Below are 112,397 nucleotides of genomic sequence, written 5' to 3' on the forward strand. Positions count from 1 at the left end.
AGGGTCGCGGCGCCGTGCGCGAGCGCGCGGTCGAGGTCGAGGGCGTCGGCGAGGTCGAGCTCGGCCTCGAACCGCATGGTGCCGGCGAAGTGCACGTGCTGGTCGTGGAGGGTGGCGTGGCGGGGGTCGACGTAGAGGTAGCCGTCCTCCGGATCGGAGGCCGGGTCGGGGACGGCGAGGTCGAATCGCTTGATGGTCTCGGCGACGAGGCGGTCGAGCTGCGCCGGCCCGATGCGTCCGGCGACGGCGGCGACCTGGGCGTCCACGAACGCAGCTGCCTCGACCGTCAGCGACGGCGTCGCGTGGATCGTGGCCTCGGCGACCGCCCGGGCCCGCCACGCCGGCACCCGCCCGGCGTGGACCTGGGCCCACAGCCGGGGGAGGCGGTGGCGCAGCTCGAGGGCGTGGCCGATGAGTCTCTTCGCGGCAGTCGTCGAGATGCCGAGGACGCCGCCGAGCTCGGCGACGCAGAACTCCGCCACCAGCGGCGTCCCGGCGCCCGCGATGGGCTCCTCGTGCTCGCAGCCGGGCACGGCGAAAGTCGCCGCGTGGTGGATCGACTCCGGCGGGTGGAGGTCCGCCCACTGAGCCGCCGTGACGAGCAGCCCCGCGGCTGCCCGCTCCTCCGTCGCCTTCTGCTCCCGTGCGAGCGCGAGCAGGCCAGAGGCGGTGAGGTCGTCGACCCCACCTGCCTCCGCCTTCGCCAGCAGTTCGATCATGTGTTCGATTCTACGGCGAGCCACCGACAGCGGACAGGCCTGTGGACGGTGAGTGGTCAGGAACTTCGACCCGGTTCCCGAGGCGGATCTCGCGCCTCTGTCGCCGCGTGCCGCCAAGAGGCCGGGAAGGTCCCGAGGAGCCAGGGAAGTAGGCGCTGCGGGCGGTCTTCTCGACCACGAGGTCCTGCGGACACATGCCCACGCCTGCATCCAGGCGCGTGGCCGGAGGGCCGTCGCCCCCGGACCGGGCGTATCGCTCGGCCACCTCGTGCCGCGCGTGCTCCCGCTCCTCGATGAGCCAGGCGTGGTCGGCAGTGTCGGACGGGGTCGGACGCACCGGTGTCGCCATCCGGCGAGGCTACTGTCCCGACATGGCCCACCGCTTGCACATCCTCCGCGAGATGCGCGAGCAGGACATCCCCGCGGTGGTCGCCGTCCAGGAGCCGGCGGCGGTCGCGGGGTTGTCGGAGGTGTTCCCGCAGGAGCGCTACCCGTTTCCCCGCGAGGTGATCGCGGCCCGGTGGCGGGACGAGGTGGCGGACCCCGGCGTCGAGTGCTTCGTGGTCGAGGCCGACGGGCGGGTGGCGGGTTTCGCCGCGCTGCGGGCCGAGGAGGTGCTGCACTTCGGCACCGCCCTGGACACGTGGGGGAGCGGGCTGGCGACGCTCGCGCACGACGAGCTGGTCGAGCACCTCGAAGCACGTGGCGTCGAACGCCCCCACCTGCACGTCTACGCCGGCAATGCGCGCGGGCGACGCTTCTGGGAGAAGCACGGGTGGCAGCCGACGGGCGAGCCCATCCGCGGCCCCCTCCCGCCCCACGCCGAGCTCCTCACCTACACCCGGCGACCGCCGTCGGAGGCACGATGACCGGGCGTGGCCGTCAGCCCGCCAGCACCGGCAGTCCGGCCTCGTCGACACCCTGGCCGGTCCGGTCGAGGTAGAGGTCGAGGGCCGCCGCGCCGAAGGGCTCGCCGAGCCCGCAGCCGAGCTCGGCGTCGGGGAAGTCGCGGAGCACGTCGGGGTCCGCCAGCACCGCGTCGTACGCCGACTGCCCGTGCGCGATCACCCAGCTCCGGTAGTCGGTGCCCAGGTCGTCGCCGAGGCCGAGTCCCGGTGCGCACAGGTCGTCGGCCACGTCCGAGGCGACCGCGAGCTCGTGGTTGAGCCGGACCAACGACCGGTGGAAGCGCTCGATCCGGCCCGTGCCGTAGGAGTCGAGCAGGTGGCGGAGAGCCTCGGCCTGGGCGACGTCACCGTCCTGCGCGATGACGCACGAGGAGTGCACGATCGACCAGAAGTCGTCGTCGGCGTCGGTGGACGGTGCGCAGTAGGGCGGCGGATCGTCCGACTCCACCCACGCCTCGGTGGTGACCGGCTCGACGGGGTCGCTCGAGCAGCCGGCCGCCACGGTGCACAGCGTCAGCAGCCAGGCCACCACCGCGGCCCGCGTCCGGCCGGTCCTCATCATGGGGCGGAGTCTCGCACACCCACCGCCGCCCGGGGGAGCAGACGACTCACCGGCCGTCGATAGGCTTCAGCACGCCCGACGTACGACCCCCACACACTGACGCGAGGATCACCCATGGCCGGCGGACTGTTCGCCCTGCTCGACGACGTCGCCGCCCTGGCACGGATCGCCGCTGCGAGCGTGGACGACGTCGGCGCCGCCGCGGCCCGCGCGAGCATGAAGGCCGCCGGCGTGGTCGTCGACGACACCGCGGTCACCCCGCAGTACCTCCACGGATCGCCCGCCGCGCGCGAGCTGCCGATCATCAAGAAGATCGCGATCGGCTCGCTGCGCAACAAGCTGCTGTTCATCCTGCCGGCCGCAGTGCTGCTGGGGCAGTTCCTTCCCGAGCTGCTGCCGGTCATCCTCATCTTCGGCGGTGGCTTCCTCGCCTACGAGGGCGCGCACAAGGTGTGGGAGAAGATCAGGGGCCACGAGCCGGTGGCGGCCGCGGCGGAGGACGAGCTCACCGCGACGGGCGAGCTGAGCCCCGAGCACGAGGCGAAGACGATCAGCGGCGCGATCCGCACCGACTTCATCCTCAGCGCCGAGATCATGGTGATCGCGCTCAAGGAGGTCGTCGGCTCCGACCCCGACGCGTCCATCTGGATGCGGGCGATCGTGCTGGCCGTCGTCGCCGTGCTCATCACGGTGCTGGTCTACGGCGTGGTCGCGCTGATCGTGAAGATGGACGACGTCGGCCTGCACCTCGCCGAGAAGCCGTCGAAGGGCTCCCAGCGACTCGGCCTGGCGCTCGTCTCCGCCATGCCGCGCCTGCTCACGGCGATCTCGCTCATCGGCACGCTCGCGATGTTGTGGGTCGGCGGCCACATCTTCCTGGTCAGCCTCTACGAGATCGGCGGGCACGACGGGCTGCTCGAGGGCACGACCTTCGGCGACGTGCTGCACGCGCCGTACGACCTCGTGCACCACTGGGAGGTCGCCGTCCACGACGCCGTGGGTGGCGCGTTCGGGAGCCTCCTCGGCTGGCTGCTCAACACCGTCCTGTCCGGCGTCGTCGGCCTGGTGGTCGGCGCGATCGTGCTGGCTGCCCTGCACGCCGTCGGCATCGGGGGCGGCCACGGCGCCGAGCACGACGCCGAGCACGGCACCGCGGACGGCGCCGCGGACGGCACCGCGGACGGCGCCGAGCACGGCGCGAAGAGCGGCACGACGGCCCGCGACGAGCCCGGCAGGACCGCCGGTTCGACGGCCGTCGAGCCGCCCGCCGAGGATTCTCCGAATCCCTGACGCCGGTCCTACTCTCTTCTGGTCCGCGCGGGAGATCCCGAGGACGCACAGATGTGCGGCGCGAACGGCTCCACCACACCAGGAGACAACTGATGGACTTCAAGGTCGCCGACCTCACCCTCGCCGCCTACGGCCGCAAGGAGATCGAGCTCGCCGAGCACGAGATGCCCGGTCTGATGGCCATGCGCGAGCGCTACGGCAAGGACCAGCCGCTCAAGGGCGCGCGCATCGCCGGCTCGCTGCACATGACGATCCAGACGGCCGTGCTGATCGAGACCCTCGCGGCTCTCGGCGCCGACATCCGCTGGGCCACCTGCAACATCTTCTCCACCCAGGACCACGCCGCCGCCGCGGTCGTCGTCGGGCGTGACGGCACGCCCGAGGACCCGAAGGGCGTCCCCGTCTTCGCGTGGAAGGGCGAGACCCTCGCCGAGTACTGGGACGAGGCCGAGAAGGTCTTCGACTTCGCCGAGGGCGGGCCCAACATGCTCCTCGACGACGGCGGCGACATCACCATGCTGCTGCACCTCGGCGTCGAGTACGAGAAGGCGGGCGCCGTCCCGTCGCAGGACTCCACCGACAACGAGGAGTTCAAGGAGGTGCTGCGCGTCCTGGCCCGCTCGCTCGAGGCCGACCCGCAGCGCTGGACCAAGCGCGCCCCGCTCGTCAAGGGCGTCTCCGAGGAGACGACCACCGGCGTGCTGCGCCTCTACGAGCGCTTCAAGGACGGCACCCTGCTGTTCCCGGCGATCAACGTCAACGACTCGGTCACCAAGTCCAAGTTCGACAACAAGTACGGCTGCCGCCACTCGCTGATCGACGGCATCAACCGCGCCACCGACGTGATGATCGGCGGCAAGGTCGCCGTCGTCTGCGGCTACGGCGACGTCGGCAAGGGCTGCGCGGAGTCGCTGCGCGGCCAGGGCGCCCGCGTCATCGTGACCGAGATCGACCCCATCTGCGCGCTGCAGGCCGCGATGGACGGCTACGAGGTGCGCCGCCTCGAGTCGGTCGTCGAGACCGCCGACATCTTCATCACCACCACCGGCAACTTCGACATCATCACCGTAGAGCACTTCCACAAGATGAAGCACCAGGCGATCGTCGGCAACATCGGTCACTTCGACAACGAGATCAACATGGCCGGCCTGGCCAGGATCCCCGGCATCGTCAAGGACGAGATCAAGCCGCAGGTCCACCAGTGGATCTTCCCCGCCGAGGACGGCAAGCCCGGCAAGAAGGTCATCGTGCTGTCCGAGGGCCGCCTGCTCAACCTGGGCAACGCCACCGGCCACCCGTCGTTCGTGATGTCCAACTCCTTCACCAACCAGGTGCTGGCCCAGATCGAGCTCTTCTCCAAGGCCGACTCCTACGAGCTGGGCGTCCACGTGCTGCCCAAGCACCTCGACGAGGAGGTCGCCCGGCTCCACCTCGACGCCCTCGGCGTCGAGCTGACCGAGCTCACCAAGGAGCAGGCCGCCTACCTCGGCGTCCCGGTCGAGGGGCCCTTCAAGTCCGACCACTACCGCTATTGAGCCGTTCCCGCTTCGCCCCGTCGGGTCATGGCGCCAGCCCTACACTGGCGCCATGACCGACGTCGCCGAGCCCGCGCGGGGCAGCGTGCTCGTCGTGGACGACGACGCGTCCCTGGCGGAGATGCTCTCCATCGTGCTGCGCCAGGAGGGCTTCGACAGCCGCATCGTGGGCCGCGGCGACCTGGCCCTCGACGCGTTCCGTGACTACCGGCCCGACCTGGTGCTGCTCGACCTGATGCTGCCCGGCAAGGACGGCATCGACGTGTGCAAGGAGATCCGCGCCGAGTCCGGCGTGCCGATCGTGATGCTCACCGCCAAGGGCGACACGGTCGACGTGGTCGTCGGCCTGGAGTCCGGCGCCGACGACTACATCGTCAAGCCGTTCAAGCCCAAGGAGCTCATCGCCCGGGTGCGCGCGCGGGTGCGTCGCAACGACGTCACGCAGGACGAGGGCCTGACCATCGGCGACGTGTCGATCGACGTCGCCGGACACTCGGTGACGCGCAACGGCGAGCCGATCAACCTGACCCCCCTCGAGTTCGACCTGCTGGTGTGCCTGGCCCGCAAGCCCTGGCAGGTCTTCACCCGCGAGGTGCTGCTGGAGCAGGTCTGGGGCTACCGGCACAGCGCCGACACCCGGCTGGTCAACGTGCACGTGCAGCGGTTGCGCTCCAAGGTCGAGCACGACCCGGAGAACCCCGAGGTCGTGCTGACGGTGCGCGGTGTCGGCTACAAGGCCGGCAAGTCCTAGGCGCCCTGCGGTGAGCATCCTCGACCGGCTCCCACCGGTGCTGCGGCGCGGGCCCGTCTTCTGGCGGCGCTCGGTGCAGGCGCGCGTCGTGGTGAGCACGGTCCTGCTGTCCGCTGCCGTGGTGGGCATCGTCGGCTGGTTCCTGATGCAGCAGACGCGCGCCGGCCTGCTCGACCACCGGGTCGATGCCGTGGTGCAGGAGGCCGAGAGCGAGACCGAGGCCGCGCGCGCGGCGCTGGCCGCCGCCCCCGGGCTCGACGTCGACGAGTCGGCGCAGCAGCAGGCCCTCGTCGAGCCCATCCAGGCGCGCGGCGCGACCCGCGGCTTCGCCGTCGTGCTGTCACCGCCCATCGGCGAGGGCCTCCGCCTGGCCGACGGCGGCGCCAAGTTCACCGAGGGGCTCGACCTCGCGAGCGTGCCCGAGACGCTGGAGGCCCGCTTCGACGAGGTGTCCCCGACGGCGTGGACCTACACCGACATCCGCACCACCCGCCCGATCCAGGGGCTGCCCAAGGGCCCGGGCATCGTGGTGGGCAGCCAGGTGCGGCTGCCGGCGGACGACAACACCTACACGCTCTACTACCTCTACCCGCTCGCCGAGCAGCAGGAGACCCTCGCCCTGGTCGGCCGCGCCATGCTCATCGCGGGCGTGCCGCTGCTCCTCCTGGTGGCCGGCCTGACGTGGCTCGTCACCCGCCAGGTGGTGACCCCGATCCGGATGGCGCGTCGTGTCGCCGAGCGCCTTGCCGCCGGCCAGCTGCAGGAGCGGCTGCGGGTCACCGGCGAGGACGACCTGGCCCGGCTGGCGACGTCGTTCAACCAGATGGCGTCCAACCTGCAGAAGCAGATCCGCCAGCTCGAGGAGCTCAGCCGGCTCCAGCGGCGCTTCGTCTCCGACGTCTCCCACGAGCTGCGCACCCCGATCACCACCGTCCGGATGGCCAGCGACGTCATCCACGACGCCCGCCCGCACCTCGACCCGGTCACCGGTCGCGCGGCGGAGCTGCTGCAGAAGGAGCTCGACCGCTTCGAGACGCTGCTCGCCGACCTGCTCGAGATCAGCCGCTTCGACGCGGGGGCGGCGGTGCTCGAGGCCGAGGACGTCGACCTCGTCGACGTCGCCCGGCGGGTGGTCGACATGACGTCCGTGCTCGCCGATCAGCGCGACACCCGCGTCGTGCTGCACGACCCCGGCGTGCCGTGCGTCGCCGAGGCCGACGTGCGCCGCGTGGAGCGCATCGTGCGCAACCTGGTCACCAACGCCATCGACCACGCGGAGAGCCGCGACGTCGACATCTACGTCGGCGCCGACGGCCAGTCGGCCGCCATCGCGGTGCGCGACCACGGGGTCGGCCTCGGCCCCGGCGAGTCGGCGATGGTCTTCAACCGCTTCTGGCGCGCCGACCCGGCGCGGGCCCGCACCAGTGGCGGCACCGGGCTCGGGCTCTCGATCTCGCTCGAGGACACCCACCTCCACGGCGGCTGGCTCCAGGCGTGGGGTCGTCCCGGCGAGGGCGCCCAGTTCCGGCTCACCCTGCCTCGACACCTCGGCACCCAGCTGCGCCACTCGCCGCTGCCCCTCGTGCCCCTCGACGCCCGGGTGACGGCGTGAACGCCCGGCGCGCCGTGCGTACGACGGGCGCGGTGGCCGTGGCGGTCCTGCTCGCCGGGTGCGTGCGCATGCCCGTCGAGGGACCGGTCGTGGAGTCGGAGGTCACCACCGACAGCGACGACGCCCCCGGCATCTCCTACGACCCGCGCCCGCCGCAGGCCGGTGAGTCGCCCGGGGAGATCGTCGACGGGTTCTTCGAGGCGATGAAGGCGACCCCGGTGAGCCCCACCGTGGCGCGGCAGTTCCTCTCGAACGCCGCCGCCGAGGCGTGGGCGCCCGAGCAGCAGATCATGACGTACGCCGAGCTGGGTGACGCCACCGCCGGCACCTCGGTCCGGGTGCCGCTGACCGAGGTCAACCGCTACGACGTCCGCGGGTCGTGGAAGCGCACGCAGGGGGAGACCACCGTGCCGCTCCGGCTCGTCGAGGAGGGCGGCGAGTGGCGCATCGACGAGGTGCCCGACGCGCTGATCGTCCCCGACTCGTGGTTCGACGACTGGTACGAGCGCGCCTCGCTCTACTACTTCGACCCGGCGACCGAGGTGCTCGTGCCGGAGCCGGTCTTCGTCCCGCGCGGCGAGCAGTTCGCCTCCTCGCTCGTGCGCGGGCTGCTCACCGGCTCCGCGCAGGACCTGCGCGACGTCACGCGCAGCTACTTCCCGCCCGGCACCACCCACGGCCTCGTGCCGATCACCTCGGGCATCGCCGAGGTGTCGCTGTCGGGCGACCCGGACGCCGTCGACGAGCTGACCGCCCAGCGGATGCTGGCCCAGCTGGTGTGGACGCTGCGGCAGGAGCCGCGGATCAGCGCCGTGCAGCTCAGCATCGGCGGACGGGCCATCGCCGGGCCGAGCGGATCGCCGCAGGTCAGCCTCCAGTTCGGGGGCGCCTACGACCCCAACGGGGTGCCGGCCAGCACCGACCTGTTCGCCCTCGACACCGGGCGCGTGGTCAGCGGCCGGATGGACGAGCTGGTCCCGACCGCAGGACCGCTGGGGCAGGAGGAGTCCGGCTACGACCTGCGCTCCATCGGCGTCAGCCTCACCGGCTCGCGCGTCGCCGGGGTCACGGCCACCGGCACCGAGCTGGTCCTCGCCCCCACCGACGCGCCCTCCGGCGAGGTCGCGACCGTCGTGGTCGGCGCCGCCGACCTGGCGGCCCCGCACTGGGACTACCGCGACCGGATCTGGGTGCTCGACCGCGGCAACGGCCGGGCCAGGGTGATCCAGGTCGTCGACGGGGTCGCCGGCGAGGTCGTCGTGCCCGGGCTCAGCGGCCGGCGCGTCACCGACCTGGTCGTCTCCCGCGACGGCACCCGGCTGGTCGGTGTGGTCCGGGGGCGCAAGGTCGACAGGGTCGTGTCGGTCCGGCTCCGGCACGACGCCGCGGGCGCGGTCATCGGCTTCACCGAGCCGCAGACGCTCGCCCTGCCCGCCGAGGGCAGTGCCCGGATCCGCGACGTCGGCTGGCGCTCGCCCACCACGGTGTCGGTCCTGAGCGTCATCAACGACGACTACTCCGACGTGCGCACGCTCGCGGTGGACGGTGCCCCCGGCGAGATCGCCGCGGGCGGCGCGACGCTGCTGCGCGGGCCGACCCGGGTGCTCGTGTCGAGTCCTGCCGACGGTGAGGTCTACGCCCTGGCCGGCCGCGCCGTCACCAGCGTTACCCGCCCCGAGCGTGCGGTGCCCGACCTGCCGCAGGGCCTGCGCGCGCTGACCTACGTCGGCTGATCCACAGCCGCCGCGACGGGGGTTGTCGTCGTACGCCTCGGGCTGCTGGCATGGCGGCGTGCTCGACGAGGCGCTCGACCTGTTCCTCGGCAGCCGGTGCGTGGGGTGCGACCTGCCGGGCCGGATGCTGTGCCCGGCGTGCCGGGCCGGGCTGTCGCGCACCGCGGGGATCGCGTGGCCCTCGCCCGTCCCCGAGGGGCTGGTGCCGCCGTGGGTCGCGGAGTCCTACGACGGCGCCGTCCGCGCCCTGGTGGTCGGCCACAAGGACCGCGGCCAGTGGGGGCACCGACGGGTGCTCGGCGACCTGCTCGCCCGGTCCGTGGGCGCCGCCGCGGCGGGCCTCGACCCCCGCGTCCCGCTGCTGCTCGTCCCGGTCCCGTCGAGCCCCGGCGCGGGTCGCCGGCGCGGCTACGAGGCCACCGCCGCGCTCGCCCGGGCGGCCGCGTCGCGCCTGCGGGGCGAGCGTCCGGTCGAGGTCGCGCCGCTGCTCGTCTCGCGGGGTGCCGCGGACCAGGCCGGGCTCGACGCGGCGGGCCGTGCGGCCAACGTCGCGGGCTCGATGCACTGTCCCTCCCGCGCGCTGGCACGCGTGGCTCGTCGCCGTCGCGCGGCCTTCGTCGTGGTCTGCGACGACGTGGTGACCACGGGGTCGACCGCCCGCGAGGCCCAGCGGGCGCTCGAGGCGGTGGGCCTGCCACCGGTCGCCGTGGCCGCGGTGGCCGGCACCCGACGGCGTGACCGGGAGGGCCGGTCGGAAGGCCCATCGGGCGGAGGAGGGCGTGGCGGCCCGACTGGTGGCCCCACTGTTGGTTCGCGACAGGGGAGGGGCTAGCGTTTTGTCATGGAGTCCGCCCGGGTCCGTGGTTGCGTCACGGAGAGGGCTGTGCGCCGCACCGCGAGGTGGGACGCCAGGCCAGACCCGTGGCAAGCCGATGCCAGTCGCAGGCGAAACGGTCCACGTAAGTCCCCGGGCACTGCGGTGCTCCGCAGCGCGCTGCCCGAGGGACGATCACGGTGCGGCTTAGAAGTAAGTCCTGCCCCGTCTCCGGCACCAGATGTGCCGGATGCCGGGAGAAGGCCAGTAGTGACGGAGAAGTTGCGAACGTCTCAGCAGGCGGTTGTGGGGTCGAAGACCAGGTCGGCCGGGCGGGCTCCATCCCACCCCGCCGCGGCGGTGTGCCGCCGTGGCTACCTGGAAGGGTGCGGACCGTTCGCTAGTTGAGGAGGTTCACATGGAGGTTGTGGTCACGGGACGGCACTGCGAGGTGTCCGACCGGTTCCGCGAGCACGTGTCCGAGAAGCTCACCCGCCTGGAGAAGCACGACCACCGCATCATCCGCGTGCAGGTCGAGGTGGCCGTGGAGAAGAACCCCCGCCAGGCCGACCGGTCCACCAGGGTCGAGCTCACCGCCTTCTCGAAGGGCCCGGTGATCCGCGCCGAGGCAGCGGCCGAGGACAAGATGGGGGCGCTCGACCTGGCCCTCGACAAGATGCAGGCGCAGATGCGCCGTGCCGCCGACCGGCGCCGGGTCCACAAGGGACGCAACGAGCACCTGTCGGTCGGCGAGGCGCTGGCAGCGCTGCCCGAGGTGGACGACACCGACAGCGACGCCGACGCCGACACCGAGGTCGTCGAGCACAAGGTCGGGCCGATCACCGTCACCGGCGAGGGTCCGCTCGTGGTGCGCGAGAAGTCGCACACCGCGTCCCCGATGACGCTCGACCAGGCGCTCTACGAGATGGAGCTCGTCGGGCACGACTTCTACCTGTTCGTCGACAAGGAGAGCGAGCGTCCTGCGGTCGTCTACCGCCGCCGCGGCTACGACTACGGCGTCATCTCGCTCGAGCTCGACTGACGCTTCACCTGCCCCCGGTCACGCGCGCATGACATGATGCGCGCGTGACCGAGGCAACAGCAGTTGGCACCGAACCCGTCCGTGTCCTGGTGGTCGACGACCAGGAGCTGTTCCGTCGCGGCCTGATCATGCTGCTCGGCGGCGACAGCGACATCGAGGTGGTCGGCGAGGCCGCCGACGGCATCACCGCGACCGACCTGGCGATCACCACGGCGCCCGACGTGATCCTCCTCGACGTCCGCATGCCGCGCCGCACCGGCGTCGAGGCCTGCCGGGCGATCAAGGAGGCCGTGCCGGCCACCAAGATCATCATGCTGACCGTCTCCGACGAGGAGGCCGACCTCTACGAGTCGGTCAAGAACGGCGCAGCCGGCTACCTCCTCAAGGACTCCTCGATCGAGGAGGTCGCCCAGGCGGTCCGCGTGGTCAACGAGGGCCAGTCGCTGATCAGCCCGTCGATGGCCGTCAAGCTCATCGACGAGTTCAAGCAGATGTCCAAGCCCGAGCGCGAGCAGGGCCCGGCGCTGCGGCTCACCGAGCGTGAGCTCGAGGTCCTCCGGCTGGTGGCCAAGGGCCTCAACAACCGCGAGGTCGCCAAGGAGCTCTTCATCTCGGAGAACACCGTCAAGAACCACGTGCGCAACATCCTGGAGAAGCTGCAGCTGCACTCCCGCATGGAGGCGGTCATGTACGCGATGCGCGAGAAGCTGCTCGACCTGCCCTGACGAGCGGCTGAGGGTGTCGGTGCCGTCTGGTTGAGTGCGCGACGTGGACCAGCTCACGAAGCTCCAGGCCCGGCGCATCGCGCTGGCCGCGCAGGGCTTCACCGATCGCCCGCACGCCACGCCGTCCATGGCGACCCTCGAGCGCACGCTCGCGCGCACCGGCGTGCTCCAGGTCGACTCGGTCAACGTGCTCCAGCGCGCGCACTTCATGCCGCTCTACTCGCGGACGGGTCCCTACGACGTCGAGCTGCTGCGTCGCGCGCAGACCCACACGGCGCGCCGGCCGCGCCGGCTCGTGGAGTACTGGGCGCACGTCCAGGCGCTGATGCCGGTCGAGTTGTGGCCGCTGATGCGCCACCGGATGGAGAAGTACCGCGGCGAGCGCGGCAAGTGGGGGTTCACCGCCGACCCGAGGCTCGAGCCGCGGGTGCTCGACGCCGTGCGCGAGCGCGGGCCGGTGACGGCGCGCGACCTCGAGGACGACCTCAGCACCGGGCCGCGCACCAGGGAGCACTGGGGCTGGAACTGGTCCGAGGCCCGCAAAGTCCTCGACTACCTCTACCTCGTGGGTGACGTCGCGGTGGCCGGTCGCAACAGCCAGTTCGAGGTGGTCTACGACCTTCCCGAGCGGGTGCTCCCCGCCGCCGTCCTCGCCGCGCCCACGCCTACCCCTCAGGAGGCGGTCACCGAGCTCGTCCGCAGGGCGGCCCGCTCCCACGGCGTGGCGAGCGCCGCGTGCCTGGCCGACTACTACCGCCTGCGGCTGCAGCCCGCGCCGGGGAAGGCCAGCGCGAAGGCCGCCGTCGACGAGCTCGTGGAGTCGGGCGAGCTGGTCCCGGTCGCGGTGCAGGGCTGGAAGCGCGCGGCCTACCTCCACCGCGACGCCCGGCTGCCGCGCCGCGTCGGTGCCCGGGCCCTCCTCAGCCCCTTCGACCCCGTGGTGTGGGAGCGCAGCAGGGCCGAGGCCCTGTTCGACTTCTTCTACCGCATCGAGATCTACGTGCCGGCGGAGAAGCGGATCCACGGCTACTACGTGCTGCCGTTCCTCCTCGGTGACCGCCTGGTCGCCCGTGTCGACCTCAAGGCCGACCGGGCGTCGGGGCGCCTGCTCGTCCCGGGCGCCTTCGCCGAGGCGTCCGCCCCGCCGGAGACGGCCGACGAGCTCGCGGGCGAGCTGCGCCGGCTGGCCGGGTGGCTGGGCCTGGACGACGTGATCGTGGGGGAGCGGGGCGCGCTGTCGCGTGCATTGGGAGCGGCGTTGTCGAGGTAGGTACAGTTACCACTCGTGCCTGCCATCATCGACAAGCTCCTCCGCATCGGCGAGGGCAAGATCCTCCGTGAGCTCGAAGCCGTGTCCAAGGCCGTCAACGCCATCGAGGACGACTTCGTCTCGATGAGCGACGAGGAGCTCCGCGGGATGACCGATGAGTTCCGCGAGCGGCTCGCCAACGGGGAGACGCTCGACGACATCATGCCCGAGGCGTTCGCCACGGTCCGCGAGGCGAGCAAGCGCGTGCTCGGCATGCGTCCCTTCGACGTGCAGGTGATGGGCGCCGCGGCGCTCCACCTGGGCAACATCGCCGAGATGAAGACCGGTGAGGGCAAGACGCTCGTCGCCGTGCTGCCGTCCTACCTCAACGCCCTCGAGGGCAAGGGCGTCCACGTCGTCACGGTCAACGACTACCTCGCGAAGTTCCAGTCCGAGCAGATGGGCCGCGTCCACCACTTCCTCGGCCTCACGACCGGCGTGATCCTGCCGTCGATGCGCCCGGCCGAGCGCCGCGAGGCCTACGCCTGCGACATCACCTACGGCACCAACAACGAGCTCGGCTTCGACTACCTGCGCGACAACATGGCCGACTCGGTCGAGGAGTGCGTCCAGCGCGGGCACAACTTCGCCATCGTCGACGAGGTCGACTCGATCCTCATCGACGAGGCCCGCACCCCGCTGATCATCAGCGGCCCGACCCAGGACGAGGTCAAGTGGTACGGCGAGTTCGCCAAGGTGGCGCGGACGCTGGTGCGTGACACCGACTACGAGGTCGACGAGAAGAAGCGCACGATCTCGGTGCTCGAGCCCGGCATCACCAAGGTCGAGGACCACCTCGGCATCGACAACCTCTACGACTCGGTCAACACCCCGCTCATCTCCTTTCTCAACAACTCCATCAAGGCCAAGGAGCTGTTCCGCAAGGACAAGGAGTACGTCGTCATGGACGGCGAGGTGCTCATCGTCGACGAGCACACCGGCCGCATCCTGGCCGGTCGCCGCTACAACGACGGCCTGCACCAGGCCATCGAGGCCAAGGAGGGCGTGACCGTCCGCGAGGAGTACCAGACCCTCGCCACCATCACGCTGCAGAACTACTTCCGCCTCTACGACAAGCTCTCCGGCATGACCGGCACGGCGATGACCGAGGCCTCGGAGTTCGACAAGATCTACAAGCTCGGCGTCGTCCCGATCCCGACCAACCGCCCCATGCTGCGCGTCGACAACGTCGACCTCGTCTACCGCACCGAGGAGGCGAAGTACGACGCTGTCGCCGACGACGTCGCCCAGCGCCACGAGAAGGGCCAGCCGGTCCTCATCGGCACCGTGTCGGTGGAGAAGTCGGAGTACCTCTCCGACCTGCTCAAGAAGCGCGGCATCCCGCACACCGTCCTCAACGCCAAGCAGCACGCCGACGAGGCCAAGGTCGTCGCGCTGGCCGGCCACAAGGGCGCGGTCACCGTCGCGACCAACATGGCCGGTCGAGGCACCGACATCATGCTCGGTGGCTCGGTCGACTTCCTCGCCGACCAGGAGCTGCGCAAGCAGGGCCTCGACCCCGCCGAGGACCCCGAGGCCTACGACGCCGCGTGGCCCGAGATGGTCGAGCGGATCAAGGCCCGGGTCGCGGCCGAGCACGACGAGGTCAGGGAGCTCGGCGGTCTCTACGTCGTCGGCACCGAGCGTCACGAGTCGCGCCGCATCGACAACCAGCTGCGCGGTCGCTCGGGCCGTCAGGGCGACCCCGGGGAGTCCCGCTTCTACCTGTCGCTGCAGGACGAGATGATGCGGCTGTTCAAGTCGGAGTGGGTCGACCGGATCCTCACGGTCCTCAAGGTCCCCGACGACGTGCCGATCGACGCCAAGCGCGTCAGCAACGCCATCGCCGGCGCCCAGGCCAACATCGAGTCGCAGAACTTCGAGTCGCGCAAGAACGTCCTCAAGTACGACGACGTGATGAGCCGCCAGCGTGAGGTCATCTACGCCGAGCGCCGCCGCGTGCTCGAGGGCGCCGACCTCGGCGAGCAGATCCGCGGCTTCCTCGACGACGTGATCGCCGGCTACGTCCGCGGCGCGACCGAGGGCTACGCGGAGGAGTGGGACCTCGACGGCCTGTTCACCGCCCTGGGCCAGCTCTACCCGGTCGGCCTCACCAAGGAGGGCGTCATCAAGGCCGCGGGCGGCCCCGAGGGGCTCACCCGTGAGTCGCTGATCGAGGACCTCCAGCGCGACGTGCAGGAGGCCTACGACCGCCGCGAGGACGAGATGGGCGAGGAGGTCCAGCGCGAGCTCGAGCGCCGGGTCGTCCTCTCCGTGCTCGACCGCAAGTGGCGCGAGCACCTCTACGAGATGGACTACCTCCGCGAGGGCATCTACCTGCGCGCCTACTCCCAGCGCGACCCGCTCGTGGAGTACCAGCGCGAGGGCTTCGACATGTTCACCGCGATGATGGACGGCATCAAGGAGGAGTCGGTCGGCTTCCTGTTCAACCTCCAGGTCGAGGTCGAGGAGGAGGACGACGACGCGGCCGGCGAGCCCGCCCAGGGCGAGGTGATGGCGGCCGCTCCGCAGGCGCCGCAGGTCTCCGCCGCGACTCCCCAGATCGACTTCGCCCAGGCGCAGTCGCACGGACCGACCATCCGCGCCAAGGGCCTCGACAAGCCCAACCGCCCCAAGAACCTGTCCTACAGCGCACCGTCGGAGGACGGCGAGGCCGAGGTCCACGCCGCACCCGACGCCGAGGGCGACCCGTTCGCCGGCGTGGGCCGCAACTCGCTGTGCCCCTGCGGCTCCGGGCTGAAGTTCAAGCGCTGCCACGGCGCCCCGGGCGGCGCCAGCGGTCGCGCGACCATGGGCGGCTGACGAGCGGGATCAGCCGAGCTCGAGCGCGACGCACTGCCAGCGCTCGCGGACGACCTCGAACCGCGCGGCCACCGCGCGGGAGCGGCGGCCGTAGCGCACGTGCGCGCTCGCCTCGAGCGCGTCGCAGCGGATCAGGGCGGTGCGCACGCCGACCACGACGGGACGCGCGGGGTTGGGCGCGCGGACCCGACCCGGCGCGAGCCCGCCCGCCGCCGCCACGGTGCGGGCGCGTACGGACAGCGAGTCCACCACCTCCGGCACCGCGTGGCGCAGGAGCTGGGTGACCGGCCGGTCGCCGGCGGCGATCTCCACGGCGGCCTGCAGGCAGCGGCCGACGAATGCGTCGACCTGCTCCCGCGAGGCCCGCTCCAGGTCGACGAGGTCGCTCGCGCGGGTGCTGCGCAGCCGGGGGCGCGGGGGAGCGGTGCGCGGGGTCAGGTCGAGCGCGAGCGCCCCCTGGACGCTGGCCCTGCCCGGGGCGGGTCGCAGGACGACGACCTCGGCGTCGGCGGTGTCGGGAGTGCTCATTGTCGTTCTCCGTCCGTGTCGGTGTCTGTGCCCGTGGGGATGTCGGTGTCGGGGTGGCTGGCGGGCAGGCGGAGCGCCTGGCCGGGATGGATCAGGTCGGGGTCGTCGCCGACCACGGCGCGGTTGTGGTGCCAGATGGCGCGCCACCGGGTCTCCGTGTCGGTGCCGGGCGCGGGGTGCGCCCGCGCGATCGACCACAGGGAGTCGCCCGCCCGCACGACGTAGTCCTCCTCGCCCACCGGGCGGCCAGCGGGGGAGGAGTCCGCGGGCGCCGCGCGATGCGCGCCGGTGCGCGCGACCACGGCGGGCGTGACGGCCCGCTCGGGGAGCCGGAGCCCGGCGAGCACCTCGGCGCCGTCGCCTGCCGCGGCCTGGGCGGGAAGTGCCCCGCCGGCCACCACGGCCACGCCGCAGGCGGCGAGCACCAGGCGGCGCGCGGCCCCACCACCCGTCGGGACCGAGCCCCTCGCGAGCGCAGCCACCGTCACCGACGTCACCACCCAGAGCCAGGCCAGCGCCGCGGCCAGCGCCGTGGCGCACCCGGCGACCACGACCTCGGCGGTGCGGTCGGCGGAGGCCGAGCCCTGCCCCGCCTCGTGCCAGGCGGCGGGCAGCGACCATGCCGCCGAGGCGGCGGCAGCGCTCGACCCCAGCCACACGGCGCCCCACCGGCCTGCACGCATCCCCCGAGACATCGCAATCCTTTCGTTTGCGTGTGTTTGATTCATTCAACGTCTGGATGTGGCTGTCGTCAACGGCTGTTCCACAGCCCCGCGCCGCCCTAGGCTGCGGTCATGTCCTGGGAGCACGAGCTGTTCGCGCTGCTCGACGACCTCGAGGGGCAGGCGGCCGCGGCGTGGGAGGCCGACCGGGAGGCCGAGCTCGCCGACCGGGTCCGCACCGAGTACGGCACGGTCACCCTCGCCAGTCGGCTGATGGCCTCGCGCGGACAGGACGTCGCGCTCGACCTGCCCCACCTCGGGCGGCTGGAGGGCAGGCTGTCCCGGGTGGCGGAGGACTGGTGCCTGCTGGGCGCGGCGGGGCAGGACTGGATCGTGCCGCTGCGCGCCGTCACCGCGGTGCGCGGCGCGAGCGGGCGCTCGGTGCCCGAGGTGGCGTGGTCGCCGGTCGACCGGCTCGGTCTGCGCGCGGCCCTGCGCCGCGTGGCCGACGCGGGTGAGCGGTGCGTGGTGCACCTCGTCGACGGCACCCGCCACGAGGCGCACGTCGAGCGCGTCGGCGCCGACTTCGTGGAGTGCCGCGACCCGGCCGGTCGGGCGGTGCTGGTCCCCTACGCAGGGCTGGTGGCCGTGCAGAGCCGAGAGGACTGAGCCCGGGTCAGGGGTCAGGTGGCCTCGACGTCGTAGGGCGGCACCTGGCCCTCGGGGAGCGAGGCCTGCCGGGCGGACCGGGCCTCCTCGCGGTCGACCTCCGCCATCGCCTCGGTGATGTGCTTGCGCACGATCGAGCGCGGGTCGAGGTCGCGCAGCTCCAGGTCGGCGTACTCGGGGCCGAGCTCGCTGCGCAGCTCGTCACGGGCGTTGGTGGCGAGCCCGCGGGCCCGGTGGAGCAGCTGGGCGGCCTGCCGCGCGAGGTCGGGCAGCTTGTCGGGACCCAGCACGATGACCGCCACGAGGGCGATCACGGCCAGCTCGAGCAGCCCGACGTCGAACATGCCCCAGAACCTACTGCCTGGCCCCGGTCAGAACTTGCTGGACGGGGTCAGCCCGAGCTGCATGCCCGCGAGACCACGGCCGCGACCGGACAGGGTCTCGGCGACCCGGGTGAGCTCGCGCGCGGCCGGGGCGGTCGGGTCGGCCTCCACGATGGGCTTGCCGACGTCGCCGCCCTCGCGCAGCGAGATGTCGAGCGGGATCTGGGCCAGCACCGGCACGTCGTAGCCGAACCGCTCCGAGAGGGTCCGGGCGACCCGGGCGCCACCGCCGCTGCCGAAGACCTCGAGGCGGTGGTCGTCCTCGGCCGGGCAGTGCGGGCAGGGGAGGTAGCTCATGTTCTCGACGACGCCGACGACCCGCTGGTGCATCATCGAGGCCATCGTGCCGGCACGCTCGGCGACCTCGGCGGCCGCCTCCTGCGGGGTGGTGACGACGACGACCTCGGCGTTGGGCAGGTGCTGGCCGAGCGAGATGGCCACGTCGCCGGTGCCGGGCGGCAGGTCGAGGAGCAGGGCGTCGAGGTCGCCCCAGTAGACGTCGGCGAGCATCTGCACGAGCGCGCGGTCGAGCATCGGCCCACGCCAGGCCACGACCTGGTCGCGGCGCGGCTTGAGCATGCCGATCGAGATCACCGAGACCCCGGACGGCGTCGGCACCGGCATGATCAGGTCGTCGACCTGCGTCGGGCGGGCGTCGGCGATGCCGAGCATCGCCGGCACCGAGTGGCCGTAGATGTCGGCGTCGACGACGCCGACCTTGAGGCCCTGGGCCGCCATCGCCAGCGCGAGGTTGACCGTGACGGACGACTTGCCGACGCCGCCCTTGCCGCTGGCGATCGCGTAGACCTTGGTCAGCGAGCCGGGCTGGGCGAAGGGGATCTCGCGCTGGGCGCGGCCGTCGCTGAGGATCTCCTTGAGGCCGGCGCGCTGCTCGGCGCTCATCACGCCCAGGGTGAGGTCGACCGAGGCGACGCCCGGGACCTTGGTCACCGCCGCGGTGACGTCGCGGTTGATGGTGTCCTTGAGCGGGCAGCCGGCCACCGTCAGCAGCACGTGCACCGCGACCGAGCCGCCCTCGGCGACCGCGACGGAGTCGACCATCCCCAGGTCGGTGATGGGGCGCTTGATCTCCGGGTCGTTGACGGTCGCCAGGGCGTCCATCACCTGCTGCTGCGTGGGGGTGCTCATGATGCAGAAGTCTACGAGCCGCCCCGTGACCTCACGGTCCCGGCTCGTCGCCGGGTGCCCGGCGGGACAGGTCCTCGATGTCGCCCATCAGCCCGCGCAGCTCCGAGCGGAGGAAGTCGCGGGTGGCGACCTCCCCGACGGCCATGCGCAGCGACGCCACCTCGCGGGCCAGGAACTCCATGTCGGCCTGCGACTGCGCGTTGACCCGGCGGTCCTGCTCGGCGAGCACCTTGTCCCGGTTCTCCTGGCGGTTCTGGGCGAGCAGGATCAGCGGCGCGGCGTACGACGCCTGCAGGCTGAGCATCAGCGTCAGGAAGATGAACGGGAACTCGTCGAAGCGCAGGTCGGTGGGCGCGAGGGTGTTCCACGCGAGCCAGGCGGCGACGAACATCGTCATCCACAGCAGGAACTTCGCGGTGCCCATGTAGCGCGCGAACGACTCGGCGAAGACACCGAACGCGTCGGCGTCCACCGTGGGCCGGCGCACCAGCGGGCGTCGCGTCTCGCGGGGCGTGTCGAGCCGCGGGCGACGGTCTGCGCTCATCGGGCACCTCCGGCGATGGGCCCGGGCCGCGGGGCACGGTCGCGCCAGCCCTCGGGCAGCATGTGGTCGAGCAGGTCGTCGACCGTCACCGCCCCGATCAGCCGCCCCTCGTCGTCGACGACCGGCGCGGCGACCAGGTTGTAGGTGGCCAGGTGGGCGGCCACCTCGTCGAGGGAGGCGTCGGGGCGCAGCGGGTCCATCGACTCGTCCAGCGCCGCCGCGACCAGGGTCGACGGCGGCTCGCGCAGCAGCCGCTGGATGTGCGCGGCGCCGAGGAGGCGCCCGGTGGGCGTCTCGAGCGGCTGGCGGCACACGTAGACGAGCGCGGCGAGGGCCGGGGTGAGCTCGGGGTTGCGCACCTGGGCGAGGGCGTCGGCGATGGTCGCGTCGGGGGAGAGGATCACCGGCTCGGGGGTCATCATCGCGCCGGCGGTGTCGTCCTCATAGGACATCAGCCGCCGCACGTCCTCGGCCTCGTCGGGCTCCATCAGTCCCAGCAGGGTCGCCGCGATCTCGGGCCTGAGGTCGGCGATGAGGTCGGCGGCGTCGTCGGCCGACATCTCCTGGAGCACGTCGGCGGCGCGCTCGGAGTCGAGGTGCTCGAGGATCTCCACCTGGTCCTCGTCGGGCAGCTCCTCGAGCACGTCGGCGAGGCGCTCGTCGCCGAGCGCCGCCACCACGGCCGTCCGCCGCTCCGGCGGGAGGTCGTGGATCACGTTGGCCGCGTCGGCCGGTCGCATGTCGTTGAGCGCCGCGATCAGGTGGGTGGCGCCCTGGGTCGGCTCCTGCCGGGTCAGCCCGGTGACGTCGCGCCACTCCACGACATGGGTCTGCCCCCGGCGCCGGAACCCCCTGCTGGGCTCCTGCACCGCGACCCGGGAGAGCACCCAGTCGCGGTTGCGCGCCTGCTCCATCGCGACGTCGTAGACCACGCCCGTCACGCCCGACTCCTTGATGGTCACGGTGCGGTCGAGCATCTGGCCCACCACGAGGGTCTCGGTGGACCGCTGCTCGAAGCGCCGCATGTTGAGCAGCCCTGTGGTGTGCACCTGACCGCTGTCGATGGCGGTGATGCGGGTCATCGGCACGAAGATCCGGCGTCGGCCGAACACCTCGGCGACCATGCCGAGGACGCGCGGCTGGCTCGTCTCGGTGCGGAGCGCGACCACCAGGTCGCGCACCTTGGCCACCTGGTCGCCCTGCGGGTCGAAGATCGGCAGCCCGACGAGCCGGGCCACGAAGACGCGGGTCGGGGTGGTGCTCACGCCCGCCACCGTAGCGTGCCGCGTCCTCCGCGAACCGCTGTCCGCGCCGGGGGGTTGGTGTACGCTGAAGTCGCACGAGTCACTTCCGTCACATCGACCGGGGCCCGGGCCAAGCACGCGATGCGTGCGGTGAGGGGTCGCGGTCGGGTCACCTCGACGACGCCACTTCCCCGACATCTGTGAGGCCCGTTCCATGTCCGGTTTCCTGTCCGGCACGACCGCTTCCGCGCGCACCTCCTCCCCCCGAAGCCCCCGAAGCCTGCGTCGCCTCTGCGTCGGCGGGCTCGCCCTCGCGACCGCGCTGCTGGTGGCCCCGGCCGCCACCGACGGCCCCGCGACGGCCCGCGCGGCCGAGCCGGCCGCGACGCCGGTGGCCGCGCGCGCGCTCGACACCGCCCAGACCACGCCGGCCACCTCGTTCCGGGTGGGCAACTTCAACGTCCTCGGCGCCGACCACACCGCTCCCGGCGGCAAGCGCAAGGGCTGGGAGTCCGGCGTGGTGCGGATGGACCGGGTGGTCGGCCTCCTGCAGGAGAACCTGCTCGACGTGGTGGGCTTCCAGGAGTTCCAGCCGCCGCAGGCGCTGCGCTTCCAGGAGCTGATGGGCACCTCGTGGCAGACCTACCCGGGCATCGACAACCCGGCCGGGCCGTCGGTGAACTCGATCGGCTGGCGCACCGACGTGTGGACCCTCCTCGAGGCCCGCACCATCCCGATCCCCTACTTCGACGGCGTGCCGAGCCGGATGCCGGCCGTGCTGCTCCAGAACATCGACACCGGGCGCCGGGTGTGGTTCTTCAACACCCACAACCCCGCCGACACCCGTGGGCCCGCCCAGGCGTGGCGCAACACCGGCTTCGCGATGGAGGTGGCGCTCGCCAATGAGCTGCGCGCCGCCTACCCCGACGCCCCCTTCATCTCCCTCGGCGACAAGAACGAGCGCGGCAGCGACTACTACTGCGCCGTGGCCCCTGGTGCGGACATGTGGTCCGCCAGCGGTGGCTACGTCGACGGCAGCACGTGCCAGCCGCCCAGCGGCGGTGCGATCGACTGGATCTTGGGCACCAAGGACGTGTTCTTCAACAGCTACACCCGCGTGTGGAACGACTACGTCTCCCGCACCAGCGACCACCCGCTCTACTACGCCAATGCGGTCGTCCCCGCCTCGGCGCCCGTCGGCGTCGACCACGTCGTGGTCGTGGCCGTGCCCGGCCTGACCTCGAACGCGGTACGCGGCACGAGCGCCCCCGGGGAGGCCTCGCGGATGGCCACCAACGGCGCGTCGACCACCAATGCGCGCACGGCGACCGAGAACACCGGGCCCGACGCCAACCTGATGTCGCTGCTCAGCGGCCGACGCGTCTTCCCCAAGGCGGGCGGCCACGGCGTCGGTGCCACGAAGAAGCTGCCCTCGACGGTGCACGACTCGGCCGGGCAGTACGTCTCGAGCGTCTTCGACCTCGCGCACAACAACTCCGCGCGCACGATGTTCGCCTCGAGCCGTCAGGAGACCGGGCTCGTGCTGCGCAGCTGGAACCGCAAGACGGGCGGCAAGGACCCCTACGGCGTCGACGACGGCCCGGCGAAGATCGACCGGTTCAAGATCATGCGTGACGACTCGCGCAGCGTCGGCTGGTGGCGCGACACCATCGCGCGCAAGCCCGCCCAGCTGAGCGTGATCGAGCTGTCGGGCGTGCTCGACGCCGGTCTCGACGGCGGCTTCCGGGGCAAGGACTACGAGAAGGCGGTGCGCAAGGCCTTCCAGCGCGTCGCGAGCATCCGTCGCAGCATCGCCAAGTCGCCGACCATGGGTGGCACGACGCTGCTGGTCGTCACCGGCACCGGCGGCGCGCAGAAGGCGCGTGGCTCCTCCCGCACCTGGGCGCAGAGCTACCGCGTGCCCATGTGGGTGACCGGCCCGGGTGTCCCGGCCGGCAGCGACCTCTACGGGCTCAACCCGTCGGCCACCTCCCCCGGCAAGCAGCAGGTCGGCTACTCCGGCGCCCAGCCGATCCGGGTCGGCGACCTCACCAACCTCGTCACGCGCGCCCTCGGCGTGCCGCCGGTGCCGGGCTCGACGATGAACACCGAGCAGCGCTTCCAGGCCTTCGACCCGCTGCTGGTGCCGGGGTCCTGATCGGCGATATTTGCTCCCCGGTGGCGGCGCCCGGTTAGGGTTGGCTCTCCGAGCCGTCCACGCCCGGCGTGGAGTCTCCGCCGGGGGCAGTCGGCTCACCCCTCGCAGAAGGTGGCCGTGACCGACCCCGTGACCGACCCCGAGCCCGCGTCCGGCCGTCGCCGCGCGCGCCTCGAGCTCTGGGCGCCGGTGCTCGTGCTGGCGGTGGTCGCGGCCGTGGTGTGGGCGTCGTTCTGGTCCGACGCGGCGGTCGAGAGCGACCGTGAGTCGCGGGCCACGGCCGTCTCCGGCGCCACGGGGACCGACGACGAGGCCGACGACGAGGGCGACGACGAGGCCGCGGGCGATGGAGGCGCCGGGTCGCCCGGTGCCGAGCCCGAGCACCACGAGCCCGAGCAGCTCGAGGCGTCCGTACGCCGCTTCCGCGCCGCCCAGCGCCGGCTCGCCCAGCGGGTCTCGCGCCAGGTCGAGGTGGCCGAGAGGCGCAACCAGCCCATCGAGTTCCAGGTCGCGAGCTTCAACGTCCTCGGCGACTCCCACACCGGCCCGGGCGGCAACAAGCCGGGCTACCCCGACGGCGGTCCGCGCATGGACATGGCCATCTCCACGCTGCGCAGCAACGGCATCGACGTGGTGGGGTTCCAGGAGTTCGAGCAGAGCCAGCACACCATGTTCACCGCGCGGGCGGGGGAGTACTCCCTCTACCCGGGCATGACGCTGGGCAACAAGTCGGTGCGGTTCAACATCGCGTGGCGCTCCGACATGTTCCGGATGGTGGATGCCCACACGCTGTCCATCCCCTACGCCGGCGGCAGCCGCATCGCCATGCCGGTCGTGCTGCTGGAGTCGACCAGCACCGGCCGGCGCGCGTGGTTCGCCAACTTCCACAACCCGGCCGACACCGCGAGGCTGGGCAGCAACGGGCGCTGGCGGGCCGAGGCCGCGGCCATCGAGGTGTCCCACCTGACCCAGCTCCACCAGGCCGAGGGGCTGCCGGTCATCGCCACCGGCGACTACAACGAGCGCGAAGCGATCTTCTGCCGCTTCGCCGCCACCGGCGTCTTCACCGCGGCCGCGGGTGGCAGCGGGGTCGGCGGCTGCTCGCCACCGCCGCGGATGGGCGTCGACTGGATCTTCGGGTCCACGGGTGTCGCCTTCACCGACTACGCGGTGACCGACACGGGCAACGCCTCCGACCACGCGATGGTCCATTCGACGGCCACGCTCACCTCCGACGGGGTGCTCGACGTCCCCGACGACGAGGACGGCACGGGGGAGTAGGCGCCGACGCGCCGGAGGCCCGGGGGCGCGCGCCCAGGAGCGGGCGAGGCGCTCGGCCGAGCCGTCGATATACTCACGCCCCGTGAGGTCCCTGAGCCAGCTGAGGCGTCCCGTCGCGCTGGAGGTCCTCCGGATCGACGCCGCGGGCCTGCTCGTCGGCGGCGCACGCGAGCAGCTGGTCGACGTGGCCTTCGACGGTCGGCGGATCTGGTCGTTCTGGCTGCTGCGCGACGGCGTGCCGGGCGACGACGGGATCACCCTCGCCTGGCCCAAGCCGCTGCGCCCGTTCCTCGACGGCGTCACCGAGGTGACGCTCACCGACCCCGGCACCGACACCGTGCTGTTCTCCCGCACGGTGCAGTTCGGTGAGGGCACCGACCGCATCGAGGTCGTCAACCCGGCCGGCCGGCCGTTGGCCCTCGACAAGTCGCTCAAGCTCGTCGAGACCTTCGACACCCGCGACGCCGCCCAGGTCGAGCCGCTGCTCGACGCCATCGAGGAGGTGCTCGGCGCGCTGCGCGAGGTGGGCCTCGATGCCTTCCTCGCCTACGGCACCGCACTCGGCGCCATCCGCGACGGCGGCCTGATCGGCCACGACAGCGACGCCGACCTCGGCTACGTCAGCGGCCACGACCACCCCGTCGACGTGATCCGGGAGTCGTTCCGCATCCAGCGGGCGCTCACCGACATGGGCTACCGGGTGACCCGCTACAGCGCGATCGCCCTCAAGGTCCACGTCCTCGAGAGCGACGGCCTCGACCGTGGGCTCGACGTGTTCGGCGGGTTCATGCGCGACGGGATGCTCTACCTGATGGGCGAGATCGCCGTGCCGTTCGAGCGCGAGTGGATCTACCCGCTGGGCACGGCGTCGCTGGAGGGCCGGGAGTTCCCGGTGCCCGCCCACGCCGACAAGTTCCTCACCGCCACCTACGGCCCGCACTGGCGCGTGCCCGACCCGGCCTACAAGTTCACCACGCCCGAGAGCACCATCGAGCTGTTCAACGGCTGGTTCCGGGGGATGCGCACCGGTCGTGCCGGCTGGCACGCCTACCACAAGCGCACGGCGCACCACGCCGCGTCGGTGTCGCCCGTCGCGCGCGAGGTTGCCGAGCGCCACCCCGGCCTGGCGACCTACGTCGACATCGGGTGCGGTCGCGGCACCGACGTCGCCTGGTTCGCCGACCGCGGCGTCACCGCGATCGGGCTGGACTTCCAGCCCTACGCCTTCGACGAGGAGGCGCGGCGCCGCGCCGACGACGAGCGCGTGACCTTCCAGCTCTTCAACCTCCTCGAGCTGCGCCACGTGCTGGCCGTCCCCGCCTGGATCGCGCGGCTGCCCGGACCGCGGGCGGTCGGGTGCGTGCACGTGATCGAGCGGCTGGGTCGCCGCGGGCGCCTCAACATGCTGCGCGCGGCCCGGATGATGCTGGCCGGCACCGACGGCGCCCTGCACCTGCAGTTCCTCAGCGAGAAGGGGCGCGACGGCTACGCTCGCCGCACCGGTGCCCGCAAGCCCCTCGACCCCGCGGTCGTGGCCGCCGAGGTGGCCGAGTCCGGCGGGCGCATCGTGGAGGAGGTCCGCGAGCCGGTGTCGTCGGCCCCCGGGAGCTCGCAGGTGTGCCGCATGATCATCGACTGGAACGCGTGAGGTGGGAGCAGACATGTTCGGACGCAGGAACCGTTCCGTCACCGGGGACACCCGCGACCTCGAGAGGCGCGTCGCGGCGCTGGAGGAGGCCGTGCAGGACAACCGCGCGCTCAACGTGCGCGTCGCCGAGCTCACCGACGTGGTGACCGAGCTGCTGCTGCCGGTCGCGGCGCGCGACGAGGAGAGGCTGGCGGAGCTGCTCGAGAAGTATCGAGGGGACTTCTCTTGAGCCCTGGCCCGCGCGAGCGCCGCGGCGGACCGCGTCGGGTCTTCCTCCACATCGGACTGCCCAAGACGGGCACGACCTACCTCCAGCAGGTGGTCTGGGGCAACCGCGACCGCCTGCTCGCCGACGGCGTGCTGCTGCCCGGCTTCGGGCACCGCGAGCACCTGTGGGCGGCCCTCGACCTGCAGGAGCGGCCCAGGCTGGCCAAGCGGCACCCGGACGCTCCGGGCACCTGGCGCCGGCTGGTCGACGAGGCCGCCGCGCACCCCGGCGACGTGCTGATCACCCACGAGTTCCTCTGCGGCGCCAGCGCCGAGCAGGCCGCCCGCGCGGTCGCGGACTTCCCGGGGGCCGAGGTGCACCTCGTCGTCACCGCGCGCGACGCCGCGAGCGTCGTCTCCGCCGGGTGGCAGGAGTCGGTGAAGAACGGCGGCACCGTCGGCCTCGACGCGGTGATGGCCGGCCGGGCCGCGGGCGGTCCGGAGTTCAGCATGCGCACCTGGGACCTCGCCGGGGTGCTCGAGCGCTGGACCGCCGAGCTGCCGAGCGAGCGGGTGCACGTCCTGGTGATGCCCGGGGCGGGGCAGCCGCGCGACCTGCACTGGCGTCACTTCGCCGACGTGCTCGGCATCGACCCCGACGACTACCCGGCACCCGCCGAGGCGGTCAACCCCGCCCTGGGCATCGTGCAGATCGAGACCCTCCGGCTGGTCAACGAGCACCTGCCCCGCTACTCCGCGCACGAGCGCGGCGTGTGGATCCGCGGCTACCTCGCCGAGGACCTGCTGGCCCGCCAGCCCCGCGAGCGCGGGGGCATGCCGGCACACCACCGGGCGCGGTTCGCCGAGCTCGACCGCGCCGCCGCCGCCCTGATCGCCGAGCGGGGATTCCACGTGCTGGGCGAGCTCTCCGCCCTGACGGCCGAGCCGACGGGTCCACCGGGACGAGAGCCCGACACGGTCACCGCCGAGGAGCTTCTGGAATCTGCCTCACGCCTCGTCGCTGATATCGTGGCCGACGTCCGCGCGAGCACAGGTGATGTGCCGCCACGTCGGGGGAACCCCTGATCCGGGCGCCACGGGGCGCCATCCGGTGCCACGTAGGAGTCGTTGTGCGTTCCAAGTCCGTTGCCCTGCTCGCCGCCTGTGGGCTGGTGGCCGCCCTGGTGGCGCCCACGTCCGGAGCGGCGTCCGCCGGTCCCGCGCCCGCCGGCCAGGTCGGCCAGGTCGCTCCGTCGGCCGCGCCCGCCGCGCGCAAGCCCGGCAAGCCCAACAAGAAGTGGAAGGTCCCCACCGGGGCCAAGTTCAACAACCCGATGGTCGAGAAGGACCGCTACGTCATCGAGCGCCACATCCTGCGCGCGATCCGCAACACGCCGCGCGGGGAGAAGATCGTCATCTCCGCCTACTCCCTCGACCGGCAGGTGTTCGCCGACGAGCTCATCCGCGCCCACCGCCGCGGCGTGAAGGTGCAGGTGCTGCTCAACGACCACCTCGTGCCCAACGCGCAGGTGCGCATCCAGCGGGTGCTCGGTCACAAGACCAAGAAGTCGAGCTTCCTCAAGCGCTGCAAGTCGGGCTGCCGCGCCGACGACAACGAGTACAACAACCTGCACAGCAAGTTCTACCTGTTCAGCCGCACCGGCAAGAACCGCAACGTCGTGATGCTCGGCTCGCAGAACATGACGATGAACGCCGTGCGCTGGCAGTGGAACGACCTGTGGACCACGGTCGGCAAGAAGACCCTCTACGACCAGTTCATCCGACTGTTCAACGACATGCGCCCCGACTGGGACAAGCGCCGTGCCTCCTACGCGTTCTGCGAGGCCGGCACGACGTGCCCCTCCGGCGACCAGCACAAGTACTTCAACATCGTCTTCCCCCGCCACACCACGCCCAACAAGGACGTCATCCTCGACATCCTCAACAACATCGAGTGCGTCTACACCGACGCGGCCGGGACGCAGCGGCGCACCCAGCTCGCGCTGTCGATGCACACCATGCGCGGTGGCCGCGGCAACTACATCGCCGATCGGCTGCGCCAGCTCTACGCCGACGGGTGCAACCTGCGGGTCAACTACGGGCTGATGGGCTTCCACACCAAGCAGCACATCGGCGCCCCGACCGCCCGCGGCCGCGTGCCGCTGCGCTCGACCGGGTTCAACCTCAGGGACGACGTGCCGACCGGCGACCCCGAGATCGACAACATGCCCGAGGCCATCGAGCGCTACACCCACCACAAGTACTTCGTGCTGCGCGGGTCCTACAAGGGCAACATCGACAGCCACATGGTGTGGACCGGGTCGACCAACTGGTCGAGCCTGGGCACGCCCCAGGACGAGATCCTCTTCAGCATGCACGGGCGCGGGATGGTGCGCGACTACATGAAGAACTTCAACCTGATGTGGAAGAAGCCCTTCAGCCGCGACGCGTACACCACGACCTACTCGTCGTGGAAGACCGTCGACGGCCGTCGGGTCGGGGTCGGGCCGATGGTGACGGTCGAGCCCGACGGGCTGAGCGCCGGCGGCCCCACCTGGGAGAACGACTGACCGAGGTGCCTCAGCCCTCCTGCGCGCCCGCCTCGTCGGCCGGCAGGAGGGACTCCGCGAGCCCGCGGACGGTCTCGAGGTCGGGGCCCTGCAGCACCACGGTGCTGCCCTTGAGGTCGTGCGCGAGGACGGTGGCGCCGGCGTGGTCCCATGCCGACCAGGTGCCGGTGCCCCAGTCGGACAGGTCGACGTCGTCGGCCGCGGTGAGGTCGGGCTGGTCGCCGAGCACCTCGGCGCTGGTGCCCGGGAGCTGGTCGAGGACGACCTCGCCGGCCGGCGCCGTGAACTCCAGGCGCCACCACTGCGGGTCGGGCTGGTAGCCGCCGCCGACGGCGGTCCAGCCGTCGGGCAGGGTCGAGGGCACCATCGTGATCAGCCCGTCGGCGGTCGCGCGGAGCGCGGCCTTCTTGTAGCGCGGCGACACTGCCGGCTCGGTGCCGAAGTCGATCGGCTCGACCGGGGTCACGCTCTCGGTGGGGGAGGCGGACGACGTCTCCGACGAGGGGTCGACGCCGGCGTCAGGGGTCGAGGCGTCGTCGCCGCACGCGCCGGCGAGCAGGACGAGGGAGGCTCCCAGGGCTGGTCCGATCACACGGATGGGTCGCATGCGCGCCAGTCTCTCACGGGCGTCCGGGGCCGGGTCCCGTGTGACGACTGTCTCGGCGCCGGACCCTGCCCCCGGCCGTCGCCGGCGACCTAGACTCCGTGCGATCCAGCCGCGAGCGTCCAGGAGCCATCACATGCCCCGCCTCTGCCAGACCGACGGCCTCTCCGAGGACCAGAGCGAGATCCTCAAGGCGGTGCGGCAGTTCGTCGACGAGCAGATCATCCCGGTCGCGCAGGAGCTCGAGCACGCCGACGAGTACCCGACCGAGATCATCGAGGGGCTCAAGGAGCTCGGCGTCTTCGGCCTGACGATCCCCGAGGAGTTCGGCGGGCTGGGGGAGTCGCTGCTGACCTACGCGCTGGTGGTCGAGGAGATCGCGCGGGGCTGGATGAGTGTCTCCGGCGTGATCAACACCCACTTCATCGTCGCCTACATGCTGGTCCAGCACGGCACGGAGGAGCAGAAGCAGAAGTACCTGCCGCGGATGGCGACCGGCGAGGTGCGCGGGGCGTTCTCGATGTCCGAGCCGGGCCTCGGCTCCGACGTGTCCGCGGTGTCCACCAAGGCCACGAGGGCCGACGACGGCAGCTACTCGATCACGGGTCAGAAGATGTGGCTGACCAACGGGGCGACGTCGACGCTGGTGGCGGTGCTGACGAAGACCGACGAGGGTGCCGAGAGCGTCTACAAGAACATGACGACCTTCCTGGTGGAGAAGGAGGCCGGGTTCGGCGAGACCGCCCAGGGCGTCACGGTGCCGGGCAAGATCGAGAAGATGGGCTACAAGGGCGTCGAGACGACCGAGCTGATCTTCGAGGGCCACCGCATCGGCGCGGACCAGATCCTCGGCGGCGAGCCCGGCAAGGGGTTCTTCCAGATGATGGACGGCGTCGAGGTGGGCCGGGTCAACGTCGCCGCCCGTGCGTGCGGGCTGGCGTGGCGCGGCTTCGAGCTCGCCATCGCCTACGCCCAGCAGCGCAAGACCTTCGGCAAGCCGATCGCCGAGCACCAGGCGGTGCTGTTCCGTCTCGCGGAGATGGCCACCAAGGTCGAGGTCGCGCACACGATGATGGTCAAGGCCGCACGCCTCAAGGACACCGGCCAGCGCATGGACGTCGAGGCCGGCATGGCCAAGATGGTCGCCAGCGAGTACGCCAACGAGGTCGTGGAGGACTCCTTCCGCATCCACGGCGGCTACGGCTACTCCAAGGAGTACGAGATCGAGCGGCTGATGCGCGAGGTGAAGTTCATGCTCATCGGCGAGGGCACCTCCGACATCCAGAAGATGATCATCGGTCGCAGCCTGCTCAAGGACTACAAGCTGGACTGAGCCCCGCCGCGGGCGACGGAGGCGCGGCCGCGTCAGCCGGCGGTCTCCGCAGCGGCGTCGGCCGCGGCCAGCGCCTCGCTGGCGGCCTCGACGACGTCGGGGGACAGCACGTGCTCGATCGCCAGCGCCGAGGCGCCGAGCACGCCCGCCTCGCCGCCGGCTCGTGAGGTGACGATGCGCAGGTGCTCGGTCGCCAGCGGCAGGGACCGGTGGTAGACCGACTCGCGGATCCCGGCGAGCAGGTGCTCGCCCGCCCCCGCCACCTGGCCGCCGATGACGACGACCGAGGGGTTGATCAGGTTGACCATGGTGGCCACGACCTCGCCGATGTCGCGCCCGGCCTGACGTACGACGCCCATCGCGACCCGGCTGCCCGAGCGGACCAGCTCGACCACGTCGCCGCCGTCCTCCGCGGCCTCACCCTGCGCGCGGACCGCGGCCGCCAGCGCCGGGCCCGCCGCGACGGCCTCGAGGCACCCCGAGTTGCCGCAGCGGCACATCACGTCGTCGGCGCCCGGGACCCGGACGTGGCCCAGGTCGCCGGCCGTGCCCTGGGCGCCGCGCTGGAGCACGCCGCCGGAGACGATGCCGGCACCGATGCCCGTGGCGACCTTGATGAGCACCAGGTCGTCGACGTCGCGCAGGTGCTGGCGTCGTTCGCCGAGCGCCATGATGTTGACGTCGTTGTCGACGAGCACCGGCACGGCGTACTGCTCCTGGAGGTAGGCCGGCACGTCGAAGCGGTCCCAGCCCGGCATGATCGGCGGGTTGATCGGGCGCCCGGTGTCGTGCTCGACCGGCCCCGGGAGACCGATGCCGATGGCCGCGAGGTCGTCGATCGGCCGGTCGCTGGCCGCGAGGAGGTCGCGGACCGACTCCACGACCCAGGACAGCACGGCCTCGGGACCGTCGCCGACCGCGATGCGGGCGTCGACCTCGCCGAGGATCGAGCCGTTGAGGTCGGTCAGCGCCGCGGTCGCGTGGGTGGCGCCGAGGTCGACGCCGACGACGAGCTTGGCGGTGGGGTTGAGCGCGAACAGCGCCGGGGGGCGCCCGCCGGTCGACCGGGCGCCGCCGAAGGGCGCCACCAGGCCCAGCCGCATGAGGGTGTCGATCCGGGCCGTGATCGTCGAGCGGGCCAGCCCGGTCGCCTCGGCCAGCTGGGCACGGGTCCAGGGCCTTCCGTCTCGCAGCAGGTCGAAGAGCTCGCCGGTTCGCACGATGCGGAGTCAAGCACATGCGCGACTTTGCACGCGCAACCAGACACTTTTGTCACGTTCTCGACAGAAGCCCGTGACGCGTGCCACAGTGTGGCCCGTGCCTGCGAACGTGCCCGTGAACACCCCCGCGAACGCCCTTGCGAACACCCCCTCCGACACCGCCCTGGCGGCCGCCGGGATGACGAAGAGCTTCTTCGGCAACACCGTGCTCGACCGCGTCGACCTGACCCTGCTCGCCGGTGAGGTCCACGGCCTCGTCGGCGAGAACGGAGCCGGTAAGTCCACACTCATGAAGATGCTCGCCGGGGTCCACACCCCCGACAGCGGCACGATCGTCGTCGGCGGCGAGCAGGTCTCGTTCAGCCACCCCGTGCAGGCCCAGCGGGCCGGTGTGTCCACGGTGTTCCAGGAGTTCAACCTCCTGCTCGAGCGCACCATCGCCGAGAACATCTGGCTCGGCCGGGAGCCCCGGCGCCTGGGCCGCCTCGGCCCGGTCGACACCGCGCGCATGCGCCGCGACACCGAGGAGCTGCTCGAGGGCCTCGGCGTGTCCGGCCTCCGGGCCGGCACGCTGGTGCGGAGCCTGTCGGTGGCCGAGCAGCAGATCGTCGAGATCGCCAAGGCTGTCAGCTTCGACGCCAAGGTGATCCAGATGGACGAGCCCACGGCCGCCCTCGCCGACCACGAGGTCGAGCTCCTCTACTCGATCATCCGACGCCTCGCCGACCGTGGCGTCGCCATCCTCTACGTCTCCCACCGCCTCAAGGAGGTCTTCGACCTCTGCTCGACGATCACCATCCTCAAGGACGGCCGGCAGGTCGCGACCCGGCCGGCCGGCGAGCTCAGCGAGGCCGAGCTCGTGCGCCTGATGGTGGGTCGACCGCTCACCACCTACTTCCCCGACAAGCCGGCGGACGTCACCGCGGGCGACGTCCGACTCGCGCTGTCCGGCGTCGGCAACGGCTACGTCGACGACGTCTCCCTCGAGGTCCGCGCGGGCGAGATCGTCGGGATCGCCGGCCTCCAGGGCTCCGGTCGCACCGAGCTCCTCGAGACCGTCTTCGGCGTGCACCCCGTCGCGCGCGGGACCATCGCCCTCGACGGCGCCCCGCTCGAGGTGGCCAGCCCCCGCCAGGGCGTACGCGCCCGGCTCGCGTTCATCACCGAGGACCGCAAGGCCAAGGGCCTCGCGCTCAACCAGTCGATCCTCGACAACGCCCTCGGCGTCGTGCGGGCCGTCTTCCCGCGGCGCACCGGCGCTGCCCGCCGTGACATGCCCGGCGTGCTGTCCAACCTGGACGTCGCCGCCCACAGCCTGGGCCAGGAGGTCCAGTTCCTCTCCGGCGGCAACCAGCAGAAGGTGGTGCTGGCCCGGTGGCTCAGCATCGACCCGCTCGTGGTGCTGATGGACGAGCCGACCCGCGGCATCGACGTCGGGGCCAAGCACCGCGTCTACGAGCTGATGCGCGAGCTGACGCGTCAGGGCGTCGCCGTGCTGATGGTCTCCAGCGAGCTTCCCGAGGTGATCGGCATGTCCGACCGGATCCTCGTGATGCGCGACGGCACCCTCGCCGGCTCGCTCCCGTCGGGGGCGAGCGAGGAGGCCGTGCTGGCGATGGCCACCGGGGCCGCGAGCGAGGAGGCCGCATGAGCGCCACCACCGACCGGACGCCGGACCCGGCCCGGATACCCGCCTCCGCGCCGGGCCGGGAGCCCCGCGACCCGGCACGCCGCAGTCGTGCGGCGCGCCCGCGCGGCGCGCGCCGGCTCGACTCGACCGCTCTCATCTATCTGGTGCTGCTCGTCGTCGTCGTCGCGTCGGCGCTGCTGACCGCGGTCGAGGGCCGCAACTTCTTCAGCCAGGGCAACACCTGGGCCGTGCTGACGGCAATGAGCGTGCTGGGCCTGATCGCGATCGGCCAGACCCTGGTGATCCTCGTGGGCAGCCTCGACCTGTCGGTGCCCTACGTCGTCAGCCTGGCCACCGTCATCGCTGCCGGCGGGATGAAGGGCCTGGACGGCAACCTGTGGCCCGCGATCTTCAACACCCTCGTCCTGTGCGCGCTGGTCGGGCTGGTCATGGGCGTGGTGGTCAGCGTCTTCGACGTGCACGGGTTCATCGCCAGCCTGGGCGTGGGCCTCATCGTCAGCGGCTACCTCGCCTCCAACTACCAGGGCAGCCACGGCGACGCCTCGCCCGCGCTCGAGCTGCTCGGCCGCAGCGGCATCGCGGCCGTGGTCCCGACGGCGTTCATCCTGCTGCTGGTGGCCGCGCTGCTGGTCACGCTGATGCTGCGCTACACCCGCCTGGGCCATCACCTCTACGCCATCGGCGGCAACCGCGACGTGGCCCGCATGTCGGGTGTCCGCACGACGATGCCCGTGGTCGCCGCGCATGTCCTCTGCTCGCTCCTCGCCGGCGTGGCGGGCCTGCTGCTGCTCTCGCGCACGGGGGTCGGCCTGCCCACCATCGGCTCGCAGGGGCGCTACGACCTGCTGTCCATCGCGGCCGTCGTGCTCGGCGGCACCCTGCTGGCCGGCGGCAAGGGGAGCGTGGTCGGCACCATCGGCGGCGTCGCGATCTTCGCCGTGCTCGACAACGTCATGGGCGTCATGCAGGTCAACCCGTTCCTCAAGGACTTCGTGCGCGGCCTGGTCATCGTGCTCGCCGTCGCGGTCTACGCCCGCCGCAGCGTCGTACGCCGGCCACCCCGCTTCGGCCCCGACCGGCCCACGCTGCCCGCCCCCGGCTCCACGACCGGATCCACGACGAAGGAGGAGACCGCATGAGCACCGCGACCTCCGGCTCCCCGGCCGCCACGGCCGCCGGCCGCACCCTGCCGCTCACGGAGGGCTCCCTGCCGCAGCGGATCCTGCGCGGTGCGCTGACCCCGGGCGGGGCGGTGTTCATCCTGCTCGCCCTGCTCCTCATCGCCGTCGTGTGGGTCAACCCGTCCTTCGGGGAGCCGCCGCAGCTCATCCGCTTCATCGGCCGCACCGCACCGATCGCGATCGCCGCGATGGGGCAGTACTACGTGATCGTCTCCGGTGAGTTCGACCTCTCCATGGGCGCGGTCATCGCGACGCAGGTCGTCATCGCCGGCAACTACATCGGCGACGACGAGGGACGCGTGCTGCCGGCCATCGGCCTGATGCTGCTCATCGGGGTGGTCGTCGGCCTGGTCAACGGGCTGGGCACCACGATCCTGCAGGTGCCGAGCTTCATCGTCACGCTCGGCACGATGCTCGCCCTCGGCGGTCTGGTGCGCTACCTGACCGGGGGCGCCGCCACCGGCAACCCGGTCGACGCCTTCCGCGAGATCGGCCGCGGCGGCATCCAGGACGTGCCCGTCCTCGACGTCCTTCCCTACTCGGTCGTCATCCTCGTGGCCGTCGCGGCGGCCGGCGTCTGGCTGATGCGCTCGCCGTTCGGCCGCACGCTGGTCGCGACCGGCGACAACCCCGACGCCGCCGGCGTCGCGGGCGCACAGGTCTGGTGGGTCAAGACGCGGGCGTTCATCCTGTCCGCACTCTCGGCCACCGTCGCGGGCATCCTGCTCGTCGGCTACGCAGGCGTGCACCCCTCCGTCGGCGCCGGCTACGAGTTCCAGGCGATCACGGCCGTGGTGCTCGGCGGGGTCGTGCTCGGCGGCGGGCGGGGCTGGCTCCTCTCCGCCGCGGCCGGGGCGTTCGCCCTCGAGCTGCTGTTCTCGTTCCTCAACTTCCAGGAGGTCGAGTCGACCTGGAGGAACTCCGTCCAGGGCGTGATCATCATCCTCGCCGTCGCCCTGGCGGCCCGCGCCTGGTCGCTGGGTCGGCGTCCCTCGTCTCGCCCCGCAGCACCCGCACCACCACCCACCACTGCCCGACCGGGCACCGAACCAGGAGACAACTGATGCGCCACACGATCCACCGCGCGCCGATGGCAGTGGCCTCGGCCCTGCTGCTCGGGGTGTTCGCCACCTCGTGCAGCACCGAGGACCCGACGGACTCCACCGCCGGCACCGACGAGAGCTCGGAGACGTCCGAGTCCCCGGACGCCTCCGAGGAGAGCCCCGCCGAGGAGCAGGAATGGTTCGACCAGGAGGTCTACGACACCCAGTTCGACCAACGTTCGGCGACCTTCGAGGGCGACCCCGAGACGCCCTACCTGCAGTACATCGACGGCGAGATGACCGACACGGCCGACTACAAGGCCAAGGGCGCCCAGAAGGCCTGCTTCGCCAACGCCTCCATCTCCAACCCGTGGCGCCAGACCGGCTGGATCACCATGAACCAGCAGCTCAAGGCCCTGCAGGACGAGGGCGTGATCTCCGAGATGGAGACGCGCGACGCCGGTGACGACGACAACACCCAGATCGCCGACATCGACTACTTCATCTCCGAGGGCGACTGCGACGCCTTCATCATCTCGCCCAACTCCACCGCCGCGATGACCGACGCGGTCGAGCGCGCGTGCGAGACCGGCAAGCCCGTCGTCGTCTTCGACCGCGGCGTGCAGACCGACTGCGCCACCACCTTCATCCACCCGATCGGTGGCTTCGCGTGGGGCATCGACACCGCCGAGTTCCTCATCGACAACCTCGAGGAGGGCGACAAGGTCGTCGCGCTGCGCATCCTGCCCGGCGTCGACGTGCTCGAGCAGCGCTGGGCCGCGGCGGAGAAGCTCTTCGAGGAGAACGGCATCGAGGCGGTCGACTACTTCACCGGAGCCGACCCGACCGAGATCAAGAAGATCATCACCGACGAGCTTGGCAAGGGCGAGGTCCAGGGTGTCTGGATGGACGCCGGCGACGGCGCCGTCGCGGCGATCGAGGCCTTCGAGGACTTCGGTGCCGACTACCCGGTGATGACCGGTGAGGACGAGATGAGCTTCCTGCGCAAGTGGGAGGACACCGGGCTGACCGGCCTGGCGCCCGTCTACTCCAACTTCCAGTGGCGCACCCCGCTCCTCGCGCTGCAGAAGATCTTCGCCGGCGAGGAGGTCCCCCGGGAGTGGGTGCTCCCGCAGGCCCCGATCACCGAGGACGAGCGCGGCGACTACCTCGAGGCCAACGACGGCATGCCCGACGGCCACTACGCCAAGTTCGGCGGCGAGGACCTCGTCGGCTACCCCGACGTCTGGCAGGAGCGCCAGATCCCCTGATCAGGCGATGATCGACTGATGCACCCGTCGGTGGGCCGGGCCGCCCGGCCCACCGACGTCCGTCCCCTCCACCCCGCTGCCCAGCATCCGGAAGGACCTCCATGCGAGAGATCGGCGTCAACACGTGGGTCTGGACCTCACCCCTGACCGACGCGGACGTGGCCGGACTGCTGCGGCACGTCGCCACGATGGGCTTCGACGCCGTCGAGCTGCCCCTCGAGAACACCGGCGACCTCACCGTCCCGGTCGTGGCCGAGGTGCTCGCCGAGACCGGCCTGACGCCGTGCGTCGTGGGGGCGATGGCACCGGGGCGCGACCTCGTCGACGCCGCGTGCGTCGCCGACACCCAGGACTACCTGCGGGCCTGCATCGACTTCGCGGCCGGCATCGGCGCGCGGACGGTCTGCGGCCCGTTCTACGCCGCCACCGGCCGCGTGTGGCGCATGGACGCCGACGCGCGGCGGGCGGCGTACGACGACGTCCGCCGGCACCTCGCACCCGTGGTCGACCACGCGGCCGAGCGGGGCGTGCGCCTGGGCATCGAGCCGCTCAACCGCTACGAGACCTCCCTGGTCAACACCGTTGACCAGGCGCTGGACGCGCTCGGGCCGCTGCTCGGCGACGGCCTCGGACTCGCGCTCGACAGCTACCACCTCAACATCGAGGAGCGCTCGAGCGCGGGCGCGATCCGGACCGCCGGCCCCCACCTGGCGCACGTCCAGGTCTGCGGCAGCGACCGCGGCGCGCCGGGAGGCGACCAGACCGACTGGCGCGCGTTCGTGTGCGGCCTCGACGACGTGGGCTATGACGGCCCGCTCGTCATCGAGAGCTTCACGGCCGACAACGCCTCCATCGCCACGGCCGCCTCCATCTGGCGTCCGCTGGCACCCACCCAGGACGAGCTCGCCCGAGACGGCTTGTCGTTCCTCCGGTCGCTCGCCTGAGCGACCGCCACCTCACGGCAGGAGAAGCACGTGACCAGCACCCCCAGCGCATCGGGCGCCGCCGGGTCCCCGGGAGTCGCCGTCATCGGCTACGCGTTCATGGGCAAGGCCCACTCCCACGCCTGGCGCAACGTCGCCTCGCTCCGACCCGGCGCCCCCGGCGTGCGCCAGCAGGTCCTGGTCGGTCGCGACCCGGAGGCGGTGGCGATGGCGGCCAGGCAGTACGGCTGGGCCGAGTCGGCCACCGACTGGCGCGCGGTGATCGAGCGCGACGACGTCGACATCGTGGACGTCTGCGTCCCCGGCCACCTGCACGCCGCGGTCGCGATCGCCGCGCTGGAGGCCGGCAAGCACGTCATCGCCGAGAAGCCGCTCGCCAACACCCTGGGCGAGGCGGAGAAGATGGTCGCCACCGCCCGAGCCGCCCGCGAGCACGGGGTGCACTCGATGGTCGGCTTCAACTACCGGCGCGTCCCGGCGCTGGTGCTCGCGCGGCGGCACATCGCCGAGGGCCGGCTCGGCGACGTGCGCCAGGTGCGCGTGTCCTACCTGCAGGACTGGCTGGCAGACGACGCCGCGCCCATGACCTGGCGGCTGCGCCGCGAGCTCGCCGGGTCGGGCGCCCTCGGCGACCTCGGCTCGCACGCCGTGGACCAGGTGCGGTTCCTGCTCGGCCAGGAGGTCACGGCGGTCAATGCGCTGACCCACACGTTCGTGCGCGAGCGCCAGGGCGTCGACGGTCCCGAGGAGGTGAGCGTCGACGACGCCGCGTGGGGCACCCTGCGCACCGACGGCGGCGCCGTGGTCAGCCTCGAGGTCACCCGCATGGCCACCGCCCGCAAGAACGCGCTCGGGATCGAGGTCTACGGCAGCAACGGCGCCCTGCGCTTCGACCTCGAGTCGCTCAACCACCTCGACCTCTGCCTCGACGGCTCGGAGGGCTTCCGCCGCGTCCTGGTGACCGACCAGGACGACCCCTACATCGACGGCTGGTGGCCGCCCGGCCACGTGCTCGGCTGGGACGCGACGTTCACCAACCAGGCGGCGGACCTCCTCGCCGCCCTCGCGGCCGGTGAGGAGCCCACCCCGTCGTTCGAGGACGGCCTGGCCGTGCAGCGCGTGCTCGCCGCGATCGAGGAGAGCGCGGCGCGGGGCGGGAGCTGCGTCGACGTCGACGCGTGACGGATCCCACGTGAGCGCGGCCGCCGGGGGCGCCACGGCTGCGGCACGATGTCCGGCATGGGCACGCAGGTCAAGACCAACCCCGGCCGCTTCTTCGAGGACTTCACCGTCGGGCAGGTGATCGAGCACGCCACCCCGCGCACCGTCACCGAGGGCGACCGGGCGCTCTACGGCGCGATCTACCCGACCCGCTTCGCGGTCCCCTCGTCCGCGGAGTTCGCCGCGTCGGTCGGGCTGGCGCCCCACCCGGTCGAGGAGCTCGTGGCCTTCCACATCGCCTTCGGCAAGACGGTGCCCGACGTGTCGCTCAACGCCGTCGCCAACCTGGGCTACGCGGAGTGCCGCTTCCACCTGCCCGTCGTGCCGGGCGACACGCTGCGCACCCGCTCGGAGGTGATCGGCCTCAAGCAGAACTCCAACGGGCGGACCGGCGTGGTGTGGGTGCGCTCGACCGCGACCAACCAGCGCGGCGAGGTCGTCGTCGACTGGGCCCGCTGGGTGATGGTGCACAAGCGCTCGGCGGACTCCCCAGCCCCGGAGACCGTGGTGCCGGCGCTGGCCGGCGCGGTCGATGCCGGCGACCTCGTGGTGCCCGCCGGCCTGGACCTCTCGTCGTACGACGTGGTGGCTGCGGGCGAGCCGCACCGGCTCGGCGACTACGAGGTGGGCGAGCGCATCGACCACGTCGACGGCGTGACGCTCACCGACGCGGAGCACATGATGGCCACCCGGCTGTGGCAGAACACCGCCAAGGTGCACTTCAGCACCGAGGCACGCCCGGACGGCAGGCGCCTGGTCTACGGCGGCCACGTGATCTCGCTGGCGCGGGCGCTGTCGTTCAACGGGCTGGCCAACGCCCAGCTCGTGGCCGCGATCAACGCCGGCGCCCACGTGGCACCCGCGTTCGCCGGCGACACCGTGCACGCGTGGTCGGAGGTGCTCGACACGGCCGTCCTCGACGCCCCGGGCGTGGGGGCGCTGCGGCTGCGGCTGGTGGCCACCAAGGGCCGCGACGAGTCGATGACGCTGCGCGGCGACGCCGGCGCCTACACCGACGGCGTGCTGCTCGACCTGGACTACTGGGCGCTCGTCCCGCGCTGAGGCCCGCCGCCGGTGCGGAGCAGGTCGGCCGCGATCGCGTCGAGCGCGTCGTCGAGGGAGCCGGCCGGGTCGAGTCCGAGCCGGGCCAGGACGGTGCGACCGGCGTCGAGCAGCTCGGCGTCCGTCGCGTCGTCGGGCGTACGACCGGTGCGCGGGTCGGCGGGCAGCAGGTCGTCGAGGTCGCCGACGACGTCGTAGGACCGCGATCGGAGGTCGGCCACCGTCGCCTCGGACCGCTCGCGGACCCACCCGTGGTGGCGCGCGGGCAGGACGAACGACTCGCGGGGCGCCGCGCCGGCGAGCGCCCGCGGCACGAACGTCGCCTTGACGTGGCGGGTCAGGGCGGGGGAGCGCTGCGAGCGCGGCAGGCGCTCGTTGACCCGCCGGAGCAGCTCGGCCTCGACCAGTCCGAGCGAGTCGTTGGGGCGCTGGGCCTCGGTGTCGAGCCCGGTGACGTCGACGCCGAGCACGGCGGCGCTGCGCAGCCACAGCTCCTCGCGCGGCGCCCCCGCGGGGGGTACGACGACGAGATGCACCCGCTCGCCGGGCAGGCCGGTGGACCAGAGGGAGAGGATCGCCGGCACGTCCTGGTAGCGCCAGAACTTCTGGTCGCCCTCGCCGCGCCGCACGGTGGCGAGGAAGCGCCGGTAGGGCTGGCGGGCGCCCATCTTGACCCGCTGCTGCCACGCCGAGGGCAGCACCCGGCCGAGGTCGCGGGCGGTCACGACGACGTGCACCTCGTCGGCGGCGCCGGCCAGGTCGGCGAGGGCGGCCGCCGCGGCGCCGTGCGGCGAGTCGGAGAAGTGCTCGTTGGACACCAGCGCGTCGCCGGGCCACTCGCGGGTCTCCTCGACCAGCCGACTCCACGCGCCCAGCTCGCGCGCGTCGAGGGTGTCGAGCACCGTCGACATGCCCTTGACCACGGCCGCGGCCGCGAAGTGGTCACGGCGGCGCCCGGGCAGCAGCAGCCCGCGGGTGCACAGCTCGTCGCGGTGGCGCCACCACAGGTCCTGGAGGAAGGTGGTGCCCGACTTCGCGGTCCCGACGTGGAGGAACACACGGCGAGCCATGCGGGCGACCCTACTCGGTCACGGCAGACTCGATCCGTGCACCGCGACCGCGACCTCCTCCACGACATCGACCGGCGGACCGAGACGGCGTTCGAGGCCCGGCTCGACGAGAGCCTCGCCCCGCGCGACCCCTCGATGCTGCTGCAGGTGGTGCGCGAGCTCGGCCTGCCGCCCGACAGCCGGGTCGTCGACGTCGCGTGCGGCGACGGCGACCACGCCGTCCGGCTGACCACCCACTTCGGCTTCCGGGTGCTCGGCCTCGACGTCGTCCAAGGACACCTCGACCACGCCCGCGCCGTCCGGCGCGACCTCGTGCCCGACATCGCCTCACGCCTGGCCTTCGAGCGGGGCACCGCCACCGACCTGCCGGTGCGCGACGGCATGCTCGACCTGGTCTGGTGCCGCGACGCCATGGTGCACGTCGGGCACCCCGAGGACGCCCTCGCCGAGTTCGCCCGGGTGCTGCGCCCGGGCGGCTACGTCGTGGCCCACCAGGTGGTCGCCACCGACCTGCTCGGCGACGTGGAGGCCGCGTGGCTCTTCGACGTGCTGGGCGTGGTGCCGGCCGCCGCCGACCCGCGGGCGGTCGACGCCGCGATCGAGCGCTCCGGCCTCGAGGTGGTCGACAGCATCGACCTGTCCTCGGAGTGGGCGGAGTGGTCGCAGGAGCACGACGGCACCGCCGGTCGGGCGCTGCTGCACCTCGCCCGGCTGCTGCGCGAGCCGGAGCGCTACCGCGCGGAGTTCGGCGACGCGGCCTACGACGTGACGGTGGCCCGGTGCCGCTGGCAGGTCCACCGGATGACGGGCGGGCTCGGCGCGCGGCTCGACGTGCTGCGACGGCCTTAACCGCTCGACCCGCGTGGTCGGGTTTGACAGGGTGGACCACCCGTACCGTCACGACCAGGAGGACCTCATGGCTGATCAGGACCCCAACGCAGACATCAAGGCGAAGATGCGGGAGGCCCTCGATCGCAAGAAGGGCCACCACCACCCCGACGACACGGCCGGGTCGCGCGAGAAGGCGCACGGATCCGAGGTCAACGACAAGAACGTCGCCAAGCCGATGCACCGTCGCAAGGCCGGTGGCGGAGGCGCGTGACCCGGATGGGCGGTCACCTCGCGCCGGCGGGCACCTCGTCCGCCGGCGCGAAGGCCCGCGCCAGCCAGAACAGCGCCACCACGAGCACCAGAGGCACGGCGAAGCCGATCCGCAGCGATCCTGAGCCGACCGCCCCCGTCATCACCGCGCCGAGCAGCGCGCCGGCGTAGTTGAACTGGTTGAACCGCGCGACCACCGCGTCGACGCGCACCCGGCGGGTCGCCGGGTCGGCGTCGCGGCCCGCGAGCGCCGCCGCGGCGGAGAAGCTCAGCGGCGCGACGACCGCGACCCCGCAGCCCAGCAGCGTGAAGCCGAGCACCGCCACCGGCCACGAGGGTGCCGCGACGACCACCGCGAGCGCGACGAGGGCCACCCCCGCCCCGACCCGCAGCAGCCGCACCGCGCCGACCTGCTCGGTGAGCCGGTCGCCGGCGAGCCGCACCAGCCCGCTCGCGACGAGGTAGGGCAGCGTGGCCAGGGCGACCAGCCCCTCGGGCGCGTCGAAGACGGCGTCGAGGTAGACCGGCCCCCACGTCGCCGCGGCGGTGTCGACGGTGTAGAAGACGACCAAGGCCAGGCCGACCGCGACGATCGCCCGCCACGGGACGTCCACCGGCGTGCCGCTCGCGGCCACGCCGTGGTCGCGCGCCAGGAAGGGCGCCACCGCGGCGGCCAGCGGCAGCACCGCGACCAGCGCGACCGCCGACCACGGGAGGTCGCCCGCGGCGAGCGTGCCGACGGCACCGACCACACCGCCGAGCGTCCAGGCGCCGTGGCACGACGGCAGCACGACGCGACCGAGCCGGTGCTCGAGCGCCACCGCCTGCATGTTGCCCGTCGCGTCGACCAGCCCCAGCCCCACGCCGTACGCCGCGAGGCCGAGCACGAAGACGAGCGTGGTGGGCGCCAGGACCACGACCGCCACCGAGACCGCGACCACGAGCAGGCCGGCGCGCAGCACGACCGCGCTGTCGAGGCGAGGGGCGAGCCGCTCGGCGACCAGCGAGCCGACCCCGGCGAGGAGCACCATCATCAGCAGGACGCCCGACAGGGCGAGCTCGTCGAGGTCCCACCGGTCCTGGAATCGGGGGAGCCGGGTGGTGAGGCTGATGAAGACCAGGCCCTGCACGCCGAACGCCGCCGAGATCGCTCCGCGCGCCCGGCGCAGCTCGGGCTCCGCCCCGCTCCGTCCCACCGTCGTCATGCTGAGCATCGTGGCAGCCCTCCCCGCCCGTCGTGGCAGACTTCCGCGACATGTCCTCCGATGGTCCCGAGCTCTGGGTGGTCCGGCACGGCGAGACGGAGTGGAGCCGCGACGGCAGGCACACCTCGACCACCGACCTGCCGCTCACCGAGGAGGGCGAGGCGGCAGCCGCCGCGCTGGCGCCGCGGCTGGCCGAGGTGGCGTTCGACCTGGTGCTCACCAGCCCGCGCCGGCGCGCGCGTCGTACGGCCGAGCTGGCCGGCTTCCCCGACGCGGAGGTCGACGAGGACCTCGTCGAGTGGGCCTACGGCGACTACGAGGGCGTGACGACCGCGGAGGTCCGGGAGACCGTGCCCGGCTGGACCGTGTGGACGCACCCCACGCCCGGCGGCGAGACGCCCGACGAGGTCGCGGCGCGCCTCGACCGCGTCGTCGCCCGCGCGCGGCGCCACGACCGCGCGCTCGTCTTCGCCCACGGCCACTCGCTGCGCGTGCTCACGGCGCGGTGGCTCGAGCAGTCACCGGCGGAGGGCCGGTTCTTCAAGCTCGACACCTCGACCATCTCGGTCCTCGGCTACGAGCGGGAGCACCCCACCCTCCTGAGCTGGAACAGCTGACGTGCGGATCGACCTCCACACGCACTCCTCGGCCAGCGACGGCACCGACACCCCCGCAGACCTGGTGCGCGAGGCCGCCGCGGCCGGCCTCGACGTCGTCGCGCTCACCGACCACGACGCGATGTCCGGGTGGGCCGAGGCGCGGCGCGCCGCCGACGAGGTCGGCATCACGCTCGTGCCCGGCCTCGAGATCAGCACGAGGTACGGCCACCGCGGCGTCCACCTGCTCGGCTACCTCCCCGACCCGACGCATCCGGCGCTCGCCGCCACGCTCGACCGGATCCTCGCCGGACGCACCGAGCGCACGCCCGCCATCGTCGCGGCCCTCCGCGCGGAGGGCATCGACATCACCGAGGACGACGTGCACCGCGAGGCCGGCGGCTCCGTCGCGGCCGGCCGGCCCCACGTCGCCGACGCGCTCGTGCGCCTCGGCCTGGTCGCCGACCGCACCGAGGCGTTCCGGGTGCTGCTCGATCCGGGTCGCCCCGGCTACGTCAACCGCTGGGCCCCCGCGCTCGAGGAGACGATCGGCCTGGTCACCGACGCCGGGGGAGTGGCCGTGATCGCGCACCCGTGGGGCCGCAGCGGGGGCACGGTCCTCGACGAGGAGGCGCTCGCCTCGCTCGCCGAGGCCGGGCTCGCCGGCATCGAGGTGGACCACCAGGACCACCCGCCCGAGGTGCGCGCCCGACTGCGCGGCATCGCCGCCGACCTCGACCTCGTCGTCACCGGCAGCAGCGACCACCACGGCCTCGGCAAGGTCGACCACGACCTCGGCGTCAACACCACCGACGCCGAGCAGTACGAGCGGCTGCTCTCGCTGGCCCGCAACCCCCTCGATGGCTGAGCCCACGACCGGGCCGCCGACCGGGCCCCCGACGGTGCTCCCCGAGCGCGTCCTGGTCTACGGCGTCACCGGGTCGGGCAAGAGCACGGCCGCGCTCGCCATCGGCGCCCGCACCGGCCACCCCGTGACGCTGGTCGACGAGCTCACCTGGCTGCCTGGGTGGGTGCCGGTCGACCCGGAGGTGCAGCGCGAGGTGATCGGGCGGGTCGTCGCGGACGAGCGGTGGCTGCTCGACTCGGCGTACGGCGCGTGGCTCGACCTCGTGCTCCCGCGCGCCCAGCTCGTGGTGGGCCTCGACTATCCGCGCTGGCTCTCGTTCGGCCGGCTGGTGCGGCGCACGGCGTCGGGCGCGATCACGCGCGAGCCCCGGTGCAACGGCAACGTCGAGACGTGGCGGGCCATGCTGCGCCGCGACTCGATCCTGGTGTGGCACTTCCGGTCCTTCGGCCGCAAGCGCGCGCGGATGCGGGCCTGGGCCGGCTCTCCTGATGGGCCGCCGGTGCTCCTCTTCCGCAGGCCGCGCGACCTGGAGGCGTGGCTCGCCACCCTCGCGCCGGCCGACTGACCTCACGCTCCCGGGGCGCGGCGACGAGATCGTGGAGGATCCGAGCCACCAGGTGACTCGGATCCTCCACGATCCCGGCCTAGCAGCGCACCATCCGCCGCTCGAGGTGCAGGTCGCCGAGCGCCTCGGCGTCACCGACCTCGGCGGGGGCGATGCGTGCGGTCACCGACGACCGATCGACTGGGTCAGCCGGAGCACCCGGTGGGGGATGGCCCGGGTCAGCGCGACGATCGTCTTGTACTGCGCGCCGGGGATGGAGAAGGCGCGACCCTTGTCGAAGTCCTCCAGCGACGTGCGGACCAGGAAGTCGGCGTCGAGCCACAGGAAGCCGTCGCCGCGCGCGACCTGCATGCGCTGGTGGAACTCGGTCTTGGTGAAGCCGGGGCACAGCGCCATGACCGTGACGCCGCGCGAGCGGTACTCCAGGTGGGCCCACTCGCTGAAGCTGTTGACCCACGCCTTGGCGGCCGAGTAGGTGCCGCGGGGGAGGAACGCCGCGACGCTGGAGACGTTGATGATGCCGCCATGGCCGCGCTCGGCCATCGCGCCGAGCGCGGCGTGGCTGAGCCGCAGCACCGCGGTCACCAGGACCTCGAGCATCGCGGTCTCGTCGTCGGCGGAGTTGTCGAGGAAGCGCTGCTTGAGCCCGAAGCCGGCGTTGTTGACGAGCAGGTCGACGGGGCGCTCGCGGTCGGCGACCCGGGCCTCGACCGTGGCGAGCTGCTCGCGGTCGCCGAGGTCGGCGACCAGCACCTCGACCTGCACCCCGTGGGCGCGACGCAGCTCCTCGGCCACCTGCTCGAGCCGGGCGGCGTCGCGTGCGACGAGGACCAGGTCGTCGCCGCGAGCGGCGAGCTGGACGGCGTACTCGTGGCCGATGCCGGCGCTCGCGCCGGTGATCAGTGCGGTGCTCATGCGGACAGCATTTCAGCACCGGCCCCCGGCTCGCACCCCGGTCCGGCACAATTGCAGGCAATGAGCACCAAGAGCCGGGGAGCGGCCCCCGTCACGCTGGCCGTCGCCAACCAGAAGGGCGGGGTGGCCAAGACCACCTCCGTCGCGTCCATCGGCGCCGCGCTCGCGGAGCTCGGGCACCGCGTGCTGCTCGTCGACCTCGACCCGCAGGCGTGCCTCACGTTCTCCCTGGGCATCGACCCCGAGGACGTCGAGACCTCGGTGCACCACGTGCTCACCCAGGGCGTCGACCCGAGCGAGGTGATCCTCGCGACCGAGGACGGCGTCGACCTGCTGCCGGCGACCATCGAGCTCGCCCGCGCCGAGGCCGACCTGCTCACCCGCACGGGTCGCGAGCACGTGATCAAGGGCGTGCTCGAGCAGCTGGCCGACGACCTCGCCGACACCGAGGACGGCCCCTACGACTGGGTGCTGCTCGACTGCCCGCCGTCGCTCGGCGTGCTGACGGTCGCGGCGCTCACCGCGGCCGACGGCGTGCTGGTGCCGCTGCAGTGCGAGACGCTGTCGCACCGCGGGGTCGGCCAGCTGCTCGACACCGTCCACGACGTGCGCCGCTTCACCAACCGCGGGCTCGAGGTGTGGGGCGTGCTGCCGACTCTCTACGACGGCCGCACCACCCACGCGCGCACGGTGCTGGAGACGATCAGCGAGACCTACGACCTCGAGGTCGTCGAGCCGCCGATCCCCAAGACCATCAAGTTCGCCGAGGCCCCGGCCGCGGGCCGGTCGATCCTCGCCACCAGCCGCAGCAGCAAGGGCGCCACGGCCTACCGCGAGGTCGCCCGCAACCTCGTCGCTCGCGCGACCCGGTAGGGGGCCCGGGCCCAGGGTGCCTCGACCGACGGCCGGCGTGCGGGCGGGCGACCCACCCCGATGAGGTCTTTACCTTCAGGGACGCATGGGTGACAGTGACGAGGATCACTGTCGCCACACGACGTCCCGAAGGGGCTGCCCACGATGCGTTCCACGACCTTCCGCGCCACCACCCGCGCGCGACGCGCCACCGCCGGGCTGGGGGCGGCCGCGCTGGCCGTCGCCGGGCTCGTCGCCGGCACCCAGAGCGTCGCCCAGGGGGACACGCCGGCGCAGGACGCCACCCCCGTCGCTGCGGCCGCGGCGACGCCTCCCACCTATGAGCGCGACCTGACCGAGCAGCTGGACGGCAGTCGTGCGTACGCGACCGTCAAGCACCTCGTCGAGCAGATCGGTCCGCGGGTCAACGGCACGCCGGCGGAGCGCCGCGGAGCGGCCTACCTCCGCGACGTGCTCGAGCCCTACGGCTACGAGGTCGAGCTGCAGTCGTGGGGTCCGGTGAGCACCAAGCGCACCGCGGACGTCGTCACTGCGGGCGCACCCCTGCCCGGCGGTCCCAAGTGGCAGATGGCCGCCTCACCGTCGGGGGTCTACACCGGCGACGGCGCTCCCGTGACCGCACCGGTGGTGCCGGTCGGCACCGGCCAGACCGCGGAGGACTACGCCGACGCGTCCGGTGCCATCGCCTACGCCGTCGTCTCGACGCCGGCCGAGCGCGGCACGGCGATGACCCTCGCCGCGGCCAACGGCGCGGTGGCCGTGATCCTGGCGCCCCCGGTGCCCGCCAGCGGCAAGACCGCTCCGCGCAACCCGACGGTTCCGGCAGGCACGGCCGCCGTCGCGATCCCGGTGCTCGGTGCCGGGTCGGACCACACGGTGTGGCTCGACCAGGCGCTGCAGGCCGGCCCGGTCTCACTGCGCCTGGTCACCAACGAGTACGTCAACCCGATGGGCACCAACATCATCGCCACCCGGCACGCGGTGGGCGACCCGCAGGGCACGACGGCCCCGATCGTGATGGTCGGGGCCCACATCGACTCGGTGCTCGGCGCACCGGGTGGTCACGACGACGCCTCCGGCAACGGGGTCTCCACGGAGATCGCTCGCGTGCTGGCCACGCTGCCCTACGACAAGGAGATCCGCATCGGCGGGTTCGGCGGGGAGGAGGGCGGCCTGCTGGGCGCCCGCGCCTACGTCGACACGCTCACCCCGGCCACGCGGAAGCGGTTCGTCGGCGAGTGGCAGATGGACATGGTCGGCACGACCCACGAGCCGGCCCGCCTGTGGGCGCTCACCCCCGACGGCAGGAGCAACTACGTCGTCGAGCAGGCCTACGCCGCGGCCGCGCGCGACGGGTTCGGCGGCCTGGACAACTGCAAGCTCGGGCAGTCGGACCACCAGGCCTTCTTCGACGCCGGCATCCCGGCGGCCCTCTTCATCTGGCTCGACTACCAGGACCCGGTCGCGCCCAGCACCTGCGAGTCCATCGCCCGCGGCAGCTACCGGACCGAGCCCGAGTACCACCAGCCCAGCGACGGGATGAACAACGTCAGCGAGCCGCGCCTGCAGATCACCCTCGACGTCATCGGGGGAGCGGTCATCGAGAACGCGCTCAACGCCCTGACCGTCACCGCGGTGACGAAGGACGGAGCGCCCCTGTCCGGCGCCCAGGTGCTGGTGGACTGCGGCGACGGTAGCCACGACGCCGGACGCACCGACGAGGCGGGGGTCACCAGGACCCGGGTCCCGTCGGGTCGTTGCGCGCTGAGCGCCACCAAGGGATCGGACACCGTGACCGGCGAGGTCGCGATGTCCGGTGACGAGTCGGTCAGGCTGACCCTCGACGGCGGCACCGCGCCGGCCCTTCCGCGGATCTCCGCCTCGGCGGAGACGAGTCGCTACGGTCAGTCGCCCGTGGTGCGGATCGACCTGGCGCCGGCCGCACTCGAGCCCACGGGATCGGTCGAGATCCGCGACGGAGGGCGGGTGCTGGCCACCACCTCGGGCCAGCCGGGGGTCCGGTCCGTGATCCTGCCCGCCGCCCGCCTGCGCCCGGGCCGGCACGACGTCGACGTGGTCTACGTGGATGCGTCGGGCGCCGACCGAGTCGTCTCTCCGACACGCGTCAAGGTGCTCAAGGCCCGCGCGCAGCTGCGGCTGCGGCCCGTGCGGACCGTCCGGGGAGCGCGCGTCCACCTGCCGGTCCGGCTGGTGGTGCGTCCGCGCGACATCGCGTTCGCGGCACGCGGCCGGATCGTGGTCAGGTCCGGGGGCCGTGAGGTGGGCTCAGCCCGCCTTCGAGACGGCCGCGTCGTGGTCCGCCTCGACCGTCTCGACCGGAGCGGGAAGCACGTCCTGCGGGTGCGCCACGTCGGCAACCGGCTCGTACGGCCGAGCTCGGCCTCGACCACCGTCGTGGTCGGGAGGGGCTAGCGTCCCACCGACCGGAGCCTCGCCGAGCGGGCCCCGTCGCCACATCGGAGGAGTGGCGTCGGGGCCCGCTCGCGTGACGCGCTGAGGCGCCGGGGTCAGGCGTTGGGGGTCTCGACCGACTGGCCGCCGCGCGTGCGCCGGCGGCTGCGGTTGCGGCGACGCGGGGCGTCGCCCGACTTCTCCGACGATGAGGCCGAGGAGCCGGAGGAGGCCTCGGAGCGCGAGGAGCCCGAGGACCCCGAGTCGCCGCGGCCCGAGCCCGAGCGCCGCTCGCGGGGCGCGCGCTCCTTCTTCTCGACCGGGGCGGGGTCGACGACGCGGCCCTTGGTGCCGGCCGGGATGCCCTGGTCGTGGAAGAGGTGCTCGGAGGTGGAGTAGGTCTCCTGCGGGTTGTCGAAGGGCAGGTCGAGCGCCTTGTTGATCATCTTCCACCGGTGCAGGTCGGCCCAGTCGACGAACGTGATCGCGGTGCCCGACGCGCCCGCGCGGCCGGTGCGACCGATGCGGTGGACGTAGGTCTTGTCGTCCTCGGGGCAGGTGTAGTTGATGACGTGGGAGACGCCACGCACGTCGATGCCGCGGGCGGCGACGTCGGTGCACACGAGGACCTGGATCTTGTCCTCGCGGAAGCGGGCCAGGGCCTTCTCGCGCGCCACCTGCGCCATGTCGCCGTGGAGGGGCGAGGCATTGAAGCCGCGCTCCTGCAGGTCCTCGGCGATCCGCTGCGCCTGGCGCTTGGTGCGGGTGAAGACGATCATCTTCTCGGCGTCCTCGGCCTGGAGGATGCGACCGATGATCTCGGGCTTGTCGAGGTCGTGGGCCTGGTAGATGAACTGCGCGGTCGCCGGCACCATCGTGGTGTCGTAGGACGACTCGGCGCGGATGTTCATCGGGTGGCGCATGTGGGTGCGGGCGAGCGCGACGATCGCCGACGGCATGGTCGCCGAGAACAGCATCGTCTGACGGGTCTCCGGCGTCTTCGACAGCAGGGTGATGACGTCGGGGAGGAAGCCGAGGTCGAGCATCTCGTCGGCCTCGTCGAGCACGAGCGCGTGCACGTGCGAGAGGTCGAGTGCGCGGCGGTTGGCCAGGTCGATGAGGCGACCCGGCGTGCCGACGACGATGTCGACGCCCGACTCGAGCTCCTCGAGCTGGTGGTCGTAGCCCACGCCGCCGTAGACGGTGAGGACCCGCAGGCCCATGTCCTTGCTGGCCAGCGCGAGGTCGCTGGAGACCTGGAGCGCGAGCTCGCGGGTCGGGGCGACGATGAGGGCCTGCGGCTTGCCCTGCGGCAGGTCGGCGTAGGCCGGGTTGCTCGGCGCGATGGAGCGCTGGAGCACCGGGATGCCGAAGGCCAGGGTCTTGCCGGTGCCCGTGCGGGCCTGGCCGATGAGGTCGGTGCCGAGGAGTGCGACCGAGAGGGTCATCTCCTGGATGGCGAAGGGGGTGGTGATGCCGGCGCGGTCGAGCGCGTCGCAGATCTCGGGCAGCACGCCCAGTTCACGGAAGGTGGTCACGAAGTGTCGCTCTCTGATGAGTCGGGTTGTCCCACGCGTATGCGGTCAGCCCACTCGAGAGGCCCCGGCGGGGCAAGTGCCGACCGCGCACATACAGGCGGCCACCGGCGTCGAGTCGGCGGCTCGGTCCCCCCGATGCTATCGCTAGGCTGCGAACATGACGGAATCGCCCGACGAGGACTACCGCCGCGCCGCAGTCGACCTCCTCGGTGCGATCGCCTACGGCGAGCTCTCGGCGTTCGAGCGACTCGTCGAGGACGCCAAGATGGCGCCGGGGATCGACGACAAGATCGCCATCGGCGCGATGGCCACCGCCGAGTTCGGTCACCTCCAGAAGCTGGTCGAGCGACTCGAGCAGCTCGGTGCCGACCCGGTCGAGGCGATGCAGGTCTTCCGGCCCGGCTTCGACCGCTTCCACGCCCACACGGCGCCCTCCGACTACTACGAGGGGCTGATCAAGGCCTTCGTCGGCGACGGGCTCGCCGCCGACTTCTACCGCGAGATCGCCGCCTACCTCGACGCCGAGACCCGCGAGGTCATCATCAGCTCGCTGGAGGACTCCGGGCAGACGGCGTTCATCGTCGAGCGCGTACGCGCGGGCATCGCCGCCGACCACCGGCTGGGCGGCCGGCTGGCGCTGTGGGGCCGGCGGCTGATGGGCGAGGCCCTCACCCAGGCCCAGCGGGTCGCCGGCGACCGCGACTCCCTCACGGCGCTGCTCGCCGGGGGAGTGGACCGGCCGGGGCTCGACCTGGCGGCGCTGGGCCGGATGTTCGCCCGGCTGACCGAGCGGCACACCGAGCGGATGGCCGAGCTCGGCCTCGAGGCCTGAGTGGAGGCCTGAGGCCCCGGACGAGACGAGACCCCGCATCCGTGGGATGCGGGGCCTCGTGTGGTCGTGCGAGCGGTCAGAGCCGCGTGCGGTTCCCGGCGTTGCGTCCGGTGACCGTGGAGGCGATCACCACGAGGACGGCCGCGGTGATGATCGCGACGATCCAGCGGACCCAGTCGACGCCGTCGGAGCCGTCGCCGCCGAAGAACGAGTAGATCCAGTAGCCGAGCAGCACGCCGCCGATGCCGCAGAGGATCGTGAGCCAGATGGGGATGTTGTCCTTGTCGCCGGGAGCGACGAGCTTGCCGAGCAGTCCGATGATCGCTCCGACGATGATGAGGACGATGAGATCTACGACCATGATGGATCACCCTTTCTTTTGCCACGAACTCGTGACGGGAGGACCGGCATGGTGTATACCGGCTCGCCCATGATGTCGGCGACCGGTCCCGGTAGCAATCACCGTGCGCCCCTAGGGATGAGGTGTCACCACCCCCACGGCGGGGCGGTCAGCGGAAGCCGACGGCGCTGGACGTCGCCGAGCCGAGCTCGACGTAGGCGATCTTGTCCGCGGGCACGACGACCGCGCGGCCCTTGGTGTCGGCCAGCCGCAGGACGCCGCCGTCGGACAGCGCCTGCGAGAGCTGCGCCTCGATGTCCTCGGGCGTGCTGTCGGTGTCGAGCACCAGCTCGCGCTGCGCGTGCTGCACGCCGATCTTGACCTCCACGATGTTGCTCCTAGCTCAGGGTGTTGGGTGACGAGTCGATGATGCCGGGTGGGTGGTGGCGCCCGGTCGGGTGGAGCGACGTCAGTCGCCGTCAGTCATGGGGTAGCCCCGGATGCCGCGCCACGCCAGCCCGGCGATCAGGGAGGCCGCGTCGTCCTGCGGGATGCGCCCGCCTCCCGCCAGCCAGAACCGGGCCGACACCTGCGCCATTCCCACCAGCGACACCGCGAGCAGCTCGGAGGCCTCGTCGGGCAGGCCGGTGTCGGTGCGGATCACGTCGGCGATCATCGACGCGCACTCGGTCGTCACCCGGTCCACGCGCTCGCGCACGTCGGGCTCGCTGGTGAGGTCGGACTCGAAGACGAGGCGGAACGCGCCCTCCTCCGAGGCCACGTAGCTGTAGAAGACCTTCATCGTCGCGATGACGCGGTCGCGGTTGTCGTTGGTCGACGCCAGCGCCTCGCGGCAGTTGTCGATGATCAGGTCGCACGAGGTGTCGAGCAGCGCGAGGTAGAGGTCGAGCTTGCCGGGGAAGTGCTGGTAGAGCACGGGCTTGGACACCCCCGCCCGCTCGGCGATGTCGTCCATCGCGGCGGCGTGGTAGCCCTGCGCGACGAACACCTCGAGCGCGGACTCGAGCAGCTGCGCGCGACGCTCGCGTCGGGGCATGCGCCCCCCGCGGGGTCGCGGCCCGCTCGACTCCAACCGTTCAACGCCCACGGGTGCTCCTCTGCTGCATCGGGGGTGAGCCCGCAGCGTACTCGGAGGTAGTCGCGGCACGGGTCGGGCGTGCCCCCCGTGAGCGCCACGTCCGCATCGCGGGACCGGTCGGGGGCGCTTGGGGCACGCGGGGAACATGGAACGCGCCGGTGCTGTTGCACCGACACCCGAGTCGAGGAGAAGTCGTGTCGTTCCCTGCACTTGTCGAGCCCGCCGCCGAGCTCAGCACCGACGAGGTGCGCCGCTATAGCCGCCACCTGATCATCCCCGACGTCGGGATGACCGGGCAGAAGCGCCTGAAGAACGCCAAGGTGCTGGTGATCGGCGCCGGCGGCCTGGGCTCCCCGGCCCTGCTCTACCTGGCCGCGGCCGGCGTCGGCACGCTGGGCATCGCGGAGTTCGACGAGGTCGACGAGTCCAACCTGCAGCGCCAGATCATCCACGGCATGTCCGACATCGGCCGGCCCAAGGCGGAGTCCGCGCGCGAGTCGATCGCCGAGGTCAACCCCTACGTCGAGGTGGTGGTGCACCCCGAGCGCCTCGACAACGACAACGTCCTGCAGGTCTTCGAGGGCTACGACCTCATCGTCGACGGCACCGACAACTTCGCGACCCGCTACATGGTCAACGACGCGGCCTACTTCTTGAAGATCCCCTACGTGTGGGGGTCGATCTACCGCTTCGACGGCCAGGCGTCGGTCTTCGCACCCACCCTCGCCGACGACGCGCCGTGCTACCGCTGCCTCTACCCCGAGCCCCCGCCGCCGGGCATGGTCCCGAGCTGCGCCGAGGGCGGCGTGCTGGGCGTGCTCTGCGCGAGCATCGGGTCGATCCAGGTCAACGAGGCGATCAAGCTGCTGACCGGCATCGGCGACCCCGCCATCGGCAAGCTGGTCATCTACGACGCCCTCGAGCTCGAGTGGCGCAAGCTCAAGGTCCGCAAGGACCCCAGCTGCGCGCTGTGCGGCGACAACCCGACCGTGACCGGCCTGATCGACTACGACGCCTTCTGCGGCGCCGTGTCCGACGAGGCCGCCGACGCCGCTGCCGGCTCGACGATCTCGGTCACCCAGCTCGAGGCGATGCTCAAGGAGCGCGAGGAGGGCACCCGCGACTTCGAGCTCATCGACGTGCGCGAGCCCAACGAGTACGAGATCAACCGGATCCCCGGCTCCCGGCTGGTGCCCAAGGGCGAGTTCCTCAACGGCAACGCCCTCGGCGACCTGCCCTCTGACAAGCCGATCGTGCTGCACTGCAAGTCGGGCGTGCGCTCGGCCGAGGTGCTGGCGATCGTCAAGGGCGCGGGCTACGCCGACGCCGTGCACGTCGGTGGTGGCGTCGTGGCGTGGGTCAGCCAGATCGACCCGAGCCAGCCGGCCTACTAGCCACCGCCCCCGACGGGGTCGGGCACCGCTCGCGCGGCACGACCCCGTCGCCTAGGGTCACGCCATGCGGGCGCCCGGACTCACCCCAGCGGTGCGCGCGACGCTCGCGGTGGCCCTCACCTGCCTCCTCATGGTGCTGGTGGCCTGGGCGACGCTCGTCGGCCCCGACCGGGTCTTCACCGGGCCGGGCCCGCGTCCCGCGCCGCTGTCGACGACGACCGAGTCGTGCATCCCTCTGCCCGTGCGCACCGCGCCCGACGGGTCCACGACGGTGGAGGTCCCCGACGACCTCGCCGAGCGCGACTACTGCCACCCACCCCCGGCCGGGCTCGACGACTATCGCGAGATCGTCGAGGACAGCCCGCCGCCCCTGTGGGTCAAGGTGCTGGTGTGGATCCTCCTCGGCGCCCTGCTCGCGGGGGTGGCCGCCGGTGTGCTCGGGCTGCTGGTCGTCGCGGCCCGGGCGGTGCTGGCCCGCCGCGGCGACGCCGAGCGCATCGACGTGGCGTTCACCCCGCTCGACGAGCCGGACCGGGTGGCGCAGGAGCTGGCCGCCGGGGCCGAGGAGCAGGACGCGCTGCTGCGCGGCGGCGACCCCCGCAACGCCATCGTCGCGGCCTGGCACCGCTTCGAGGTGCTGGGGGAGCGGGCCGGCGTGGCGCGCCGTGCCTCCGAGACGTCCTCGGAGTACGCCCTGCGCATCCTCGACCTCGTCGACGCCGACACCGCGCCGGTCAACCGGCTCGCCGAGCTCTACCGCGAGGCCAGGTTCTCCCGGCACCCGATCACCGAGGACCATCGCGCCGAGGCGGTGGCCGCCCTCGCCGGCATCCGGCGCAGCCTGGGGGTGCGGACGTGAGCCGCCTCCTCGCGCGGTGGCGCGGGCGCGTCGCCGGCGGCGTCGTCCTGGCCGCGATCGGCTATGCGCTCGCCGTCGCGCTCGACTTCGACCCCCGGCCGCTGCCGTACGTCGTGTGGGCGGTCGTCGTGCTGGCGATGACCTACCTCGTCGTCGACACCGTCGACGTCCCGGCGGCTCAGTGGCGCACGGGCCCGCCGCCCGCGGACCGGGTCGACGAGGTCACCTCCGACCTGCGCATCCTCACCAGCCACCGCAGCGCCGACCACCCCTCCGACGCCCTCGCCCGCCGGCTGGTGGAGCTCGCGCGCGCCCGCGACCCGGGCCTGGCCGAGGAGATCCAGCACGAGACCACCGACGGCGGGCGCCTCTCGCCCGGCGACATCGACCGCATCCTGACCCGAATCGAGGACCTCCGTGACCGACGCTGAGACCCCCACCGCCGACGTCTCCCGGCTCGCCGAGCAGGTGCTGGACGAGGTGGGCCGAGCCGTCGTCGGCAAGCGGGAGGCGCTGTCGCTGGTGCTCGCCGGCATCCTGGCCAAGGGCCACGTGCTGCTCGAGGACTACCCGGGGCTGGGCAAGACGCTCGCCGCGAGGTCCTTCGCGTCGGCGCTGGGGCTGGAGTTCGCCCGCGCGCAGTTCACCCCCGACCTGCTACCCGCCGACCTCACCGGCTCCTACGTCTACGACCAGCGCCGCGCGGAGTTCGACTTCCGCGCCGGCCCGGTCTTCACCGGACTGCTGCTCGCCGACGAGATCAACCGCACCCCGCCCAAGACGCAGGCCGCGCTGCTCGAGGCCATGCAGGAGGGGCAGGTCACCGTCGAGGGCCAGACCCACCGGCTGCCGAGCCCGTTCCACGTGCTGGCCACCGCCAACCCCGTCGAGTACGAGGGCACCTACCCGCTGCCCGAGGCGCAGCTCGACCGGTTCCTGCTGCGGGTGGGCTTCGGCTACCCGAGCGCGGGCGAGGAGTACGACGTCCTGCGCCGCCGCCTCGACCGCCGGCGCGAGGAGGTCGACCTCGCCCAGGTCACCGACGCCGCCGGGCTCTCGGCCGCGCAGGCAGCCGTCGAGCGGGTGGTCGTCGACGAGTCGGTGGCCCGCTACTGCGTGGCGCTGGTCGCCGCCACCCGCACCCATGCCGACGTGCTGACCGGCGCCTCGCCGCGCGGCAGCCTCGGCCTCGTGCTCACCGCGCGCGCCTGGGCCGCGATCCGCGGTCGCGACTACGTCGTGCCGGAGGACGTCAAGGTCGTCGCGCGTGCGGTCCTGGCGCACCGGATCACCGTCAAGCCCGACCTCTGGATGACCCAGGCATCGGGCGCCCGCGTCGTCGACGCCGTGCTGTCGTCGGTCGAGACCCCCCGGACGCTGGAGTCGCGGTGACCGGGTGGCGGCCCACGTCCGCCCTGGTCCGCGCGTGCCTGCTCGCGCTCGGCGGCATCTGCGGGGGCGTGGCGCTCGGCCAGGAGGTGCTGGTGGTGCTGGCCGCCCCGTTCGTCGTGCTCGCCGCGATGGGGCTCGCGTCGCGCCCCCGCGGCCCGGTGCGCGTCGGCGCACGCCTCGACCACCACCGGCTCCACGAGGGCCAGGGGACGACGTCGCGGGTCGACGTCGACGACCTGACCGGAGTGGAGCACTGCACGCGCGTCGCCGCCGCCACCGCCCACGTGGCCGCCTCGCCGACCCAGGGCGCGGCCGGGTCGCTCGTCGCCGACGGCCTCCCGGTCCTGTGGTTCAGCCCGCGCCGGTGGGGACGACGCGCGATCGGGGCCGAGCGGGTCGCCCTCACCAGCGCGTGGGCGGGCTGGCGCTGGGGACCCGTGGACCTGCCGGAGAACGGGCTGACCGTGCTGCCGCAGACGGCGCCGTACGACAGTCGCGCGGAGGTGCCGCAGCCCGACGGCCTGGTCGGGCGGCACCGCTCGCGCCGGCTCGGCAGCGGCACCGAGTTCGAGGGCATCCGGTTCTTCGCCGCCGGCGACCGGCTCCGGCGCATCACCTGGCCGGTCTCCCTGCGCACCGGCGAGCTGCACGTCGTCACCACCCGCGCCGAGCAGGACGCGGGGGTGTGGCTCGTCGTCGACGGCCTGCGCGACATCGGGACCTCCGGCGGCATCGACGGCCCGGCGAGCACCCTCGACCTCACCGTCCGCGCGGCGGCCGCGCTGGCCGAGCACCACGTCCGCGCCGGCGACCGCGTGGGGATGCTCGTCGTGGCCGCCGACGGCGCCCGGGTGCCGCTCGGCGCCGGGCCGCGGCACCTGCAGCGCCTCCTCGGCACGCTCGCCCGGGTGCGGCCCGAGGCTCGGAGCGTGCCGCCCGAGCGGCTCGACCTCGGCGCGGGTGCCGGCAGCGTGGTCCACGTGCTGTCGCCGATGCTCTTCACGCCGCTCGTCACCGCGACCGCCGGCCTGCAGCGCGGCGGCACCTCGGTGGTCGTCATCGACACCCTCGGCGAGGTGTTCGCGGGCCGGGAGGCCGACCGGCTGTCGCTGCCCGCGCTGGCCGCCCGGATGCAGCGGATCGAGCGCGACGACCGGCTCCGCCGGCTGGCGGCGCTGGGCACGCCCGTGGTGCCGTGGCGCGGGCCGGGCACGCTCGACACCGTGCTCCAGCAGCTCGCGCGGCGCGCGCGGGTGCCGAAGGTGCGTGCCTGATGCGGCCGTACGCCCGCGGTGCCGCCGCGTCCGCCGTCGGGCTGCGGGTGCTCGTCCTCGTGCTGCCGTGCGCCGCCCTGGCCCTGGCGCTGCCCGAGGTGCCGCACTGGGCGGTGGTCGGCGGGGTGGTGCTGAGCGCCGCCGGGTGGGCGCTGCTGCCCGACCACGCGATCGGGGTGGTCCCGCTCGTGCTGGTCGGGGGGTGGTGGGCCGCCCACGGGGTGGTGGACGGTCGGATCCTGGTCGTCGCCGTGCTGCTGGTCGCGGCGCACGTCGCGGCCACCCTGGCGTCGTACGGCCCGCCCACCCTCGCGCTCGACCGCCGACTGGCCAGGCTCTGGCTGGGCCGAGGGCTTCTGGCGCTGGTGCCGGTGCTCCCCACCTGGGTGGCGGTCCGCGGCCTCGACCCGGCGCTGGCGCCGTCGTGGGTGTGGCTGGTGACCGGGCTGGTGACCGTCGGGCTGCTGCTCGTCACGGCCCGGCTGACGCGACCGGAGGTGCCGTGACGACCGAGGAGGAGCGCGAGCTCTACGCCGAGCTGGTGCTGCAGTGCGCCGAGTCGGTCCCGCGCGGGCGGGCCACGACCTACGGGGCGATCGCCGACGTCGTGGGCCAGCGCCTGGGCCGCGGTGGTCCGCGGCTGGTCGGCTCGGTGCTCGCCGCCCACGGCGGCGGGGTGCCGTGGTGGCGGGTGGTGCGCGCCGACGGCTCGCTGCCGCCGTCGCACGGCGAGGAGGCGCGGCAGGCCTACCTCGAGGAGGGCACCCCGCTGCTCCCGGGCGGGTCCGTGGATCTGGCGCGGGCGTTCTGCCCGCCGCGACTCGGGGCACAATGACCGCCATGCTCTACACGGTCGCGCACGGCGTCATCCCCCCGCTCGCCCGCGCCGTGTGGCGCCCGCGCGTCGAGGGCCTCGAGCGGGTGCCGGCGACGGGTCCGGTGATCGTGGCGAGCAACCACCTCTCGTTCTTCGACAGCGTCGTCATCCCGGTCGTGGTGCCGCGCAAGGTCGTCTTCCTCGCCAAGTCCGACTACTTCACCGGCACCGGCGTGCGCGGCACGCTGACGCGGGCGTGGTTCGAGGGGCTCGGGATGCTCCCCGTCGACCGCGACGACACCCGCGCGGCGATCGCGAGCCTCGACACCGCGCTCGACGTGCTGCGTCGCGGCGAGGCGTTCGGCATCTATCCCGAGGGCACCCGCTCGCGCGACGGCCGGCTCTACCGCGGCCGCACCGGGGTGGCACACCTCGCGCTGACCGCCGGCTGCCCCGTCGTCCCGGTCGGCCTCGTCGGCACCCAGGACATCCAGCCGGTGGGCGCGAGCCGGCCGCGGCTGGGCAAGGTCGACGTGACGGTGCGCTTCGGCGAGCCGATCACGGTCGCGGGGGAGTACGACGGCGTCCCGACCGGCCGGGCGCGCCGCGACCTCACCGACCGCATCATGGGCGCGATCGCCGACCTTTCCGGCCAGGAGCAGGCCGGGATCTACAACGAGCGGTCCGCGTCGGCCTGAGCCGCCAGCGCGGCCAGCGCCCGGGGGAAGATCTCGGCCGGCGGGGTGACCAGCCCGGCGCCGACCTGGCCGACCCCCGCGACCTTGCCGGCCATGCCGGTGTTGATCTGGGGCAGGATGCCGGTGCGACAGACGCGGGTGACGTCGATGCCCGTGGGGGTCCCCTGGAACTCCAGCACCGGGACGGTCCAGCGCGGATTCTCCGCCAGCGTGATCTCGTGCATGCGGCGGGTGGTGGCGAGAGCGTCGGGCACCGAGCCGCCGACCAGCCGGACGATCGCCGGGGCCGTGGCCATCGCGAAGCCGCCGATGCCGGCCGTCTCGGTGATCGCGGAGTCGCCGATGTCGGGGTTGGCGTCGTCGGGGCCGTAGTCGCCGAGGAAGAGGCCCTCGGCCACCTGCGCCGGCCCGGTGAACCACTCGTCGCCCGTGCCGGAGACCTGGATGCCGAAGTCGGTGCCGTTGCGGGCCATCGCGACGACCATCGTCGAGCCGGGGACGTCGCGGCCCGCGTCGAGCGCGAGCTTGCAGGCGGGCATGGCGAGGTTGAGGAAGAAGTGGTCGTTGCCGCCGATGAAGCGCAGCGCGTCGGCGACGTCCTTGCCGGAGAACCCGGCGGTGACCATCGCCGGCGCGAGGTCGCGCAGCAGCATCAGCGTGCCGGCGCGGTTGCGGTTGTGGGCCTCGTCGCCCATCTGCAGCATCTGGGTGAGGATGCCGGTGACGTCGGTGGCCTCCTCGGTGCCGCGCACCGCGGCCTGCAGGAGCGGGCCGAGCACGTCGCCCATCCAGCGGAGCCGGGTCAGCACCTCGGGGGAGTAGGCGCCGTAGCGCAGCACCTTGCCGAGGCCCTCGTTGAGCGAGCAGTAGGTGCGCCGCCCGGTCTCGCGGTCCTCGAGCACCCACATCCACATCGACGGAGTGACGACGCCGGCCATCGGTCCCACCGCGCTGCGGTGGTGGCAGGGCTCGAGGCTGACGCTGCCGCCGGACTCGAAGAGGGCGACCGCGTCCTCGGGGTCGTCGACGAGCCCTTCGAGCGCGGCGCCGCCCATCAGCGCGCCCCGCAGCGGTCCGGACGCCCGGTCCCAGCCGATCGGGGGGCCGGCATGGAGGAACTGGCCCGGCTCGAGGCCCAGCACCTCCGAGGCCGGGGCGACGTCGACGAGGTGCGCGGTGACGCCGAGCATCGCCTCGACCGCCCGGCGGTTGGCCCCGGGGCGGCGGGGGTCGGTGGCGACGGTCGCGAGGTCGGCCTCGGTGCCGGGCATCGGCGGGCGCCAGTCGACGCGCTCGACCTCGACGGCCTGGTCGGCGACGGCGTCGGCGAGCATGTCGGCTCCGACCGTGACGACGGTGGGCTGGCTCATCGGGCGTCCTTCCCCTCGGGTCCGCCCAGCAGGGCGATGGCGCGGCGCGTCGCGCCGGCGTTGGACAGGTGCACCTCGGCGCCGGCGGCGACGAGCGCGTCGCGCTGGGCGGCGAGGCCCTGCGGGTCGAGGTCGGTGCCCACCAGGCTCACGACGACCGGGATCGCGCGGTCGCGGCGCGCCGCCGCGATGGCCGGCGCGAGGCGCGCCGCCGGGTCGGGCTCGGCGCCGTGGCCGAGCACGACGTCGAGCAGGATGACGCCGGTCGCCGGGTCGGCGGCCGCCCGGGCGAGCTGCTCGGTGCGCAGGGTGGGGTCGATCATCGGGTGCGCCCGGCCCTGGGTCAGCGCGTCGTCCCCGAAGTCGACCATCGTGTGGTCGTCGGCGAGCAGGTCACCCGTCTCGCCCGGGTCCAGCGCGAGGTCGTCGGAGAGCGGGATGTTGCTGCGCACCGGGCCGAGCGCCTCGGTGGCCAGGAGCATCGACTCGTCGCAGAGGGTGCCGCCGACGAAGAGTCCGCGCAGCAGCCGGCCCGTCGCGGGGCCGGTGTTGTCGGCGCCGTGCACCGGCCACTCGGGCGCAGGGTGGCCGAGCCGCGCGAGCACGTCCTCCGCGACGGTGGTGAGGTCGCGCTGTCCGCGGCCGAGCAGCCCGAGCTCGACGGGCGTGGCGAGGGCACCGGCCTCGCGGGCCAGCGCCTCGGCCACCTCGGGGGCGGGCGGCTTGGACACGACCACCACCAGGTCGACGTCCGCGTCCGCGTCGAGGCGGCGCAGCGCCTCGCGGGTGGAGGCACCGCCGACTGCGGCGGACAGGTCGCGCCCGCCCACCCCCAGCGCGTGCCGCACCCCGACGCCGTCGTGGCCGTCGGCGGCGAGCCGCTCGCCGGCGTGGTGGAGCAGGGCGAGCAGCTGCTGGCAGCCGGTGCCCGACGCGGCGACCAGCCCGATCCTCCCGGGGCGCACCGTGTTGGCGAAGCCCAGCCCGACGCCGTCGAGAACGGCCGTCCCGCAGTCCGGCCCCATGACGAGCGCGCCGCGCGCGGCGGCGTACGCCTTGAGGGCGACCTCCTCGGCCACGGGCACGTTGTCGCTGAAGACCATCACGTCGTGGCCGGCCTCCAGGGCGTCCATCGCCTCGACGGTGGCGCTGGCGCCGGGCACCGAGACGAGCGCGACGGCGCCGGCGTCCGCGCGCCGCAGCGCGCTGGCCGTGGTGCGGGGCGGGGCGAGCGTGGTGCCGCCGTCGCCGGGCCTGGTCGGCGCGAGGGCGGCGTCGACCGCGGCGAGGGCGGCGGACAGGTCGCCGGCGTCGTCGAGGCGCACGGCCACGACCATGTCGTTGGGCGACGACGCGGGGACGTCGAAGCCCATCCCCTCGAGCACCTCGAGGTTGAGCCCGGTGGCCATCGCGACCTGGGCGGCCACCACGCCGGGCGTGGCCTGCACCGCCCGGCTGACCTGGAGCAGGGTCACGGAGTCGGCGTAGGCGCCGCTGCGGAGCTCGACGTGGTCCTTCATGCTGCCCTCCGGGGAGTGGGGTGAGGCGTGCGGGACGTGGTGGACGCCAGGGCCAGCGCGGCCCCGGCGAGGAGGCCGGCGCCCGAGGTGGCGCCGACGGCCAGCAGGGCGCGCTCGGCGGCGTCGGTCGGGTCGGCGAGCCAGGCGGCCAGCTCTGGGAGCGCCTCGCCGCGCACCGCGCACTCGAGCAGTGTGGCCGAGAGGAGGGTCGTCGCTCCCAGCCGGTCGCGCACGGCCCCGGCGAGAGCGTCGTCGGGGCGCCCCAGTGCGGCCCGGGTGGTGAGCCACCCGGCGAGCACGTCGTCGCCGAGCGGCGTGAGGCCGGGGCCGCGGCCGACGAGCCGGTCGAGGTGGCCCGGTGCCAGGTCCAGCCCGGACGTCATCAGGACCTCCGGTGCGGACCGCGGATCCTCATGGCGTCCGGGGGCGGGGGCGGTGACGTCGACGACCCGGGCGACCCGCACCGCCCGCTCGCCCACCACCAGCTCGCCGCCCCGCACCCGCACCGCCGGACGGGGGAGGCCGCCGGTGAGGACGTCGAGGCGGGGCAGCGTCGACCACAGCGCGCACGGCACGCGCGTCGCGGCTCCCGACACCAGGCCGAGGCACCAGCCGTCGAGGTCGACGTAGATCGCCGTTCCGCTCGCGTGGACCACCTCGCGCGGACCGTCGGACGCCGCCCGCAGCCGCTCGTGGACCCGGTGTGGTGCCGCCACGGGGATCGGTCCGGTCGTCACGCCACAGACGCTAACGGCTCGTGGGACACTCGCGAATGTGAGAACTTGTCGGACCGCGAGGTGGATGTGCGCCAAGACTTGATAAGCGACCCGGAGGCCGTCGCAGCCCTCGAGCGCGCCGACGCGCTCCACACCGCCCTGACCCACATCGTGCTCGAGGGTGGCGACCTCGACGCCATCGCTGAGGCGGTCGGCGACGCGCTCGGCTACGGCGTCGTGTTCACCTCCACCGACGGCCGCGAGCGCGCCGCCCACCTCGACCAGGCGCAGCGCGAGGCGCTGGCCCGGGCCGACCTGGTCGACCCCACCGGCCGGGTGCGCGTCGAGCGCATCGACCCCGCGGGCACCGCCGTGGGCCAGGGGGAGGCGCTCGTACGCCGCGTCGTCGCGGCCGGCGTCGACCTGGCCCGACTCGTGGCGCTGCAGCCCGACGGCACGATCCACGCCTCCGACGTGCACGCGCTCGAGCGGGCAGCGATCGTGGCCGCGCTGCTCGTCACCCGCGTCGAGGCCATCACCGCGGTGGAGAACAAGTACCGCGGCGACTTCCTGCGCGACGTGTTCCTCGGCCGGGCCGGTGAGGAGGAGTACGTCGCCGAGCACGCCCAGGCGTTCGGCTGGCACCTCGACCGTCCGGTGATGGTGGTGGTGGCCGTGCTCGACCCCGACGCCATCGCCGTCCTGGCCCCCGAGCCCGACGACCGGCGCGCGTGGCACGACCGCTTCGCCCACGCCTGGCGCCAGGTCTCCGCCACCGTCGACGAGACCATCGCCTCGGTCGCGTTCAGCCGCGAGGTGGTCACGCTCGTGCCCGTCGACCCGTCGACCGGGCCGGAGGGCGCGCAGCTCACCGTGGACCGCATCATCGCCGCGGTGCGCGGCGACCGCGGCGGTGGGCGCGTCGCGTTCTCGGCCGGGGTGAGCCGCGTCGCCGCGGGTCTCGGTGACCTGCCCGAGGCGTTCCGGCAGGCCCAGCGCGCGGTCGAGATCGGGCGGCGCGTGCACGGCGGGGGCTCGGTGATCCGCTTCGACCAGCTCGGCCTGCACCGGCTGCTCGCCCTGGTGCCCGACGGCGCCGAGCTGAGCGCGTTCGCCGCCGACGTCCTCGGGCCGCTCGCCGCGCGCACCCCGGAGGCCGCCGACCTGCGCGAGACGCTGCAGGTGCTGATCGACACCAACTTCAACGTCGCGGAGGCCGCCCGCGCGCAGTTCTTCCACTACAACACGATGCGCTACCGCGTGGGCAAGCTGCAGCGGATCCTCGGCCCGGTCGCCACCGACCCGCACCTGCGCCTCGACGTGGCGGTGGCGCTGCGGGCGCTCGAGATCGTCGACTGACGGGCCGGGTTCAGAGCAGCTTCTCGTAGAACACCCGGACGAGACCGGCCTCACCGGCGCGGTGGGTCTCGACGTAGCCCACCCGTGCGTAGAGCGCCTGGTTCTCCACCATCGTGTGGTGGGTGCAGAGGCGGACGCGGGGGAGCGCGAGGGCGCGGGCGCGCGACTCGGCGAGCCGGAGGAGGCGCCGCCCGACCCCGCGTCCGTGGTGGGTGGGGAGGACGGCGACGTTGTCCAGGAGGACGCCGTCGTCCTCGGGCACCAGGAGCAGGAGGCCGACGACCGAGGAGCCGTCGAGGGCCACCCAGGCCTCCCTGTCATCGATCGCAGCGGCGTAGTCGGTCTCGAGGGGGCCGGGGCGCAGGCCGCCCATCCGGGCGAGGTAGGGGGAGTACGCCGCCTCGGCGACGCGCCGCACCGCCTCGGCGTCCGTCGCGACCGCGCGGCGCAGCGCCGGGTGCCGGACACCGAACCACTGCTCCGCGCCGTGCTCCTCGAACCGGTCCGCCTCGTCGAAGCCGAGGCGATCGGCCAGCGCGCGGGAGCGGGCGTTGGCGACCTGCGTGCACAGCACGACGTCCTCGCCGAGGCGCTCGTCGGCCAGGTCGAGCAGCGCCGCGCACCCCTCGGCGGCGTAGCCGCGGCCCCACGCGTCGACCGGGAGCACGTAGCTCAGCTCGACGACGCCCGGCCCCGCGACGGCGGGCTCGGACCCGTCCGTGGCGACCAGCCGGCCGGGGCGCTCCGCCTCCCGGCGGCTCAGCCCGATCCAGCCCACGAAGCGGCCCTCGTGCTCCAGGACGTACTGGGCCGGGCGGTCGGCGGGCACCTCGGGGAGGCTGGCGTCGAGGGTGGCGCGGTCCTGGCCGCCGGCGAGGTGCTGGTTGACGACCGGGTCTGAGCCGAGGTCGAGGAACGCCTCGCGATCGCGCGCCTCGGGCGCGCGCAGCAGCAGCCGCTCGGTGCGCAACGACCCGGCCGGCCAGGCGTCGTCGGTGAGGGGCAGGGCCATGCTCGAAGGGTAGGGAGTGCGGGCATTGCAGCCGAGAACTTGTCAGCCGGCGCGGCGTTCCTTCGGCAGATGTCGCCAGTGAGGGTGTGAGATGAGCCGCACTAGTTTGTGGCTCCTCGGGCACCACACCCCTGCGAATCTGGAGGCCAGCGCATGTCGATGTTCAAGTGGGACGTGGTCGATCCCGCCCCCGGCCAGCCGGTGCTCCCGCTCCAACGCCTGCCGTGGGGCAAGACGATCGGGCTCGGCGCCCAGCACGTGGTCGCCATGTTCGGCGCCACCTTCGTCTTCCCGCTGGTGATGGGGCTCGACGCCAACCTCGCCATCATGTTCTCGGGCCTCTGCACCATCCTGTTCCTTCTGATCGTGCAGAACCGGGTGCCCAGCTACCTCGGCACCAGCGCCTCGTTCGTGGCGTCGGTCGCCGCGATCCGCGCGCTCGACGAGGGCAACGACTCGTCCTACGTCACCGGCGCGATCCTGGTCGGCGGCCTCGTGCTGGCCGCGATCGGCGTGCTCGTGCACTTCGCCGGCGCCGGGCTCATCCACCGCATCCTCCCGCCCGCCGTGACCGGCGCGGTGGTCATGCTCATCGGCTTCAACCTCGCGCCCGTCGTGGCCGGCACCTACTGGCCGCAGGACCAGTGGGTCGCGCTGCTGACGGCGGCCTTCATGGTCTTCGCGGCGGTCGCCCTGCCGGGCTTCTGGTCGCGGATCGCGGTCTTCCTCGCACTCATCTTCGGCTACGTGCTGTCCTGGATCTTCGACGGCGTCTTCGGCCCCATCACGTCCGTGCTCGGCGGTGCGACCGAGGCCACCGAGCACGACCGGGTGTCGTGGGCCGGCGTGCAGGCGGCCGACTGGATCGGCCTGCCGAGCGGCACCCTCGCCGACGGCGTCTCGGTCGTCCACGGGCCGTCGTTCTCGCTCACCGCCATCCTGCTCGTGCTGCCCGGCGTGATCGCGCTCGTCGCGGAGAACACCGGCCACGTCAAGGCGGTCGCCGAGATGACCGGCGAGGACCTCGACCCCTACATGGGTCGCGCGATCGGCGCCGACGGCCTGGCCACCGCGTTCGCCAGCGCGTTCGGCGGCTCCCCGACCACGACGTACGCCGAGAACATCGGTGTCATGGGCGCCACCCGCGTCTACTCCTCGGCGGCCTACTACGTCGCCGCCCTCGTGGCGATCCTGCTCGGGCTGTGCCCCAAGTTCGGCGCGATCGTCAACGCGACGCCCGGCGGAGTGCTCGGCGGCATCACCGTCGTCCTCTACGGGATGATCGGGCTGGTGGGGGCCAAGATCTGGGTGGAGAACAACATCGACTTCGGCAACCCCGTCAACCTGGTCGGCCTCTCCGCGGGCATCATCGCCGGCATCGGCGGCGTCACCCTCACCTTCGGCGACGACTTCGAGCTCGGCGGCATCGCCCTCGGCACGATCCTGGTCATCGTGTTCTTCCACATGGTCCGTGGCCGCGGTGGCACCGGGGGACCGGGCGGCGCGACCCGCAACCTCAGCCACCCCGACTACGACGAGGGCGTCGACGACGCAGCCTCCGGAGGCACGCACCAGCGATGAAGCCGGCACCCTTCGCCTACCTGCGACCCTCCACCCTCGAGGAAGCCCTCGCGGCGCTCGCGGGGGAGCAGGGGGCGAAGGTGCTGGCCGGCGGCCAGTCGCTCGTCCCGCTGCTGTCGATGCGGCTGGCCGCGCCGTCGATGCTCGTCGACATCAACGCCATCCCCGGCCTCGACCACGTGCGCGTGGACGAGGACGGGGTCCGGGTCGGGGCCCTGGCCCGCCACGCCCACGTGCTCGGGTCCGCCGAGGCCGGCGAGGCGCAGCCGCTGCTCGCGATGGCACTGAGCCACGTCGCCCACCCGACCATCCGCAACCGCGGCACCACCGTCGGCTCGATCGTGCACGCCGACGCGGCGGCCGAGATGCCGATGGTGCTGCGACTGCTGGAGGGATCGGTGGACGTCGCGTCGGTGCGCGGTCGCCGTACGGTGCCGGCGGCCGAGCTGTTCGCCGGGCCGCTCGAGAGCACCCTCGCCCAGGACGAGGTGGCCGTCGAGGCGTTCTTCCCGGGGCTCGCGCCCGGCGCCGGCGTCGCCTTCCAGGAGATCGCCCGCCGCCACGGCGACTACGCCCTCGTCGGGGTGGCCGCCCACGTCGAGACCGACGGCGATGCCGTCACCCGGGCCCGGGTCGGCTTCGTGTCGGTGAGCGACGTGCCCGTCGTCGTCGACGTCACCGACGCCGTGCGCGACCCGGCCGGCGACCCCGCCGGCGCCGCGCTGGCCGAGCTCGACCCGGCCGGCGACATCCACGCCACGGCCGCCTACCGCGCCCACCTCGTGACGGTGCTGGCACCGCGCGTCCTGGCGGCTGCCACCGACCACGCCCGCTCGCGGGCAGGAGAGGCGTCCCACCCGTGACCACCGAACAGCTCCACGAGGTGCGCCTGCACGTCAACGGCTCCGTCCACCAGGTACGCGTGCCGGCGCGCCGGCTGCTCTCCGACGCGCTGCGCCACGACTGCGGCCTCACCGGCACCCACGTCGGGTGCGAGCACGGCGTGTGCGGGGCGTGCACGGTGCTGGTCGACGGCGCCCCGATGCGTTCGTGCCTGATGCTGGCCGTGTCGGCGGTCGACGCCGAGATCACCACCGTCGAGGGGCTCACGGAGGACGACGGGTCGCTCTCGCCGGTGCAGCAGGCGTTCTCCGACTGCCACGGCCTGCAGTGCGGCTTCTGCACCCCGGGCTTCCTCACCACCATCACCGCCGGGCTGCGCGAGACGCCCGACCCCTCCGAGGACGAGGCGCGGGAGATGATCGCCGGCAACCTGTGCCGCTGCACGGGCTACCAGAACATCGTGCGCTCGGTGCTCCGGGCGGCCGAGATCACGCGGGGTGAGGCATGACCACCAAGATGTTCGGCGCCAAGGTGCCGCGGGTGGAGGACCAGCGCTTCTTGCGCGGCCAGGGCCGTTACGTCGACGACCTGCTCACCGACGACCCGCGGCTGCTGCACGCGGCGGTGCTGCGCTCGCCGCACGCCCACGCCCGCATCGTCGACATCGACGTCGCCGACGTGCTCGACGTCGAGGGCGTGGTGGCCGTGTGGACCCACGACGACCTCGAGGGCCCGATGGCCGAGCCGCTGCCGTTGCTCATCCCCCACCCGAGCCTCACCCACGGCCGCACCCAGTACGCCCTGGCCAAGGACGAGGTCAACTACGTCGGCGAGGCCGTCGCGTTCGTCGTCGCGGTCGACCGCTACGTCGCCGAGGACGCCGTGGGGCGGATCCGCGTCGACTACGACGTGCTCCCGCCCGTGGTCGGCATCGAGGCCGCGCGGGCGGCACGCACCGCCGTGCACGACGACGTGCCCGACAACGTCGGTGCGCGCATGGAGCAGGAGAACGGCGACGCCCGCGCGGCCATCGCCCGCGCGCCCCACACCCTGACCCTCGAGCTCGACGTCGAGCGCTCGGCTTGCACGCCCATGGAGGGCCGCGGCACCGTGGCGCGGTGGGACCCCGACACGTCCCGGCTGACGGTGTGGTCCTCGACGCAGACCTCGACCGGCGTGCGCGGCTGCGTGGCCGCCAAGCTCGGCCTCGACCTGGCCAAGGTCGACGTGATCACGCCCGACGTGGGCGGCGGCTTCGGCGTGAAGATCAACCACCCCTGGCCCGAGGAGCTGCTGGTGCCGCTCGCGGCGATGACGCTGGGACGCCCGGTCAAGTTCACCGAGGACCGGCGCGAGCACTTCATCTCGTCGGCCCACGAGCGCGCCCAGCACCACCACGTCGAGGTCGGCTTCGACGACGAGGGGCGGCTGCTGGGGCTCGACGTCGAGTTCTGGCACGACCACGGTGCCTACACGCCCTACGGGCTGATCGTCCCGATCATCACCTCCACGCAGCTGCTCGGGCCCTACAAGCCGGACAACTACCGCGTCGTCTTCGAGTCGCTCTACACCAACACCGTCATCGTCACGCCCTACCGCGGCGCGGGACGTCCGCAGGGCTGCTTCGTCATGGAGCGCACCATGGACGCGATCGCGGCCTACCTCGGCAAGGACCGCACCGAGGTGCGGGCGACCAACTTCATCCAGCCCGACGAATTCCCGTTCGAGCACGGCCTGGTCTTCCAGGACGGCCGCGAGCTGACCTACGACTCGGGCGACTACCCGGCGTCGTTGACCAGGCTCAAGGAGCTCGTCGGGTGGGACGAGTTCGAGGAGTTCCGCGCCGAGATGGCCGCCCAGGGGCGCCGGGTCGGCATCGGCCTGGCCTGCTACGTCGAGGGCACCGGGGTCGGGCCCTACGAGGGCGCCCACGTGCACGTGGAGACGTCCGGGAAGGTCAAGGTCGCCACGGGCCTCACCACCCAGGGGCAGGGCCACCAGACGGCGTTCGCCCAGATCGTGGCCGACACGCTCGGCGTACGCTTCGAGGACGTCGAGGTCACGACCGGCGACACCCGCAAGATGCCCTACGCCGTGGGCACCTTCGCCTCCCGGGCGGCGGTGATGAGCGGCTCGGCGATCCACCTCGCCGCCCTCCGCGCGCGGGAGAAGGCGCTGCGCATCGCGGCCGAGGCGCTCGAGGCGGCCGAGGACGACCTCGAGATCACCGACGGCGTGGTGTCGGTGCGCGGCACCGACGCGTCCCCGCAGACGCGCATCGACCTCGGCACCGTGGCGGTGCTGTCCAACCCGCTGCGCTACGCCTTCGACGAGGCGTCGAAGGCCGCCACCCAGTTCTCCGTCGGCGACCCGGGCAAGCCGCCGGTGGCCGAGGGCGACGAGCCGGGCCTGGAGGGCAAGGACTTCTTCTCCCCGCCGCGCTCGACGTTCGCCAGCGGCATGCACGCCGTCATCGTGGAGACCGACCCCGAGACCGCCGAGATCACGATCCTCAAGTACGCCGTGGTCCACGACTGCGGCAACCTGATCAACCCGATGATCGTGGAGGGCCAGATCCACGGCGGCGTCGCGCAGGGCGTGGGCGGCGCGCTCTACGAGCGGATGGCCTACGACGAGTCGGGCCAGCTGCTCAACGCGTCGTTCATGGACTTCCTGATGCCCTACGCGACCGAGGTCCCGACCTCGATCGACATCGACCACCTCGAGACCCCGTCGCCGCTCAACCCCCTCGGCATCAAGGGCGCCGGAGAGGCCGGCGTGATCCCGTCGGCCGCCGTCTTCGCGGCCGCCATCGAGGACGCCGAGCTGCCCTCCAGCCCGGGGCTGAGGATCACGTCGATGCCGATCTCGCCGTCCGAGCTCTTCGACCTGCGCCTCGCGCACGCCCCCGCCACCCCCGCCACCCCGTCCCTCACTACCCAGCCCACCCGAGGAGTCCCGAGATGAAGTTCACCGGAGAGAACGTCCTGGCCGCGGACGTCGCGCGGGCGTGGGACGCGCTGCTCGACCCGGGGGTCCTGGTCCGGACGATCCCAGGCTGCGAGCGGCTCGAGGCCACCGGGGAGAACGCCTACGCGATGACCGTCACCGCGGGCGTCGCGTCGATCAAGGGGACCTACGCCGGCTCGTGCGAGCTGCGCGACCTCGTCGAGCACGAGTCGCTGGTGATGAGGCTCGACGGCGCCGGCGCCCCCGGCACGATCGGCGCGACGGTCAACGTCCGCTTCGCGCCCGAGGGCTCCGCGACGCGCGTCTCGTACGACGCCGACGCCGTCGTCGGCGGGATGATCGGCGGCGTCGGTCAGCGGATGCTCACCTCGGTCTCCAAGCGGATGGCGGGGGAGTTCTTCGGCAACGTCGACGCGGCCCTCGCGGGTGGTCCGGACCCTGGTCCCACGGCCGACGGCGTCGCACCGGTGGCTGCCGAGCCCGCCGCCGTCGGCCAGGTCTTCGTCGCGCCGGCCCCCTCCGCCGCCGGGTCGCGGCAGGACTTCCTCACCGGCGTCGCCGTCGGCGCCGGCCTGGTGCTCGCGGGAGTCATCGTGGGCGGCATCGTCGGGCGTCGCCGGTGAGCGGCCTCACCGTCGAGTCCACCGCGCGCGAGCAGGCCGCAGCGGTCCGCTCGGGCGAGATCTCGGCGGCCGAGCTGCTCGAGCTGCACCTCGACCGGATCGAGGAGCGCAACCCCGAGCTCAACGCGATCGTGTCCCTCGACGCCGAGCGCGCGCGGGCGTGGGCCGCGGTCGCCGACCAGGCGCAGGCCTCCGGCGAGGAGGTAGGCCCCCTGCACGGGCTGCCCTTCGCGGTGAAGGACACCCACGCCCTCCGGGGCTGGCGCACGACCTACGGCTCGCCGATCTTCGCCGACGCCGTCGCCGACCACGACGACCTGCTCGTCGAGCGCATCCGCGCGGCGGGGGCGGTCTTCATCGGCAAGACCAACGTGCCGGAGTTCGCGGCCGGCTCCCACACCTTCAACACGGTCTTCGGCGTCACCCGCAACCCCGTCGACCCCTCGCGCTCGGCCGGCGGGTCGAGCGGGGGCGCCGCGTCCGCGCTCGCCTCTGGCATGGTGCCTCTCGCCGACGGCTCCGACATGGGCGGCTCGCTGCGCAACCCGGCGTCGTTCTGCGGCGTCGTCGGCATGCGCCCCTCGCTGGGACGCGTGCCGGAGTGGCCGCTCTACAACCAGTGGGAGAGCACGTCGGTCGGCGGCCCGTTGGCCCGCAACGTCGGCGACCTGGCCCTGATGCTGTCGGTCATCGCGGGGCCCGACCCCCGCGCCCCGCTCGCGCTCGGCGACCCCGGGTCGTCGTTGGCCCCGCCGCTCACGCCCGCGCCGCTCGCCGGCCTGCGGGTGGCGTGCTCGGTCGACCTCGGCGGCGCGCTGGTGGTCGACCACGAGGTCGCCGACGTCGTACGCACCACCGCGGGCCGGCTGTCCGACGCCGGTGCGTCGGTGGCTGACGCACACCCCGACCTGTCGCTGGCCGACGACACCTTCCGCACGCTGCGGGCCTGGCACTTCCGGGCGAGGTTCGCCGAGCTGCTCGCCGAGCACCCGACGTCGTTCAAGCCCACCCTGGAGGCCAACATCCGCGCCGGCGAGCCGCTCACCGGCGCCGACGTCGCGCGGGCCTACACCCAGCGCACCTCGCTGTCGGAGACGATGCGGCTCTTCTTCGGCGACCACGACGTGCTGCTGCTTCCCACCTCGCAGGTGCCGCCGTTCCCGGTGGAGCAGGAGTATCCCGAGACGATCAACGGCGAGCAGATGCCCGACTACCTCGCCTGGATGCGCTCGGCCTACTTCATCACCGTCACCGGCTGCCCCGCGATCTCCGTGCCCGCCGGACGCACCGCCGACGGTCTGCCCGTCGGCGTCCAGCTCGTCGCGCGGCACGGCGCGGACCGTCAGCTGCTGCAGGTGGCGGCCGCGCTGGAGGAGCTCGTGGCCGGGGACTGAGCTGTGCATGACGGTGTGGACAACTGACCGACCGCTGGGGATGACCGACGTTCTCCTGGGGACGACTCGCCGGAACCCGAAGTATGTCGACGATCGTGGCCTCCAGCTCTTGCGGCGAGCGTGGTCCACGGCATAGAACTCTCCTTACGCAGCCCCGCAAGGGGCCGCGGGATGGCTCCAGAGAGATGGTCCACCCGACTCCGAACCAGTCCGCTGGGGACGAGTCGCAGACACCGGGTGATGCGGTGGCTGGGACCGGACGGACGGGGCCGTCGGCCGCGAGCATCACTCGACCGGCCACCCGAAGGGCCCTTGGCGCTCATACCGCCGAGGGCCCTTCACCTTTGTGTCGCAGGTCCTCGGGCGGCGCAACTCTTGACGCTGGACGTGCGTTCCGTCGGCAAGGTCTGCCGTGGCCGCCGCGGCGGCTGCCTCGGTTGAATCGAGCCCATGAGCTCGCGGCGGATCAGGATCGGCATCGACACCGGCGGCACCTTCACCGACGTGGTGGCCCTCGACGAGGACTCGGGCGAGCTGGTCACCACCAAGACCCCGAGCACCCCGGGCAACCCCGCCGACGGCTTCATCGCCGGCATCGAGAAGATCCTCGCCGTCGTCGGCGGGGAGGGCAGCGACATCACCGCCGTCTCGCACGGCACCACCGTGGCCACCAACAAGCTCCTCGAGGGCAAGGTCGAGGCGCTCGGCTTCATCACCACCGAGGGCTACGAGTTCATGCTCGAGATCGCGCGCCAGTCGGTGCCCGACGGCTACGGCAACTCCTACTTCTGGGTCAAGCCCGACCGGATCGTCCCGGCCGACCGGGTCCGCACGGTCGGTGGCCGCCTCGACTTCACCGGCGCCGAGGTCCGTCGGTTCGACGAGGACCAGGCCGTGGCCGCGGCCCGGTGGTTCAAGGCCCAGGGCATCACCACGATCGGCGTCTGCTTCCTCCACGCCTACGCCGACGACACCCACGAGCTGCGGATGCGCGACGTCCTGCGCCGCGAGCACCCCGACGCCGTCGTGTCGATCTCGAGCGAGGTGCTGCGCGAGTACCGCGAGTACGAGCGCTCGATGACCACGCTCGTCGACGCGGCGGTCAAGCCCAACGTCAGCCGCTACGTCTCCAACATCTCCGAGCGGCTGCGCGACTTCACCGGCGCCGGCCGGGACACCCAGCCGATCCCGTTCTACGTGATGAAGTCCAACGGTGGCGTGCTGTCGGCCGACGAGGTCGTGCACCAGCCGATCACCACCGTGCTGTCCGGCCCCGCGGCGGGCGCGCTGGGCGCCGCGCTGATCGCCGAGGTCGCGGGCTTCCCACGGATCCTCACCTGCGACGGGGGCGGCACGTCGACCGACGTGTCGGTCGTCCTCGACGGCGAGCCGACGCTGACGACCGAGGGCACGGTCGGCGCCTACCCGAGCAAGATCCCGATGATCGACGTCGTCACGGTCGGTGCCGGCGGTGGCTCGATCGCCTGGCTCTCGCCGGAGGGGACCCTCAAGGTCGGCCCGCACTCGGCCGGCGCCGATCCCGGCCCCCTCTGCTACGGCAACGGCGGCACCCAGCCGACCATCACCGACGCCCACGTCACCCTCGGCCGCATCCCTCCGCACCTGCTCGGCGGCGAGATCCCGCTCGACGTGGAGGCCGCCCGCGGGGGCATCGCCGACCTCGCCGAGCGGCTCGGCCTCGACTTCGAGCGCTGCGCGACCGGCATCCTCGAGATCTCCGCGTGGAACCAGGCCAACGCCCTGCGCCAGGTCAGCGTCAAGCGCGGCCTCGACGTGCGCGACTTCATGCTCACCACCTTCGGCGGCTCCGGCTCCCTGCTGGCCTGCCGGCTCGTCGACATCCTCGACCTCGCCGGCGTCGTCGTGCCGCCCAACCCGGGCAACGTGAGCGCGTTCGGGCTGCTGACCGTCGACGTGAAGAACGACTACGTGCAGACCCACGTCGCGAAGGAGTCGGCGCTCGACCACGCGACCGTGCAGGCGATCCTCGACGACCTGACCGACCGGGCCCGCGCGGCGCTGGCCAAGGAGGGCTTCGCCCCGGACGAGCACCGCTTCCAGCACACCATCGACGTGCGCTACGTCGGGCAGGCCTTCGAGGTCCGCGTCGCCGCGCCGGAGGCCGGCGACGGGCGGGGCGTCGACGCGGCGTACGTCGAGCAGGTGGCCGACGCGTTCCACACCGAGCACCGCCAGCTCTACGGCTACGACTTCCGCGGCGACCCGGACCAGCAGGTCGAGTGGGTCAACCTGCGCGTGAGCGGCATCGGCCCGATCACCCGCCCGGAGATCCCCACCCTCGACAAGGCCGCGGGCACCGTGGAGGAGCGGGCTGTCCGCGGCCGCCGCGCCGTCTGCTTCGACGCCGAGCAGGGCTACGTCGACACGCCCGTGCTCTGGCGCGCCGACCTCGGTGCCGGCGACACGTTCGGCGGCCCGGCCATCGTGGAGGAGTTCGGCTCCACCATCCCGGTCCACCCCGGCTTCGAGGTCGTGGTCGACGACTGGGCCAACCTCGTGATCCGGAAGGAGTCGGCCCGATGACCGACCTCAGCACCCGTCCCGTCGACCCGGCCTACGTCACCGCGACGCCCGTCAACCCGGCCGGCCTGCCCACGGCGTACGAGCACGGCCACCGGCTGACCGCCGAGGGCACCACCGTCGACCCGATCCTCGTCGAGATCGTGCAGGGCACGCTCGCCAGCGTCGAGATGGAGGTGGAGACCGCCATCGGGCGCACCAGCCGCTCGCCGATGATCCGCGACGCCCACGACTTCCGCGCCGGCATCCACGACCGCCAGCTGCGCAAGCTGACCGGGCGCTCCTACAGCGCGCTGGTCCACCCGGTCGTGCGCGACCACCCGATCGAGGAGATGCGCGAGGGCGACGTCTTCTTCCACAACGACGTCTACGAGTCCGAGGGCGGGATCGGCCACCTGCCCGACCTGTGCGTCACCGTGCCGGTCTTCCACGACGGCGAGGTCGTCGCCTTCGTGCAGGCCTTCGGCCACCACGACGACATCGGGGGCGCCGTCCCCGGGTCGATGCCGAGCAACGCGACCAGCGTCTTCGAGGAAGGGCTGGCCGTCCCACCGATCAAGCTGTGGGACGCCGGGGTGCCCAACAAGGCGGCGCTGCGGATCATGACCCGCAACTCGCGCATGCCCGACAGCCTCGCCGCCGACCTCGACGCCGAGTGCTCGGCCTGCCTGATGGGCGCGCGGCGCCTCGGCGAGCTGTTCGAGCGCTACGGCCGCGACGCGATCGAGGCGTCGTTCGACGCCATCCTCGACGCGACGACCGAGACCTACCGCCGCGAGATCCTGTCCCAGATCCCCGACGGCACCTACGTCTGGGAGGACTACGCCGAGCACGACGGCATCGACGAGCCGCAGCTGCACACCCAGCGGATCACCCTCACCAAGGTCAGCGACGCCCCCGCCGACCCGGACCACGGCCGTCCTGCCGGGCCCCGCCTGATCATCGACTTCACCGGCACCAGCGCCCAGGCGAAGGGCCCGATCAACCACTGCGGCGACTACGTCGGCGGCAACTTCCTCAAGAAGTGGCTCGCGCCGATCCTGCGCAACCTCGCCGACACCCCCGAGCGGATGGCCGAGCTCGACGTCAACGAGGGCATCGTGCCGCTGATCGAGATGCGATTCCCCGAGAAGGGCACGCTGCTCACGCCGATCCACCCCGCCCCGACCAACGCCCGCACCTTCGTGATCCTGCGGCTGCTCGGCGTGCTCGCCGGCGTCGTGGCCAAGGCGGTCGACGGCAGGATGCCCGCCGACCAGGAGACGATCCGCTACACCGGCGTCTACGGCAAGGACCGCGACGGCAACGACTACCTCATGCGCGAGGTGCTCGGCGGCGGCTCGGGCGGGCGCTACTACGCCGACGGCGAGGACACCATCCACGTCGTCCCCGACTCCCGCAACCTGCCCACCGAGTTCACCGAGTCGCGCTTCCCGTTCATCGTCGAGCGCCTGGGCCTCGCGATGGACTCGGGCGGCGCGGGCGAGCACCGCGGCGGCCTGGGCTACGAGAAGCACCTGCGGATGCTCGAGGACGCCCGCTTCATGTCCATCGCCGACCGCTCGATCCTGGCCTGCTGGGGCGTACGCGGCGGCAAGGCGGGCGCGCCGTTCCAGGTCGTCATCGACCCCGGCGGCCCCGACGAGCGCGAGGTCGACGCCCTCGCCGACGCCGAGGAGATCAAGGCCGGCCAGCTCGTCCGGATCCGGACGACGGGCGGCGGCGGCTGGGGCGACCCGCTCGCCCGCGACCCGGAGTCCGTCGTCCGCGACGTGGTCTGGCGCAAGGTGTCGGCCGAGGCCGCGCTGCGCGACTACGGCGTGGTGCTGACCGGCTCGACCGGCGACGGGACGCTGGGCTTCGACGAGTCAGCCACCGCCGCCGAGCGGTCGTCGCGGGCGGCATGGAGCCGCGACGACGACGCGTTCTTCGACCGCGGCCCCGGCTACGCCTCGCTGGCCGGGGGCGCCGCCTTCGCCGAGGTCGACCGGGTCTGAGCCAGCACGCCGGGGTCGAGGTCGGTGCTGACGACCTCGAAGTGGTCGGCGTGCAGGTCCTTCTCGGCCAGCAGCTCGTCGTCGCCGGGGTAGAAGCGGGCGACCGCGGGGTCGTCGCCGGCGAAGGCCCGGATGGCCTCCATCGACTCCCACAGCGAGACCGTCGTGACCTCGACCAGGTCGCCGGCCGGTCGCCTGAGCACCAGCACTCCCAGGTTGCCCGGAGTCGCGCGGTACTCCCGCACCCCGGTGCCGGACTGGTGGTCGAGGTAGCGGTCGGCGTCCTCGGGTCGGACGGCACCGCGCCAGGTGCGCATGATCAACGGGTCCTCCTCGTGGGTCAGCTGTGGGTCCGGCTGTGGGGTCCGGGTGTGGGTCCACCCTCGCAGGAGGCGGGTCAGGGCTCGATGAGCCCCGCGCGGATCGCGTAGCGGGTCAGCTCGACCCGGTCGCGCATCCCGAGCTTGGCGAGGATGTTGGCGCGGTGGCCCTCCACGGTCTTCAGTGCGATGTGCAGCTCCTTGGCGATCTCGCGCGAGGAGCGTCCCTCGGCGATCAGCTTGATCACCTGGTCCTCGCGGGCGGTGAGCACCGAGGCGGGCACCCGCTCGCCGCGGCGCAGCCGGTCGAGGTAGTCGCGCACGAGCGTGCTCTCGGCGCCCGGGTAGAGGAACGTCTCGCCCCGCATCGCCGCGCGGCAGGCGCCGACGAGGTCCTCGTCGGCGACCGACTTGAGGACGTAGCCGCTCGCGCCGGCCTTGAGGGCGCCGAAGAAGTACTGCTCGTTGTCGTGCATCGACAGCATCAGGATCTTCGGCGGGTCACGGCGCTGCGCGATCTCGGCGGCCGCCTGCAGCCCGGTCATCCGGGGCATCGCGATGTCGAGCACGACCAGGTCGACCTTGGTGTCGCGCACCCGCTCGACGGCCTCCGCCCCGTCGGCGGCCTCCGCGACGACCGTCAGGTCGGGCTCCTGCTCGAGGATCAGGCGTACGCCGCGGCGCACGAGGGTGTGGTCGTCGGCCAGCAGGATCCGGATCACGCGGGCACCTCCTCGATCGCGTCGACGGGGACCTTGAGCCGCACGGTCGTACCGTGGCGCGGCTGGCTGATCACCGACAGCTCGGCGCGCACCAGCGCGGCGCGCTCGCGCATCCCCATCAGCCCGGACCCCTCGGAGAGCCCGGTGAAGCCGCGGCCGTCGTCGCGGACCTCGAGGACCACGTGGGACCCGAGCCGGTGCAGCGACAGCTCGACCTCGCCGGCGTCGGCGTGCCGGGCGGCGTTGGTGAGCGCCTCCTGGGCCACCCGGTAGACGACGACCTCCGCCTCCGGGCTCAGCGGCGGGAGGCCGGGCGCGAACGAGCGGCGCACCGACGCCGAGCTGTGGTCGGCGAACTCGGTGGCCAGGGCGGCCAGCGCGCTCGCGAGCCCGAGGTCCTCCAGCACCCCGGGACGCAGCCGTCGCGCCACCCGTCGTACGTCGTCGAGGCCGGCGCGGGCGCTCTCGCGGACCGCCGCGAGCTCGGGCACCAGCCCGGGCGGGGCCTGCGACTCCAGCTGCTTGAGTCCCAGCAGCACGACCGTCAGGCTCTGGCCGACCTCGTCGTGCAGCTCCTGGGCGATGCGGTGCCGCTCCGCCTCCTGCGCGGCGAGCGCCCGGGCATCGCCGGTGCGGCGCTCCTCGCCCAGGCGGTCGAGCAGGCCGTTGACGCTGCGGGCGATGCCGAGCACGGGGCCGGACCCCTCCTCGGGGAGCTCCGTCGGCTCGAGGTGCTCGATGCCCTCCAGGCGGGAGATCAGCCGGTGCAGCGGTGCGAGCGCCCAGCGGATGAGCAGGGCGTTGGTCAGGATGATCACGACCAGCCCCAGGCCGATGACGAGGATCTCCGAGGGCACCGCGTCGGCGGAGACGCGGGCGGGGGACAGGACCAGCAGCAGGGCCGCGCCCACCAGCACCACACCGTTGATCAGACAGATCGTCCAGAACAACGGGAGGTGGCTGGGCAGGCGCATGCGGCAACCCTCCCATCCCGCAGATGGGGTCCGGCACCCATGGTCGCCGGCCGTGCGCCACCTCGACACTCGTCGCATGCCCCCGCCGGACGAGAACGCCACGCTCGACCCGACGGGGGCCGCCTGGGTGGTGTGGCTGGTCATCGTCGGACCGGGGCTCGAGCGCTTCGAGGCCGTGCCGACCGACCCGCGGGTCCTGCCGCTGGTGGTCCGCTCCCGCACGTGCGACGGCGTCGACGTCGTCGCGCTCGCCGACCTGACGCTCCTGGTGCACGACGTCGAGCCGGGCACGGCGTACGCCCCCTCGGCGCACGCCGCCCGGTCGGCCGAGGACGTCGTCGCGCGCGCGGTCGAGCAGCTCGAGGTGGGCACGCTGGTCGACGACCTCGACGAGCTGCAGGACCGCTGGCCCGCCGAGCTCACCCGCCTGCTGCCGCTGGGCACCGAGGCCACGGCCCTGTCGGTCACCGAGGTCGAGGCCCGGCTGACGGGGGGTGCGGTGTGAGCACCGGGACGGAGTACCTCCTGGAGGTCGCGGTGTCGGTGGCGCTGATCGCCTCGGCGATCGGCTTCGCGATCGGGCTCGCCGTCGGTCGCGGTCGCCAGCCCCGCTGGCAGGAGAAGGGCAGCTTCGTCCACAAGGTCTCGATCGGCTTCGCGACCCTCGACCGGCTCGACGCGGTGCTGCTGCGCTTCGAGGTGGAGCCGTCCTCGCGGCTGTCGGGCGTGGAGGTGGGCGAGCTGCGGCTCCCCGTCGGATCGGGGGTCGCCATCCTCGCCCGCGGCAAGGAGGTCATCGTCCCCGACTCGCGCACCGTGCTGCGCACCGGCGACCAGGTCCTCGTCGTCGCGGCGCTCGGCCAGGTCGCGCGGGTGGAGGACCGGCTCCGCTCGGTCAGCCGCTACGGCCGCCTCGCGAGCTGGGCCGAGGACATGGACGACGGCTCCGGCTCGGCACGCGCGTTCGGCGTGCGCAGGCGGATCGCGTGATCCTGACCTCCGCGGCGCTGGCGATCTTCATCATCGCCTACGCCCTCATCGCGACCGAGCGCGTCCACCGCGTCGCCGCCGCCCTCGGCGGTGTCGCCGGCATGGTCGTCATCGGCCTCGTCGACGCCGAGACGGCGTTCTTCGACCACCACACCGGCGTCGACTGGAACGTCATCTTCCTGCTCTTCGGGATGATGATCATCGTCGGCGTGCTCAAGCAGACCGGGCTCTTCGAGTTCCTCGCGCTCTGGGCGGCCAAGAAGTCGGGCGGCCACCCCTACAAGCTGCTCGTGCTGCTGGTCCTCGTCGGCGCGGCGGTCGCGCCGATCCTCGACAACGTCACCTGCGTGCTCCTCGTCGCCCCGGTCACCCTGTCGGTCTGCCGGCGCCTCGGGCTACCGTCGGCGCCCTACCTGATCTCGCTGATCCTCGCCTCCAACATCGGCGGCATGTCGACCCTGATCGGCGACCCGCCCAACATCATCATCGCGAGCCGGGCCGGCCTGACGTTCACCGACTTCCTGGTCCACTCGCTGCCGCTGACGATCATCCTGCTGGTGCTGTTCGTGGTGATGGCGCGCTGGCTCTTCCGCAAGGACATGACGCGGATGGGCAACGTGCACGGCCTCGACGACCTGCGTCCGGTCGACGCCATCACCAACGTGCGGATGCTGCGCCGCTCGCTCGTCGTGCTCCTGCTGGTGATGGTCGCCTTCAGCCTGCACTCGGTCATGCACCTCGACCCGTCGGTGGTCGCGATGATGGGCGCGGGGGCGATGGTGCTGGTCTCGCGCACCGAGCCCGAGGAGTTCCTCGAGGAGGTCGAGTGGGCCACCCTCGCGTTCTTCATGGCGCTCTTCGTCCTCGTCGGCGCGCTCGTGCAGGTCGGCGTCATCGGCGCGATCAGTGAGTGGGCCGCCGAGGCGATGGGCGAGCGGGAGCTGCTCGGCGCGACCGCCCTGCTCTTCGGCTCCGGCGTCGTGGGGGCGTTCGTCGACAACATCCCCTACACCACCGCGACCGTGCCCGTCGTCGAGGAGATGGTGTCCGGCACCGCGACCGCCGGAGCGGACAGCCCGCTGTGGTGGGCCTTCGTGTTCGGCGCCGACCTCGGCGGCAACGCGACCGCGGTGGCGGCGGGCGCCAACGTCGTCGTGCTCGGCATCGCGGCCAAGGCGGGCGAGCCGATCAGCTTCTGGGGCTTCACCAAGTACGGCGTCGTGGTGACCGTGATGACGCTGCTGGTCGCCTGGGTCTACGTCTACCTGCGCTACTTCGCCTGGGCGTGAGCGTCCGGTGGGCACATCCGTGGCCACATCCGGTAGCCACATCCGGTAGACAGGGCGCATGCGCACCCTGGTCACCGGCGGCACCCGCGGGATCGGCGCCGCCGTCGCCCGCCGACTGGCTGCCGACGGTCACGACCTCGTGCTCGGCTACGCCCGCGACGACGCGGCCGCCGGGCGCACGGCCGCGGAGTGCCGGGCGCTCGGGGTGGAGTGCACCACCGTGCGCGCCGACCTCACCACCGTGGCCGGTGTCGAGGAGGTGTTCGCGGCAGCCGGGGCGCTGACGGGCGTGGTCAACAACGCGGGCGCGACGCTCCACCTCGGGGCGCTCGCCGACACCCCGCCACAGGTGGTGCGCGCGACGGTCGACCTCAACCTCACCTCCGCGCTGCTCGTGGCCAGGGCCGCCGTGCTGGCGATGGGTCGTTCGCGCGGCGGCTCCGGGGGCGTACTGGTCAACGTCAGCTCGGGCGCGGCCACGCTCGGCTCGCCGGGGGAGTACGTCCACTACGCCGCCGCCAAGGCGGGGGTCGACGCCCTCACCCTCGGCCTGGCCCAGGAGGTGGCCGACGACGGGATCCGCGTCGTCGGCGTCGCCCCGGGCATCATCGACACCACCATCCACGCCGACGCCGGCGACCCCGGCCGGGTCGGGCGCGTCGGGCCCCGGGTGCCGCTCGGCCGGGCCGGTCGGGTCGAGGAGGTGGCCGACGCGGTCGGCTGGCTGATGTCCGACGAGGCGTCCTACGTCACCGGGACGACGCTGCGCGTCGCGGGGGGCCGCTGACGCCGGACCGTTGGCACACCTTGCCAACGATGCCGCGATCGGTTGGCCGTTCCTGACGGTGGGTGCGGGCGGTGCGGATCACTACGGTTGCCGCATGAGGGTCCTGCTCGCACTCGGTGGCAACGCCATGACCAGCGCGGACGGCGGGGCCCGACCCGAGGCCCAGATCGAGGCGGCCGGGGTCGCGATGGCCGCGGTCGCCGGGCTGATCGAGCACGACCACGAGGTCGTCGTCACCCACGGCAACGGCCCCCAGGTCGGCAACCTGCTGGTCAAGAACGAGCTCGCCGCCAGCGTCGTGCCGCCCGTCCCGCTCGACTGGTGCGGGGCGCAGACGCAGGCGACCCTCGGCTTCGTGCTGATGGACGCGCTCGACCGCGAGCTCGGCGCCCGCGGCATCGACCGGCGCAGTGCCACGCTCGTGACCCGTACGGTCGTGGACGCCGACGACGACGGATTCACCCGCCCGACCAAGCCCATCGGGCGCCACCTGCCCGAGGCCGAGGCCCGGGTGCTGATCGGCCACGGCGAGACGTGGGAGGACCGCGGCGAGAAGGGCTGGCGCCGGGTCGTCGCCTCGCCCGAGCCGCGCGAGATCGTCGACGCCCCCGCCGTCCTCGCCCTGATCGAGGCCGGCTTCGTCGTGGTCGCCAACGGAGGCGGCGGCATCCCGCACGTACGCCGACCCGACGGCTCGTTGGCCGGGGTCGAGGCGGTCATCGACAAGGACCTCGGCGCCGCGCTGCTGGCCCGCACCACCGGCGCGGACGTGCTCGTGGTGGCCACCGACGTCCCGCACGCCGTGATCCGCTGGGGGCGCCCCGACGCCGAGCCCCTCGGCCGGGTCACCGTCGAGGAGCTGCGCGCCCACGCCGCCGACGGGCACTTCGCGTCCGGCTCGATGGGCCCCAAGGTCGACGCCGTGTGCCGCTTCGTCGAGGCCACCGGCGGCACCGGGGTCATCACCAGCCTCGACCAGATCGCCGCGGCCGTCGCCGGCAAGGCCGGCACCGTCGTCGTACCCACCTGACCGCAACGAAAGGAAGCCTGCCCATGCCCTCCGCCATCGAGGTCCGCAAGGTCCCCATCCACTCCGTCGCCGACGCCTCCGAGCTGACCCGGCTCATCGACGAGGGCGTCATCGCCGCCGACCGCGTGTTCGCGATCATCGGCAAGACCGAGGGCAACGGCGGCGTCAACGACTACACCCGGATCATCGCCGACCGCGCGTTCCGCGAGGCGCTGGTCGCCGCGGGCGCCGACGCCGAGGAGGTCAAGGGCATCCCGATCGTGTGGTCCGGCGGCACCGACGGGGTGATCAGCCCGCACGCCACGATCTTCGCCACCACCGACGTGCCCGAGGACGACCCGTCGCGCGAGGAGCTGCGGCTGACCGCCGGCTTCGCGATGAGCGAGCCGCTCCTGCCGGAGGAGATCGGCTACACCGCGATGATCGAGAAGGTCGCCGCGGGCGTGAAGGTCGCCATGGAGCGCGCCGGCATCACCGACCCGGCCGACGTGCACTACGTGCAGACCAAGACGCCGCTGCTGACCATCCACACCATCCGCGACGCCAAGTCGCGCGGCAGGACGGTGTGGACCGAGCACACCCACGAGTCGATGGACCTCTCCAACGGCACCACCGGCCTCGGCATCGCCGTCGCGCTCGGCGAGATCGACATGCCCACCGACGCCGACGTCATGCACAACCGCGAGCTCTACTCCTCGGTGGCCTCGTGCTCGTCGGGCGTCGAGCTCGACCAGGCCCAGATCGTCGTCGTCGGCAACGCCACGGGCGTGGGTGGGCGCTACCGCATCGGCCACTCGGTGATGGAGGACGCCCTCGACGCCGACGGCATCTGGGAGGCCATCCGCTCCGCCGGCCTCGACCTGCCCGAGCGTCCCCGCACCGAGGACCTCGACGGCCGGCTGGTCAACGTGTTCCTCAAGTGCGAGGCCAGCCAGGACGGCATGGTCCGCGGGCGCCGCAACGCCATGCTCGACGACTCCGACGTGCACTGGCACCGCCAGATCAAGGCGTGCGTCGGCGGCGTCACCGCGGCCGTGACGGGCGACCCGGCCGTCTTCGTCTCGGTCTCCGCGGCCCACCAGGGCCCCGAGGGCGGCGGCCCGGTCGCCGCCATCGTCGACCTGGGCTGAGGCCCGCCGGCGTCGTCCCACATCCGTCCGCGGGGCCGGCAGCGCGCTGTCGGTCCCGCGTGATGAGGTGTTCCCATGAACGACACGTCCACCCGCTACCGGCTGGTGCGGCCCGAGCGCGAGGTCGTGGTCCCGCAGCTCGACGAGCACCAGCAGCGCGTGGTCGACCACGAGGGCGGCCCCCTCCTCGTGCTGGCCGGCCCCGGCACGGGCAAGACCACGACCCTCGTGGAGGCGATCGTCGACCGCGTCGAGCACCGGGGCGCCTCACCCGACGCCGTGCTCGCGCTGACGTTCTCCCGCAAGGCCGCCGAGCAGCTCCGCGACCGGGTGACGGCGCGGGTCGCGCGCACGACCGGGGCGGCCTCCTGCTCGACGTTCCACTCCTTCGCCTACGCCCTCGTCCGGGCCTACGCGCCCGCCGAGCTCTACGAGGGCGCCATCCGGCTGCTGTCGGCGCCCGAGGCCGACGTCGTGCTGCGCGAGCTGCTCCGCGACAACCCCGAGTCGGTCGTGTGGCCCGAGCCGCTGCGCCGCGCCGCCGGCACGCGCGGCTTCGTGCGGGAGGTGCAGGCGGTCCTGGCGCGGGCCCGTGAGAAGGGCCTCGACCCCGCCGGCCTCCGCGCGCTCGGCATCGAGCACGACCTGCCCGAGCTGGTGGCGGCCGGGCTCTTCCTCGAGCAATACCTCACCGTCCTCGACAGCCTGGGCGCCACCGACTACTCCGACCTCATCCGCCGGGCCGTGATCGAGGCCGAGACCCACCGCGACGAGCTGCGCGCACGCTGGCAGCACGTGTTCGTCGACGAATACCAGGACACCGACCCCGGCCAGGTCGCCCTGCTCCGGGCGCTCGCCGGCGACGGCCGCAACCTCACGGTCGTGGGCGACCCGCACCAGTCGATCTACGGCTTCCGCGGCGCCGACGTGCGCGGCATCCTCGACTTCCCCGCCAGCTTCCCCACCGCGGCCGGCGAGCCCGCGCCCGTCGTGGTGCTGCGGCGCACGCGCCGGTTCGGTCCGCGCATCCTGCTCGCCGCCGGGCGGGTGGCCGACCGGCTCACCCTCACCGGCAGCATCACCGCCGACGCCCGCCGTGACTTCCTGTCCCCGGAGGCGGTCCCGGGCCCGCACGGCGACGGGCGCGTCGAGGTCGTCACCTACGACACCGAGCGCGCGGAGGCCGAGCGGCTGGCCGACCTGCTGCGCCGCGCCCACCTCGAGGACGGCATCGCGTGGGACCGGATGGCGGTCCTCGTGCGGTCCGGCCGCACCAGCATCCCGCCGCTACGCCGCGCCCTGGCCGCGGCCGGCGTCCCCGTCGAGGTGGCCTCCGACGACCTGCCGCTGGTCCGCGACCCCGCCGTGGTCCCGCTGCTCGACGGCCTGCGCGCCGTGGTCAACCTCGACAACGACGACCCCGACTCGCCCGACCACCTCGACCCCGGCCGCATCGAGTCGCTGCTGCTCTCGCCGCTCGGCGGCCTCGACGCCTCCGACCTGCGCGCCCTCGTCCGGCGCCTGCGGGCGCGCGAGAAGACCGTCTCCGACCCCGCCGTGCGCCGCACCTCGCGCGAGCTGCTCCGCCTCTCGGTCGTCGAGCCCGGCTTCCTCGACGGCCTGGCGGGTCCCGACGTGGAGCGCGCGGCCGCGCTCGCCCGGCTGCTGCGCGAGGCGGCAGTCATGCTGGCCGACCACGCCGGCGTCGAGGACGTGCTGTGGCACCTGTGGTCCGGCACCTCCTGGCCCCAGCGGCTGCGGCGCCAGGTGGACGCCGGAGGGGCGAGCGCACGCCGCGCCCACCGTGACCTCGACGCGGTGGTCGCGCTCTTCGACCTCGCGGCCCGCGCCGTCGACCAGCGCGACCACGTCGGCGTCGCGGCGTTCTTCGCCAGCGTCGTCGCCCAGCAGCTGCCGGCCGACACCCTCGCCGAGCAGGGGGTGCGTGGCTCGGCGGTCCGCCTCCTCACCGCCCACCGCTCCAAGGGCCTCGAGTGGGACCTCGTCGTCGTCGCCCACGTGCAGCAGGAGGGCTGGCCCGACCTGCGTCGCCGCTCCACCCTGCTCGGCGCCGACCGCATCGGCGTCGACGCCGCGGGCCACCCCGACCTCGTCCCGCCCGTGACCAGCCGGGCCCTGCTGATGGAGGAGCGGCGGCTCTTCTACGTCGCCTGCACCCGCGCCCGGCGACGGCTCGTCGTGACCGCGGTGCGCTCACCCGACGACGACGGCGAGCAGCCCTCCCGCTTCCTCGAGGAGCTCGGCGTCACCGTCCACCACCAGGACGGCCGGCCGCCGCGGCCGCTGTCACTGGGCGGGCTCGTCGCCGAGCTGCGCCGCACCGCAGCCGACCCGGAGGTCAGCCCGCCGCTGCGCGAGGCGGCCGCTCGACGGCTCGCCGCGCTGGCGGCGGAGGAGGTCGACGGCCGCCAGCTCGTGCCGACCGCCGACCCGTCCACCTGGTGGGGCACCCGCAGCGCGACCCGCTCGATCCAGCCGATCCGCGACCCCGAGCGGCCGGTGCCGGTCTCGGCGAGCATGCTCGAGTCGATCCTCGTCTGCCCGGCCCAGTGGTTCTTCGAGCGCGAGGCGGGCGGGGTCTCCGCCGTCCACCAGTCGGCCAACCTCGGGCAGGTGCTCCACGCGCTCGCCGAGCGGGTCGCGGTGGGCGAGCTGCCCGCCGAGGTCGAGCCGCTGATGGCCGAGGTCGAGGCGGTGTGGGACCGGCTCGCGTTCCGCACCCCGTGGTCGCGCCAGCGTGAGCTCGCCCGGATCCGCAAGGCCGTCGCGCGGTTCGTCCGGTGGCACCTCGACAACCCGCGCGAGTTCCTCGGCGCCGAGCAGCGCTTCCACAGCGTCGTCGACGTCGACGGCCGGCCCGTGCGGCTGACGGGGTTCGCCGACCGTCTCGAGATCGACGACGACGGCCGGGTCGTCGTCGTCGACTTCAAGAGCGCGCGCACCGCCCCCAGCGGCCCCGCGGTCGCCGGCAACCTCCAGCTCGCCCTCTACCAGTACGCCGTCGACTCCGGTGCCCTCGACGAGGCCGCCGGGCGCCCGATGGCCTCCGGCGGCGCCGAGCTGGTGCAGCTCGGCATCGACGACGACTCCGCCACGGCCAAGGTGCAGGCCCAGCCCGCCCACGCCGACACGGGTCCCGAGCGCCTGCTGCTGCGCGCCGGCCTGGCCCGCGCCGCCGACCTGGTCCGGGCCGAGACCTTCCCCGCCACGGCGGGACCCCACTGCCGTGACTGCCCGTTCACGGCCATCTGCCCCGCCCGGGGCGCCGGGAGCGTGACCGTCCAGTGACCGACCTCGCCGCACCATCTGGTGTCCTGCCCGCCGGTCACCGTCCGCCGGTCCGGCTCGACTCGCCCGAGGACCTGCGGGCCCTCATGGGCGCCGAGCACGCCGCCAGCGACGAGCAGTGGGCCGCCATCACCGCACCGCTGCGGCCCACGGTCGTCGTGGCCGGCGCCGGCAGCGGCAAGACCACCCTGATGGCGCAGCGCGTCGTGTGGCTCGTCGCCACCGGCACGGTGCGTCCCGAGGAGGTGCTGGGCCTCACCTTCACCACCAAGGCCGCCGCCGAGCTGCGCCAGCGGGTCACCGCCGCCCTCGGCGCCGCCGGCCTGCTCGACCGGTCGGTGGTCGTCGAGGGCGAGGACGTGCTCGAGCCGACGGTCGCGACCTACCACGCCTACGCCGCCAACCTGCTCACCGACCACGGGCTGCGCATCGGCCACGAGCCCGACACCCGCGTCGTGTCCGACGCCTCGCGCTACCAGCTCGGCGCCCGGGTCATCGAGCGGTTCACCGGCCACATCGAGCTGCTCACCGACCACCCCGCGACCGCCATCCAGAACCTGCTCGCCCTCGACGGCGCGATGAGCGAGCACCTCGTCGACGCCGACGACGTCCGCCGCGTCGACCAGGAGGCACGCCGGGGGTTCGAGCGGGCCGTCGAGGAGGAGCTGGCCGGCAAGGCCCGCAAGACCTACCTCGACCCGCCGGCCAAGGCGATCAACGCCATCGACCGCCGCGCCGAGCTGCTCCAGCTCGTCACCGGCTACCGCAGGCTCAAGGCCGACCTCGGGCTGATGGACTTCGGCGACCAGATCGCGCTGGCCGCCCGGCTGGTCGAGGAGCAGCCGGAGGTGGGCGAGCTCGAGCGGGCCCGCTTCAAGGTCGTCCTCCTCGACGAATACCAGGACACCTCCGTGGCGCAGGCGACGATGCTCGCGCGGCTCTTCTCCGGGCCTGACCCCGAGCGCGGCCTCGGCCACCCGGTGATGGCGGTGGGCGACCCCAACCAGGCCATCTACGGCTGGCGTGGCGCCTCGGTGTCCAACATCCTCAACTTCGCCGACACGTTCCCGGCGGTCGACGGCGAGCCCGGGCGGCTGCCGCTCACCGTCAACCGGCGCTCCGACCGGCGCATCCTCGACGTCGCCAACCGGCTCGCCGAGCCCCTGCTGTCCGCCTACGGTGACAAGGTCGCGCGCCTGCGGGCGGCCGACCGCGCCGCCGACGGCCACGTCGAGACCCACGTGTTCGAGCGGGCGGTCGACGAGCTGGCGTGGCTCACGACGGAGGTCCAGCGGGTGCACGCCTCCGGCACCCCATGGGCGGAGATCGGCGTGCTCAGCCGCGACAACGCCCAGGCCGAGGACGTCTACGACGCCCTGACCTCGGCCGGCATCCCGGTCGAGATCGTCGGGCTGTCGGGGCTGATCCGCCTGCCCGAGGTCGCCGAGGTCGTCGCCACCCTCACGCTCATGCACGACGTCACGGCCAATCCCTCCATGCTCACGCTCCTCACCGGCCCCCGGTGGGCGATCGGTCCGCGCGACCTGCGGCTGCTCGCCGAGCGGGCCGCCGAGATCGCCGGCGTGCGGGGGCGCGCCGAGACCGCCACGATCGCCGACCAGCTCCTGCAGATCGCCGACGGCATCGACGTCTCCGAGCTGCCCGCCCTCAGCGACGCGGTCGAGTCGCCCGGCGACGCGGCCTACTCCGCCGAGGCGCGCGATCGCCTCGCCCTGCTGTCGGCCGAGCTGCGGCGGCTCCGCAGCCACGTCGGCGACCCGCTGCTCGACGTCGTGCGCCGCATCATCGACACCACCGGCGTCGACGTCGAGCTCGCCTCGGCCACGTCGCCGGCCGCCGCGGCCCGCCGCGACAACCTCGACCTGTTCGTCAAGGCGGTCGCGGAGTTCCAGTCCGTCGACGGCGACGTCACGCTGCCGGCGCTGCTGGCCTACCTCACCGCCGAGGACGACCAGGGCAACGGGCTCGACGTCGCCACCCCCACGGCCGCCGACTCGGTCAAGCTGCTCACCGTCCACCGGGCCAAGGGCCTGGAGTGGTCGTCGGTGTTCTGCGTCGGGGTGGGGGAGACCCGCTTCCCCAGCAACCGGTCCCGCACGCTCTGGACGTCGTCGCCCGCGGTGCTGCCCGCGCCGCTGCGCGGCGACCGCGCCGACCAGCCCCAGCTGGTCGGGCACGACAAGGCCGCGCTCGACGCCTACCGGGCCGCCACCAAGGCGCACGACGCCGAGGAGGAGCTGCGCCTGGGCTACGTCGCCTACACCCGCGCCGCCCACCACCTGAGTGTCACGTCCTACGTCTGGGGCCAGCGGTCCACGCCGTTCGGTCCCTCCGACTACCAGCGCGTGGTGCGCGAGCAGCTCGAGGAGTGGGGCCAGCCCGTCGAGCGGTGGCTGGAGAAGCCGCCGCCCAAGTCACCCAACCCCAACGACGACATCGACACCTCCCGGCCCTGGCCGGTGCCCGGCACGGGGGAGGAGGCGCGCCGTCGCCTCGCCGCGGCCGAGCTCGTCCGCACCGTCGACCGCACCGCTCCCGACGACGGCCTCGACGTGGTCGAGGCGGCCCGGGTGGCGGAGTGGGACGACGACCTCGCCCAGCTGCTCACCGAGGCGCGCGCCGAGCGTGCGACCACCGTCGACCTGCCGCTGCCCGAGAGCCTGTCGGTGACGGCACTGGCGCGGCTCCGCGAGGACCCCGAGGCGTTCGCGCGCGAGCTGGCCCGCCCGATGCCGCGACCCCCCGCTCCCGCGGCGCGCTTCGGCACGGCGTTCCACGCGTGGATCGAGCACCGCTTCGGCCAGCAGGCGCTGATCGAGCCCGACGAGCTCCCCGGTCGCGCCGACGCCGGCATCGACGACGAGGCCGACCTGGGCGAGGTGGTCAAGCGCTTCGAGGACGGTCCGTTCGGCGACCGGGCACCCCACGCCGTGGAGGCGCCGTTCGCCCTCGTGCTCGCCGGGCAGGTGGTCCGCGGCCGCATCGACGCGGTCTACCGCGAGCCCGACGGCGGCTACCTCGTCGTCGACTGGAAGACCGGACGCCACGAGACCGCCGACCCCCTCCAGCTGGCGTTCTACCGTCTCGCCTGGTCGGAGCTCACCGGCACGCCCCTCGCGCAGGTGCGGGCCGCCTTCCACTACGTCCGCACCGGGCGCACGGTCCACCTCGACGACCTGCCCGACCGCGCCGGCCTCGAGGAGCTGCTGGCGCTCTGACGCTCGCGGCTCGGCCACCGCGGGTCGTACGACGGCTGGGGCCGGTCAGCGGTCGTCGGCCAGGGCGGCCGTGAGGGCGATCTCGACCATCTCGCCGAACGTCTGCTCGCGCTCCTGCGCCGTGGTCTCCTCACCGGTGACGATGTGGTCGGAGACCGTGCAGATCGCCAGCGCGCGACGGCCGTGGCGAGCGGCCAGCGTGTAGAGCGCGCTCGCCTCCATCTCCACTGCGAGGACGCCGCAGGCGACCATCCGCTCGAGCAGCTCGGGCCGCGCGGGGTAGAACGAGTCGCTGGAGAAGATCAGCCCCACGTGGAACGGCGAGCCGCCCTCGCGCGCCTCGGCCGCCTCGACGGCACCGCGCAGCAGGCCGAAGTCGGCGACCGGCGCGTAGTCGAGGCCGTGGAACGCGATGCGGTTGATCCCTGAGTCGGTGCACGCGCCCGAGGCGATGACCAGGTCGCGCACGCCGACGCGCTCGGTGAGCGCACCGCAGGAGCCGACCCGGACGATCGACCGCACGTCGTAGTCGGTGAAGAGCTCGTGGACGTAGATCGCCATCGACGGCTGGCCCATCCCGGAGCCCTGCACCGACACGGGCGTGCCGTTCCACGTGCCGGTGTAGCCGTACATCCCGCGCACCTCGCTGTAGCAGCGGGCGTCGTCGAGGAAGGCCTCCGCGATCCACCTCGCCCGGAGCGGATCGCCCGGCAGCAGGACGGTGGGTGCGATGTCCCCGGGCTGGGCGCCGATGTGCGTGCTCATGGCGCACAGCGTAGGCCCGCGACGTCGGTCGCTAGCCTGAACGACGTGCCTCACGAACGCCTGCTCCCGCACGTCGCCCTCTCCGCCCACGCCCACAACCGGATGGGCCTGCGCCGGACCGACGAGGCGTGGCTCGCCGAGCAGATGGCCGACCCGGCCACGCGCGTCCTGGTGGTGGCGGGCAACCGGCTGCGGCCGGTGGACGGCGCCGTCCACTGGGTCGGTCCCGACGAGGCTCCCGACGGCACCCTGGTGCTGCTGGGTGCCAGCGACGACGTCGTGCACCTCGCCGTGATCGTGCCCCCCGACCGCGCGCCGGGCCCGCCGGAGGAGTGGGTCCGGCTGCGCTCGGTGCTGACGCTCCTCGCCGACGGCAGCCCGCAGGAGGCGCCCCTGGTCATGCACGCCGTCGGACTGGCCGAGTGGCACCACGCCACCCGCTTCTGCCCGCGCTGCGGCGGCACCCTGGCCAGCCGCGCCGCGGGCCACGAGCTGCGCTGCACCCAGTGCGACCGCGCGCAGTTCCCCCGCACCGATCCGGCGGTGATCATGGCGATCACCCACGGCGAGGGCGACGACGAGGCGATCCTGCTGGGACGCAACACCGCCTGGCCCGCCGGCCGGTGGTCGACGCTGGCGGGGTTCTGCGAGCCGGGGGAGACCCTCGAGGACGCGGTTCGCCGCGAGGTGCACGAGGAGGTCGGCGTCACCGTCGGCGAGGTGGCCTACTTCGGCAGCCAGCCGTGGCCGCTCCCGGCGAGCCTGATGCTCGGGTTCACCGGCCGCGCCCTCACCACCGACATCGATGTCGACGGGGCGGAGATCGAGGAGGCGCGCTGGTGGACGCGCGCCGACTTCGAGGCGGCCGGCCGTGCGGGCGAGCTGGTCGTGCCGCGCGGCATCTCGATCTCGTCGTCGCTCATCGAGAGCTGGTTCGGCCGCCCGCTCGACGGTCCCGGCTGGGGCTGAGCCCCAGGCGCCGGTCAGACGCCGGTCAGGCGCAGTTGTCGCAGATGCCCGTGGCGGGCAGTGCGAGGAAGCAGGTCGGGCACAGCTTGTCGACCCGGTCGCTGGCGGCGACCCGTGGGCGCGAGGTCGTCGCCCGCGTGGTGGCCGCCCGCGGCGTGCGCGGCGTGCGCGGCGTGCGCGCGCGGGTGCCCGGCACCCGCTCGCCGGGGGGCGAGTCGTCGCGGATCTCGAAGCCGAGGCGCCTCAGCGCCTTGCTCGCGCCCTCGGAGCCACCGGGGATGTCCGCCGGGGTGAGGGTGCGCCCGGTCGCGAGCCCGTGGGCGATGCCCGCGATGGCCGCGGCGTCGTACTCCTTGCCGTGGTGGAGCACCACGTGGGTCGAGACGCCGCCGCGCACGAGCATGTAGTTGTGCCCGCCCGCCGCGTCCCAGGTCTCCATCGCGGTGAGCACGTGGTCGCGGTCGATCGAGTTCAGCAGTGACACGGGCTCAGGCTAACGCGGACCGCTCACGGACACGAAGGCCAGCCTCACGAGAGCGAGGCCAGCTTCTCCTTGACCTGCGCCACCGACGGGTTGGTGAGCGTGCTGCCGTCGGAGAACAGCAGCGTCGGCACGGTCTGGTTGCCGCCGTTGGCCTGCTCGACGGTGACCGCCGCGTCGGGCTGCTGCTCGATGTCGACGATCGAGAACTCGATGCCCTCGCGGTCGAGCTGGCTCTTGAGGCGGTGGCAGTAGCCGCACCACGGCGTGGTGAACATGGTGAAGGTCATGGATGGAGTGTCCCCTCCGGCGTCTAGGGTGAGGAAGGCGGGTGCGCTCCACCCGCCACCAGTTCCAACCACCACCTCGCAGGAGTTGTTCCGTTGCTCGAAGCGCTCGACCCCGAGCAGCGACAGGTCGCCGAGGCACTCCGCGGGCCGGTGCGCGTCCTGGCCGGCGCCGGCACCGGCAAGACCCGGGCCATCACCCACCGCATCGCCCACGGGGTCGCGCAGGGGGTCTATGCCCCCACCGAGGTGCTGGCCCTGTCGTTCACCACGCGCGCTGCGGGCGAGATGCGCGAGCGGCTGCGGGCGCTGGGCGCGCCGGGGGTGCAGGCGCGCACCTTCCACTCCGCGGCCCTGCGCCAGCTGCGGTTCTTCTGGCCCCGGGTGCACCAGCGCGAGCTGCCCGAGCTGGTCGAGTCCAAGCTCGGCATGATCGCGTTGGCGGCCCGTCGCCAGCGCCTCGGCGTCGACCAGGCCACGCTGCGCGACCTCGCCAGCGAGATCGAGTGGGCCAAGGTCTCCAACGTCAGCCCCGACACCTACGCCGCGGTCGCGCGCAGCCGCGGCCGGGCGGTGTCCGGCCTCGACCCGGATGTCGTGGCGCGCGCCTTCGACGCCTACGAGGAGGTCAAGCGCGGCCAGGGCCGGATGGACATGGAGGACGTGCTCCTCTTCGGCGCCGGGCTGCTCGCCGACAACGACGCCGTCGCCGCCCAGGTGCGCCGCCAGTACAAGTGGTTCGTCGTCGACGAGTTCCAGGACGTCTCGCCCCTCCAGTACGCCCTCCTCGACCTGTGGCTCGGCGGCCGCGACGAGCTGTGCGTCGTCGGCGACCCCGCCCAGACGATCTACTCCTTCGCCGGCGCCGACGCCCGCTACCTGCGCGAGTTCACCCAGCGCTTCCCCTCGGCCACGAGCGTCGAGCTGGTCCGCAACTACCGCTCCACCCCCGAGATCGTCTCCGCGGCCAACCGGCTGCTCGACGGCACGCCCAGCAAGGGCGTCGACCTCCGCGCCCAGCGACCCTCGGGGGCCCGCATCACCTGGCGCGAGGCCGCCGACGAGGTCGCGGAGGCCGACGGCGTGGCCGACCGCGTGGCCGCGCTCCGTGCCTCCGGCACGCCCGCCAGCCGGATGGCGGTGCTGCTGCGGATCAACGCCCAGTCGGAGCGCTTCGAGGAGGCGCTCGCCGCCCGCGGCATCCCCTACGTCGTGCGCGGCGCGGCCCGCTTCTTCGACCGTCCCGAGGTGCGCCAGGCGATCACCCTCGTGCGGGGCGCGGCGCGCTCCGGCGAGGCCTCCGGACCCGTGTCCGAGGCGGTCCTGGCCGTGCTGTCGCAGATGGGCCACTCCACCGAGCCGCCCGAGGGCAGGGGAGAGGTGCGCAACCGGTGGGAGTCGCTGCAGGCGCTCGTCGACCTGGCCGCCGACTTCAGCCGCGATCGCCCCGACACCGGGGTCGGCGACTTCGTCGACGACCTCGACCGGCGCGCCAGCGAGCAGCACGCACCCGTCGCCGACGCGGTCACCGTCGCCACGATCCACTCCGCCAAGGGCCTGGAGTGGGACGCCGTCTTCGTGGCCGGCATGCACGACAAGATGATGCCGATCTCCCAGGCTCAGACGCCGGCGGAGGTCGAGGAGGAGCGCCGCCTCCTCTACGTCGCGATGACCCGCGCCCGCGACGAGCTCACCGTCTCGTGGGCCACCGCGCGCGAGCCGGGCGGGCGCTCCCACCGGCGGAGCTCGCCGTTCCTCGCGCCCCTGCTCGACGGCGTCCCCGGCCTGACCGGGCAGCGGCGCGAGCGCACCCGGCGCAACCGGGCGGCGATGCACTGCCGCGAGTGCGGCGGCGCGCTGTCGACCTCGGTGGAGAAGAAGACCGGGCGGTGCGCCGACTGCCCGGCCTCCTACGACGAGGCACTCTTCGAGCGGCTGCGCGAGTGGCGCCTGGCGCGCTCGGCCGACGACAGCGTCCCGGCGTTCGTCGTGTTCACCGACGCCACCTTGCAGCTCATCGCCGAGCACGTCCCGACCGACGAGAAGGGGCTGCGCGCCATCAGCGGCGTCGGGCCCGGCAAGATCGCCAAGTACGGCGACGAGGTACTCGCGCTCGTCGCCGGCGGGGCCGTCGAGAGGCCCGCCGAGAGGGCCGTCGAGGGTGCCGCTGCGGGGTCCGAGACGCCTCCGCAGAAGAAATCACGGTAATACCCAGTAAATGGTTTGCCCCTCACGATGTGAGGGGTCTAACGTTTCCTCTCACGACAACCCGCGCATGGGATCGCTGACGACGATCCGCGCCTGACGCCCCGAAGGAGGTGCCCCCCGTGGAGAACTACACGAAGACGATGACGGCGTGGTCGCCGTCCTTCGGCATGTCCGCCCTCGGCCGCCCCTGTGCGCACACGCGCGTTGTCGGTGCCGGCGTGGAGGCTGTCCAGGGCGACGCCGCCGCGATCGTGCGCATCAAGGGCGATTTCCCGGGTCCTCCCGCCTGGAGTCCGTCGACATAGGTCATCCACCTACATCGGCAGCCTCCAGGCCGCGGAACCCGACACCCGGGATCCGCGGCCTTTCTGTTTGTCCTAACCACCCGCGATCAGGTCAACGACAAGGAGGTGAACACATGACCATCAGCGTTCTCGACCGCAACCGAGCTGCCGACGCGACCGGGAGGGAGCCCCAGGCCCCGCTCGGAGCCCTGCACGACGCAGCTGCCGGAGTGGATGAGGAGTTGCTGCCCTGCCGCGTCAACGACGCAGAGCTGTGGTTTGCCGAGTCCCCCGCGGACGTGGAGCAGGCCAAGGCCCTCTGCATCGACTGCCCCGTGCAGGCGCTGTGCCTCGACGGAGCCCTCGAACGGCGCGAGCCGTGGGGCGTCTGGGGAGGCGAGCTCTTCCTCCAGGGCGTGGTGATCCCGCGCAAGCGGCCGCGAGGCCGGCCCCGCAAGTCCGAGCAGGTCGCCACCCAGGCCGGCCAGAACCAGAAGGACGGGGCCGCCGCGTAGGCGCCACCCGCTCACCCACCTCCGAGGAACCACAGGACACACATCCCATGAAGACCTACCGAAACGGACGACACGACATGAATCTCATGCACGAAGAACTCGCACGCGCGCAAATGACCGCGCGCCTGGGAGAGGCGCACGAGCTGCGACGCGGCCACCAGCTGGCCCTGGCCCGTCGGATGAGCCGCAAGGCCGAGCAGGCCGCGCAGCAGGCGCGCCTCGCCCTCGCCCGCGCGCTCTGATGCTCCGGGGCCCCTCGGCCCCGGACCCGCTCGCCCTGATCGCGGGTGAGTCCACACCCGGTGAGCCGGTGCGTCGTCACGGTGACGACGCACCGGCTCACCGGCGTCTCCGAGCGGCCCGTGCGGCCCGTGCGGAGTAGCCTCGGGGCGTGAGCGAGCCCGTCACGTGCGACTTCTGCGGCACCAGCGCCCCGCAGGAGCAGACCCTCACCTGGACCGTCGCCGTCGAGAACGGCCGCCGCCGCGCCTTCTGCGACACGTGCTCACGCACGCACCTGCGGGCCATGGAGAGCAAGCTCGACAGCGAGTGGTGGTGACCGCGACCCCGCCTCACGGGGCCTCGAACCACCCGCACCCGCAATAGGGGTGGCGCCGCCAGCGCCGCACGGCCGGCAACGGCTCGTGGTCGAGGCGCCACGATGTCAGCCACGTGTGCGGCAGCTCGCCGCGCGACCAGGCGGCGAGGTCGCGCGCGGCCGTGCCCACCCCGAGGGCGAGCAGCGGGCGCGGCACGTCGTCGGCGCCCGGCGCGCCGCCCTCCTCGAGGACCGCCGCGGCGACGCACCTCGCGCACGGGCCCAGGCCCGGGGCCACCCACGGTCCCACCTCCACCGCCCACGGGTGCACCGCGAGCAGGACGTGCGGCAGCGAGTCGACCGACCACGCATCGACGGTGCTCGACACGGTCCGCCCCGGCGTCACCGCGACGCCCACGGGCGCCTCGCGGTCGAGGAGGACGCCGGCGGCGGTCAGCGCCGCGACCACGGGCGGGGTCCACGCGTCAGGGCAGTCGAGCTGCGCCCGCAGCAGGTGGGCGTACGGCGGACTAGGACGCGCGGTCACCCCTCGACCGTGCCACCTCGGGGCCCCGGTCGGGGCGTCCTCCACAGGCGGATCCGTGCCCGGGAACGACAGCGGCGGCGCCACCCCAGGGGTGACGCCGCCGCAGTGAGCTCAAGAGGTGAGGCTCACGCCTTGCCGAGGATGCGGTTCAGGTTGGTGCCGCAGACCGGGCAGACGCCCTTGGCCATCTTGGTGCCCTTGTCGTTGACCTTGATCTCGCCCTCCGCCTCGCGCTTCTCCTTGCACTTGACGCAGTAGAACTCACCGCTCCAGGTCTCCGCCATGACGGCCTCCTTGCTTGTTTCTTCGTGGTCGTCGCGACGGGGTTGTCGTAGGGGAAGCCCGCCGGGGATAACTGGCGGTTGCCAGCGCTCCGCGGACGACCCTACGCCACGCTCGGGCCACGCTCACGCACCACACGCGCCACGCGTGGAAACCCGCTTCCGGGACCGGCACCCGTTCGGCCGCCGTTTGGCCCCCTCCCGGCTCCCTCCCGACCACCGCCCGACCGTCGCCCGACCGCCGTCGGGCGCCCGCCCGGCCCGGCCGCGCCCCGGCCGGATCAGTACCCTCGGCCCATGCCAGAGAAGTCCCCAGACCTCACGCACCTGCGCCTCGAGCGCCCGTCAGAGGGGGTCGTCCTGCTGACCCTCGACAACCCCGCCATGCGCAACGCGATGAGCGAGCAGATGACCTCGTCCTGGGTCGCGGCCACCGACGCGATCGCGGCGGACCCGTCGGTGCGGGCAGTCGTCGTCACGGGGGAGGGCAGTGCCTTCTGCTCCGGCGGCGACACCTCGTGGATCGCGAGCGAGCCCGACGCCGGCGTCGACCGGCTCCGCTCGCGGATGCTGCCGTTCTACCGCTCGTGGCTCTCGATCCGGCGCCTGGAGGTGCCCACGATCGCGGCGGTCAACGGGCCCGCGATCGGCGCCGGGCTCTGCCTCGCACTTGCCTGCGACATCCGCTACGCCGCCGAGGGTGCCAAGCTCGGCGTGCCCTTCACCAAGCTGGGCATGCACGCCGGCATGGCCGCCACCCGACTGCTGCCCGACGTCGTGGGGGCGGCGCACGCACGCGACCTGCTGCTCACCGGCCGGGTCGTGGAGGCCGACGAGGCGCTGCGCCTCGGGCTCGTCTCCCGGGTCGTGGACCGCGCGACCTTCCTCGACGACGTGCTCGAGACGGCGGCCGGCATCGCGGCCACGGCTCCCATCGCGTCACGGCTGACCAAGGTCGCGCTGGCGGGCGGCGGACCCGCCGACGTCGAGTCGGCGCTCCAGTGGGAGGCGCTCGCCCAGCCGGTGACCCTCGCCACCGCCGACCTCCAGGAGGGCATCGCGGCAGCGCGGGAGAAGCGGGCGCCGGAGTTCCGCGGCCGCTGAGGCACGCTGCACGTAGGAGGGCCCCACGGCCCTTGGCGCCTGCCTTCCCCTGCTGGCGTCGAGGAGCCGCGGGGCCCTTCTGGCCGCAACGCTAGGGCCGACCCCCCGGGCGGTCAACAGCGCGATGTCCACGCCTGTGGACAGCCCTGTGGAGACCGTGTGCACCGTGGCCCGCGGGCCGTGGACGACGGCCTCCCACATGGGGACGGGCCTGTGCGCGACACGCCCGGCCCGCGCGCCGTACTGTGCCCCTGACCAGCGCACGAGCCGGTGCGGGGGCTGTGGAGGAGAAGTAGTGGACCAGACGGAGCAGGGCGGCGCGCGCGGGCCGGTCGCGACCCTGCGACGCATCGCGTTCCTGATGGAGCGCCAGCGCGAGGAGAGCCGGCGGATCGAGGCGTTCCGCAAGGCCGCCCGCACGATCCTGCCGCTGCCCGACGATGAGGTACGCCGCCGCGCCGCCGACGGCACGCTCACCGACCTGCCGGGCATCGGGCCGAGCACCGCCGCCGTGATCACCGACGCCTGCAACGGCGTCGTCCCCGAGCGCCTGGCCCGGCTGGAGACCACCGCGGGACCGCTCGCCCGGGGTGGGGAGGAGCTGCGCGCCAGGCTGCGCGGCGACCTGCACTCCCACTCCGACTGGTCCGACGGCGGCTCGCCGCTGGAGGAGATGGCGATGACGGCCATGGAGCTGGGCCACGACTACCTCGTGCTCACCGACCACAGCCCGCGGCTGCGGGTCGCCAACGGGCTCAGCGCGGAGCGGCTGACCCGCCAGCTCGGGGTCGTCGACGCGGTCAACGAGCACCTCGGCGGGTCGTTCACCCTGCTGAAGGGGATCGAGGTGGACATCCTCGACGACGGCTCGCTCGACCAGACACCGGAGATGCTCGACCGGCTCGACGTGCGGGTCGCATCGGTGCACTCCAAGCTCAAGATGGACCCCGAGCCGATGACGAGGCGGATGGTCGCCGCGGTGCGCAACCCGCACACCAACGTGCTGGGCCACTGCACGGGCCGCCTGGTGACCGGCAACCGGGGCGTGCGTCCGCCGAGCAGGTTCGACGCGACGGCCGTCTTCACCGCCTGCGCGGAGGAGGGGGTGGCCGTCGAGATCAACTCCCGGCCCGAGCGGCGCGACCCGCCCACCCGGCTGCTCGAGCTGGCGCGCGACCTCGGCTGCCTGTTCTCCATCGACTCCGACGCCCATGCCCCGGGCCAGCTCGACATGCTCGACCACGGCGCCGCCCGGGCCACCGAGGCCGGGATCGACCCCGAGCGCATCGTCAACACGTGGGATCGCGACCGCCTGCTGGAGTGGGCCGGCTCGCGGTCCTGAGCGCTGGCCGCCCCGGCAGGCGGCCAGCGCGTTCGCCTGCCGATGTGGGTGCAGGAGGCTAGGTTCGGCACATGAGCACGCCGGCCAGCCCGCCCGAGGTGGAGGTGCGCCGCTCGCGCCGCCGGCGGCGCACGGTCTCGGCCTACCGCGACGGCGACCGCATCGTGGTGCTCATCCCGGCCTCGATGAGCAAGCGCGACGAGGCGACCTGGGTCGCCGACATGGTCGCCCGCATCGAGCGGCAGGAGAAGCGGCGGCTGCGCTCCGACGGCGACCTGGTGGTGCGGGCGGCCAAGCTCAACGACCTCTACTTCGGTGGCCTCGCCATCCCCGCCTCGGTGCGGTGGGTGAGCAACCAGAACGCGCGCTGGGGCTCGTGCACCCCGGGCGAGCGCACCATCCGGCTCAGCGACAGGCTCCAGAAGGTGCCCGCCTGGGTGGTCGACTACGTCCTGGTCCACGAGCTGGCCCACCTGCTGGAGTCGGGCCACACGCCCGCGTTCTGGGCGTGGGTCGACCGCTACCCCCGCGCGGAGAAGGCGAAGGGCTACCTCGAGGGCTACTCCGCGGCCGCGCGGCTCGAGCCGCCGCCGGGCGACGACGTCGACTGACGCGACCGCACGCGCGCCACGGCGGCGTCGACGAGGACGTACATGTCGTCGAACGTCGCCGGCAGCGCGTCGACGGGCCACCACCGCACGTCGATCGACTCCTCGCTCGTGGCGTGGGCGGCCGTGGGCTCCGCCGTGGCGAGGAAGCGCACGTCGAGGTGGTGCACGGTGCCCCGCTCGGAGCAGAACTCCACGGCGTGCTCGTCGACCGACAACGGCTCCTCGTCGAGGTCGAACGAGGCCAGCCCCGACTCCTCCACGAGCTCGCGCCGTGCGCCGTCGGCGAGCGAGGCGTCGCCCGGCTCGAGGTGACCGCCGAAGGCCAGCCACGCGTCGGCCTTGCGGTGGTGGTTGAGCAGCACCCGGCCGCCGTCGGGCGACACGACGATCGCCCCGGCGGTGAGGTGGTCGGGGAAGCAGGCCTTGGCCAGCCCGTCGGGGTGCGCGGCGAGGTGGGCGAGGAAGCGCCGGCGCAGGGCGTCCTGGCCGGGGGTCGGGGCGACCCAGCCCGTCAGCGTGGCGACCGCGGCCGCGTGGAGCTGAGCGCTCACCCGGTGGGGCGGGACCCGCCGTCCTCCGGGCCCTTGTCGGGGCCGTCGTCGGGGTCGTCCTGGCCGCCGCCGAGCAGGTCGCGCAGGCCGGCGTCGAACTCCTCCTCCGACAGCTCGTCGGGCGTCACCGAGTCCTCCCGGAAGCCCAGCGGGTCGTCGAGGTCGGCGGCGGTGGGCAGCAGGTGCGGCGACATCCAGACGCCGTCGCGGGCCTCGGTGCCCTGCCGGGTGCGCAGCGAGCCCCACAGGGTGGAGGCGTCGCGCAGGCGCCGGGGCCGCAGCTCGAGTCCGACGAGGGTGGCGAAGGTGTGCTCGGCGGGACCGCCGGCGGCGCGCCGGCGGCGTACGGTCTCCTGCAGCTTGGCCGCGGCGGGCATCCGCTCGGCGGTGGCCTGGCCGACCACCTCGTCCACCCAGCCCTCCACCAGCGCGAGCGTCACCTCGAGCTTCTCCAGCGCCGCCTTCTGGGCGGCCGACGGCTCGGGGTCGAACAGGCCACCGGTGAGGGCGTCCTGCATCGCCTGCGGGTTGGCGATGTCGACCTCGCGGAGCTTGGCCTCCATGCCGGAGGTGTCGAAGTCCATGCCGGCGCCGTACTCGGCGACCGCCCCGATGAGGTGGTCGCGCAGCCACGGCACCCCGGCGAACAGCCGCTGGTGCGCCGCCTCGCGCAGCGCGAGGTATAGCAGCACGTCGTCGGCCGAGACGTCGGGGAGCTCCTCGGCGAAGACCGCGACGTTGGTCGGCAGCAGGGCCGCCTTGCCGATGGGGCCGAGGGGCAGGCCGATGTCGGAGGCGCTGAGCACGTCACCGGCCAGCGCGCCGAGGCCGCTGCCGACCTGGGTGGCGACCATCGCACCGCTGGCCCTGCCGATCATGGCCATCAACGGGCCGGCCAGCTGCTTCATCTCCTCGGGCATGGCCTGGCCGAGCGCCTGGGTGGCGGAGCCGGCGATCGGCTCGACGAGCACCTTCCACACGGGGATGGTCTCCACGATCCACTCGGCCCGCGACCACGCGGCGGTGGTGCTCACCCCGGACGGGAACTCGGTGGTGGTGTCGAGCCAGTGGTCGGCCAGGCGCACCGCGTCGTCGACCGCGGCGGACTGCGCCGCGCTGACGGTCGGGTCGGGCTCCTGCGCGGCCGTGCGGCGGGCCAGGTCGGTGACCGTGTCCCAGTTGACCGCCCCGTCGTGGGGCGCGAACAGGGACTGCATCTGCGCCATCAGCGAGTTGAGGTCGGGCATCCCGCCTCCCGCGCCGAACCCGCCCATCTGGGAGAAGATCTGCTCGAAGGGCGTGCCCTTGAAGGGGTTGTTGTCATCGGGACCCTGACCGGACGACCCGGGTCCGCCGGGGGTGTCACTCATGGGGCCAACGTTACCCACCCGGCCCAGCAGCCCCCGCGCCTGCGCCACGCCTGCCCCCACGGGCGCGCCGGACCTAGACTCGCCCGGGTGAGCGACCCCCTCCGCGACCCGCTTCGTGACCCGCTTCGTGACCCCGTCCGTGATCCGCTGCGCCTCGTCGACATCCGCGACACCCCGCTCGACGTCGTCGAGGTGCTCGACGCCCTCGGCGACGACGGGGCCGGCGGCCTCGTCCTCTTCGTCGGCCAGGTCCGCGACCACGACGGGGGCAAGGGCGTGGTGGCGCTCGACTACTCCGCCCACCCGTCCGCACTGGCCCGGCTCGAGGACGTCTGCCGGCAGGTGGCGCGGGACCACGACGTCAGGGGAGTGGTGGCCGTGCACCGGGTCGGCGAGCTGCGCATCGGCGACCTCGCCGTCGTCGTCGCCACCACCGCAGCCCACCGCGGTGATGCCTTCGCGGCGTCCCGGGCACTCATCGACACCCTCAAGGCCGAGGTGCCGATCTGGAAGCACCAGGTCTTCGACGACCAGAGCGAGGAGTGGGTCGGCACGCCGTAGGCCTCCCGGTCCCGGGAGGTCCCTGCGCCTACGCTCGTCGGGTGGAGATCCTCCTGTGGTTCGTGCCGTCGGCCGTCGTCACTGTCGCCGCCATGGCGTGGGTGTCGTGGGCCGGGCGCGACGGCCGCGGCGAGGTCGACCGTGACGTGGCCGCCGAGCGCCTCGGCAGGGCGCTGTCGAAGGACCTGCCGGCGCCCCCCCGGCGTACGCCGGCGCCCGGGCGCGACCGCAGCACCGGCATCGCCGTCCGCCCCAGCCACGGCGCCGCGCCCCGCGACGACGCGGGCCGGCGCGCCTCCTGAGGAGTCCGCCCGGGGTGGCTCGTCGTCGGCCGGTTGCCGCCATTTGAGAGAGTTGGGGACATGAAGGAGCGGACAGGTGCGGGATTGCTCGCGCTCTGCCTGCTCGCAGCACTGTGGGCGGCGGCGGCGTTCGTGCCGTTGCCCTACGTCACCTACTACCCAGGACCGACCGTCGACATACTCGCCGACGACGACGGCAAGGAGATCGTCCAGGTCGCGGGCCGCAAGGCCTACCACGACGACGGCGAGCTGCGGATGACCACCGTCTACGTCAGCACGCCGCAGGAGGACGTCTCCCTGCCCGAGCTGCTGCAGGCCTACTTCGACCCCGACGCCGCCGTGTGGCCGCGGTCCTCGATCTACGCTCCCGACGAGACCGACGAGTCCACCGACCGCGAGTCGGAGGCGGCGATGGCGTCCTCCCAGGACACAGCCGTGGCGGCGGCCCTCACCGAGCTCGGCGAGGAGGTCGACCCCGTCGTGAAGATCCTCGACGTGACCCCCGGGCTGCCCGCCGACGGCAAGCTCGAGGTGCGCGACGTGCTGCTGCGCGTCGGCGACACGCCGATCCGGGAGGCCCAGGACGTGGTGGATGCCGTCGACGAGGCGTCCCCCGGCGAGCCCCTCACCTTCCTCGTGCGCCGCGGCGAGAAGGAGGTCAGCGTCGACGTCACCCCCGAGGAGGTCGAGGGCGACCTACGCATCGGCATCGCGCCCGGCCTCGGCTTCGACTTCCCCTTCGACGTGAGCGTCGACATCTCCGAACGGATCGGGGGCCCCAGCGCCGGGCTGATGATGGCGCTCGCCATCTACGACACCCTGACGCCGGGCTCGCTCACCGGCGGCGCCGAGATCGCCGGCACCGGGACGATCACCCCCACCGGGGAGGTCGGCCCCATCGGCGGCATCCAGCAGAAGATCGCCGCCGCCCGCGACGCCGGAGCCGACCTGTTCTTCGTGCCGGCCGCCAACTGCGGCGGCATCGGGGGAGTGGACCCCGGCGACATGCGCCTGGCGAAGGCCACCACGATGCACGCCGCCGTCGAGACCCTGTCCGACTGGGTGGCCGACCCCGACACCGACCTGCCGACCTGCGAGGACACCGCTTCATGACCGACCCCACCCCACCGGCGCCCGACGCCGGTCCGGCCGACGCGGCCGCACCCGACGCGCTGCCGGAGGACCCCGCCCTGGCCACTGCCGTCCTCGAGATCGAGGCGCACGTCGCCCAGGACGGCTGGGACCAGCCGGCCCGCCTCTACGCCCTGGTCGACACCGCCGAGCTGGTCGCGCAGGAGCCGGCGCTCGCCGCGGTGATGGAGATCGACGGTCCCGCCGAGGACGGCTCGCTCACGCCGATCGAGCAGGACGGGCTGCCCCCCGGCCAGGTCCTCGAGGACGTGCTGCACGGCATCGCCTGGCCCGACAGCGTGGCCGGCTGCGCCGCCGTCATCGAGCGACTGGTGCTGCCGCCCGGCGTCGACGACGACATCCCCGACGACCCCGCCGCGGCCGAGCTGTTCGCGCGCGAGCACCCCGACCGCCAGGAGGTGCGCATGGTCGCGGGCGTGACCCGCGCCGGTGCGTCCTACTGCGCCCTGCGGCTGCGGGCCCACGACGACGAGCAGTCGGTGGTCAACGGCACCGAGCTGGTGCCCGGACTCCTCCAGCTGCTCCACGAGACACTGCACGACACCCCTCCCCGCCCCGACGAGAACCCTGAGCAGGCCTAGTCAAGATGAGCAATCCGTTCGACCGACCCACAGGACCCTCCGGACCCGACGGCCCCCAGCGGCCTGGCGGACCCGGCGGCACAGGAGGCGCACGGCCCGCAGCCGCGTCACGCCGGCCGGGAGCGCTGGTCATCACCGCGATCGTCCTGGTCGTGGGGTTCATGCTGCTGAGCGCGTTCGCCTCCTTCTGGACCGAGCGACTGTGGTTCGGCTCGGTCGGCTACCAGGAGGTCTTCAACACCCTGCTGCTGACCCGCGTCGGGCTGTTCTTCGTCTTCGCCGGGCTGATGGCGGCCGCGGTGGCCATCGCCATGGCGATGGCCTACCGCTTCCGCCCGCTGCTGTGGCCGGGGATGCCCGGGACGCCCGACGACGGCATGGACCGCTACCGCGCGCTCCTCGCCCCGCGGATGGGCCTGGTGATCGCGGTCGTCGCCGGCGTGATGGGGCTCTTCGCGGGCGCGTCGGCCTCCGGCCAGTGGCGCAGCTTCTCGCTGTGGCGCCACGGCGAGCAGTTCGGCACCACCGACCCCTACTTCAACAAGGACGTCGGGTTCTACGTCTTCCAGCTGCCGTTCTGGCACTACCTCGTCGACTTCGTGATGGCCGCTGCCGTCGTCGGCCTGATCGCCTCGCTGCTGACCAACTACCTCTTCGGCGGCATCCGGCTCTCCGCCCGCCCCGGTGAGCGGCTGACCAGTGCCGCGCAGATCCAGGTCTCCGCGCTTCTCGCGCTGTTCGTGCTCGCCAAGGCCGTGGACTACTGGCTCGACCGCTTCGACCTCGTCACCAACTCGGGCTCGATCTTCACCGGCATGGGCTACACCGACGACAAGGCAGTCCTGCCGGCCAAGGAGATCCTCGCCGGCATCGCGATCGTCTGCGCGCTGCTGTTCCTCGCCAACATCTGGCGACGCACCTGGCTGCTGCCGTCGGTCGGTGTCGCGTTGTTCGCCCTGTCCGCGATCATCCTCGGCCTGATCGTGCCGACGGTGGTCCAGGCGATCCGCGTCAACCCCAACGTGCCGGACCGCGAGGGCCCCTACATCAAGGCCAACATCGACGCGACCCGCGCCGCCTACCAGCTCGACCAGATCGAGGTCCGCAACGTCGCCGGCACCGGTGTGGCCAACGACGGCCGGCTCGAGGAGCTCGACGGCATGACCGCCGGCATCCCGCTGGTCGACCCCCAGATCGTCAGCGAGATCTTCGAGCAGCAGCAGCAGGTGCGCGCCTACTACTCGGTGCCCAACGTGCTCGACGTCGACCGCTACGAGATCGACGGCAAGGACCGCGCCGTCGTGCTCGGCGTGCGCGAGCTCGACCAGAGCGGCCTCGCCGAGGGCGACCAGAACTGGTCCAACCTGCACACCGCCTACACCCACGGCAACGGCGTGATCGCCGCGTACGCCAACCAGCGCCCGGAGGATGACTCGGTCCAGCAGACCGGCATCCAGTGGGCCGAGGGCCAGGAGGCCGACGAGGACGCACTCACCAGGCTCGCCGGCGACGAGGGCTACGAGACCCGCGTCTACTTCGGCGAGCAGAGCCCGACCTACAGCATCGTCGGGCTCAACCCCGACGGGAAGCCGGTGGAGTTCGACCTGCCGCGCGGCGAGCGCACCGACGAGGACGTCGCGACGACCTATGACGGCAAGGCGGGCGTGCCGATCGGCAACATCGTCAACCAGCTGCTCTACGCGGTGCGCTTCAGCGAGCCCAACCTGCTGCTGTCGAGCCGCGTGCACGAGAACTCCAAGATCCTCTACGACCGCAACCCGCGCCGCATGGTGGAGAAGGTCGCGCCGTGGCTGACCGTCGACTCCGACCCCTACCCGGCGGTGGTCGACGGGCGGATCCTGTGGATCCTCGACGGCTACACGGTCACCGACAAGTACCCGCTGTCGCAGCGGGAGTCGCTCGAGGAGATGACCGACGACTCGCTGCAGGAGAACACCGGGTTCCAGACCCTGCCGACCGACGAGATCAACTACCTGCGCAACTCGGTCAAGGCCACCGTCGACGCCTACGACGGCACCGTGTCGCTCTACGAGTGGGACGAGGCGGACCCGATCCTGCAGGCGTGGGAGGCGGTCTTCCCCGACGTCGTGCAGCCCAAGGACGACATCCCCGACTCGCTGCGCGAGCACCTGCGCTACCCCGAGGACCTGTTCAAGGCCCAGCGCTTCCAGTTCCAGCGCTACCACGAGACGTCCGCGTCGGCGTGGTTCGAGGGCTCCAGCCGTTGGGAGGTGCCGAGCGACCCGCAGCGCACCACCCGGCTGCAGCCGCCCTACCGCCTCTTCGCCGACACCGGCGACGGCGAGACCTGGTCGCTGACCTCGGTCTACGTGCCGCGGCGCAAGGAGAACAACCTCGCCGCCTACCTGTCGGTCAACAGCGACGCGACGAGCGACGACTACGGCAAGGTCAGGGTGCTGCAGCTGCCCAACGAGCCCACGGGCGGGCCGCTGCAGATCGCCAACACGTTCGCCACCAACGAGGACATCAGCCAGGCGCTGCTGCCCTACACGACCGGTGACGCCGACCGGGTGCCGGGCAACCTGCTCACGCTGCCGATCGACGACACGTTCATGTACGTGCAGCCGGTCTACACGCGCCGTGACGGTGAGTCCAACTTCCCGATCCTGCGGTTCGTGCTCGTCTCCTACGAGAACAGGGTCGGCATCGGCACCACGCTCGTCGACGCGATCGAGGACGCCCTGACCTCCGACGCCTCGGAGGACGAGACGACCGACCCGACGGAGGACCCCACGGAGGAGCCGACCGAGGAGCCGTCGGAGTCGCCGGGTGAGCAGCCGACCACGGAGCCCGGCACCCCGTCCACGGTCCGCGAGCTGCTGGAGCAGGCCGAGGACAAGTTCTCCCGGGCCGACGAGGCGCAGCGCAACGGCGACACCGTGCGCTGGGCACGCCTCATGGACGAGGGTCGCGCGCTCATCGAGGAGGCGGTCCGAGCGGCACGCTGACCCCCGATTTGGGCTCCGCCCGACCACCCCTGTAAGGTTCTGTTCACCGACGCGGGGTGGAGCAGCTCGGTAGCTCGCTGGGCTCATAACCCAGAGGTCGCAGGTTCAAATCCTGCCCCCGCTACAAAGGACGAGGCCTGATCTGCAGCGATGCGGATCAGGCCTTGTCGCTTCCCCGGGGATCCGGATCCCCCCGCTCGCTTCCCTCGGTCCAGGCGCGCTCGGGTCTCCTCGATCACGGCGACCAGCTCGTCCCGGCTGGGGCCGGCGGCGTACGGCGCCCGCCAGCCGGTCTCGTAGACCGCCCGCGCCAGGGGCTCGGCCGGCGTGGGGCAGCTGGGGAGCGCGGTCATCGAGAAGTACGGTCCGGCGTACTCGCCGATCCGGGGGGTCCGCCTGGGCGGCCTCGCGGATCCGCTCGGTCGTCAACGGCCGGGCCAGGTCGAGCTCGGCGCCCTGCCAGCGCGCCACGGCATCGGTGTCGATGGCGATGTGGTCCTCGACCCAGGGGCGGATCTGCTCGTCGCACCAGGCACCGAACGGGTCGGCGAGCGACGCCGGATCCGCGCCGTCGTCGAGCAGGCGGAGGAGGTTGTCGATCTGGGTGAACGCCATCGCGATGCCGCGGCCGCGGGTGGGTGTCGTGGTGGCCACGACGTCACCCACCGATGCGAGCCCGGCGATCCGCCGCTGGGGCCGGTACACGTTGCGCAGGGCGCCGCCCACCATCACCGGGCTGGGCGGTCGCGCCCGCTCCGGGACGGTCCAGAGGGCGAGTGCGGGGACGGCGCGACAGGCAGCGTCGAAGACGGCGTCGAGCCGGAGTGGCTTCAGCCCGTCGTCGGCCGTCGGGCAGCCGAAGAGCACCGAGAAGTGTCCGGCCTCGTGCAGGAACAGCAGGACCTGGTAGCCGTCGTACCCGCTGAAGGCGCCGAGCGGGTTGTCCATCGGACCTGGCTCGGCCCCCGGCGGGCCAGCACGTCGGCCCACTGCGGGCGGAAGCCGCGAGCGGGTGTCCCGGCCGTCCGCTGCCGGCGTCGAGTGCTGTCCCTCGCGCGGACGACGACGCCTCCAGCACTCGACTCGCGCTTGGGCCGCGCTGGCCCCGCTCAGTGCGGTGGGTCGGTCGTGTAGCGGGTGTCGCTCTGCGTCACGACCTCCGCGGCGACGTCGCGGAGCTTGATGTTGGCGGTGGAGGAGACGCGTACCAGGTAGTCGAAGGCATTCGACTCGTTGATCCGGTAGCGCTCCATGAGGATGCCGACGGCCTGTCCGATCACCTTCCGGCTGGACAGGGCGGTGGTGAGGTGCTCCTCGTTGTGTCGCCCTCCCAGGGCGGTGGCGGCATAGAGCGCGAAGAGCTGGGCCAGGTCTCGCGACTCGGGGCCGATGCCATCACCGGTGGTGCTGCAGAGGTTGAGCACGGCGCCGCCGGCGCTGTCGACCTCGTGCAGCCCGATCCCCATCTGGGCCGTGACCCCGGCCTCGAGGGCGCGGGGTACGAAGCTGGGCCAACGGTGCTCATGTCGCATGTGGTCCGAGATGACCGTGCCCCCGTCGACCAGGGCGTCCAGGCACGGTCCTTCACCGCAGTCGTACTGGATGAGGTCGAGCTTCTCCACCACGTTGCTGGAGGCGGCGTAGGTCTCGTTCTGCCCGTCCTTGCCCCGGATGGTCACGCTGGCGTGGTCGATGCCCGGCACGGCGTCCGGTGCGGCGGCGACGATCGCCTCGACCATGTCGTGGGTGGTGCGGGCGGCTGTGATGCTCGTGGCCGCCTGGGCCAGCAGCGCCGCGATCCGCGGCGGCTCTACCTGGCTCATACGCTCGCTCCCTCGCGGCCGTTCTCGCCTGATGCGTTCACCATCACCATACGGCGTCGCTGCCGGGACGAGCCGACGGTCGAGGCGATCGACGCTACGTGCGCGCGACGGGCGCCGTGGAGGTGCCCGCGCCCCGGCATACGATGGGGGGTATCGCGGCCGACGCCGGGCGGCGCTGCCGCACCCAGCGCCCCGACCCTCGCACCCAGGAGAACCGATGGAGCTCGACCCCACCTCGATGAAGCCGGTCATCAACCGGATCAAGCGCGCCCAGGGCCAGCTCGCGGGCGTGCTCCGCCTCCTCGAGGAGGGGCGCGACTGCGAGGACGTCGTCACCCAGCTCGCTGCGGTCTCCAAGGCGCTGGACCGCGCGGGCTTCGCCATCGTGGCCAACGGCCTGCAGCAGTGCCTGCTCAACGGCGACGGCGGCGCCGACGACATCGACGTGAAGAAGATGGAGAAGCTCTTCCTGTCGCTCGCCTGAGGGCGGGCGTACGCCCTGCGTGCGGCGGGCGGGCCTCCGGCCACCGCTCAGGCGGTGACGTCCTCCGCGGCGAGCGCCCGCACCCAGTCTGCCTTGACCGCGCGCCACTGCTCGTCGTCGAGCCCGCGCCGCCAGTAGGGCGAGCAGGAGAGCATCTGCTCGTCGACGACGCCCTCGCCCAGGAGCACCCGCCGCACGGCCCGCGTCGCGCCCGCCTCGCCGTGCACGAAGGCGCTCACCGGCCCCGGTGCTGGAGGCAGGGCGCGCACCGCGTCGGCGAGCAGGCCCTCGGGGTCGGCGTGACCGGTGCGGTGGACCCACCGGACGTGGAGCACACCGGGGGAGTGGAGCGGCACCTCACCGGCGGCGTCCTCGACCTCGAGCACGGCCGTCACGGGCCGACCCTCGGGCACGGCCTCGGCGCACGCGGCGATCGCCGGCAGGGCGCTCTCGTCGCCCACCAGCAGGTAGGAGCCGGCGTCGGGATGGGGGTGGTAGCCGCCCGCCGGGCCGCGCAGCTGCAGCCGGTCGCCGGGCCGGGCGTGGGTCGCCCACCGGCCCGCGTGCCCGACGTCGCCGTGGGCGGCGATGTCGAGCGTGAGCTCGCGACGCGCGCCGTCCCATGCGCGCACCGTGATGCGGCGCGGCCGCGGCCGCTGGGAACGGGGCA

At 73.1% G+C, this 112,397-nt stretch carries 107 protein-coding genes, 1 tRNA gene and 1 pseudogene (1 of these 109 running past the window's edge); 75 read left to right on the forward strand and 34 right to left on the reverse strand.

Features of this window, described 5'->3' with window-relative positions; translation table 11 throughout:
- On the reverse strand, positions 1-719 hold a 719-nt coding region (locus AC3X7Z_RS15370), incomplete at its 3' end, for a DUF222 domain-containing protein (RefSeq protein ID WP_489976481.1).
- A 371-nt stretch (positions 720-1,090) separates the two neighbouring features.
- On the opposite strand from AC3X7Z_RS15370, the gene AC3X7Z_RS15375 reads away from it, so the two are divergent.
- The gene (locus AC3X7Z_RS15375; protein WP_489976482.1) at positions 1,091-1,588 is read left to right on the forward strand and encodes a GNAT family N-acetyltransferase; all 498 of its coding nucleotides are present in this window, start codon (positions 1,091-1,093) and stop codon (positions 1,586-1,588) included.
- Between the two features lie 13 nt (positions 1,589-1,601).
- Here AC3X7Z_RS15375 and AC3X7Z_RS15380 read toward each other — a convergent pair whose 3' ends face one another.
- Positions 1,602-2,189: a DUF4240 domain-containing protein gene (locus AC3X7Z_RS15380; protein WP_489976483.1), complete on the reverse strand. Its 588-nt coding sequence runs from the start codon at positions 2,187-2,189 to the stop codon at positions 1,602-1,604.
- A 114-nt stretch (positions 2,190-2,303) separates the two neighbouring features.
- Between AC3X7Z_RS15380 and AC3X7Z_RS15385 the strand changes: the two genes are divergently transcribed.
- The 10 genes from AC3X7Z_RS15385 to secA all read left to right on the forward strand — a co-directional run bounded on the left by AC3X7Z_RS15385 (position 2,304) and on the right by secA (position 15,823).
- Positions 2,304-3,479, forward strand: coding sequence for a DUF808 domain-containing protein (locus AC3X7Z_RS15385; RefSeq protein WP_489976484.1), 1,176 nt, complete (start codon positions 2,304-2,306; stop codon positions 3,477-3,479).
- A 92-nt stretch (positions 3,480-3,571) separates the two neighbouring features.
- Positions 3,572-5,014, forward strand: coding sequence for an adenosylhomocysteinase (gene ahcY, locus AC3X7Z_RS15390; protein ID WP_186341450.1), 1,443 nt, complete (start codon positions 3,572-3,574; stop codon positions 5,012-5,014).
- Positions 5,015-5,066: 52 nt separating this feature from the next.
- Positions 5,067-5,765, forward strand: coding sequence for an MtrAB system response regulator MtrA (gene mtrA, locus AC3X7Z_RS15395; RefSeq protein ID WP_489976485.1), 699 nt, complete (start codon positions 5,067-5,069; stop codon positions 5,763-5,765).
- Positions 5,766-5,775: 10 nt separating this feature from the next.
- The gene (gene mtrB, locus AC3X7Z_RS15400) at positions 5,776-7,377 is read left to right on the forward strand and encodes an MtrAB system histidine kinase MtrB (RefSeq protein WP_241005347.1); all 1,602 of its coding nucleotides are present in this window, start codon (positions 5,776-5,778) and stop codon (positions 7,375-7,377) included.
- Positions 7,374-9,110 carry an LpqB family beta-propeller domain-containing protein gene (locus AC3X7Z_RS15405; protein ID WP_186341452.1) on the forward strand — a complete coding sequence of 579 codons (1,737 nt, stop codon included), beginning with the start codon at positions 7,374-7,376 and terminating at the stop codon, positions 9,108-9,110. Before mtrB ends, AC3X7Z_RS15405 begins: the two co-directional genes overlap by 4 nt.
- 58 nt (positions 9,111-9,168) lie before the next feature.
- Positions 9,169-9,942: a ComF family protein gene (locus AC3X7Z_RS15410; RefSeq protein WP_186341453.1), complete on the forward strand. Its 774-nt coding sequence runs from the start codon at positions 9,169-9,171 to the stop codon at positions 9,940-9,942.
- A gap of 400 nt (positions 9,943-10,342) precedes the next feature.
- The gene (hpf, locus tag AC3X7Z_RS15415) at positions 10,343-10,966 is read left to right on the forward strand and encodes a ribosome hibernation-promoting factor, HPF/YfiA family (protein WP_186341454.1); all 624 of its coding nucleotides are present in this window, start codon (positions 10,343-10,345) and stop codon (positions 10,964-10,966) included.
- An 89-nt stretch (positions 10,967-11,055) separates the two neighbouring features.
- Entirely contained in the window at positions 11,056-11,691 is a 636-nt protein-coding gene (locus tag AC3X7Z_RS15420; protein ID WP_241005348.1) for a response regulator transcription factor, read from the forward strand.
- A 43-nt stretch (positions 11,692-11,734) separates the two neighbouring features.
- The gene (locus AC3X7Z_RS15425) at positions 11,735-12,961 is read left to right on the forward strand and encodes a winged helix-turn-helix domain-containing protein (protein WP_206054524.1); all 1,227 of its coding nucleotides are present in this window, start codon (positions 11,735-11,737) and stop codon (positions 12,959-12,961) included.
- Between the two features lie 15 nt (positions 12,962-12,976).
- Positions 12,977-15,823 carry a preprotein translocase subunit SecA gene (gene secA / locus AC3X7Z_RS15430; RefSeq protein ID WP_489976486.1) on the forward strand — a complete coding sequence of 949 codons (2,847 nt, stop codon included), beginning with the start codon at positions 12,977-12,979 and terminating at the stop codon, positions 15,821-15,823.
- 9 nt (positions 15,824-15,832) lie between these two features.
- On the opposite strand, the gene AC3X7Z_RS15435 is transcribed toward secA, so the two are convergent.
- Complete coding sequence (locus AC3X7Z_RS15435) at positions 15,833-16,351, reverse strand: Rv3235 family protein (protein WP_489976487.1); 519 nt, start codon at positions 16,349-16,351, stop codon at positions 15,833-15,835.
- Positions 16,348-17,034 carry a LysM peptidoglycan-binding domain-containing protein gene (locus AC3X7Z_RS15440; RefSeq protein ID WP_489976488.1) on the reverse strand — a complete coding sequence of 229 codons (687 nt, stop codon included), beginning with the start codon at positions 17,032-17,034 and terminating at the stop codon, positions 16,348-16,350. Before AC3X7Z_RS15440 ends, AC3X7Z_RS15435 begins: the two co-directional genes overlap by 4 nt.
- Before the next feature lie 111 nt (positions 17,035-17,145).
- Between AC3X7Z_RS15440 and AC3X7Z_RS15445 the strand changes: the two genes are divergently transcribed.
- The gene (locus AC3X7Z_RS15445) at positions 17,146-17,682 is read left to right on the forward strand and encodes a hypothetical protein (RefSeq protein ID WP_489976489.1); all 537 of its coding nucleotides are present in this window, start codon (positions 17,146-17,148) and stop codon (positions 17,680-17,682) included.
- 14 nt (positions 17,683-17,696) lie between these two features.
- Here AC3X7Z_RS15445 and AC3X7Z_RS15450 read toward each other — a convergent pair whose 3' ends face one another.
- From AC3X7Z_RS15450 to AC3X7Z_RS15465, 4 genes are read right to left on the reverse strand one after another with little or no spacing between them, the layout of a single operon-like run.
- On the reverse strand, positions 17,697-18,026 hold the full coding sequence (locus tag AC3X7Z_RS15450; protein ID WP_186341459.1) for a sec-independent translocase: 330 nt from the start codon (positions 18,024-18,026) through the stop codon (positions 17,697-17,699).
- 27 nt (positions 18,027-18,053) lie between these two features.
- Positions 18,054-19,214: an Mrp/NBP35 family ATP-binding protein gene (locus tag AC3X7Z_RS15455; protein ID WP_489976490.1), complete on the reverse strand. Its 1,161-nt coding sequence runs from the start codon at positions 19,212-19,214 to the stop codon at positions 18,054-18,056.
- 31 nt (positions 19,215-19,245) lie between these two features.
- Entirely contained in the window at positions 19,246-19,758 is a 513-nt protein-coding gene (locus tag AC3X7Z_RS15460) for a DUF1003 domain-containing protein (RefSeq protein WP_186341461.1), read from the reverse strand.
- Positions 19,755-21,023, reverse strand: coding sequence for a magnesium transporter MgtE N-terminal domain-containing protein (locus AC3X7Z_RS15465; RefSeq protein WP_186341462.1), 1,269 nt, complete (start codon positions 21,021-21,023; stop codon positions 19,755-19,757). The genes AC3X7Z_RS15460 and AC3X7Z_RS15465 overlap by 4 nt, the downstream gene beginning before the upstream one ends.
- 193 nt (positions 21,024-21,216) lie before the next feature.
- Between AC3X7Z_RS15465 and AC3X7Z_RS15470 the strand changes: the two genes are divergently transcribed.
- The 6 genes from AC3X7Z_RS15470 to AC3X7Z_RS15495 all read left to right on the forward strand — a co-directional run bounded on the left by AC3X7Z_RS15470 (position 21,217) and on the right by AC3X7Z_RS15495 (position 28,866).
- Positions 21,217-23,160, forward strand: coding sequence for an endonuclease/exonuclease/phosphatase family protein (locus AC3X7Z_RS15470; protein ID WP_489976491.1), 1,944 nt, complete (start codon positions 21,217-21,219; stop codon positions 23,158-23,160).
- A 117-nt stretch (positions 23,161-23,277) separates the two neighbouring features.
- Positions 23,278-24,441 (forward strand): endonuclease/exonuclease/phosphatase family protein, encoded by a 1,164-nt coding sequence (locus tag AC3X7Z_RS15475; RefSeq protein WP_489976492.1) that lies wholly within the window; start codon positions 23,278-23,280, stop codon positions 24,439-24,441.
- Positions 24,442-24,523: 82 nt separating this feature from the next.
- Entirely contained in the window at positions 24,524-26,089 is a 1,566-nt protein-coding gene (locus AC3X7Z_RS15480; RefSeq protein WP_489976493.1) for a class I SAM-dependent methyltransferase, read from the forward strand.
- Positions 26,090-26,102: 13 nt separating this feature from the next.
- The gene (locus AC3X7Z_RS15485) at positions 26,103-26,318 is read left to right on the forward strand and encodes a DUF6752 domain-containing protein (protein WP_186341466.1); all 216 of its coding nucleotides are present in this window, start codon (positions 26,103-26,105) and stop codon (positions 26,316-26,318) included.
- Entirely contained in the window at positions 26,315-27,382 is a 1,068-nt protein-coding gene (locus tag AC3X7Z_RS15490) for a hypothetical protein (RefSeq protein ID WP_186341467.1), read from the forward strand. The genes AC3X7Z_RS15485 and AC3X7Z_RS15490 overlap by 4 nt, the downstream gene beginning before the upstream one ends.
- 44 nt (positions 27,383-27,426) lie before the next feature.
- Positions 27,427-28,866 (forward strand): phospholipase D-like domain-containing protein, encoded by a 1,440-nt coding sequence (locus tag AC3X7Z_RS15495; protein ID WP_489976494.1) that lies wholly within the window; start codon positions 27,427-27,429, stop codon positions 28,864-28,866.
- Positions 28,867-28,876: 10 nt separating this feature from the next.
- Here AC3X7Z_RS15495 and AC3X7Z_RS15500 read toward each other — a convergent pair whose 3' ends face one another.
- Positions 28,877-29,473: a hypothetical protein gene (locus AC3X7Z_RS15500; protein ID WP_489976495.1), complete on the reverse strand. Its 597-nt coding sequence runs from the start codon at positions 29,471-29,473 to the stop codon at positions 28,877-28,879.
- A gap of 133 nt (positions 29,474-29,606) precedes the next feature.
- Here AC3X7Z_RS15500 and AC3X7Z_RS15505 point away from each other — a divergent pair, with 133 nt between their 5' ends.
- Complete coding sequence (locus tag AC3X7Z_RS15505) at positions 29,607-30,803, forward strand: acyl-CoA dehydrogenase family protein (RefSeq protein ID WP_489976496.1); 1,197 nt, start codon at positions 29,607-29,609, stop codon at positions 30,801-30,803.
- 32 nt (positions 30,804-30,835) lie between these two features.
- Here the strand turns inward: AC3X7Z_RS15505 and AC3X7Z_RS15510 are convergent, their stop codons facing one another.
- Complete coding sequence (locus AC3X7Z_RS15510) at positions 30,836-32,023, reverse strand: ROK family transcriptional regulator (protein WP_241005349.1); 1,188 nt, start codon at positions 32,021-32,023, stop codon at positions 30,836-30,838.
- Positions 32,024-32,138: 115 nt separating this feature from the next.
- On the opposite strand from AC3X7Z_RS15510, the gene AC3X7Z_RS15515 reads away from it, so the two are divergent.
- The 7 genes from AC3X7Z_RS15515 to AC3X7Z_RS15545 all read left to right on the forward strand — a co-directional run bounded on the left by AC3X7Z_RS15515 (position 32,139) and on the right by AC3X7Z_RS15545 (position 40,396).
- Positions 32,139-33,674: a sugar ABC transporter ATP-binding protein gene (locus AC3X7Z_RS15515; protein ID WP_489976497.1), complete on the forward strand. Its 1,536-nt coding sequence runs from the start codon at positions 32,139-32,141 to the stop codon at positions 33,672-33,674.
- A complete protein-coding gene (locus AC3X7Z_RS15520; RefSeq protein WP_489976498.1) occupies positions 33,671-34,813 on the forward strand; it encodes an ABC transporter permease in 1,143 nt (380 codons plus the stop codon). The genes AC3X7Z_RS15515 and AC3X7Z_RS15520 overlap by 4 nt, the downstream gene beginning before the upstream one ends.
- The gene (locus AC3X7Z_RS15525) at positions 34,810-35,919 is read left to right on the forward strand and encodes an ABC transporter permease (protein ID WP_186341472.1); all 1,110 of its coding nucleotides are present in this window, start codon (positions 34,810-34,812) and stop codon (positions 35,917-35,919) included. The genes AC3X7Z_RS15520 and AC3X7Z_RS15525 overlap by 4 nt, the downstream gene beginning before the upstream one ends.
- Positions 35,919-37,169 (forward strand): substrate-binding domain-containing protein, encoded by a 1,251-nt coding sequence (locus tag AC3X7Z_RS15530; RefSeq protein ID WP_206054527.1) that lies wholly within the window; start codon positions 35,919-35,921, stop codon positions 37,167-37,169. The genes AC3X7Z_RS15525 and AC3X7Z_RS15530 overlap by 1 nt, the downstream gene beginning before the upstream one ends.
- A 101-nt stretch (positions 37,170-37,270) precedes the next feature.
- On the forward strand, positions 37,271-38,113 hold the full coding sequence (locus AC3X7Z_RS15535) for a sugar phosphate isomerase/epimerase family protein (RefSeq protein ID WP_489976499.1): 843 nt from the start codon (positions 37,271-37,273) through the stop codon (positions 38,111-38,113).
- A 30-nt stretch (positions 38,114-38,143) separates the two neighbouring features.
- Positions 38,144-39,295: a Gfo/Idh/MocA family protein gene (locus tag AC3X7Z_RS15540; RefSeq protein WP_489976500.1), complete on the forward strand. Its 1,152-nt coding sequence runs from the start codon at positions 38,144-38,146 to the stop codon at positions 39,293-39,295.
- A 57-nt stretch (positions 39,296-39,352) separates the two neighbouring features.
- Positions 39,353-40,396: a MaoC family dehydratase gene (locus AC3X7Z_RS15545; RefSeq protein ID WP_489976501.1), complete on the forward strand. Its 1,044-nt coding sequence runs from the start codon at positions 39,353-39,355 to the stop codon at positions 40,394-40,396.
- Here the strand turns inward: AC3X7Z_RS15545 and AC3X7Z_RS15550 are convergent.
- On the reverse strand, positions 40,372-41,466 hold the full coding sequence (locus AC3X7Z_RS15550) for a hypothetical protein (RefSeq protein ID WP_489976502.1): 1,095 nt from the start codon (positions 41,464-41,466) through the stop codon (positions 40,372-40,374). The genes AC3X7Z_RS15545 and AC3X7Z_RS15550 overlap by 25 nt on opposite strands.
- A 36-nt stretch (positions 41,467-41,502) precedes the next feature.
- On the opposite strand from AC3X7Z_RS15550, the gene AC3X7Z_RS15555 reads away from it, so the two are divergent.
- Positions 41,503-42,315: a class I SAM-dependent methyltransferase gene (locus tag AC3X7Z_RS15555; RefSeq protein ID WP_186341477.1), complete on the forward strand. Its 813-nt coding sequence runs from the start codon at positions 41,503-41,505 to the stop codon at positions 42,313-42,315.
- A 67-nt stretch (positions 42,316-42,382) separates the two neighbouring features.
- Positions 42,383-42,568, forward strand: a complete 186-nt coding sequence (locus AC3X7Z_RS15560; protein WP_489976503.1) for a DUF5302 domain-containing protein — start codon at positions 42,383-42,385, stop codon at positions 42,566-42,568.
- A gap of 13 nt (positions 42,569-42,581) precedes the next feature.
- Here the strand turns inward: AC3X7Z_RS15560 and AC3X7Z_RS15565 are convergent, their stop codons facing one another.
- The gene (locus tag AC3X7Z_RS15565) at positions 42,582-43,772 is read right to left on the reverse strand and encodes an MFS transporter (RefSeq protein WP_489976504.1); all 1,191 of its coding nucleotides are present in this window, start codon (positions 43,770-43,772) and stop codon (positions 42,582-42,584) included.
- Between the two features lie 50 nt (positions 43,773-43,822).
- On the opposite strand from AC3X7Z_RS15565, the gene AC3X7Z_RS15570 reads away from it, so the two are divergent.
- From AC3X7Z_RS15570 to AC3X7Z_RS15580, 3 genes are read left to right on the forward strand one after another with little or no spacing between them, the layout of a single operon-like run.
- A complete protein-coding gene (locus AC3X7Z_RS15570; protein WP_489976505.1) occupies positions 43,823-44,389 on the forward strand; it encodes a histidine phosphatase family protein in 567 nt (188 codons plus the stop codon).
- Between the two features lies 1 nt (position 44,390).
- Positions 44,391-45,236, forward strand: coding sequence for a PHP domain-containing protein (locus AC3X7Z_RS15575; protein ID WP_489976506.1), 846 nt, complete (start codon positions 44,391-44,393; stop codon positions 45,234-45,236).
- Positions 45,229-45,801 carry a P-loop NTPase family protein gene (locus tag AC3X7Z_RS15580; protein WP_489976507.1) on the forward strand — a complete coding sequence of 191 codons (573 nt, stop codon included), beginning with the start codon at positions 45,229-45,231 and terminating at the stop codon, positions 45,799-45,801. Before AC3X7Z_RS15575 ends, AC3X7Z_RS15580 begins: the two co-directional genes overlap by 8 nt.
- 162 nt (positions 45,802-45,963) lie before the next feature.
- On the opposite strand, the gene AC3X7Z_RS15585 is transcribed toward AC3X7Z_RS15580, so the two are convergent.
- Positions 45,964-46,716: an SDR family NAD(P)-dependent oxidoreductase gene (locus AC3X7Z_RS15585; RefSeq protein ID WP_489976508.1), complete on the reverse strand. Its 753-nt coding sequence runs from the start codon at positions 46,714-46,716 to the stop codon at positions 45,964-45,966.
- 60 nt (positions 46,717-46,776) lie between these two features.
- Here AC3X7Z_RS15585 and AC3X7Z_RS15590 point away from each other — a divergent pair, with 60 nt between their 5' ends.
- Entirely contained in the window at positions 46,777-47,589 is an 813-nt protein-coding gene (locus tag AC3X7Z_RS15590) for a ParA family protein (protein ID WP_489976509.1), read from the forward strand.
- A gap of 144 nt (positions 47,590-47,733) precedes the next feature.
- On the forward strand, positions 47,734-50,022 hold the full coding sequence (locus AC3X7Z_RS15595) for a M28 family peptidase (protein WP_489976510.1): 2,289 nt from the start codon (positions 47,734-47,736) through the stop codon (positions 50,020-50,022).
- Positions 50,023-50,117: 95 nt separating this feature from the next.
- On the opposite strand, the gene AC3X7Z_RS15600 is transcribed toward AC3X7Z_RS15595, so the two are convergent.
- Positions 50,118-51,539: a DEAD/DEAH box helicase gene (locus tag AC3X7Z_RS15600; protein ID WP_489976511.1), complete on the reverse strand. Its 1,422-nt coding sequence runs from the start codon at positions 51,537-51,539 to the stop codon at positions 50,118-50,120.
- Positions 51,540-51,696: 157 nt separating this feature from the next.
- Here AC3X7Z_RS15600 and AC3X7Z_RS15605 point away from each other — a divergent pair, with 157 nt between their 5' ends.
- Complete coding sequence (locus AC3X7Z_RS15605) at positions 51,697-52,371, forward strand: ferritin-like fold-containing protein (RefSeq protein WP_489976512.1); 675 nt, start codon at positions 51,697-51,699, stop codon at positions 52,369-52,371.
- Between the two features lie 76 nt (positions 52,372-52,447).
- Here the strand turns inward: AC3X7Z_RS15605 and AC3X7Z_RS15610 are convergent, their stop codons facing one another.
- The 3 genes from AC3X7Z_RS15610 to AC3X7Z_RS15620 all read right to left on the reverse strand — a co-directional run bounded on the left by AC3X7Z_RS15610 (position 52,448) and on the right by AC3X7Z_RS15620 (position 53,768).
- Positions 52,448-52,732 carry a GlsB/YeaQ/YmgE family stress response membrane protein gene (locus AC3X7Z_RS15610; protein WP_186341485.1) on the reverse strand — a complete coding sequence of 95 codons (285 nt, stop codon included), beginning with the start codon at positions 52,730-52,732 and terminating at the stop codon, positions 52,448-52,450.
- Positions 52,733-52,880: 148 nt separating this feature from the next.
- Positions 52,881-53,099 carry a DUF3107 domain-containing protein gene (locus AC3X7Z_RS15615; RefSeq protein WP_186341486.1) on the reverse strand — a complete coding sequence of 73 codons (219 nt, stop codon included), beginning with the start codon at positions 53,097-53,099 and terminating at the stop codon, positions 52,881-52,883.
- A gap of 81 nt (positions 53,100-53,180) precedes the next feature.
- Positions 53,181-53,768, reverse strand: a complete 588-nt coding sequence (locus AC3X7Z_RS15620; RefSeq protein ID WP_186341487.1) for a TetR/AcrR family transcriptional regulator — start codon at positions 53,766-53,768, stop codon at positions 53,181-53,183.
- 236 nt (positions 53,769-54,004) lie between these two features.
- On the opposite strand from AC3X7Z_RS15620, the gene moeZ reads away from it, so the two are divergent.
- From moeZ to AC3X7Z_RS15660, 8 genes are all read left to right on the forward strand, one after another.
- The gene (moeZ, locus tag AC3X7Z_RS15625) at positions 54,005-55,204 is read left to right on the forward strand and encodes an adenylyltransferase/sulfurtransferase MoeZ (RefSeq protein WP_489976513.1); all 1,200 of its coding nucleotides are present in this window, start codon (positions 54,005-54,007) and stop codon (positions 55,202-55,204) included.
- Positions 55,205-55,268: 64 nt separating this feature from the next.
- A complete protein-coding gene (locus AC3X7Z_RS15630) occupies positions 55,269-56,063 on the forward strand; it encodes a DUF4129 domain-containing protein (protein ID WP_489976514.1) in 795 nt (264 codons plus the stop codon).
- The gene (locus AC3X7Z_RS15635; RefSeq protein ID WP_489976515.1) at positions 56,060-56,494 is read left to right on the forward strand and encodes a hypothetical protein; all 435 of its coding nucleotides are present in this window, start codon (positions 56,060-56,062) and stop codon (positions 56,492-56,494) included. Before AC3X7Z_RS15630 ends, AC3X7Z_RS15635 begins: the two co-directional genes overlap by 4 nt.
- Positions 56,481-57,455 (forward strand): AAA family ATPase, encoded by a 975-nt coding sequence (locus AC3X7Z_RS15640; protein ID WP_489976516.1) that lies wholly within the window; start codon positions 56,481-56,483, stop codon positions 57,453-57,455. Before AC3X7Z_RS15635 ends, AC3X7Z_RS15640 begins: the two co-directional genes overlap by 14 nt.
- Complete coding sequence (locus AC3X7Z_RS15645) at positions 57,452-58,729, forward strand: DUF58 domain-containing protein (RefSeq protein ID WP_489976517.1); 1,278 nt, start codon at positions 57,452-57,454, stop codon at positions 58,727-58,729. The genes AC3X7Z_RS15640 and AC3X7Z_RS15645 overlap by 4 nt, the downstream gene beginning before the upstream one ends.
- On the forward strand, positions 58,729-59,235 hold the full coding sequence (locus tag AC3X7Z_RS15650; RefSeq protein ID WP_489976518.1) for a hypothetical protein: 507 nt from the start codon (positions 58,729-58,731) through the stop codon (positions 59,233-59,235). The genes AC3X7Z_RS15645 and AC3X7Z_RS15650 overlap by 1 nt, the downstream gene beginning before the upstream one ends.
- On the forward strand, positions 59,232-59,564 hold the full coding sequence (locus tag AC3X7Z_RS15655) for an MGMT family protein (RefSeq protein ID WP_186341494.1): 333 nt from the start codon (positions 59,232-59,234) through the stop codon (positions 59,562-59,564). The genes AC3X7Z_RS15650 and AC3X7Z_RS15655 overlap by 4 nt, the downstream gene beginning before the upstream one ends.
- Positions 59,565-59,569: 5 nt before the next feature.
- A complete protein-coding gene (locus tag AC3X7Z_RS15660; RefSeq protein WP_489976519.1) occupies positions 59,570-60,244 on the forward strand; it encodes a lysophospholipid acyltransferase family protein in 675 nt (224 codons plus the stop codon).
- Here the strand turns inward: AC3X7Z_RS15660 and AC3X7Z_RS15665 are convergent.
- The 3 genes from AC3X7Z_RS15665 to AC3X7Z_RS15675 are packed head-to-tail and all read right to left on the reverse strand — an operon-like array spanning position 60,217 to position 63,871.
- Positions 60,217-61,614, reverse strand: coding sequence for a YlbE family protein (locus tag AC3X7Z_RS15665; protein WP_489976520.1), 1,398 nt, complete (start codon positions 61,612-61,614; stop codon positions 60,217-60,219). The genes AC3X7Z_RS15660 and AC3X7Z_RS15665 overlap by 28 nt on opposite strands.
- Positions 61,611-63,134: an AllF/FdrA family protein gene (locus AC3X7Z_RS15670; protein ID WP_489976521.1), complete on the reverse strand. Its 1,524-nt coding sequence runs from the start codon at positions 63,132-63,134 to the stop codon at positions 61,611-61,613. Before AC3X7Z_RS15670 ends, AC3X7Z_RS15665 begins: the two co-directional genes overlap by 4 nt.
- A complete protein-coding gene (locus tag AC3X7Z_RS15675) occupies positions 63,131-63,871 on the reverse strand; it encodes an oxamate carbamoyltransferase subunit AllH family protein (RefSeq protein WP_489976522.1) in 741 nt (246 codons plus the stop codon). The genes AC3X7Z_RS15670 and AC3X7Z_RS15675 overlap by 4 nt, the downstream gene beginning before the upstream one ends.
- Positions 63,872-63,949: 78 nt before the next feature.
- Between AC3X7Z_RS15675 and AC3X7Z_RS15680 the strand changes: the two genes are divergently transcribed.
- Positions 63,950-65,209, forward strand: a complete 1,260-nt coding sequence (locus tag AC3X7Z_RS15680) for a PucR family transcriptional regulator (RefSeq protein WP_489976523.1) — start codon at positions 63,950-63,952, stop codon at positions 65,207-65,209.
- Positions 65,210-65,219: 10 nt separating this feature from the next.
- Here AC3X7Z_RS15680 and AC3X7Z_RS15685 read toward each other — a convergent pair whose 3' ends face one another.
- Positions 65,220-66,221, reverse strand: a complete 1,002-nt coding sequence (locus AC3X7Z_RS15685) for a GNAT family N-acetyltransferase (protein ID WP_489976524.1) — start codon at positions 66,219-66,221, stop codon at positions 65,220-65,222.
- 153 nt (positions 66,222-66,374) lie between these two features.
- Here AC3X7Z_RS15685 and AC3X7Z_RS15690 point away from each other — a divergent pair, with 153 nt between their 5' ends.
- The 8 genes from AC3X7Z_RS15690 to AC3X7Z_RS15725 all read left to right on the forward strand — a co-directional run bounded on the left by AC3X7Z_RS15690 (position 66,375) and on the right by AC3X7Z_RS15725 (position 78,191).
- The gene (locus AC3X7Z_RS15690) at positions 66,375-67,802 is read left to right on the forward strand and encodes a uracil-xanthine permease family protein (protein WP_206054533.1); all 1,428 of its coding nucleotides are present in this window, start codon (positions 66,375-66,377) and stop codon (positions 67,800-67,802) included.
- Positions 67,799-68,665, forward strand: a complete 867-nt coding sequence (locus AC3X7Z_RS15695) for an FAD binding domain-containing protein (RefSeq protein WP_489976525.1) — start codon at positions 67,799-67,801, stop codon at positions 68,663-68,665. Before AC3X7Z_RS15690 ends, AC3X7Z_RS15695 begins: the two co-directional genes overlap by 4 nt.
- Entirely contained in the window at positions 68,662-69,153 is a 492-nt protein-coding gene (locus AC3X7Z_RS15700; RefSeq protein WP_489976526.1) for a (2Fe-2S)-binding protein, read from the forward strand. Before AC3X7Z_RS15695 ends, AC3X7Z_RS15700 begins: the two co-directional genes overlap by 4 nt.
- On the forward strand, positions 69,150-71,612 hold the full coding sequence (gene cutA, locus AC3X7Z_RS15705) for an aerobic carbon-monoxide dehydrogenase large subunit (protein ID WP_489976527.1): 2,463 nt from the start codon (positions 69,150-69,152) through the stop codon (positions 71,610-71,612). The genes AC3X7Z_RS15700 and cutA overlap by 4 nt, the downstream gene beginning before the upstream one ends.
- Positions 71,609-72,238: an SRPBCC family protein gene (locus AC3X7Z_RS15710; protein WP_186341503.1), complete on the forward strand. Its 630-nt coding sequence runs from the start codon at positions 71,609-71,611 to the stop codon at positions 72,236-72,238. The genes cutA and AC3X7Z_RS15710 overlap by 4 nt, the downstream gene beginning before the upstream one ends.
- Positions 72,235-73,632, forward strand: coding sequence for an amidase (locus tag AC3X7Z_RS15715; protein WP_489976528.1), 1,398 nt, complete (start codon positions 72,235-72,237; stop codon positions 73,630-73,632). Before AC3X7Z_RS15710 ends, AC3X7Z_RS15715 begins: the two co-directional genes overlap by 4 nt.
- 450 nt (positions 73,633-74,082) lie before the next feature.
- Positions 74,083-76,197: a hydantoinase/oxoprolinase family protein gene (locus AC3X7Z_RS15720; protein WP_489976529.1), complete on the forward strand. Its 2,115-nt coding sequence runs from the start codon at positions 74,083-74,085 to the stop codon at positions 76,195-76,197.
- Positions 76,194-78,191: a hydantoinase B/oxoprolinase family protein gene (locus AC3X7Z_RS15725; protein ID WP_489976530.1), complete on the forward strand. Its 1,998-nt coding sequence runs from the start codon at positions 76,194-76,196 to the stop codon at positions 78,189-78,191. Before AC3X7Z_RS15720 ends, AC3X7Z_RS15725 begins: the two co-directional genes overlap by 4 nt.
- On the opposite strand, the gene AC3X7Z_RS15730 is transcribed toward AC3X7Z_RS15725, so the two are convergent.
- The 3 genes from AC3X7Z_RS15730 to AC3X7Z_RS15740 all read right to left on the reverse strand — a co-directional run bounded on the left by AC3X7Z_RS15730 (position 78,140) and on the right by AC3X7Z_RS15740 (position 80,207).
- On the reverse strand, positions 78,140-78,514 hold the full coding sequence (locus tag AC3X7Z_RS15730; protein ID WP_186341507.1) for an antibiotic biosynthesis monooxygenase family protein: 375 nt from the start codon (positions 78,512-78,514) through the stop codon (positions 78,140-78,142). The genes AC3X7Z_RS15725 and AC3X7Z_RS15730 overlap by 52 nt on opposite strands.
- Before the next feature lie 74 nt (positions 78,515-78,588).
- Complete coding sequence (locus tag AC3X7Z_RS15735; RefSeq protein WP_489976531.1) at positions 78,589-79,233, reverse strand: response regulator; 645 nt, start codon at positions 79,231-79,233, stop codon at positions 78,589-78,591.
- The gene (locus AC3X7Z_RS15740) at positions 79,230-80,207 is read right to left on the reverse strand and encodes a sensor histidine kinase (RefSeq protein ID WP_489976532.1); all 978 of its coding nucleotides are present in this window, start codon (positions 80,205-80,207) and stop codon (positions 79,230-79,232) included. The genes AC3X7Z_RS15735 and AC3X7Z_RS15740 overlap by 4 nt, the downstream gene beginning before the upstream one ends.
- Before the next feature lie 76 nt (positions 80,208-80,283).
- Here AC3X7Z_RS15740 and AC3X7Z_RS15745 point away from each other — a divergent pair, with 76 nt between their 5' ends.
- The 8 genes from AC3X7Z_RS15745 to AC3X7Z_RS15780 all read left to right on the forward strand — a co-directional run bounded on the left by AC3X7Z_RS15745 (position 80,284) and on the right by AC3X7Z_RS15780 (position 91,981).
- A complete protein-coding gene (locus AC3X7Z_RS15745; RefSeq protein WP_489976533.1) occupies positions 80,284-80,712 on the forward strand; it encodes a hypothetical protein in 429 nt (142 codons plus the stop codon).
- A complete protein-coding gene (locus AC3X7Z_RS15750; protein WP_186341511.1) occupies positions 80,709-81,197 on the forward strand; it encodes a TrkA C-terminal domain-containing protein in 489 nt (162 codons plus the stop codon). Before AC3X7Z_RS15745 ends, AC3X7Z_RS15750 begins: the two co-directional genes overlap by 4 nt.
- Positions 81,194-82,486, forward strand: coding sequence for an ArsB/NhaD family transporter (locus AC3X7Z_RS15755; RefSeq protein WP_313960523.1), 1,293 nt, complete (start codon positions 81,194-81,196; stop codon positions 82,484-82,486). The genes AC3X7Z_RS15750 and AC3X7Z_RS15755 overlap by 4 nt, the downstream gene beginning before the upstream one ends.
- A gap of 58 nt (positions 82,487-82,544) precedes the next feature.
- The gene (locus AC3X7Z_RS15760; RefSeq protein ID WP_489976534.1) at positions 82,545-83,273 is read left to right on the forward strand and encodes an SDR family NAD(P)-dependent oxidoreductase; all 729 of its coding nucleotides are present in this window, start codon (positions 82,545-82,547) and stop codon (positions 83,271-83,273) included.
- Positions 83,274-83,367: 94 nt separating this feature from the next.
- Entirely contained in the window at positions 83,368-84,303 is a 936-nt protein-coding gene (locus AC3X7Z_RS15765) for a carbamate kinase (protein WP_489976535.1), read from the forward strand.
- Between the two features lie 23 nt (positions 84,304-84,326).
- Positions 84,327-85,433: a barbiturase gene (gene bar / locus AC3X7Z_RS15770; RefSeq protein WP_186341514.1), complete on the forward strand. Its 1,107-nt coding sequence runs from the start codon at positions 84,327-84,329 to the stop codon at positions 85,431-85,433.
- 75 nt (positions 85,434-85,508) lie between these two features.
- Positions 85,509-88,742: an ATP-dependent helicase gene (locus tag AC3X7Z_RS15775; protein WP_489976536.1), complete on the forward strand. Its 3,234-nt coding sequence runs from the start codon at positions 85,509-85,511 to the stop codon at positions 88,740-88,742.
- Positions 88,739-91,981, forward strand: a complete 3,243-nt coding sequence (locus AC3X7Z_RS15780) for an ATP-dependent helicase (protein WP_489976537.1) — start codon at positions 88,739-88,741, stop codon at positions 91,979-91,981. Before AC3X7Z_RS15775 ends, AC3X7Z_RS15780 begins: the two co-directional genes overlap by 4 nt.
- Before the next feature lie 45 nt (positions 91,982-92,026).
- Here the strand turns inward: AC3X7Z_RS15780 and deoD are convergent, their stop codons facing one another.
- Positions 92,027-92,746 carry a purine-nucleoside phosphorylase gene (gene deoD / locus AC3X7Z_RS15785; RefSeq protein ID WP_489976538.1) on the reverse strand — a complete coding sequence of 240 codons (720 nt, stop codon included), beginning with the start codon at positions 92,744-92,746 and terminating at the stop codon, positions 92,027-92,029.
- A 45-nt stretch (positions 92,747-92,791) separates the two neighbouring features.
- Between deoD and nudC the strand changes: the two genes are divergently transcribed.
- Positions 92,792-93,715, forward strand: a complete 924-nt coding sequence (gene nudC, locus AC3X7Z_RS15790) for an NAD(+) diphosphatase (protein WP_489976539.1) — start codon at positions 92,792-92,794, stop codon at positions 93,713-93,715.
- Positions 93,716-93,740: 25 nt separating this feature from the next.
- Here the strand turns inward: nudC and AC3X7Z_RS15795 are convergent, their stop codons facing one another.
- Positions 93,741-94,199, reverse strand: coding sequence for a ScoMcrA-related endonuclease (locus tag AC3X7Z_RS15795; RefSeq protein ID WP_489976540.1), 459 nt, complete (start codon positions 94,197-94,199; stop codon positions 93,741-93,743).
- Between the two features lie 44 nt (positions 94,200-94,243).
- A complete protein-coding gene (locus AC3X7Z_RS15800) occupies positions 94,244-94,486 on the reverse strand; it encodes a mycoredoxin (RefSeq protein WP_186341518.1) in 243 nt (80 codons plus the stop codon).
- A 93-nt stretch (positions 94,487-94,579) separates the two neighbouring features.
- Here AC3X7Z_RS15800 and AC3X7Z_RS15805 point away from each other — a divergent pair, with 93 nt between their 5' ends.
- From AC3X7Z_RS15805 to AC3X7Z_RS15825, 5 genes and pseudogenes are all read left to right on the forward strand, one after another.
- Complete coding sequence (locus AC3X7Z_RS15805; protein ID WP_489976541.1) at positions 94,580-96,691, forward strand: ATP-dependent DNA helicase UvrD2; 2,112 nt, start codon at positions 94,580-94,582, stop codon at positions 96,689-96,691.
- 119 nt (positions 96,692-96,810) lie between these two features.
- A complete protein-coding gene (locus tag AC3X7Z_RS15810) occupies positions 96,811-96,996 on the forward strand; it encodes a hypothetical protein (protein ID WP_186341520.1) in 186 nt (61 codons plus the stop codon).
- A 113-nt stretch (positions 96,997-97,109) separates the two neighbouring features.
- Positions 97,110-97,490, forward strand: a complete 381-nt coding sequence (locus AC3X7Z_RS15815) for a WhiB family transcriptional regulator (protein ID WP_489976542.1) — start codon at positions 97,110-97,112, stop codon at positions 97,488-97,490.
- Between the two features lie 23 nt (positions 97,491-97,513).
- Positions 97,514-97,732: pseudogene (locus AC3X7Z_RS15820) on the forward strand (hypothetical protein); the annotation flags it as partial.
- Positions 97,733-97,881: 149 nt separating this feature from the next.
- Positions 97,882-98,049, forward strand: a complete 168-nt coding sequence (locus AC3X7Z_RS15825) for a hypothetical protein (RefSeq protein WP_489976543.1) — start codon at positions 97,882-97,884, stop codon at positions 98,047-98,049.
- Between the two features lie 13 nt (positions 98,050-98,062).
- Here the strand turns inward: AC3X7Z_RS15825 and AC3X7Z_RS15830 are convergent, their stop codons facing one another.
- Together AC3X7Z_RS15830 and AC3X7Z_RS15835 are read right to left on the reverse strand one after the other, a co-directional pair.
- The gene (locus AC3X7Z_RS15830) at positions 98,063-98,575 is read right to left on the reverse strand and encodes a hypothetical protein (protein ID WP_186341523.1); all 513 of its coding nucleotides are present in this window, start codon (positions 98,573-98,575) and stop codon (positions 98,063-98,065) included.
- Between the two features lie 125 nt (positions 98,576-98,700).
- On the reverse strand, positions 98,701-98,859 hold the full coding sequence (locus AC3X7Z_RS15835) for a DUF5679 domain-containing protein (RefSeq protein WP_090969683.1): 159 nt from the start codon (positions 98,857-98,859) through the stop codon (positions 98,701-98,703).
- A 294-nt stretch (positions 98,860-99,153) separates the two neighbouring features.
- Between AC3X7Z_RS15835 and AC3X7Z_RS15840 the strand changes: the two genes are divergently transcribed.
- The 3 genes from AC3X7Z_RS15840 (at position 99,154) to AC3X7Z_RS15850 (ending at position 101,913) form a co-directional block, all read left to right on the forward strand.
- A complete protein-coding gene (locus AC3X7Z_RS15840) occupies positions 99,154-99,960 on the forward strand; it encodes an enoyl-CoA hydratase/isomerase family protein (protein WP_489976544.1) in 807 nt (268 codons plus the stop codon).
- 295 nt (positions 99,961-100,255) lie between these two features.
- Entirely contained in the window at positions 100,256-101,302 is a 1,047-nt protein-coding gene (locus AC3X7Z_RS15845; RefSeq protein WP_489976545.1) for a PHP domain-containing protein, read from the forward strand.
- 71 nt (positions 101,303-101,373) lie between these two features.
- Entirely contained in the window at positions 101,374-101,913 is a 540-nt protein-coding gene (locus AC3X7Z_RS15850) for a M48 metallopeptidase family protein (protein WP_186341525.1), read from the forward strand.
- Here AC3X7Z_RS15850 and AC3X7Z_RS15855 read toward each other — a convergent pair.
- Together AC3X7Z_RS15855 and AC3X7Z_RS15860 are read right to left on the reverse strand one after the other, a co-directional pair.
- Positions 101,862-102,464 carry an NUDIX hydrolase gene (locus AC3X7Z_RS15855; RefSeq protein ID WP_489976546.1) on the reverse strand — a complete coding sequence of 201 codons (603 nt, stop codon included), beginning with the start codon at positions 102,462-102,464 and terminating at the stop codon, positions 101,862-101,864. The two genes, AC3X7Z_RS15850 and AC3X7Z_RS15855, sit on opposite strands and share 52 nt — an antisense overlap.
- Positions 102,461-103,834: a zinc-dependent metalloprotease gene (locus AC3X7Z_RS15860; protein ID WP_489976547.1), complete on the reverse strand. Its 1,374-nt coding sequence runs from the start codon at positions 103,832-103,834 to the stop codon at positions 102,461-102,463. The genes AC3X7Z_RS15855 and AC3X7Z_RS15860 overlap by 4 nt, the downstream gene beginning before the upstream one ends.
- Before the next feature lie 87 nt (positions 103,835-103,921).
- Between AC3X7Z_RS15860 and AC3X7Z_RS15865 the strand changes: the two genes are divergently transcribed.
- The 6 genes from AC3X7Z_RS15865 (at position 103,922) to AC3X7Z_RS15890 (ending at position 109,544) form a co-directional block, all read left to right on the forward strand.
- Complete coding sequence (locus AC3X7Z_RS15865; RefSeq protein WP_489976548.1) at positions 103,922-104,395, forward strand: molybdenum cofactor biosynthesis protein MoaE; 474 nt, start codon at positions 103,922-103,924, stop codon at positions 104,393-104,395.
- Positions 104,396-104,436: 41 nt separating this feature from the next.
- Positions 104,437-104,697, forward strand: a complete 261-nt coding sequence (locus AC3X7Z_RS15870) for a hypothetical protein (protein ID WP_489976549.1) — start codon at positions 104,437-104,439, stop codon at positions 104,695-104,697.
- A gap of 60 nt (positions 104,698-104,757) precedes the next feature.
- Positions 104,758-105,810: a YlbL family protein gene (locus AC3X7Z_RS15875; protein WP_489976550.1), complete on the forward strand. Its 1,053-nt coding sequence runs from the start codon at positions 104,758-104,760 to the stop codon at positions 105,808-105,810.
- Positions 105,807-106,430: a PPA1309 family protein gene (locus tag AC3X7Z_RS15880; RefSeq protein ID WP_241005354.1), complete on the forward strand. Its 624-nt coding sequence runs from the start codon at positions 105,807-105,809 to the stop codon at positions 106,428-106,430. The genes AC3X7Z_RS15875 and AC3X7Z_RS15880 overlap by 4 nt, the downstream gene beginning before the upstream one ends.
- A gap of 5 nt (positions 106,431-106,435) precedes the next feature.
- A complete protein-coding gene (locus AC3X7Z_RS15885; RefSeq protein ID WP_489976551.1) occupies positions 106,436-109,420 on the forward strand; it encodes a UPF0182 family membrane protein in 2,985 nt (994 codons plus the stop codon).
- Between the two features lie 50 nt (positions 109,421-109,470).
- Positions 109,471-109,544: transfer RNA gene (locus AC3X7Z_RS15890), tRNA-Met, on the forward strand.
- Here the strand turns inward: AC3X7Z_RS15890 and AC3X7Z_RS15895 are convergent.
- Together AC3X7Z_RS15895 and AC3X7Z_RS15900 are read right to left on the reverse strand one after the other, a co-directional pair.
- Positions 109,526-110,368, reverse strand: coding sequence for a hypothetical protein (locus tag AC3X7Z_RS15895; protein ID WP_489976552.1), 843 nt, complete (start codon positions 110,366-110,368; stop codon positions 109,526-109,528). The genes AC3X7Z_RS15890 and AC3X7Z_RS15895 overlap by 19 nt on opposite strands.
- Positions 110,369-110,529: 161 nt before the next feature.
- Entirely contained in the window at positions 110,530-111,243 is a 714-nt protein-coding gene (locus AC3X7Z_RS15900; protein ID WP_489976553.1) for an ANTAR domain-containing protein, read from the reverse strand.
- Between the two features lie 217 nt (positions 111,244-111,460).
- Between AC3X7Z_RS15900 and AC3X7Z_RS15905 the strand changes: the two genes are divergently transcribed.
- The gene (locus AC3X7Z_RS15905) at positions 111,461-111,727 is read left to right on the forward strand and encodes a metal-sensitive transcriptional regulator (protein WP_186341535.1); all 267 of its coding nucleotides are present in this window, start codon (positions 111,461-111,463) and stop codon (positions 111,725-111,727) included.
- A gap of 47 nt (positions 111,728-111,774) precedes the next feature.
- On the opposite strand, the gene AC3X7Z_RS15910 is transcribed toward AC3X7Z_RS15905, so the two are convergent.
- Positions 111,775-112,397 carry the 3' portion of a siderophore-interacting protein gene (locus AC3X7Z_RS15910; protein WP_489976554.1) on the reverse strand. Its footprint extends 181 nt past the window's final position, so only the last 623 of its 804 coding nucleotides appear in the window; its start codon lies off the right edge, out of view — the gene reads right to left on this strand; it ends in the stop codon at positions 111,775-111,777.

It is taken from the genome of Nocardioides sp. Z24_21 (assembly GCF_058134345.1).

Coding starts and splice junctions, on each gene's coding strand:
- AC3X7Z_RS15585 (WP_489976508.1), bottom strand. CDS start 46,716: ATGAGCACCGCACTGATCACCGGCGCGAGCGCCGGCATCGGCCACGAG.
- AC3X7Z_RS15665 (WP_489976520.1), bottom strand. CDS start 61,614: ATGAGCCAGCCCACCGTCGTCACGGTCGGAGCCGACATGCTCGCCGAC.
- AC3X7Z_RS15690 (WP_206054533.1), top strand. CDS start 66,375: ATGTCGATGTTCAAGTGGGACGTGGTCGATCCCGCCCCCGGCCAGCCG.
- AC3X7Z_RS15720 (WP_489976529.1), top strand. CDS start 74,083: ATGAGCTCGCGGCGGATCAGGATCGGCATCGACACCGGCGGCACCTTC.
- AC3X7Z_RS15565 (WP_489976504.1), bottom strand. CDS start 43,772: ATGACGACGGTGGGACGGAGCGGGGCGGAGCCCGAGCTGCGCCGGGCG.
- AC3X7Z_RS15800 (WP_186341518.1), bottom strand. CDS start 94,486: ATGACCTTCACCATGTTCACCACGCCGTGGTGCGGCTACTGCCACCGC.
- AC3X7Z_RS15610 (WP_186341485.1), bottom strand. CDS start 52,732: ATGGTCGTAGATCTCATCGTCCTCATCATCGTCGGAGCGATCATCGGA.
- AC3X7Z_RS15695 (WP_489976525.1), top strand. CDS start 67,799: ATGAAGCCGGCACCCTTCGCCTACCTGCGACCCTCCACCCTCGAGGAA.
- mtrA (WP_489976485.1), top strand. CDS start 5,067: ATGACCGACGTCGCCGAGCCCGCGCGGGGCAGCGTGCTCGTCGTGGAC.
- AC3X7Z_RS15815 (WP_489976542.1), top strand. CDS start 97,110: ATGACCATCAGCGTTCTCGACCGCAACCGAGCTGCCGACGCGACCGGG.
- AC3X7Z_RS15835 (WP_090969683.1), bottom strand. CDS start 98,859: ATGGCGGAGACCTGGAGCGGTGAGTTCTACTGCGTCAAGTGCAAGGAG.
- AC3X7Z_RS15740 (WP_489976532.1), bottom strand. CDS start 80,207: ATGCGCCTGCCCAGCCACCTCCCGTTGTTCTGGACGATCTGTCTGATC.
- AC3X7Z_RS15595 (WP_489976510.1), top strand. CDS start 47,734: ATGCGTTCCACGACCTTCCGCGCCACCACCCGCGCGCGACGCGCCACC.
- AC3X7Z_RS15710 (WP_186341503.1), top strand. CDS start 71,609: ATGAAGTTCACCGGAGAGAACGTCCTGGCCGCGGACGTCGCGCGGGCG.
- deoD (WP_489976538.1), bottom strand. CDS start 92,746: ATGAGCACGCACATCGGCGCCCAGCCCGGGGACATCGCACCCACCGTC.
- AC3X7Z_RS15875 (WP_489976550.1), top strand. CDS start 104,758: ATGAAGGAGCGGACAGGTGCGGGATTGCTCGCGCTCTGCCTGCTCGCA.
- AC3X7Z_RS15650 (WP_489976518.1), top strand. CDS start 58,729: ATGCGGCCGTACGCCCGCGGTGCCGCCGCGTCCGCCGTCGGGCTGCGG.
- AC3X7Z_RS15895 (WP_489976552.1), bottom strand. CDS start 110,368: ATGGACAACCCGCTCGGCGCCTTCAGCGGGTACGACGGCTACCAGGTC.
- AC3X7Z_RS15605 (WP_489976512.1), top strand. CDS start 51,697: ATGACGGAATCGCCCGACGAGGACTACCGCCGCGCCGCAGTCGACCTC.
- AC3X7Z_RS15445 (WP_489976489.1), top strand. CDS start 17,146: ATGTCCTGGGAGCACGAGCTGTTCGCGCTGCTCGACGACCTCGAGGGG.
- AC3X7Z_RS15630 (WP_489976514.1), top strand. CDS start 55,269: ATGCGGGCGCCCGGACTCACCCCAGCGGTGCGCGCGACGCTCGCGGTG.
- AC3X7Z_RS15470 (WP_489976491.1), top strand. CDS start 21,217: ATGTCCGGTTTCCTGTCCGGCACGACCGCTTCCGCGCGCACCTCCTCC.
- AC3X7Z_RS15450 (WP_186341459.1), bottom strand. CDS start 18,026: ATGTTCGACGTCGGGCTGCTCGAGCTGGCCGTGATCGCCCTCGTGGCG.
- AC3X7Z_RS15760 (WP_489976534.1), top strand. CDS start 82,545: ATGCGCACCCTGGTCACCGGCGGCACCCGCGGGATCGGCGCCGCCGTC.
- AC3X7Z_RS15860 (WP_489976547.1), bottom strand. CDS start 103,834: ATGAGTGACACCCCCGGCGGACCCGGGTCGTCCGGTCAGGGTCCCGAT.
- AC3X7Z_RS15385 (WP_489976484.1), top strand. CDS start 2,304: ATGGCCGGCGGACTGTTCGCCCTGCTCGACGACGTCGCCGCCCTGGCA.
- AC3X7Z_RS15375 (WP_489976482.1), top strand. CDS start 1,091: ATGGCCCACCGCTTGCACATCCTCCGCGAGATGCGCGAGCAGGACATC.
- AC3X7Z_RS15885 (WP_489976551.1), top strand. CDS start 106,436: ATGAGCAATCCGTTCGACCGACCCACAGGACCCTCCGGACCCGACGGC.
- AC3X7Z_RS15620 (WP_186341487.1), bottom strand. CDS start 53,768: ATGCCCCGACGCGAGCGTCGCGCGCAGCTGCTCGAGTCCGCGCTCGAG.
- AC3X7Z_RS15435 (WP_489976487.1), bottom strand. CDS start 16,351: ATGAGCACTCCCGACACCGCCGACGCCGAGGTCGTCGTCCTGCGACCC.
- AC3X7Z_RS15460 (WP_186341461.1), bottom strand. CDS start 19,758: ATGAGCGCAGACCGTCGCCCGCGGCTCGACACGCCCCGCGAGACGCGA.
- AC3X7Z_RS15440 (WP_489976488.1), bottom strand. CDS start 17,034: ATGCGTGCAGGCCGGTGGGGCGCCGTGTGGCTGGGGTCGAGCGCTGCC.
- ahcY (WP_186341450.1), top strand. CDS start 3,572: ATGGACTTCAAGGTCGCCGACCTCACCCTCGCCGCCTACGGCCGCAAG.
- AC3X7Z_RS15670 (WP_489976521.1), bottom strand. CDS start 63,134: ATGAAGGACCACGTCGAGCTCCGCAGCGGCGCCTACGCCGACTCCGTG.
- cutA (WP_489976527.1), top strand. CDS start 69,150: ATGACCACCAAGATGTTCGGCGCCAAGGTGCCGCGGGTGGAGGACCAG.
- AC3X7Z_RS15850 (WP_186341525.1), top strand. CDS start 101,374: ATGAGCACGCCGGCCAGCCCGCCCGAGGTGGAGGTGCGCCGCTCGCGC.
- AC3X7Z_RS15765 (WP_489976535.1), top strand. CDS start 83,368: ATGAGGGTCCTGCTCGCACTCGGTGGCAACGCCATGACCAGCGCGGAC.
- AC3X7Z_RS15545 (WP_489976501.1), top strand. CDS start 39,353: ATGGGCACGCAGGTCAAGACCAACCCCGGCCGCTTCTTCGAGGACTTC.
- AC3X7Z_RS15485 (WP_186341466.1), top strand. CDS start 26,103: ATGTTCGGACGCAGGAACCGTTCCGTCACCGGGGACACCCGCGACCTC.
- AC3X7Z_RS15570 (WP_489976505.1), top strand. CDS start 43,823: ATGTCCTCCGATGGTCCCGAGCTCTGGGTGGTCCGGCACGGCGAGACG.
- AC3X7Z_RS15685 (WP_489976524.1), bottom strand. CDS start 66,221: ATGGCCCTGCCCCTCACCGACGACGCCTGGCCGGCCGGGTCGTTGCGC.
- AC3X7Z_RS15900 (WP_489976553.1), bottom strand. CDS start 111,243: ATGAGCCAGGTAGAGCCGCCGCGGATCGCGGCGCTGCTGGCCCAGGCG.
- AC3X7Z_RS15380 (WP_489976483.1), bottom strand. CDS start 2,189: ATGATGAGGACCGGCCGGACGCGGGCCGCGGTGGTGGCCTGGCTGCTG.
- AC3X7Z_RS15590 (WP_489976509.1), top strand. CDS start 46,777: ATGAGCACCAAGAGCCGGGGAGCGGCCCCCGTCACGCTGGCCGTCGCC.
- AC3X7Z_RS15500 (WP_489976495.1), bottom strand. CDS start 29,473: ATGCGACCCATCCGTGTGATCGGACCAGCCCTGGGAGCCTCCCTCGTC.
- AC3X7Z_RS15880 (WP_241005354.1), top strand. CDS start 105,807: ATGACCGACCCCACCCCACCGGCGCCCGACGCCGGTCCGGCCGACGCG.
- AC3X7Z_RS15455 (WP_489976490.1), bottom strand. CDS start 19,214: ATGAGCACCCCCACGCAGCAGCAGGTGATGGACGCCCTGGCGACCGTC.
- AC3X7Z_RS15775 (WP_489976536.1), top strand. CDS start 85,509: ATGAACGACACGTCCACCCGCTACCGGCTGGTGCGGCCCGAGCGCGAG.
- AC3X7Z_RS15525 (WP_186341472.1), top strand. CDS start 34,810: ATGAGCACCGCGACCTCCGGCTCCCCGGCCGCCACGGCCGCCGGCCGC.
- AC3X7Z_RS15745 (WP_489976533.1), top strand. CDS start 80,284: ATGCCCCCGCCGGACGAGAACGCCACGCTCGACCCGACGGGGGCCGCC.
- AC3X7Z_RS15520 (WP_489976498.1), top strand. CDS start 33,671: ATGAGCGCCACCACCGACCGGACGCCGGACCCGGCCCGGATACCCGCC.
- bar (WP_186341514.1), top strand. CDS start 84,327: ATGCCCTCCGCCATCGAGGTCCGCAAGGTCCCCATCCACTCCGTCGCC.
- AC3X7Z_RS15505 (WP_489976496.1), top strand. CDS start 29,607: ATGCCCCGCCTCTGCCAGACCGACGGCCTCTCCGAGGACCAGAGCGAG.
- AC3X7Z_RS15905 (WP_186341535.1), top strand. CDS start 111,461: ATGGAGCTCGACCCCACCTCGATGAAGCCGGTCATCAACCGGATCAAG.
- AC3X7Z_RS15840 (WP_489976544.1), top strand. CDS start 99,154: ATGCCAGAGAAGTCCCCAGACCTCACGCACCTGCGCCTCGAGCGCCCG.
- AC3X7Z_RS15535 (WP_489976499.1), top strand. CDS start 37,271: ATGCGAGAGATCGGCGTCAACACGTGGGTCTGGACCTCACCCCTGACC.
- AC3X7Z_RS15550 (WP_489976502.1), bottom strand. CDS start 41,466: ATGGCTCGCCGTGTGTTCCTCCACGTCGGGACCGCGAAGTCGGGCACC.
- AC3X7Z_RS15660 (WP_489976519.1), top strand. CDS start 59,570: ATGCTCTACACGGTCGCGCACGGCGTCATCCCCCCGCTCGCCCGCGCC.
- AC3X7Z_RS15580 (WP_489976507.1), top strand. CDS start 45,229: ATGGCTGAGCCCACGACCGGGCCGCCGACCGGGCCCCCGACGGTGCTC.
- AC3X7Z_RS15725 (WP_489976530.1), top strand. CDS start 76,194: ATGACCGACCTCAGCACCCGTCCCGTCGACCCGGCCTACGTCACCGCG.
- AC3X7Z_RS15530 (WP_206054527.1), top strand. CDS start 35,919: ATGCGCCACACGATCCACCGCGCGCCGATGGCAGTGGCCTCGGCCCTG.
- AC3X7Z_RS15560 (WP_489976503.1), top strand. CDS start 42,383: ATGGCTGATCAGGACCCCAACGCAGACATCAAGGCGAAGATGCGGGAG.
- hpf (WP_186341454.1), top strand. CDS start 10,343: ATGGAGGTTGTGGTCACGGGACGGCACTGCGAGGTGTCCGACCGGTTC.